Origin of the sequence: Kitasatospora setae KM-6054, from assembly GCF_000269985.1 — a bacterium.
Lineage (GTDB): Bacteria > Actinomycetota > Actinomycetes > Streptomycetales > Streptomycetaceae > Kitasatospora > Kitasatospora setae.
This window is the reverse complement of the sequence record NC_016109.1, coordinates 6,201,030-6,311,249: the sequence shown is the minus strand read 5'-3', so window position 1 is coordinate 6,311,249 and position 110,220 is coordinate 6,201,030. Positions and strand designations below refer to the sequence as shown.

The 110,220-nt window shown below is 74.8% G+C and carries 110 protein-coding genes and 1 riboswitch (2 of these 111 running past the window's edge); of the genes, 46 read left to right on the top strand and 64 right to left on the bottom strand.

Translation table 11 applies throughout. The annotated features are described in order from the left end of the window. Nucleotides 1–595 carry the 3' portion of a CDP-alcohol phosphatidyltransferase family protein gene (locus KSE_RS27920; RefSeq protein ID WP_407927454.1) on the top strand. The gene continues 281 nt to the left of window position 1, outside the view, so the window shows 595 of its 876 coding nt (coding positions 282–876); its start codon lies beyond the left edge, outside the window; the stop codon is at nt 593–595. An 82-nt stretch (nt 596–677) separates the two neighbouring features. Here KSE_RS27920 and KSE_RS27915 read toward each other — a convergent pair whose 3' ends face one another. Together KSE_RS27915 and KSE_RS27910 are read right to left on the bottom strand one after the other, a co-directional pair. Further along, a complete protein-coding gene (locus KSE_RS27915) occupies nt 678–2,024 on the bottom strand; it encodes a hypothetical protein (protein ID WP_014138714.1) in 1,347 nt (448 codons plus the stop codon). 402 nt (nt 2,025–2,426) lie between these two features. Then, entirely contained in the window at nt 2,427–3,551 is a 1,125-nt protein-coding gene (locus KSE_RS27910; RefSeq protein ID WP_033258705.1) for an alpha/beta hydrolase family protein, read from the bottom strand. 214 nt (nt 3,552–3,765) lie between these two features. Continuing rightward, a riboswitch (cobalamin riboswitch) is annotated at nt 3,766–3,895 on the top strand. Nucleotides 3,896–3,926: 31 nt separating this feature from the next. Here KSE_RS27910 and KSE_RS27905 point away from each other — a divergent pair. From KSE_RS27905 to KSE_RS27885, 5 genes are all read left to right on the top strand, one after another. Beyond that, complete coding sequence (locus KSE_RS27905) at nt 3,927–4,883, top strand: cobalamin biosynthesis protein (RefSeq protein WP_014138712.1); 957 nt, start codon at nt 3,927–3,929, stop codon at nt 4,881–4,883. A gap of 94 nt (nt 4,884–4,977) precedes the next feature. Further along, nucleotides 4,978–6,528: a cobyric acid synthase gene (locus KSE_RS27900; protein ID WP_014138711.1), complete on the top strand. Its 1,551-nt coding sequence runs from the start codon at nt 4,978–4,980 to the stop codon at nt 6,526–6,528. A gap of 35 nt (nt 6,529–6,563) precedes the next feature. Beyond that, complete coding sequence (locus KSE_RS27895; protein WP_051055974.1) at nt 6,564–8,594, top strand: putative cobaltochelatase; 2,031 nt, start codon at nt 6,564–6,566, stop codon at nt 8,592–8,594. 5 nt (nt 8,595–8,599) lie between these two features. Beyond that, nucleotides 8,600–9,196, top strand: a complete 597-nt coding sequence (cobO, locus tag KSE_RS27890) for a cob(I)yrinic acid a,c-diamide adenosyltransferase (RefSeq protein ID WP_014138709.1) — start codon at nt 8,600–8,602, stop codon at nt 9,194–9,196. A gap of 13 nt (nt 9,197–9,209) precedes the next feature. Beyond that, nucleotides 9,210–10,655, top strand: coding sequence for a cobyrinate a,c-diamide synthase (locus KSE_RS27885; RefSeq protein WP_014138708.1), 1,446 nt, complete (start codon nt 9,210–9,212; stop codon nt 10,653–10,655). 70 nt (nt 10,656–10,725) lie between these two features. Here the strand turns inward: KSE_RS27885 and KSE_RS27880 are convergent, their stop codons facing one another. Next, entirely contained in the window at nt 10,726–12,114 is a 1,389-nt protein-coding gene (locus tag KSE_RS27880) for a DUF4190 domain-containing protein (RefSeq protein ID WP_014138707.1), read from the bottom strand. Between the two features lie 119 nt (nt 12,115–12,233). On the opposite strand from KSE_RS27880, the gene KSE_RS27875 reads away from it, so the two are divergent. The 3 genes from KSE_RS27875 to KSE_RS27865 all read left to right on the top strand — a co-directional run bounded on the left by KSE_RS27875 (nt 12,234) and on the right by KSE_RS27865 (nt 15,039). Next, nucleotides 12,234–12,929, top strand: coding sequence for a GntR family transcriptional regulator (locus KSE_RS27875; RefSeq protein WP_014138706.1), 696 nt, complete (start codon nt 12,234–12,236; stop codon nt 12,927–12,929). A 5-nt stretch (nt 12,930–12,934) separates the two neighbouring features. Continuing rightward, nucleotides 12,935–13,417: an OsmC family protein gene (locus KSE_RS27870; protein WP_014138705.1), complete on the top strand. Its 483-nt coding sequence runs from the start codon at nt 12,935–12,937 to the stop codon at nt 13,415–13,417. Between the two features lie 119 nt (nt 13,418–13,536). Further along, a complete protein-coding gene (locus KSE_RS27865; protein ID WP_014138704.1) occupies nt 13,537–15,039 on the top strand; it encodes an alpha/beta hydrolase in 1,503 nt (500 codons plus the stop codon). A 38-nt stretch (nt 15,040–15,077) separates the two neighbouring features. On the opposite strand, the gene KSE_RS27860 is transcribed toward KSE_RS27865, so the two are convergent. After that, complete coding sequence (locus tag KSE_RS27860; RefSeq protein ID WP_014138703.1) at nt 15,078–16,775, bottom strand: ABC transporter permease; 1,698 nt, start codon at nt 16,773–16,775, stop codon at nt 15,078–15,080. Continuing rightward, nucleotides 16,772–17,683, bottom strand: a complete 912-nt coding sequence (locus tag KSE_RS27855; protein WP_014138702.1) for an ABC transporter ATP-binding protein — start codon at nt 17,681–17,683, stop codon at nt 16,772–16,774. The genes KSE_RS27860 and KSE_RS27855 overlap by 4 nt, the downstream gene beginning before the upstream one ends. 101 nt (nt 17,684–17,784) lie before the next feature. On the opposite strand from KSE_RS27855, the gene KSE_RS27850 reads away from it, so the two are divergent. Further along, the gene (locus KSE_RS27850) at nt 17,785–18,324 is read left to right on the top strand and encodes a GbsR/MarR family transcriptional regulator (RefSeq protein ID WP_014138701.1); all 540 of its coding nucleotides are present in this window, start codon (nt 17,785–17,787) and stop codon (nt 18,322–18,324) included. 7 nt (nt 18,325–18,331) lie between these two features. Here the strand turns inward: KSE_RS27850 and KSE_RS27845 are convergent, their stop codons facing one another. From KSE_RS27845 to KSE_RS27825, 5 genes are all read right to left on the bottom strand, one after another. Further along, the gene (locus KSE_RS27845; RefSeq protein WP_014138700.1) at nt 18,332–18,778 is read right to left on the bottom strand and encodes a GNAT family N-acetyltransferase; all 447 of its coding nucleotides are present in this window, start codon (nt 18,776–18,778) and stop codon (nt 18,332–18,334) included. 9 nt (nt 18,779–18,787) lie between these two features. Next, on the bottom strand, nt 18,788–19,408 hold the full coding sequence (locus tag KSE_RS27840) for a hypothetical protein (protein ID WP_014138699.1): 621 nt from the start codon (nt 19,406–19,408) through the stop codon (nt 18,788–18,790). A gap of 95 nt (nt 19,409–19,503) precedes the next feature. Continuing rightward, nucleotides 19,504–20,610, bottom strand: coding sequence for a TolB family protein (locus KSE_RS27835; RefSeq protein ID WP_014138698.1), 1,107 nt, complete (start codon nt 20,608–20,610; stop codon nt 19,504–19,506). A gap of 25 nt (nt 20,611–20,635) precedes the next feature. After that, on the bottom strand, nt 20,636–21,940 hold the full coding sequence (locus KSE_RS27830; protein ID WP_014138697.1) for an MFS transporter: 1,305 nt from the start codon (nt 21,938–21,940) through the stop codon (nt 20,636–20,638). 6 nt (nt 21,941–21,946) lie between these two features. Beyond that, nucleotides 21,947–22,840: an alkaline phosphatase family protein gene (locus tag KSE_RS27825; protein ID WP_014138696.1), complete on the bottom strand. Its 894-nt coding sequence runs from the start codon at nt 22,838–22,840 to the stop codon at nt 21,947–21,949. 284 nt (nt 22,841–23,124) lie between these two features. Here KSE_RS27825 and KSE_RS45020 point away from each other — a divergent pair, with 284 nt between their 5' ends. Then, on the top strand, nt 23,125–23,595 hold the full coding sequence (locus KSE_RS45020) for a cobalamin biosynthesis protein (protein WP_014138695.1): 471 nt from the start codon (nt 23,125–23,127) through the stop codon (nt 23,593–23,595). Next, on the top strand, nt 23,592–24,632 hold the full coding sequence (cobC, locus tag KSE_RS27815; RefSeq protein ID WP_033258703.1) for an Rv2231c family pyridoxal phosphate-dependent protein CobC: 1,041 nt from the start codon (nt 23,592–23,594) through the stop codon (nt 24,630–24,632). Before KSE_RS45020 ends, cobC begins: the two co-directional genes overlap by 4 nt. A 19-nt stretch (nt 24,633–24,651) precedes the next feature. On the opposite strand, the gene KSE_RS27810 is transcribed toward cobC, so the two are convergent. Together KSE_RS27810 and KSE_RS43015 are read right to left on the bottom strand one after the other, a co-directional pair. After that, complete coding sequence (locus KSE_RS27810; RefSeq protein ID WP_014138693.1) at nt 24,652–25,428, bottom strand: MOSC domain-containing protein; 777 nt, start codon at nt 25,426–25,428, stop codon at nt 24,652–24,654. Further along, on the bottom strand, nt 25,425–25,580 hold the full coding sequence (locus KSE_RS43015) for a hypothetical protein (protein ID WP_014138692.1): 156 nt from the start codon (nt 25,578–25,580) through the stop codon (nt 25,425–25,427). Before KSE_RS43015 ends, KSE_RS27810 begins: the two co-directional genes overlap by 4 nt. A 534-nt stretch (nt 25,581–26,114) precedes the next feature. On the opposite strand from KSE_RS43015, the gene KSE_RS27805 reads away from it, so the two are divergent. From KSE_RS27805 to KSE_RS27785, 5 genes are all read left to right on the top strand, one after another. Next, on the top strand, nt 26,115–26,426 hold the full coding sequence (locus KSE_RS27805; RefSeq protein ID WP_033258702.1) for a hypothetical protein: 312 nt from the start codon (nt 26,115–26,117) through the stop codon (nt 26,424–26,426). Next, the gene (locus KSE_RS27800) at nt 26,350–26,880 is read left to right on the top strand and encodes a DUF6879 family protein (RefSeq protein ID WP_014138690.1); all 531 of its coding nucleotides are present in this window, start codon (nt 26,350–26,352) and stop codon (nt 26,878–26,880) included. Before KSE_RS27805 ends, KSE_RS27800 begins: the two co-directional genes overlap by 77 nt. A 29-nt stretch (nt 26,881–26,909) precedes the next feature. Next, nucleotides 26,910–27,758 (top strand): helix-turn-helix domain-containing protein, encoded by an 849-nt coding sequence (locus KSE_RS27795; protein ID WP_014138689.1) that lies wholly within the window; start codon nt 26,910–26,912, stop codon nt 27,756–27,758. A 304-nt stretch (nt 27,759–28,062) separates the two neighbouring features. Continuing rightward, nucleotides 28,063–28,572, top strand: a complete 510-nt coding sequence (locus KSE_RS27790) for a hypothetical protein (RefSeq protein ID WP_014138688.1) — start codon at nt 28,063–28,065, stop codon at nt 28,570–28,572. A 78-nt stretch (nt 28,573–28,650) separates the two neighbouring features. Further along, nucleotides 28,651–29,319 carry a class I SAM-dependent DNA methyltransferase gene (locus KSE_RS27785; RefSeq protein WP_014138687.1) on the top strand — a complete coding sequence of 223 codons (669 nt, stop codon included), beginning with the start codon at nt 28,651–28,653 and terminating at the stop codon, nt 29,317–29,319. Here KSE_RS27785 and KSE_RS41485 read toward each other — a convergent pair. From KSE_RS41485 to KSE_RS27770, 4 genes are read right to left on the bottom strand one after another with little or no spacing between them, the layout of a single operon-like run. Next, on the bottom strand, nt 29,294–29,464 hold the full coding sequence (locus tag KSE_RS41485) for a hypothetical protein (protein ID WP_014138686.1): 171 nt from the start codon (nt 29,462–29,464) through the stop codon (nt 29,294–29,296). The genes KSE_RS27785 and KSE_RS41485 overlap by 26 nt on opposite strands. Next, entirely contained in the window at nt 29,461–29,997 is a 537-nt protein-coding gene (locus KSE_RS27780; RefSeq protein ID WP_014138685.1) for a hypothetical protein, read from the bottom strand. Before KSE_RS27780 ends, KSE_RS41485 begins: the two co-directional genes overlap by 4 nt. Then, nucleotides 29,994–31,190, bottom strand: a complete 1,197-nt coding sequence (locus KSE_RS27775; protein WP_014138684.1) for a M48 family metalloprotease — start codon at nt 31,188–31,190, stop codon at nt 29,994–29,996. Before KSE_RS27775 ends, KSE_RS27780 begins: the two co-directional genes overlap by 4 nt. Nucleotides 31,191–31,199: 9 nt before the next feature. Continuing rightward, entirely contained in the window at nt 31,200–32,222 is a 1,023-nt protein-coding gene (locus KSE_RS27770) for a MerR family transcriptional regulator (protein WP_033258701.1), read from the bottom strand. 175 nt (nt 32,223–32,397) lie between these two features. Between KSE_RS27770 and KSE_RS27765 the strand changes: the two genes are divergently transcribed. Beyond that, on the top strand, nt 32,398–33,159 hold the full coding sequence (locus tag KSE_RS27765) for a GNAT family N-acetyltransferase (protein WP_014138682.1): 762 nt from the start codon (nt 32,398–32,400) through the stop codon (nt 33,157–33,159). Nucleotides 33,160–33,318: 159 nt separating this feature from the next. On the opposite strand, the gene glnII is transcribed toward KSE_RS27765, so the two are convergent. From glnII to KSE_RS27740, 5 genes are all read right to left on the bottom strand, one after another. Beyond that, nucleotides 33,319–34,341: a glutamine synthetase gene (gene glnII / locus KSE_RS27760; RefSeq protein WP_014138681.1), complete on the bottom strand. Its 1,023-nt coding sequence runs from the start codon at nt 34,339–34,341 to the stop codon at nt 33,319–33,321. Nucleotides 34,342–34,604: 263 nt separating this feature from the next. Further along, nucleotides 34,605–35,555, bottom strand: a complete 951-nt coding sequence (locus KSE_RS27755; protein WP_014138680.1) for an SCO1860 family LAETG-anchored protein — start codon at nt 35,553–35,555, stop codon at nt 34,605–34,607. 326 nt (nt 35,556–35,881) lie between these two features. Next, complete coding sequence (locus KSE_RS27750; RefSeq protein WP_014138679.1) at nt 35,882–36,559, bottom strand: uracil-DNA glycosylase; 678 nt, start codon at nt 36,557–36,559, stop codon at nt 35,882–35,884. 167 nt (nt 36,560–36,726) lie between these two features. After that, on the bottom strand, nt 36,727–37,287 hold the full coding sequence (locus KSE_RS27745) for a hypothetical protein (protein ID WP_033258716.1): 561 nt from the start codon (nt 37,285–37,287) through the stop codon (nt 36,727–36,729). 15 nt (nt 37,288–37,302) lie between these two features. Next, a complete protein-coding gene (locus tag KSE_RS27740) occupies nt 37,303–38,388 on the bottom strand; it encodes an amidohydrolase family protein (protein ID WP_014138677.1) in 1,086 nt (361 codons plus the stop codon). 117 nt (nt 38,389–38,505) lie between these two features. On the opposite strand from KSE_RS27740, the gene KSE_RS27735 reads away from it, so the two are divergent. After that, nucleotides 38,506–39,588, top strand: a complete 1,083-nt coding sequence (locus tag KSE_RS27735; protein ID WP_014138676.1) for a pyridoxal-phosphate-dependent aminotransferase family protein — start codon at nt 38,506–38,508, stop codon at nt 39,586–39,588. Between the two features lie 7 nt (nt 39,589–39,595). On the opposite strand, the gene KSE_RS27730 is transcribed toward KSE_RS27735, so the two are convergent. Together KSE_RS27730 and KSE_RS27725 are read right to left on the bottom strand one after the other, a co-directional pair. Then, complete coding sequence (locus KSE_RS27730) at nt 39,596–40,273, bottom strand: SMI1/KNR4 family protein (protein WP_033258700.1); 678 nt, start codon at nt 40,271–40,273, stop codon at nt 39,596–39,598. Between the two features lie 34 nt (nt 40,274–40,307). Then, a complete protein-coding gene (locus KSE_RS27725; protein ID WP_014138674.1) occupies nt 40,308–41,195 on the bottom strand; it encodes a LysR family transcriptional regulator in 888 nt (295 codons plus the stop codon). Nucleotides 41,196–41,291: 96 nt separating this feature from the next. Between KSE_RS27725 and KSE_RS27720 the strand changes: the two genes are divergently transcribed. Next, nucleotides 41,292–42,113, top strand: coding sequence for an SDR family NAD(P)-dependent oxidoreductase (locus KSE_RS27720; protein WP_014138673.1), 822 nt, complete (start codon nt 41,292–41,294; stop codon nt 42,111–42,113). 151 nt (nt 42,114–42,264) lie between these two features. Beyond that, complete coding sequence (gene tmpA, locus KSE_RS27715) at nt 42,265–43,863, top strand: 2-trimethylaminoethylphosphonate dioxygenase (RefSeq protein WP_033258699.1); 1,599 nt, start codon at nt 42,265–42,267, stop codon at nt 43,861–43,863. Here the strand turns inward: tmpA and KSE_RS27710 are convergent, their stop codons facing one another. From KSE_RS27710 to KSE_RS27695, 4 genes are all read right to left on the bottom strand, one after another. Further along, nucleotides 43,864–44,268, bottom strand: coding sequence for a RidA family protein (locus tag KSE_RS27710; RefSeq protein WP_051055398.1), 405 nt, complete (start codon nt 44,266–44,268; stop codon nt 43,864–43,866). It abuts the gene before it with no gap. Nucleotides 44,269–44,320: 52 nt separating this feature from the next. Next, nucleotides 44,321–44,665 (bottom strand): type II toxin-antitoxin system PemK/MazF family toxin, encoded by a 345-nt coding sequence (locus KSE_RS45015; RefSeq protein ID WP_106438047.1) that lies wholly within the window; start codon nt 44,663–44,665, stop codon nt 44,321–44,323. Continuing rightward, a complete protein-coding gene (locus tag KSE_RS45010; protein WP_202523345.1) occupies nt 44,662–44,865 on the bottom strand; it encodes a hypothetical protein in 204 nt (67 codons plus the stop codon). The genes KSE_RS45015 and KSE_RS45010 overlap by 4 nt, the downstream gene beginning before the upstream one ends. An 84-nt stretch (nt 44,866–44,949) precedes the next feature. Beyond that, nucleotides 44,950–45,717 carry a GntR family transcriptional regulator gene (locus tag KSE_RS27695; RefSeq protein ID WP_014138668.1) on the bottom strand — a complete coding sequence of 256 codons (768 nt, stop codon included), beginning with the start codon at nt 45,715–45,717 and terminating at the stop codon, nt 44,950–44,952. A 302-nt stretch (nt 45,718–46,019) separates the two neighbouring features. Between KSE_RS27695 and KSE_RS27690 the strand changes: the two genes are divergently transcribed. The 7 genes from KSE_RS27690 (at nt 46,020) to KSE_RS38815 (ending at nt 51,910) form a co-directional block, all read left to right on the top strand. Beyond that, complete coding sequence (locus KSE_RS27690) at nt 46,020–47,207, top strand: ABC transporter substrate-binding protein (protein WP_014138667.1); 1,188 nt, start codon at nt 46,020–46,022, stop codon at nt 47,205–47,207. An 8-nt stretch (nt 47,208–47,215) separates the two neighbouring features. Continuing rightward, nucleotides 47,216–48,208, top strand: coding sequence for an ABC transporter permease (locus tag KSE_RS27685; RefSeq protein WP_014138666.1), 993 nt, complete (start codon nt 47,216–47,218; stop codon nt 48,206–48,208). Next, nucleotides 48,196–49,038 carry an ABC transporter permease gene (locus KSE_RS27680; RefSeq protein WP_014138665.1) on the top strand — a complete coding sequence of 281 codons (843 nt, stop codon included), beginning with the start codon at nt 48,196–48,198 and terminating at the stop codon, nt 49,036–49,038. The genes KSE_RS27685 and KSE_RS27680 overlap by 13 nt, the downstream gene beginning before the upstream one ends. Before the next feature lie 22 nt (nt 49,039–49,060). Next, complete coding sequence (locus KSE_RS27675; protein WP_014138664.1) at nt 49,061–50,152, top strand: ABC transporter ATP-binding protein; 1,092 nt, start codon at nt 49,061–49,063, stop codon at nt 50,150–50,152. A gap of 134 nt (nt 50,153–50,286) precedes the next feature. Continuing rightward, nucleotides 50,287–50,946 (top strand): HAD family hydrolase, encoded by a 660-nt coding sequence (locus KSE_RS27670; RefSeq protein ID WP_014138663.1) that lies wholly within the window; start codon nt 50,287–50,289, stop codon nt 50,944–50,946. After that, nucleotides 50,946–51,266: a DMT family transporter gene (locus tag KSE_RS27665; protein ID WP_014138662.1), complete on the top strand. Its 321-nt coding sequence runs from the start codon at nt 50,946–50,948 to the stop codon at nt 51,264–51,266. The genes KSE_RS27670 and KSE_RS27665 overlap by 1 nt, the downstream gene beginning before the upstream one ends. A gap of 44 nt (nt 51,267–51,310) precedes the next feature. Next, nucleotides 51,311–51,910 carry a DUF6584 family protein gene (locus KSE_RS38815; RefSeq protein WP_014138661.1) on the top strand — a complete coding sequence of 200 codons (600 nt, stop codon included), beginning with the start codon at nt 51,311–51,313 and terminating at the stop codon, nt 51,908–51,910. 37 nt (nt 51,911–51,947) lie between these two features. Here KSE_RS38815 and KSE_RS27655 read toward each other — a convergent pair whose 3' ends face one another. The 5 genes from KSE_RS27655 to KSE_RS27635 all read right to left on the bottom strand — a co-directional run bounded on the left by KSE_RS27655 (nt 51,948) and on the right by KSE_RS27635 (nt 56,549). Then, on the bottom strand, nt 51,948–53,207 hold the full coding sequence (locus tag KSE_RS27655; protein WP_014138660.1) for a glycoside hydrolase family 3 N-terminal domain-containing protein: 1,260 nt from the start codon (nt 53,205–53,207) through the stop codon (nt 51,948–51,950). 87 nt (nt 53,208–53,294) lie between these two features. Further along, nucleotides 53,295–53,978 carry a phosphonatase-like hydrolase gene (locus KSE_RS27650; protein ID WP_033260264.1) on the bottom strand — a complete coding sequence of 228 codons (684 nt, stop codon included), beginning with the start codon at nt 53,976–53,978 and terminating at the stop codon, nt 53,295–53,297. A gap of 50 nt (nt 53,979–54,028) precedes the next feature. After that, on the bottom strand, nt 54,029–55,150 hold the full coding sequence (locus KSE_RS27645; RefSeq protein WP_014138658.1) for a TIGR03364 family FAD-dependent oxidoreductase: 1,122 nt from the start codon (nt 55,148–55,150) through the stop codon (nt 54,029–54,031). Between the two features lie 125 nt (nt 55,151–55,275). Continuing rightward, nucleotides 55,276–55,788 (bottom strand): pyridoxamine 5'-phosphate oxidase family protein, encoded by a 513-nt coding sequence (locus tag KSE_RS38810; protein WP_014138657.1) that lies wholly within the window; start codon nt 55,786–55,788, stop codon nt 55,276–55,278. Between the two features lie 122 nt (nt 55,789–55,910). After that, a complete protein-coding gene (locus KSE_RS27635; protein ID WP_014138656.1) occupies nt 55,911–56,549 on the bottom strand; it encodes a phosphatase PAP2 family protein in 639 nt (212 codons plus the stop codon). Between the two features lie 328 nt (nt 56,550–56,877). Between KSE_RS27635 and KSE_RS27630 the strand changes: the two genes are divergently transcribed. The 3 genes from KSE_RS27630 (at nt 56,878) to KSE_RS27620 (ending at nt 59,711) form a co-directional block, all read left to right on the top strand. Next, nucleotides 56,878–57,210 carry a BlaI/MecI/CopY family transcriptional regulator gene (locus KSE_RS27630; protein WP_231873432.1) on the top strand — a complete coding sequence of 111 codons (333 nt, stop codon included), beginning with the start codon at nt 56,878–56,880 and terminating at the stop codon, nt 57,208–57,210. Beyond that, the gene (locus KSE_RS27625) at nt 57,207–58,193 is read left to right on the top strand and encodes a M56 family metallopeptidase (RefSeq protein ID WP_014138654.1); all 987 of its coding nucleotides are present in this window, start codon (nt 57,207–57,209) and stop codon (nt 58,191–58,193) included. The genes KSE_RS27630 and KSE_RS27625 overlap by 4 nt, the downstream gene beginning before the upstream one ends. Nucleotides 58,194–58,382: 189 nt before the next feature. After that, nucleotides 58,383–59,711 carry a GAF domain-containing protein gene (locus KSE_RS27620; protein WP_014138653.1) on the top strand — a complete coding sequence of 443 codons (1,329 nt, stop codon included), beginning with the start codon at nt 58,383–58,385 and terminating at the stop codon, nt 59,709–59,711. Here KSE_RS27620 and KSE_RS40370 read toward each other — a convergent pair. After that, nucleotides 59,630–60,130: an SsgA family sporulation/cell division regulator gene (locus tag KSE_RS40370; protein ID WP_014138652.1), complete on the bottom strand. Its 501-nt coding sequence runs from the start codon at nt 60,128–60,130 to the stop codon at nt 59,630–59,632. The two genes, KSE_RS27620 and KSE_RS40370, sit on opposite strands and share 82 nt — an antisense overlap. A gap of 334 nt (nt 60,131–60,464) precedes the next feature. On the opposite strand from KSE_RS40370, the gene KSE_RS27610 reads away from it, so the two are divergent. Further along, entirely contained in the window at nt 60,465–61,463 is a 999-nt protein-coding gene (locus KSE_RS27610) for a hypothetical protein (protein ID WP_148283167.1), read from the top strand. A gap of 209 nt (nt 61,464–61,672) precedes the next feature. Here the strand turns inward: KSE_RS27610 and KSE_RS43010 are convergent, their stop codons facing one another. From KSE_RS43010 to pepN, 3 genes are read right to left on the bottom strand one after another with little or no spacing between them, the layout of a single operon-like run. After that, a complete protein-coding gene (locus KSE_RS43010) occupies nt 61,673–61,822 on the bottom strand; it encodes a hypothetical protein (RefSeq protein WP_158413061.1) in 150 nt (49 codons plus the stop codon). 17 nt (nt 61,823–61,839) lie between these two features. Continuing rightward, nucleotides 61,840–61,989, bottom strand: coding sequence for a hypothetical protein (locus tag KSE_RS43005; protein ID WP_158413060.1), 150 nt, complete (start codon nt 61,987–61,989; stop codon nt 61,840–61,842). Nucleotides 61,990–62,013: 24 nt separating this feature from the next. Beyond that, a complete protein-coding gene (pepN, locus tag KSE_RS27605) occupies nt 62,014–64,509 on the bottom strand; it encodes an aminopeptidase N (RefSeq protein WP_014138650.1) in 2,496 nt (831 codons plus the stop codon). 138 nt (nt 64,510–64,647) lie between these two features. Here pepN and KSE_RS27600 point away from each other — a divergent pair, with 138 nt between their 5' ends. Both KSE_RS27600 and KSE_RS43250 read left to right on the top strand, forming a co-directional pair. After that, nucleotides 64,648–65,868, top strand: a complete 1,221-nt coding sequence (locus KSE_RS27600) for a TerD family protein (RefSeq protein WP_106438044.1) — start codon at nt 64,648–64,650, stop codon at nt 65,866–65,868. A 9-nt stretch (nt 65,869–65,877) separates the two neighbouring features. Continuing rightward, complete coding sequence (locus KSE_RS43250; RefSeq protein WP_014138648.1) at nt 65,878–66,789, top strand: hypothetical protein; 912 nt, start codon at nt 65,878–65,880, stop codon at nt 66,787–66,789. A gap of 79 nt (nt 66,790–66,868) precedes the next feature. Here the strand turns inward: KSE_RS43250 and KSE_RS27590 are convergent, their stop codons facing one another. Both KSE_RS27590 and pruA read right to left on the bottom strand, forming a co-directional pair. Further along, on the bottom strand, nt 66,869–67,798 hold the full coding sequence (locus KSE_RS27590; protein WP_014138647.1) for a proline dehydrogenase family protein: 930 nt from the start codon (nt 67,796–67,798) through the stop codon (nt 66,869–66,871). 100 nt (nt 67,799–67,898) lie between these two features. After that, on the bottom strand, nt 67,899–69,527 hold the full coding sequence (pruA, locus tag KSE_RS27585) for an L-glutamate gamma-semialdehyde dehydrogenase (protein ID WP_033260022.1): 1,629 nt from the start codon (nt 69,525–69,527) through the stop codon (nt 67,899–67,901). A 230-nt stretch (nt 69,528–69,757) separates the two neighbouring features. Between pruA and KSE_RS27580 the strand changes: the two genes are divergently transcribed. Further along, nucleotides 69,758–71,371: a PucR family transcriptional regulator gene (locus tag KSE_RS27580; RefSeq protein ID WP_014138645.1), complete on the top strand. Its 1,614-nt coding sequence runs from the start codon at nt 69,758–69,760 to the stop codon at nt 71,369–71,371. A 97-nt stretch (nt 71,372–71,468) separates the two neighbouring features. Here the strand turns inward: KSE_RS27580 and KSE_RS27575 are convergent, their stop codons facing one another. From KSE_RS27575 to KSE_RS27565, 3 genes are all read right to left on the bottom strand, one after another. Then, nucleotides 71,469–72,974, bottom strand: a complete 1,506-nt coding sequence (locus KSE_RS27575; protein WP_014138644.1) for an alkaline phosphatase PhoX — start codon at nt 72,972–72,974, stop codon at nt 71,469–71,471. A gap of 164 nt (nt 72,975–73,138) precedes the next feature. After that, nucleotides 73,139–74,251 (bottom strand): hypothetical protein, encoded by a 1,113-nt coding sequence (locus KSE_RS27570; RefSeq protein ID WP_014138643.1) that lies wholly within the window; start codon nt 74,249–74,251, stop codon nt 73,139–73,141. A 168-nt stretch (nt 74,252–74,419) separates the two neighbouring features. Continuing rightward, nucleotides 74,420–76,015, bottom strand: a complete 1,596-nt coding sequence (locus KSE_RS27565) for a hypothetical protein (protein WP_014138642.1) — start codon at nt 76,013–76,015, stop codon at nt 74,420–74,422. A 374-nt stretch (nt 76,016–76,389) separates the two neighbouring features. Here KSE_RS27565 and KSE_RS27560 point away from each other — a divergent pair, with 374 nt between their 5' ends. Continuing rightward, nucleotides 76,390–77,718: an MFS transporter gene (locus KSE_RS27560; protein WP_014138641.1), complete on the top strand. Its 1,329-nt coding sequence runs from the start codon at nt 76,390–76,392 to the stop codon at nt 77,716–77,718. 9 nt (nt 77,719–77,727) lie between these two features. Here KSE_RS27560 and KSE_RS43000 read toward each other — a convergent pair whose 3' ends face one another. The 9 genes from KSE_RS43000 to KSE_RS27515 all read right to left on the bottom strand — a co-directional run bounded on the left by KSE_RS43000 (nt 77,728) and on the right by KSE_RS27515 (nt 85,175). Further along, nucleotides 77,728–78,234: a hypothetical protein gene (locus KSE_RS43000; protein ID WP_014138640.1), complete on the bottom strand. Its 507-nt coding sequence runs from the start codon at nt 78,232–78,234 to the stop codon at nt 77,728–77,730. A 118-nt stretch (nt 78,235–78,352) separates the two neighbouring features. Further along, nucleotides 78,353–78,640 carry a metal-sulfur cluster assembly factor gene (locus KSE_RS27550; RefSeq protein WP_051055973.1) on the bottom strand — a complete coding sequence of 96 codons (288 nt, stop codon included), beginning with the start codon at nt 78,638–78,640 and terminating at the stop codon, nt 78,353–78,355. Between the two features lie 167 nt (nt 78,641–78,807). Continuing rightward, nucleotides 78,808–79,260, bottom strand: coding sequence for a Fe-S cluster assembly sulfur transfer protein SufU (gene sufU / locus KSE_RS27545; protein WP_014138638.1), 453 nt, complete (start codon nt 79,258–79,260; stop codon nt 78,808–78,810). A gap of 11 nt (nt 79,261–79,271) precedes the next feature. Then, entirely contained in the window at nt 79,272–80,534 is a 1,263-nt protein-coding gene (locus tag KSE_RS27540) for a cysteine desulfurase (RefSeq protein ID WP_014138637.1), read from the bottom strand. Then, nucleotides 80,531–81,295, bottom strand: coding sequence for a Fe-S cluster assembly ATPase SufC (gene sufC / locus KSE_RS27535; protein WP_014138636.1), 765 nt, complete (start codon nt 81,293–81,295; stop codon nt 80,531–80,533). Before sufC ends, KSE_RS27540 begins: the two co-directional genes overlap by 4 nt. A gap of 7 nt (nt 81,296–81,302) precedes the next feature. Further along, a complete protein-coding gene (locus KSE_RS27530; RefSeq protein WP_014138635.1) occupies nt 81,303–81,620 on the bottom strand; it encodes a bifunctional 3-phenylpropionate/cinnamic acid dioxygenase ferredoxin subunit in 318 nt (105 codons plus the stop codon). Beyond that, complete coding sequence (gene sufD, locus KSE_RS27525) at nt 81,617–82,849, bottom strand: Fe-S cluster assembly protein SufD (protein WP_014138634.1); 1,233 nt, start codon at nt 82,847–82,849, stop codon at nt 81,617–81,619. Before sufD ends, KSE_RS27530 begins: the two co-directional genes overlap by 4 nt. Before the next feature lie 56 nt (nt 82,850–82,905). After that, nucleotides 82,906–84,318 carry a Fe-S cluster assembly protein SufB gene (gene sufB, locus KSE_RS27520; RefSeq protein WP_014138633.1) on the bottom strand — a complete coding sequence of 471 codons (1,413 nt, stop codon included), beginning with the start codon at nt 84,316–84,318 and terminating at the stop codon, nt 82,906–82,908. Next, the gene (locus KSE_RS27515; protein WP_014138632.1) at nt 84,315–85,175 is read right to left on the bottom strand and encodes a helix-turn-helix transcriptional regulator; all 861 of its coding nucleotides are present in this window, start codon (nt 85,173–85,175) and stop codon (nt 84,315–84,317) included. Before KSE_RS27515 ends, sufB begins: the two co-directional genes overlap by 4 nt. A gap of 124 nt (nt 85,176–85,299) precedes the next feature. Here KSE_RS27515 and KSE_RS27510 point away from each other — a divergent pair, with 124 nt between their 5' ends. Both KSE_RS27510 and KSE_RS27505 read left to right on the top strand, forming a co-directional pair. Next, nucleotides 85,300–86,217, top strand: coding sequence for an ABC transporter ATP-binding protein (locus KSE_RS27510; protein WP_014138631.1), 918 nt, complete (start codon nt 85,300–85,302; stop codon nt 86,215–86,217). Next, on the top strand, nt 86,214–86,984 hold the full coding sequence (locus tag KSE_RS27505) for an ABC transporter permease (protein WP_014138630.1): 771 nt from the start codon (nt 86,214–86,216) through the stop codon (nt 86,982–86,984). The genes KSE_RS27510 and KSE_RS27505 overlap by 4 nt, the downstream gene beginning before the upstream one ends. A gap of 65 nt (nt 86,985–87,049) precedes the next feature. On the opposite strand, the gene KSE_RS27500 is transcribed toward KSE_RS27505, so the two are convergent. After that, nucleotides 87,050–88,375 carry a choice-of-anchor A family protein gene (locus tag KSE_RS27500; RefSeq protein ID WP_014138629.1) on the bottom strand — a complete coding sequence of 442 codons (1,326 nt, stop codon included), beginning with the start codon at nt 88,373–88,375 and terminating at the stop codon, nt 87,050–87,052. 129 nt (nt 88,376–88,504) lie between these two features. On the opposite strand from KSE_RS27500, the gene KSE_RS27495 reads away from it, so the two are divergent. Beyond that, nucleotides 88,505–89,578 (top strand): COX15/CtaA family protein, encoded by a 1,074-nt coding sequence (locus KSE_RS27495; RefSeq protein ID WP_014138628.1) that lies wholly within the window; start codon nt 88,505–88,507, stop codon nt 89,576–89,578. 9 nt (nt 89,579–89,587) lie between these two features. Here the strand turns inward: KSE_RS27495 and KSE_RS27490 are convergent, their stop codons facing one another. After that, nucleotides 89,588–90,235, bottom strand: coding sequence for a nitroreductase family protein (locus KSE_RS27490; protein WP_014138627.1), 648 nt, complete (start codon nt 90,233–90,235; stop codon nt 89,588–89,590). Nucleotides 90,236–90,457: 222 nt separating this feature from the next. On the opposite strand from KSE_RS27490, the gene KSE_RS27485 reads away from it, so the two are divergent. Then, nucleotides 90,458–90,895: a MarR family winged helix-turn-helix transcriptional regulator gene (locus KSE_RS27485; RefSeq protein WP_014138626.1), complete on the top strand. Its 438-nt coding sequence runs from the start codon at nt 90,458–90,460 to the stop codon at nt 90,893–90,895. A 14-nt stretch (nt 90,896–90,909) separates the two neighbouring features. On the opposite strand, the gene KSE_RS27480 is transcribed toward KSE_RS27485, so the two are convergent. Continuing rightward, nucleotides 90,910–91,239 carry a hypothetical protein gene (locus KSE_RS27480; protein WP_014138625.1) on the bottom strand — a complete coding sequence of 110 codons (330 nt, stop codon included), beginning with the start codon at nt 91,237–91,239 and terminating at the stop codon, nt 90,910–90,912. Between the two features lie 9 nt (nt 91,240–91,248). After that, nucleotides 91,249–92,502 carry an FAD-dependent monooxygenase gene (locus tag KSE_RS27475; RefSeq protein WP_014138624.1) on the bottom strand — a complete coding sequence of 418 codons (1,254 nt, stop codon included), beginning with the start codon at nt 92,500–92,502 and terminating at the stop codon, nt 91,249–91,251. A gap of 95 nt (nt 92,503–92,597) precedes the next feature. Between KSE_RS27475 and KSE_RS27470 the strand changes: the two genes are divergently transcribed. Continuing rightward, nucleotides 92,598–93,242, top strand: a complete 645-nt coding sequence (locus tag KSE_RS27470) for a DUF2461 domain-containing protein (protein ID WP_014138623.1) — start codon at nt 92,598–92,600, stop codon at nt 93,240–93,242. A 37-nt stretch (nt 93,243–93,279) separates the two neighbouring features. On the opposite strand, the gene KSE_RS27465 is transcribed toward KSE_RS27470, so the two are convergent. Next, nucleotides 93,280–94,224, bottom strand: a complete 945-nt coding sequence (locus KSE_RS27465; protein WP_014138622.1) for a heme o synthase — start codon at nt 94,222–94,224, stop codon at nt 93,280–93,282. A 401-nt stretch (nt 94,225–94,625) separates the two neighbouring features. Between KSE_RS27465 and tkt the strand changes: the two genes are divergently transcribed. From tkt to pgl, 5 genes are all read left to right on the top strand, one after another. Further along, on the top strand, nt 94,626–96,722 hold the full coding sequence (tkt, locus tag KSE_RS27460) for a transketolase (protein WP_014138621.1): 2,097 nt from the start codon (nt 94,626–94,628) through the stop codon (nt 96,720–96,722). Between the two features lie 100 nt (nt 96,723–96,822). Beyond that, entirely contained in the window at nt 96,823–97,962 is a 1,140-nt protein-coding gene (gene tal, locus KSE_RS27455; RefSeq protein ID WP_014138620.1) for a transaldolase, read from the top strand. Between the two features lie 91 nt (nt 97,963–98,053). Next, nucleotides 98,054–99,592, top strand: a complete 1,539-nt coding sequence (gene zwf / locus KSE_RS27450) for a glucose-6-phosphate dehydrogenase (RefSeq protein WP_014138619.1) — start codon at nt 98,054–98,056, stop codon at nt 99,590–99,592. Continuing rightward, on the top strand, nt 99,589–100,728 hold the full coding sequence (opcA, locus tag KSE_RS27445) for a glucose-6-phosphate dehydrogenase assembly protein OpcA (protein WP_014138618.1): 1,140 nt from the start codon (nt 99,589–99,591) through the stop codon (nt 100,726–100,728). Before zwf ends, opcA begins: the two co-directional genes overlap by 4 nt. Beyond that, nucleotides 100,725–101,462: a 6-phosphogluconolactonase gene (gene pgl / locus KSE_RS27440; protein WP_014138617.1), complete on the top strand. Its 738-nt coding sequence runs from the start codon at nt 100,725–100,727 to the stop codon at nt 101,460–101,462. Before opcA ends, pgl begins: the two co-directional genes overlap by 4 nt. A gap of 132 nt (nt 101,463–101,594) precedes the next feature. On the opposite strand, the gene KSE_RS27435 is transcribed toward pgl, so the two are convergent. From KSE_RS27435 to uvrC, 9 genes are all read right to left on the bottom strand, one after another. After that, nucleotides 101,595–101,882, bottom strand: a complete 288-nt coding sequence (locus KSE_RS27435; RefSeq protein ID WP_014138616.1) for an RNA polymerase-binding protein RbpA — start codon at nt 101,880–101,882, stop codon at nt 101,595–101,597. A 162-nt stretch (nt 101,883–102,044) separates the two neighbouring features. Next, the gene (gene secG / locus KSE_RS27430) at nt 102,045–102,278 is read right to left on the bottom strand and encodes a preprotein translocase subunit SecG (protein WP_014138615.1); all 234 of its coding nucleotides are present in this window, start codon (nt 102,276–102,278) and stop codon (nt 102,045–102,047) included. 87 nt (nt 102,279–102,365) lie between these two features. Continuing rightward, complete coding sequence (gene tpiA / locus KSE_RS27425; protein WP_014138614.1) at nt 102,366–103,151, bottom strand: triose-phosphate isomerase; 786 nt, start codon at nt 103,149–103,151, stop codon at nt 102,366–102,368. Between the two features lie 7 nt (nt 103,152–103,158). Next, a complete protein-coding gene (locus tag KSE_RS27420) occupies nt 103,159–104,364 on the bottom strand; it encodes a phosphoglycerate kinase (protein WP_033258907.1) in 1,206 nt (401 codons plus the stop codon). Nucleotides 104,365–104,521: 157 nt separating this feature from the next. Next, complete coding sequence (gap, locus tag KSE_RS27415) at nt 104,522–105,529, bottom strand: type I glyceraldehyde-3-phosphate dehydrogenase (protein WP_014138612.1); 1,008 nt, start codon at nt 105,527–105,529, stop codon at nt 104,522–104,524. A 230-nt stretch (nt 105,530–105,759) separates the two neighbouring features. Continuing rightward, entirely contained in the window at nt 105,760–106,740 is a 981-nt protein-coding gene (gene whiA / locus KSE_RS27410) for a DNA-binding protein WhiA (protein ID WP_014138611.1), read from the bottom strand. Next, entirely contained in the window at nt 106,731–107,786 is a 1,056-nt protein-coding gene (locus KSE_RS27405; protein ID WP_014138610.1) for a gluconeogenesis factor YvcK family protein, read from the bottom strand. Before KSE_RS27405 ends, whiA begins: the two co-directional genes overlap by 10 nt. A 61-nt stretch (nt 107,787–107,847) precedes the next feature. Further along, nucleotides 107,848–108,732, bottom strand: a complete 885-nt coding sequence (gene rapZ, locus KSE_RS27400; protein ID WP_106437737.1) for an RNase adapter RapZ — start codon at nt 108,730–108,732, stop codon at nt 107,848–107,850. Then, nucleotides 108,729–110,220: the 3' portion of an excinuclease ABC subunit UvrC gene (gene uvrC, locus KSE_RS27395; RefSeq protein ID WP_014138608.1), read on the bottom strand. It continues 536 nt past the right edge of the window; 1,492 of the gene's 2,028 nt are visible here — the last part of the coding sequence; its start codon lies beyond the right edge, outside the window — the gene reads right to left on this strand; its stop codon occupies nt 108,729–108,731. The genes rapZ and uvrC overlap by 4 nt, the downstream gene beginning before the upstream one ends.

Below are 110,220 nucleotides of genomic sequence, written 5' to 3'. Positions count from 1 at the left end.
CGACCTCTTCGACGGCCTGGTGGCGCGCAAGCTGCGCTCCTCCGCGCTCGGCGCCGAGCTCGACAACCTGGCCGACCTGATCAGCTTCGGCATCGCGCCGGCCTACTTCGTCGCGGTCTGGGGCCTGGTCTCCCCCGGCACCAACCAGCAGTTGTCCGCGTTCATCGCGCTGACCGTGCTGCTCGCCGTGGTGCTGCGGCTCGCCCGCTTCTCGGCGGTCAAGATGCGGCCGGGGATCTTCCAGGGCATGCCCTGCCCGATGGGCGCGATGACCGTGCTGGCGATCGTGCTGCTCGACCCGCCGTTCGTCCCCGGCCTGCTGATGATCTTCGGCGTGGCCTACCTGATGGTCAGCCGGATCGAGTACCCGAAGCCGCAGGGCCTGCTCGCCACCGCGACGCTCGCCTGGATCGTCGTCTCGATCGGCTGCCTCGCCTCCTGGGCGGCCGGCCTGCCCGGCGGCGACACGCTGATGCACATCGGCGCGGTCGCCCAGATCGCGCTCGCCGCGATGGCGCCGCTGCTGGTCATCCGCCGCAAGGTCGGCGAGAAGGTCGGCGTGGTGCGGGCGCGCCGGGCGGAGAACCGGGGCTGAGACGCCACCGCACGAGGAAGCCGCCCTCCCGGGAAGTTCTCCGGGAGGGCGGCTTCTTCGTGCGCGCGGTGCGGCCGGCCGCTCAGGCGCCGCCGTTGCCGCCGTTGTGGACGGAGAAGGCGCTGCGGCGGGCGGCCCGGGCCACCGCCGGGTCCGGGTGGACCGAGGCGACGGCGGTCAGCACGCTCGCGGCGCGCGGGTGGCCGGACTGCCGGGCCCGGTGGAACAGGCGCACCGGCTCGCCGGCCGAGGCGCCCTCGACGTGGCCGACCAGCAGCGCGGTCTCGCCGTGGTCCAGGACGGCGGCGGCGGTGTCGACCCACAGCCAGGCGGCGTCCTCCGCGCCGAGCACGTCGGCCGGGGAGACCCCGTCCTCGTCCAGCTGTTCGGCCAGCCAGAGCAGCGCGTAGGGGCGCAGGACGGGCTCCTCGACGGCGGCGCGCACGCCCTGCTCGGCGGTGGAGCCCGCCACCACCCGCAGCGCCTCGAAGGCCAGGCCGCGGACCAGCGCGTCCTCGCCGCGGGCGGCCTCCAGCAGTTCGGCGACCGCGCGGTCGGCCGGCCGGGCCGCGACCCAGGCCCGGAACTCGGCGCGGGCCGGGCCCGGGCTGTAGTCGGCGCAGGCGCTGAGCAGCTCGGCGGCGCTCTGCTCGATGTGGCCGGCGGCGGTCTGCGCGACGGTGCAGATCTCCTCCAGCTTGGCCCGGACGGCCCAGTGGCCGAGCGGGGAGAGCTCGGCGGCCTCGTCGCGGCGGCCGAGCGCGCCGACGGCGGCCAGGCCGTCGAGCATCCAGTCAAGGACGGCGGCGACGTCGGCGGGCGAGTGCGGGGTGTCGATCTGCGGTTCGCGGCAGGTGCCGCGGACGGCGGAGACCGCGAACGCGGCGTGCGGGACGGGCGACAGCGGGAAGGTGCCGGAGCTGGGGCCGAGGCGGCGCTCGTCGAGGCCTCGGCGGAGCAGTTCGAGCAGTTCGCTGTCGGCGACCGGGCCGTCCACCAGGTGCAGGAAGGACAGCAGCTGGGGGGCCTGGTCGACGGCCTGGCCGGCCAGCTGGGCGAAGACGCCGCGCAGCGCGGCGGGCGGGACGGGGGCGAGCAGCGTCCAGGCGTCGAACAACGCGGACCAGCCGCGGATCACCGCCTCGTCGTCGTGCTCCCAGGCGTGCAGCCGCCAGCCCGGCCCGGCCCCGCCGTCGCGGAGCTCGACCAGGCCGACCAGCAGGGCCTGGCCCCAGGAGTTGGCGGCGGCGCCGACGGTCATCGCGAGGGCCCGGCCGGCGGCGCGGGCGTCCTCGGGGAGGAGCTCGCCGCGCTTGTCGACCTCGGACAGCTCGCCCGCCCAGCGGGCGACCCGCACGGCGTCGGCGAGCATCCGGCGGGCCAGCGGGGCGAGCTCGGAGGGCGCCGGGAAGCCGTCGGGGACGGGCACCCGGCCGCGTCCAGGCTTCGCGGGGACCCGGCGGCGGGGGGCGGCGGCGGGGGGGGTGCCCTCCACACGACCGACGGCCGCCGTTCCGGGCAGACGGGTCACCGTCGCACCGGTGCGGTGGGGCGGGTGCGGGGCATCACGGTCGCGCGGGTTCCGAGACGTCACGCCGTGCAGTCTTCCCCTTGTACGGGCCTTCTGTCACATCGACTGTCGACCTGTCTCGGCCCGTTGTCCGAACGCCTCGAACTGCCGGGGGACGAATCGCCGCGAAACGGTACGAAGCACTCCGTTTCTCGACGTGGACATGGCAGGCATGGTGACCACTCCGAGACGGAGACGCGGTACCCGGCGTTCCGGTTCCCGCTGCTCCGCCGCCCGAACCCGCCGTACGGGCCCGATCGCTCAGAGCAGCGGGGTGAGGAAGCGGCGCAGCGCCTCGGTGTACCCGGCCGGGTCGGCGTTCCACAGCGCGGCGTGGCCGGCCCCCGGCACCGGGTGCAGGCTGACCAGGTCGTCCCGGCCGTCGGCGAGGCGCCGGGCGGCGCTCCACGGCGCGACCGGGTCGTCCGGGCTCTGCAGCAGCAGGGCGGGGGCGGGAAGGTCGGCGCCGGAGGCGATCCGGGCGAAGTCGGCCAGGTCGACGCCGGTGCGGCCCTCGGCGGCGAGCGCGCCCAGTTCGCCCAGCGCCGGGGAGGACCAGGCCCGGCCGGTCTCCCGGCGGACCGTCTCGGTCCAGTCCAGCACCGGGGAGTCCAGCACCACCCCGGCGATCCGGTCCCGCCAGGTGGAGCGGGCGGCCGTGTGCAGGGCGATGGTCGCGCCGACCGACCAGCCGTACAGCACCACCTGCCCGGCGCCCTGGGCCAGCGCGTACCGGATCGCCACGTCGACGTCCTGCCACTCGGTCTCGCCGAAGTGGCCCAGGCCGTCGGGCGAGGCGGGCGCGCCCCGGTCGCCGCGGTAGCTGACGGCCAGCGCGGGCAGCCGCAGCGCGTGCAGCAGCGGCAGCACCGGCAGGCACTGCTCGCGGTCGGTGCCGGGGCCGTGCACCAGCAGCACCCAGGTGCCGCGGGCGCCCGCGGTGCGCCAGGCCGGCAGGTTGCCGAGGTCGGCGGCGACCGCGACGTCCGTGTAGTCCAGGCCGAGCGCGGTGCGCGGGTCGCCGCGCAGCACCCGCGCGGTGACCTCGACCGCGGTGCCGACCGCGAGGGTGCCGCCGTCGGCCCGCTCCAGCCGCCGGGTGACCCGGCCGCCGGACTCGTCGAGCACCGCGCCGACCACGGCGTGCCCGCCGCCGGGCCACTCCAGCGCGTACGTGCCGCGCCGGCGGGTCTCCGGCGTCGCGGTCAGCACCACCCGCCCCGGCCCGAGCGCGACCACCTCGACCGGCACCGGCGCCGACAGCACCTGCCCCCCGGCCCCGGGCCGCACCACCCGGTCCGACACCTTCCGGCCCAGCAGCAGGAACGCCGCCGTCCCGGTCCCTACTGCGGCGGCCGCGACGGCGGCTGCGGTTCCCCAACGCATGGCGGTCTCCCGGGTGCTGGCGGTGCTGTGCCTCCCAGTGCACCTGCCCCGGAGCCGGACGGCCATTCGGGGCCGCGATGCGGGTGACGGGCGACGGCGGCGCGGGGGCCGGGGGCGGGGGCCGGGGCGAGGGAGGGGACGAAGCGGGATGGCGACGGTGTGTGACCAAACGCTCCGTCGGGTCGGTTGACTGCCGCGAAGCGGGCGTGGTGGGATCTTCGGGCCAAACGGAGGCAAGCAGAGGAAGCCGGTGCGAGTCCGGCGCGGTCCCGCCACTGTGACCGGACACCCCGCGCGGGGGTGGCCGGAAGTCAGGAGACTCTGGCCTCCGTTCCGTCGATCCAGGGCGCGGACCCTGAGTGAGGACACGACGCCATGCGGGCTGCCCCGTACCTGGTGGGCGCGGTCGCGGGATATCTCGCGGACGCCCGGTTCGGAGACCCCCGGCGCGGACACCCCGTCGCCCTGTTCGGCGCCGCCGCGGGCCGGTTGGAGCGCCGGCTGTGGCGTGACCACCGGGGGGCGGGGGCGCTGCACGCGGCGCTCGCGGTCGGCGCGGTCGCGGGCGGGGCGGTGCTGGCCGGCCGGGCGGTGCGGCGTTCGCCGCTGGCCGGGGGGGCGCTGGCGGCCGGGGCGGTGTTCACCGTGCTCGGCGGGACGTCGCTGACCCGGGAGGCGGCCGCGATCGGCCGTTCGCTGGCGGACGGCGACCTGTCGGCGGCCCGGGAGCGGCTGCCGCACCTGTGCGGGCGCGACCCGTCCGGCCTGGACGAGGCGCAGGTGGCGCGGGCGGTGGTCGAGTCGGTCGCCGAGAACACCGCGGACGCGGTGGTGAACGCCCTGGTGTGGGGCGGTGTCGCGGGCGTGCCGGGGCTGTTGGCGTTCCGGGCGGTGAACACGCTGGACGCGATGGTGGGGCACAAGTCGGCCCGCTACCGGCGGTTCGGCTGGGCGTCGGCCCGGCTGGACGACGTCGCGGGGTGGCCGGGCGCCCGGCTGACCGCGCTGCTGACGGTCGCCGCGTCCGGCGCCCCGACCCGCGCCTGGCGGGTCTGGCGGCGGGACGGCTCCGCGCACCCGAGCCCGAACGCGGGCCAGGCGGAGGCCGCGTTCGCGGGCGCGCTGGGCGTGCGGCTGGGCGGGACGCTGCGCTACGGCGAGCGGGTCGAGCACCGGCCGGTGCTGGGCGCGGAACTGCCGCCGGTCGGCGCGGCCGACATCGCCCGGGCCTGCCGGCTGTCGCGCCGGGTCGGCGCGCTCGCGCTGGCGACGACGCTCACCGCCCGGGCGCTGGGCGGGCGGGCGCTGGGCGGGCGGGTACGGCGCGGGTGAGCCCGCTGTCGCGACCGCCCCGCCCCGGGCGGGCCTCCGGCCTGCCCGCTCCTCTTCTCCTCCTCCCGCTCCGCTTCCTCGAAGGAGTTCTGCCGTGAACGGCGCGCTGTTGGTGGCCGGTACGACCTCGGACGCGGGGAAGAGCGTGGTGACGGCGGGCATCTGCCGCTGGCTGGCCCGGCAGGGGGTGCGGGTGGCGCCGTTCAAGGCGCAGAACATGTCGTTGAACTCGTTCGTGACGGCCGACGGGGCGGAGATCGGGCGGGCGCAGGCGATGCAGGCGCAGGCGGCGGGGGTGGCGCCGGAGGCGGCGATGAACCCGGTGCTGCTGAAGCCGGGCGCGGACGGGCGCAGCCAGGTGGTGCTGCTGGGCCGGGCGGTCGCGGAGGTCGGGGCGCTGGACTACCGGGACCGCAAGCCGGTGCTGCTGGAGCGGGCGCTGGAGTGCCTGGCGGACCTGCGGTCGCGGTTCGACGTGGTGGTGTGCGAGGGCGCGGGCTCCCCGGCGGAGATCAACCTGCGGGACCGGGACATCGCCAACATGGGCCTGGCGTCGGCGGCCCGGCTGCCGGTCGTGGTGGTGGGCGACATCGACCGGGGCGGGGTGTTCGCGTCGATGTTCGGGACGCTGGCGCTGCTGTCGCCGGACGACCAGTCGCTGGTCGCCGGGTGGTTCGTCAACAAGTTCCGCGGCGACGCCCGGCTGCTGGCGCCGGGCCTGGAGATGCTGCGCGGGCTGACGGGCCGTCCGGTGCTGGGGACGTTCCCGATGCTGCCGGGCCTGTGGCTGGACGCGGAGGACTCGCTCGACCTGGCCTCGGTGGCGGCCCGCCCGTCGGCGGGCGGGCCGGTGGGGGCGCAGGTGCTGCGGGTCGCGGTGGTGCGGCTGCCGCGGCTGTCGAACTTCACGGACGTGGACGCGCTGGCGCAGGAGCCGGGCGTGCTGGTGCGCTGGGCGACCCGCCCGGAGGAGCTGGCGGACGCCGACCTGGTGGTGCTGCCGGGCACCCGGGCCACCGTCGCGGACCTGGCCTGGCTGCGGGCGCGGGGCCTGGCGGAGCCGCTGGCGGCGCGGGTCGCGGCGGGGCTGCCGGTGCTGGGGGTGTGCGGCGGCTACCAGATGCTGGGCCGGGAGATCGTGGACGCGGTGGAGTCGAAGTCGTCCGGCCCGGTGGCGGGCCTGGGGCTGCTGCCGACCCGGGTGGTGTTCGGCGCCGAGAAGGTGCTGGCCCGGCCGGCGGGCGTGGCGCTGGGCGAGCGGGTCGAGGGCTACGAGATCCACCACGGGGTGGTTGCGGTGGAGGGCGGCGAGCCGTTCGTCACCGACGACGCGGGCCGCCCGCTGGACGGCTGCCGGCTGGGCCCGGTGTGGGGCACCACCTGGCACGGGGTGCTGGAGAACGACGCGTTCCGCCGGGCCTTCCTGGCCGAGGCGGCCCGCGCGGCGGGCCGGGCGTTCGTCCCGGCGCCGGACACCTCGTTCGCCGCGGCCCGCGAGCAACAGCTCGACGCGCTGGGCGACTTGGTCGCCGAGCACGCCGACACGGACGCACTGTGGAAGCTGATCGAGAACGGGGCACCGGCGGGTCTGCCGTTCGTGCCGCCCGGGGCCCCGGCCCCGCTGGAGATGGGGAGTGCGAAGTGACCGAGGCCCGTTATCCGTTCACGGCGATCGTGGGCATGGACGACCTGCGGCTGGGGCTGTTGCTGAACGCGGTCTCGCCGGCCGTGGGCGGGGTGCTGGTGCGGGGCGAGAAGGGGACGGCGAAGTCGACGATGGTGCGGGCCCTGGCAGGGCTGCTGCCGTCGATCGCGACGGTGCCGGGGTGCCGGTTCGCCTGCGACCCGGCGGCGCCGGACCCGCAGTGCCCGGACGGGCCGCACGACGGCGGGGCGGCGGCCGAACGCCCGGCGTTCCTGGTGGAGTTGCCGGTGGGCGTCTCGGAGGACCGGGTGGTCGGCGCGCTGGACCTGGAGCGGGCGCTCGCCGAGGGCGTGCAGGCGTACGAGCCGGGGCTGCTGGCGAAGGCGCACCGCGGCGTGCTGTACATCGACGAGGTGAACCTGCTCCAGGACCACCTGGTGGACCTGCTGCTGGACGCGGCGGCGATGGGCCGCTCGTACGTGGAGCGGGAGGGCGTGTCGGTGCGGCACGCGGCCCGGTTCCTGCTGGTCGGGACGATGAACCCGGAGGAGGGTGAGCTGCGGCCGCAGCTGCTGGACCGGTTCGGCCTGACCGTGGAGATCGCGGCGACCCGGGACGCGGACGAGCGCGCCGAGGTGGTGCGCCGGCGGCTCGCGTACGACGCCGACCCGGCCGGCTTCGCCGCGCGCTGGGACGAGCGGGAGCGGGAGCTCGCCGAACGGATCACCGCCGCACGGGAGTTGCTGGCCGACGTCGAGCTGTCCGACCTGGCGCTGCGGCAGATCACGGCGGTCTGCGCGGCGTTCGAGGTGGACGGCCTGCGCGCGGACATCGTGATGGCCCGGACGGCGGTCGCGCTGGCCGCCTGGGCGGGGCGCGGCGCGGTGCTGGAGGAGGACGTCCGGACCGCCGCCCGGCTGGCGCTGCCGCACCGGCGGCGGCGCAACCCGTTCGACGCGCCGGGGCTGGACGAGGAGCAGCTGGACCGCACGCTGGCCGAGCACCAGCCGCCGGAGGACCCGGAGGACCCGGAGGGCCCGGAGGACCCGGAGGGCCCCGAGGACGACGGCCCCGGCGGCGGTCCGGACGGCGGCGGCCCGGACGGCGGCGGGGCGCCGGAGCCGGAGCCGGGTGACGGCAACGCCCCGAGCGGGGAGGCCGGTTCGGACGAGTCGCCCGCCCCGCCCCGGCAACGCCCGGGCGGGGGACGGGAGTCGGCGCCGGTCGCGGCCGATCAGCCGTACCGCACCAGGCTGTTCACGGTGGACGGGACGGGCCGGGGCGCGCAGGGCCGGCGCTCCCCCGCCGAGACGGACGCCGGGCACACCATCCGGGCCCGCCGCCCGCGCGGCCGGCTGTCCCGGCTGCACCTGAGCGCGACGCTGCGCGCGGCCGCCCCGCACCAGGTGGCGCGCGGGCGGGCCGGGCGGGCGCTGGTGCTGCGCCGGGACGACCTGCGGGAGCAGGTGCGCCGGGGCCGGGAGTCGAACCTGGTGCTGTTCGTGGTGGACGCCTCGGGTTCGATGGCGGCCAGGCAGCGGATGACGGCGGTGAAGGGCGCGGTGCTGTCCCTGCTGATGGACGCGTACCAGCGGCGCGACAAGGTCGGGCTGGTGACGTTCCGGGGCGCGGGCGCCGAGTTGGCGCTGCCGCCGACCTCCTCGGTGGAGGTGGGCGCGGCCCGGCTGGAGCAGTTGCCGACCGGCGGCCGGACGCCGCTGGAGGCGGGCCTGCTGCGGGCGCACGAGGTGCTGCGGGTGGAGCGGCTGCGCGACCCGGACCGGCGTCCGCTGCTGGTGCTGGTGACCGACGGCCGGGCCACCGGCGGGAAGGACGCGCTGCCGCGGGCCCGCCGGGCGGCCGGCCTGCTGGCGGCGCAGGGCGTGGCCGCGGTGGTGCTGGACTGCGAGTCCGGCCCGGTCCGGCTGGGCTTGGCACGGGAGTTGGCCGCGCACCTGAACGGTGACGCGGTGAGCCTGGACGAGCTGCGGGCCGAGGGGGTGGCCTCGCTGGTGCGGGAGGCCCGGACCACGATGACGATGACGACGACGCGAAAGGCGGCGTGAGCGGTATGCCCAAGGGAGTGGCGGAGAACGTCCCGGACGACGGCCTGACGACGCGTCAGCGCCGGACCCAGCCGATCACGGCGGTGCACACCGGGCCGGGCAAGGGCAAGTCGACGGCGGCGTTCGGGATGGCGCTGCGGGCCTGGAACCAGGGCTGGCCGATCGGGGTGTTCCAGTTCGTGAAGTCGGCGAAGTGGAAGGTCGGCGAGGAGAACGCGCTGCGGGTGCTCGGCGGGTCCGGGCAGGGCGGCACGGTGGCCTGGCACAAGATGGGTTCGGGCTGGTCGTGGGTGCAGCGCGACATCGAGTCCTCGGAGGAGGCGGCCCGGGAGGGCTGGGAGCAGGTCAAGCGCGACCTGGCGGCCGAGACGTACCGCTTCTACGTGCTGGACGAGTTCACCTACCCGCTGCACTGGGGCTGGATCGACGTGGCGGAGGTGGTGGAGGTGCTGCGCGGGCGCCCGGGCAGCCAGCACGTGGTGGTGACCGGCCGCCACGCGCCCGAGCCGCTGCTCGAACTGGCCGACCTGGTCACCGAGATGACCAAGGTGAAGCATCCGATGGACGCGGGCCGCAAGGGCCAGCGCGGTATCGAGTGGTAGCGGGTTGAACACGGTGATTCCGCGGCTGGTGGTCGCCGCGCCGTCCTCGGGGGCGGGCAAGACGACGGTGGCCACCGGCCTGATCGCGGCGCTGGCCGCGCGCGGGCTGAAGGTCTCCCCGCACAAGGTCGGCCCGGACTACATCGACCCCGGCTACCACGCGCTGGCCGCCGGGCGCCCGGGCCGCAACCTGGACGCCTGGATGAGCGGCCCGGAGCGGATCGCCCCGCTGTTCGCGCACGGCGCGGCCGGGGCGGACGTCGCCGTGGTCGAGGGCGTGATGGGCCTGTACGACGGGGCCGCCGGGCGCGGCGAGCTGGCGTCGACGGCGCAGGTCGCGAAGCTGCTGCGGGCGCCGGTGGTGCTGGTGGTGGACGCCTCCTCGCAGTCCCGGTCGGTGGCGGCGCTGGTGCACGGCTTCGCGTCCTGGGACCCGGAGGTCCGGCTGGCCGGGGTGATCCTGAACAAGGTCGCCTCCGACCGGCACGAGACGCTGCTGCGCGAGGCCCTGGAGGAGGGCTCGGGCGTGCCGGTGCTGGGCGCGGTGCGCCGGGCCGGGGCGGTCGACACGCCGTCCCGGCACCTGGGGCTCGTCCCGGCCGTCGAGCGCTCCGCGGAGGCGCTGCGGGCGGTCCGCGAGATGGGCGAGCTGGTCGGCCGCTCGGTCGACCTGGACGCCGTGCTGGCGCTGGCCCGGACCGCCCCGCCGCTCACCGCCGCGCCCTGGGACGCGGCGGCCGAGGTCGGGCCGGTCGGCGAGGACGCGGCGGTGAGCGGCGGGCCGGCGGCCGAGGGCGGGCCGGTGAGCGGCGGGCCGGTCGCCGGGCCCCGGCCCCGGATCGCGCTGGCGGGCGGCGCGGCGTTCTCCTTCTCGTACGCGGAGAACGCCGAGCTGCTGGCCGCGGCCGGCGCCGAGGTGGTGCCGTTCGACCCGCTGCACGACGAGGAACTGCCGGAGCGGACGGCCGCGCTGGTGATCGGCGGCGGCTTCCCCGAGGTGTACGTCTCCGAGCTGAGCGCCAACGCGGCGCTGCGCGGGGCGGTCGCCGAACTGGCCGCCGCCGGGGCCCCGGTGGTCGGCGAGTGCGCCGGACTGCTCTACCTGGGGCGGGAGTTGGACGGCCTGCCGATGTGCGGGGTGCTGGACACGGCGGCCCGGATGACGCCCCGGCTGACCCTCGGCTACCGGGAGGCGGTCGCGCTCGCGGACTCCCCGCTGGCGGCGGCCGGCTCCCGGGTCCGCGGCCACGAGTTCCACCGCACCGCCACCGACCCGGCGGCCGGCCCGTCCCCCGCCTGGGGCTGGCGCACCCCCACCGGGCCGCACACCGAGGGCCACCTGCACGGCTCGGTGCACGCCTCCTACCTGCACCTGCACTGGACGGGCGCGCCCGCGCTGCCCGCCCGGCTGGTCCGGCAGGCGGCGGCCTGGGCGGCCGGGACCGCCGGGCGGGACTGAGCGGGCGGGGGCCTGGACGGGTCGGGGCCGGGTGGGGGCGTCTCCGCCCGGCCCCGACCCGTCCGAGGGGTCAGACCACCTGCTGGGAGGGCGTCCCGGCGCCGCGCTGGTCCTCGGTGGCCAGGCCCAGCTGGCGGCGCAGCTCGGCGACCAGGTCCGCGCCGAGGTGTTCCTCGGCGGTCCTGAACTCGCGGTGGACGGCGGCCAGGTCCCCGCCCGCGGCGGCGGCCCGGTAGTGCTGGGCGGCGACCCGCATCTCGCCCGCCAGCCGGGCGACGGTCCCCCGGTCGGCGGCGGCCCACGTGGCGGCCTCCAGCCGGCCCGCCTCCCGGTCGGCCGCGGTGGACAGCTCGGTGGCCCAGCGCCGGAAGCCCGCCAGGTCGCTCGCGGTCTCGAAGTCCTCCTCCGCGTTCTCGTACCGGACGTCCTCGAACGCGTTGGTGACGTCCAGGAACTGCTTCTGGTCGGAGGTCAGCTCCTGGTGCAGCGAGCCGGTGCGGGGCTTGGTGGTCTGCAGGAGGCAGATGATCCACCGGTTGCCCGCCTCGTCCCACTCCTCCCGGTCGGGGATGGCGTACGTGGGGTCGACGTCGTCCGGGAGCGCCCAGCTGTCCGGCAGGTACTGGTCGATGTGCTGCGCGCAGGCCACGGCGGCCTGCTTCTGCAGCGGCTTCGCGCCGGGGTAGCCGTTGCCCTCCCGGCTGACCACCGCGACCCAGTAGACCTCGACGTTGTGCGGCGCCGAACAGTCGGGCTTCTTCGTCGCGATGTGGCCCACCAGGGTCGCGCAATCGCCGGTGCGCAGCCGGAACGGCGAGTTCGCGGCCAGGAAGTCGGAGCCGGAACGGCGGGCGGACGGCCGGTCCGCCGCGTCGTACGCGCCGCCCGCGATCGTCAGGCCGAGCAGCAGCAGCCAGACCGTGCCGACCGAGATCGCCGCGATCGCCATGCCCCGGCCGCGCTGGCCGGTCCGCTTGATCTGCACCAGCGCGACGATGCCCAGGACGATCCCGATGATCCCGAAGAAGCACAGGAAACTCACCACCAGCGCGGCGATGGCCACCCCGTTGCTGTACAGCGAGGGATCCCTCGGCGGCGGCGGGTAGGCCGGGTAGCCGACCGGCTGACCCACCGGGACGCCCTGTCCCCACGGGCTGCGGGCCTCGACGGGGGCCCACGGGTTGGCCGCGGCGGGGGCGGGGACGGGAGCACCGGGCGACGGGACGCCGGGAGCGGGGGCGGGGGCGGGCACCGGGGGCGCCCAGGGGTTCGCGGCGGCGGGCTCGGGTCCGGGCTCGGTGTCAGGCACAGCGTCAGGCACGGGCGCGGCGTCAGACGTGGCGTCAGAGACGGGCGCGGGGGCGGGCTTCTCCAGGGAGAAGGCGGGCGGGTCGGGCGGGGTGTCGTCCCGGGCGGCGGCCGGGTCGTCCTTCCCGGTGTGCCCCTGCTCGAACGACATCGGTGTTCCCCCCTGGGTGTGGTGCGGGTCGAGGCTGCGCGAATATAGCGGACCGGGCCGTCCGTTCCGTGCCCGGGCATCCATTGCATGCAGTGCATGCAGCGACCTAGGCTGGCCGCGTGCAGACCGAGAGCACCCGCCACCGACTGCGGGAACTGATCCTGGACGGCCGCTACCCGCCGGGTTCGCGGCTGGGCGAGGTGGAGGTCGCCGAGGGCCTGGGGGTGAGCCGCACACCGGTGCGGGAGGCGTTCCGGGCGCTGACCGCGGACGGGCTGCTGGCGGCGGCGGGCCGGGGCGTGCGGGTGGTGCGGCTGGACGGCGCGGAACTGGCGCACGTCCACCGGGTGCGGGCCGCGCTGGAGGCGCTGACCGCCGAGCTGGCGGCCGAGCGGCAGCGGGCCGGGCGGCTCGCCCCGGCCGAGCTGGCGGACCTGGCCGCGCTCGCCGACCGTACCCACCAGGCCACCGCGGCCGGGGAGTTGGCGGCGGCGGTGCGGCTGAACCGGGCCTTCCACCGGCGGGTGGCCGAGCTGGCGGCCAACCCGGTGGCGCTGCGGAGCCTGGACCGGCTGTGGGACCAGATCCAGGTCTCCACCCTGCGCTCCCTGCGGCCGCCCGAGCGCACCGCCCTGGTCGACGCCCAGCACCGCGAACTGCTGGCCGCGATCACCGCCGGCGACCCGGCCGCGGCCGCGGCGGCCGCCCGCCGGCACGTCCTGGACACCGCAGGCACCGCCGACACCGGCGACACCGAGCCGCCCGCCGACACCGAGCGGCCCGCCGTTCCCGACCACCCCGACGACCAGGAGTGACCCGCATGGCCTTCTCCCGCTCCCACCAGTACGCCCTCCGGGTCGAGTGGACCGGCAACCTCGGCACCGGCACCGACCACTACCGCTCCTACCGCCGGGACCACACGGTGTCGGCGGAGGGGCTGCCGGACATCCTGGGCAGCGCCGACCCGACCTTCCGCGGCGACCGCTCGCGGTGGAACCCGGAGCAGTTGCTGCTGGCGGCGCTGGCGCAGTGCCACATGCTGTCCTACCTGCACCACTGCGCGGTGAACGGCGTCGTGGTGCTCTCCTACGCGGACGACGCCACCGGGACGATGGAGACCGAGGGCAACGGCGGACGGTTCACCGGAGCGCTGCTGCGGCCGCGGGTCGAGGTCGCGGCGGCGGAGATGCGGGAGCGGGCGCTGGCGCTGCACGGCCCGGCGTCCCGGGACTGCTTCATCGCTTCCTCGGTGAACTTCCCGGTGCGGCACGAGCCGGTGGTGGCGGTCCGCGCCGATAGCTGACGCCTGGTCAACTGCCGTACTGGTGCTGGCACCAGGGCTGGTGGCGTGGCGGGCCGCAGGGAAAAGACGGAGGCTGGCGGGATCGTGCGGCGGGGGTGCCGGGGCGAAGACTTGCGGGTATGCGAATCATCCGCCGGGGCGCCGCCCTCGCCGCCGCCACCACCGTCCTGCTCGGCCTCACCGCGCCGCTCGCCCTCGCCTCGTCCGCCCTCGCCGCGCCGGCCCGCGGCGACCTGGGCTGGGGGGCCTGCCCGTCCGATCCGCCGGACGGGCGGCAGCGCTGCGCCGAGTTGTCCGTCCCGCTCGACCACGCCCGGCCCGACGGGCCGTCCATCTCGCTCGCCGTCTCCCGGATCGCCACCGCCCGGCCCGAACTGCGGCGCGGGGTGCTGGTGCTGATACCGGGCGGCCCCGGCGGTTCGGGGCTGAACGGGCCGAGCAGTGCCGCGAAGCGGCTGCCGCAGTCGGTGCTGGACAGGTACGACCTGATCGGCTTCGACCCGCGCGGCGTGGGCGCCTCCACCCCGCTCGACTGCGGCTTCGACCACGCCGACCTGGCCCGCAGCCACGCCCTGCCCTGGCCCGCCCCGGACGGCGGGATCGACGCCAACCTGGCCACCGCCCGGCGGATGGCGGCGGACTGCGCGACCGGCGGCGGCGCACTGGCCCGCGGCATCAGCACCCGCGCCGAGGCCCGGGACGTCGACCGGATCCGGCAGGCCCTCGGCGAGCGCCGGATCTCGATCTGGGGCGTCTCCTACGGCACCTACGCGGGCGCGGTGTACGCCGCGATGTTCCCGGGCCGCACCGACCGCGTCCTGCTGGACAGCAACGACGACCCGGATCCGGCCCGGGTGGAGCGCGGCTGGCTGGCCGCCTACGCCACCGGCGCGGAGGACCGCTTCCCGGACTTCGCGGCCTGGGCGTCCTCCCCCGCCGCCGGCGAGTACCGGCTCGGCGACACGCCGGAGCAGGTCCGGGCCGCCTACCTGGCCGCCGCCGAGCGGCTGGACGGCGCGCCGCTGCCCTGGCCCGGCGCCAACCCGGAGCGGCTGGACGGCAACGCGCTGCGCTCCGCGATGCTCGACAGCCTGTACGCGGACGCCCGGTTCCCCCGGTTCGCGGGCCTGGTCCAGGCCGCCGAGGGCCGACGCCCGCTGCCCGCCCCCGACAGCGCGCCGGAGGCGGCGGTGCGCAACGGCCTCTCGGTCTCGCTCGCCACCCTGTGCAACGACGTGGCGTGGCCGCGCGACCCGGCCTCGTACGCGGCGGCGGTGGCCGCCGACCGGGCCGCGCACCCGCTCACCGCGGGCATGCCGGTGAACGTGACGCCCTGCGCGTTCTGGCCCTGGCGGCCCGCCGAACCGCCGGTCCCGATCACCCCGGCCGGGCCGTCGAACGTGCTGCTGGTGCAGAACCTGCGGGATCCGGCCACGCCGTACTCCGGCGCCCTGAAGCTCCGCGCCGCCTTCGGCGACCGGGCCCGGATGGTGGCGGTCGACTCCGGCGGCCACGACGCCTACCTGGCGAACGGCAACGCCTGCGGCGACGCCCTGGTGACGGAGTTCCTCACCACCGGCCGCCGCCCCGCGCGGGACGCGTTCTGCCCGAAGGCCGGGTGAGGCCGGTGGCGGTGGCGCGAGCGGGGTTCCGGGGGCGGTCAGCCGAGGTCGCGGCGGCGCAGGGCGGCCAGTCCGGCGGTGGCGGTCAGGGCGGTCAGGGCGGTGATCCAGAACAGCGGGGCGGCGGTGAGCCCGCCGCCGGGCAGGTGCGGGAGGTGGCTGAACGGGGAGAGGTCGAGCACGGCCTGCGGCAGTCGCAGGATCGGGCCGAGCCAGGAGACCAGCACGAACAGGCCGAAGCCGGCCCACCCGGCCGCCGCCCGGCGCGGCAGCAGGCCGTACGCGGCGAGGGCGACGGCCGCGGTCAGCCAGACCGCGGGGAGCTGGACGAGCGTCGCGCCGAGCATCCGGCCGACCGCGCCGCCCGCGCCGCCGCCGGTACCGCCGCCGCCCGCGCCGCCGCCGAGGGCCAGTCCTTCGGCGAGCCCGGCGGTGAGGCCGGCGGCGGCCAGCGGCAGGGCGGTGCCGAGCAGCGGGAAGAGCAGGTGCCCGGCGGCCCAGCGGAGCCGGGAGACCGCGCCCGCCAGCACGGGTTCGGCCCGGCCGGAGACCTCCTCGGCGCGCATCCGCAGCACGGCCTGGACGGCGTACACGGCGGCGGTCATGCCGAGCATGGTGGCGATGCTGGAGAGGTAGGCGTCCAGCACGCCCCGCTGCCCGCCGAGCCGGGCCAGCACGTCGGCCATCTGCCGGTTGTCGCCGATCAGGTCGACGACGCCCTTGGCGACGCCGCCGAAGACCGCGCCGGCGGCCGCGAAGGCCAGCGTCCAGCCGAGCAGCGGGCCGCGCTGCAGGCGGCGGGCCAGCGCGGCGGCGCTCGCCAGCGCGGGGGCGGCGGCGGCCGGGCCGGGGCGCTGCGGGAGCAGTCCGGCGCCCAGGTCGCGGCGGGCGACCAGGGCGCGGGCGAGCGCGGTGAGCAGGGCGGCTCCGGCCAGCGGGAGCAGCAGCACCCACCAGCGGTCGCCGCCGAACGCGCGGACCTGCTCGGCCCAGCCGAGCGGGGAGAGCCAGCCGACCCAGCCGGCGCCGCTGCCGGAGTCGCCGACGGCGCGCAGCACGAAGGCGGTGCCGATCGCCGCGCCGGCCAGGCCGTTGGCGGCCCGGGCGGTCTCGGCGAGCTGCGCGGTGACGGCGGCCAGCGCGGCGAAGAACAGGCCGGTGGCGCCGAGTCCGAGGGCGAAGGCGAGCGCGCCGGCGGCGGCCTGGCCGGCGCCGATCAGGGCGGCGGCGACCAGCGCGGCCAGCGCCGCGTTCGCGGTGAGCGCGGCGGCGAGGGCGGCGGTCAGCGGGGCGCGGCGGCCGACGGCGCCCGCGCCGACCAGTTCGAGCCGGCCGTCCTCCTCCTCGGCGCGGGTGTGCCGGACGACCAGCAGGGTCGACATCAGGGCGGCCAGCACCGCCCCGAACACGCCCATCCGCCACGCGGTCAGCCCGCCGATGGTGCTGCCGTCGAAGACCGGGCCGTACAGGGCGCGCAGCGAGCCGTTGCCGTCGATGCCGGCCGTGAAGGTCCGCCGGGCGGCCTCGTCGCCGTACAGCTCGCGGAAGGAGAAGGCGGTGGAGGCGACCATGCCGGTGCCGATGTACACCCACACCGGGAGGGCGATCCGGTCGCGGCGCAGCGCGAGGCGGTAGAGGACGCCGGTGCCGGCCAGGTCGTGGCCGCGGGAGCGGGCGGGGGCGGCCGGGTCCGGGGCGGGGGCGGGGGCGGCCGGGGCGACCGGGGTGCTGGTCATCGGGCGGCCGCCGCCGGGGTGTCCGCGCTGCCGCCGTCGCTCTCGTAGTGGCGGAGGAAGAGCTCCTCCAGGGTGGGCGGGCGGCTGGTCAGGGTGCGCACGCCGACGGCGGTCAGTTCGGCGAGCAGGTCGCCGAGCCGGTCGGTGTCGACCTGGCAGCGCAGCCGGTGGCCGTCGACGGCCAGGTCGTGGGCGTAGTCGGGGCGGGGCGGGGGCCCGGTGAGCTCGGCGTCGACCGAGGTGCGGGTGAGGTGGCGCAGGTCGGCGAGGGTGCCGGTCTCCACGGTGCGGCCGGCCCGGATGATCGAGACCCGGTCGCAGAGCGCCTCGACCTCGGACAGGATGTGGCTGGAGAGCAGCACGGTGGCGCCCCGGTCGCGGGCCTCGGCGACGCAGTCCCGGAAGACCTCCTCCATCAGCGGGTCGAGGCCGGAGGTCGGCTCGTCCAGGATCAGCAGGTCGACGTCGGAGGCGAACGCGGCGACCAGGGCGACCTTCTGCCGGTTGCCCTTGGAGTAGGTGCGGCCCTTCTTGGCGGGGTCGAGTTCGAAGCGTTCCAGCAGGGCCGCCCGGCGGGCCGGGTCGAGTCCGCCGCGCAGGCGTCCGAGCAGGTCGATCGCCTCCCCGCCGGAGAGGTTGCGCCACAGCGTCACGTCGCCGGGGACGTAGGCGAGTCGGCGGTGCAGCGGCACCGCGTCCCGCCAGGGGTCGCCGCCGAGCAGGACGGCGCTGCCGGAGTCGGCGCGCAGCAGGCCGAGCAGGACGCGGATGGTGGTGGACTTGCCGGAGCCGTTGGGCCCCAGGAACCCGTGGACCTCGCCCTGTTCGACCGTGAGGTCCAAGCCGTCCAAGGCGCGGGTGCGGCCGAAGGTCTTCACCAGGCCGGACACCGAGATGGCGGTCGTCATGGCACCGAAGCTACTCTCGTTTCACAGATTCGTGAAGTTACTGAAAGTCCCGGATCTCCACGGGTGCCGGGGCCCCGGGACGGCGGCGGAAGGCGGGCGGCGTGGGCGAGGCTGGCAGCGGGGCGGACGGCGTGGACGAGGCGGACGGCGCGGGCGGAGCGGGCGAGGCGGGCGGGGCCGGGCGGCGGGATCCGGCGGTGGTGGCCGAGTTCGTGGAGCGGTTCGCCGCCGTGCTGGTGGACGCCGGGTTCCCGCGGATGCCGGCCCGGGTGTTCACCGCCCTGCTGACCTCCGACTCCGGCCGGCTGACCTCCGCCGAGCTGGGCGAACTGCTGCGGGTCTCCCCCGCCGCGGTGTCCGGCGCGGTCCGCTACCTGGTGCCCGTCGGCCTGGTCGGCCGGGAGCGCGAACCCGGCTCGCGCCGCGACCGCTACCGCGTGCACGACCACGTCTGGTACGAGCTCACCGCCGGCCGGGACCGCACCCTGGCCCGCTGGGAGGCCGGCCTGACCGAGGGCGTCGAGGCGCTCGGGCCGGACACTCCGGCCGGGCGGCGGCTCGCCGAGTCGCTGGAGTTCTTCGCCTTCCTGCGGGCGGAACTGCCGCTGCTGCTGGAGCGCTGGCGCGAGCGCCGCCGCTGACCGCCCCTCAGCCGCCCTGCGGCGCGGGCGTGTAGCGCAGGACGGTGGACTCCCGGCGGACGAACCCGGCCCGCTCGTAGAGCCGGTTCGCGGCCTCCCGGGACGGGCGCGAGGTCAGGTCGACCGTGCGGGCCCCGGCGGCGGTCGCCAACTCCAGTGCGCGGTCGACGAGTCGCGCGCCGACACCGTGGCCCCGGGCGGCCGCGTCCACCACCACGTCCTCGATGTGCGCACGGCCGCCGGTCGGCAGCGGGACCACCACCAGGGCGAGGGTGCCGACGATCGCGCCGTCCAGCCGGGCCACGAGCAGCGTCGTCGCGTCGGAGGCCAGCACCCGGGCCAGCGCCGCCTCGTCCAACGGCTTGGCTGAGGAGGAGAGTTGGGGCAGCAGCCGGGCGTAGGCGGCGAGCACCTCGGCGGTCGGCGCGGTGACGGTCTCGATCAGTACGGTCATACCGGGAGGCTACTTCTTGCGCAGCTCCACCCGGCGGCCCCGGTGCGCCCAGAGCGGGAGCGAGACCAGCAGCAGGACCAGGCCCGTGAACAGGCCGACGGCCCACCGCGTCGGCAGCTCCGCCTCGGGCGTGCCCTCGATCGGGCTCTGCCGGCCGGCCGGGTCGTAGACGACGCGGAACGCGTCGCCGACCCGGCGGCCGTCGCACGGGGACAGCTCGTCGGGGATGTCCCGGCCGTCCTCGGCGCGCAGCAGGCAGGCCGAGGACCGCTTGCCGTGCGCGGGCTGGTACTTCGTGACCTCGGCCAGGGTCCGGGTGCCGTGCCGCTCCAGGACGGCGTCGCCGACCGCGGCGGCCGTGACGAAGGCGAACGCGAAGACCAGCAGGAGGACGGCGGTGGCCGCGACCCCGCCGGCCCGGGTCCGGTACCGCATCGCGACCATGCACACCAGGGTGACGCCGGTCAGGAACGCCGACAGCATCACGAGCGTCCTGCTGTGGCCGAACTGCCAGGCCGCCAGCAGGATCAGGGCGGAGCCGACCAGCAGGACCAGCAGCAGCCGACCCGTCGACCACCACTGCGCGGCGACCGTCTCGGGCCCCTTCGGTCTCCTCGGTATCGTGGTCATCCTTCACCTCTCCGGCTCGTTCCCCCGGGCGGGAAGGCAGTATAGACATCCCGTTCGCGCCCGGGACCTCGCCGGGCGGACGGTGCTCCTGCGCGCTAGCCGCCCGCGTAGGCGGGGGCGACGGCGGAGCGGGCCAGCACGGCGGGGGTGCCGGTGCCGTCGGCGGGGACGGTCCACAGGTCGGAGCCGTAGTCGCCGGGCATCGAGTAGAGCAGGGTGCGGTCGTCGGACCACAGTGCCTGGTCGTCGATGTTCCGCTGCTCGGCGGTCGCGGTCTCGGTCATGGTGGCGAGGTCCAGCACGTACAGCCGCCAGGGCGCGGCCGGGTCGGCGCCGTCCACCCGCTTCTTGTAGGCGACCCGGGTGCCGTCCGGGGAGAGCGAGGGGCACTCGACGTTCTGGTGCAGGGTGGTGAGGGTGCGGGTGGCCAGGTCGCCGCGGACCAGGTGGGTCCGGCCGCCGGTGGCGACCGTCGCGTAGAAGGAGTCGTCGTCGGCGAAGGTGACGCCCCAGACGTTGACGTCGGACGCCCGCACCGGGTGCCCGTCCTCGACCAGTTGGAAGTTCTCCAGGTTGTCGTAGAACTGCCAGCCGCGGGTGTCGACGATCGCGGTGCGGGTGGAGAAGTTCGTACCCGCGTACGAGTCGCCGCTGACGAACACCGTCCAGCCGACCAGGTGCCCGGACGGGGAGACCCGGGCCCGGGTCGGGATGCCCGGGGCGGGGAAGCGCCTGACCTCGTGCAGCGAGGCGTCCAGCACCGAGGCGTGGTAGGTGTCGTCCAGGGCGCCGTGTTCGGCCTGCAGGCAGACGGCGGTGCCGGCGGCGGCGTGGAAGCGCAGGCACTTGACGCCGGAGGCGGTGCGCGGGCCGTCCGGGTCGGTGGCGGGCACGGCGGCGATCTCGTCGCGGTGCGGGCCCCAGGCGAGGTTGCGCAGCAGCAGCCGGCGGCCGCCCGCCGCGTCCAGCGTGACCGTGCCCGCGCGCACCGGCGGCCCGCCGGCCTGCTCCTGGTCGCGGCGGTCGGAGCGGTGCGCGGCGTACCGGACGGCGGCGGTGCCGACGCCGGCCAGCAGCAGCACGGCGACCAGCAGCACCAGCAGCTTGCGCCGGACGGACGCGGGGCCGCCCGGCCCGGCCGGTTCGGGCTCGGGGGCGGGGGCGGAGCCGGATGCGGGGTCGACGTCGGCGGGAGCGGTCATGCCAGTGCCCTCCAGGGCGGTCGGGTCAGCGGGGGCGGTCGGCGGGGGTGCCGGCGGGGCGGAGCAGCCAGGTCGCGGCGAGGGCGGTGGCGGCCAGCGCGGCCGCGGTGGCGGCGAGCGCGGGGCGCGGGCCGCAGAGCGTCCAGGCGGCGCCGAAGGCCAGCGAGCAGGCGAACCGGGCGAGCGCCTGCCCGGTGCCGACCAGGGCCTGGCCGGCGCCCTGCTGCCCGTCGGGGACGGTCGCGGCGGTGGCGGCGGCCAGCACGCCGTCGGTGGCGGCGTAGAAGGTGCCGTGCAGCAGCAGGACGGCGGCGGCGACGGCCGCGCCGCGCAGCGGGGAGAGGACGACGGCGTAGCCGCACAGCAGGACGGCGTGGCCGAGCAGGAACAGGGTGCGGCGGCCGATCCGGTCGGCGACCAGGCCGAGCGGGAAGGCCAGCAGCAGGAAGACGCCGGCGGTGCCGAGCGGCAGTAGCGGGAACAGGTGGGCGGGCAGGTCGAGTTCGCGTTGCAGCAGCAGGTAGAGGAAGGCGTCGCTGACGGTGGTGAGGCCGAGCAGCACGGCGGCCAGGGTGAGCCGGCGCAGTTCGGGCCGGGCCAGCAGGGCGAGCGCGTCGCGCAGCGTGGGCTTGGGCGCCGTCGGGTCGGTGGCGGGTTTCCCGGCCCGGGTGATCCGGCCGGGGACGAACATCGCCAGCAGCAGCACGCCGAGCAGCGCGACGCAGCCGGAGACGGTGAACACGGCGCTGTAGCCGGAGCGTTCGGCCCGGTCGCCGACGGAGCGCAGCACGGCGAAGGCCAGCAGCGGGCCGATCAGCGCCCCGGCGGTGTCCATCGCGCGGTGCACGCCGAACGCCCGGCCGCGGTGCTCGGGTGCGGTGGCCAGCGAGATCATCGCGTCCCGGGGGGCGGTGCGCAGGCCCTTGCCGGTCCGGTCGACCGCCAGGACGGCGCCGATCGCCGGCAGGGTGTGGGCGAGCAGCAGCAGCGGCTTGCACAGCGCGGACAGGCCGTAGCCGAGTCCGGCGACCAGTTTGTGGCCGCGGCCGCCGCGGTCGGCGAGGTGGCCGCCGAGCAGCCGGACCAGCGCGCCGACGCCGTTGTTGATGCCGTCGAGCAGGCCGAAGCCGAGCGGGGACAGGCCGAGCGCGGTGACCACGTACAGCGGCAGTACGGCGCTGACCATCTCGGAGGAGACGTCGGTGACCAGGCTGACCGCGCCGAGCGCGAACACGGTGCCGGGGACGGCGGCGCGCCGCCCCGAACCGGAGTTCGGGGCGGCGGCCGCGGCGCGGTCACTCTTGGTGGAGCGGGCGTCCGCGAGGTACATCAGGCGTCAGTTCCAGATGCCGGTGATGTCGGCGGCGGAGGCGGCGTTGCCGGCGTGGGTGCTCAGGCCCGCCAGGTCCTCCAGGGTGCGCAGCACGTTGTAGTGGTTGTAGGTGGTGGCGCTGCTGGAGCCCGGGGTGACGTGCTGGCCGTAGAGGACGGTCGGGATCCGGTTGCCGGAGAGGCTGTTGTCCTCGTCGAAGGTGACGACCAGGATGCTGTTGTGGGTCTGCGCCCAGGTCGCGTACGCGCCCAGGTTGTTCTTGATCCAGGTGTCGCCGGTGGAGACCGAGCAGTCGTGCATGTCGTTGCACAGGTTCGGCACCACGAAGGAGACCTTCGGGAGCTGGGTGTAGTCGGTCGGGAACTGCGCGAAGGTGTACGCGGTGTTGGTCGGCACGTTGGAGAAGCCGAACCACGGGTTGTGCTTCTGCGCGTACTTGCCGCTGGAGTTGGAGCAGGTGGTGGAGCCCTGGCTGGGCAGGCCCTCGTTGTACGAGCCCCAGGTCTTGCCGGCGGCGATCAGCTCGGAGCCCAGGTTGGGGGCGGTCATCGAGCCGACGCTCACACAGCTGTCGTCGGTGCGGCCCTGGTTGGAGCCGGAGAACAGCATGTAGTAGTTCGGCTCCGACGGGTGGGTCAGGCCGTAGGACTGGGTGAGGTTGGCGCCGCCGGCCTTCAGCGTGTTGTTCAGGTACGGGGCGCTGGAGCTGCCGATCACCTGGCTGTACGCGTGGTTCTCCATCACCACGACGACCACGTGGTCGGGGGTGGGCAGGCCGGCCGCCTGGGCGGTGGAGCCGGTCGCGGCCCACAGGCCGAGCGAGGCGGCGGTCAGCGCGACGGCGCTGCCGATCGCGGTCAGGCGACGCTTGGCGCGGCTGCTGAACTGAGCGGACATGTCTGAACGTCCTCCGGGGCGAGGGATGTCACGGGACAAGGGTTTGGAGCGCCGGAAACGCTAGGGCCGGGTCCGTGACCGCCGAGTGCGGGACGACATGAAGAAAAGACGAACGGTTGGCTGTGCAACTTCGGGCCCCCAGCGCTTTTCGGCCAGCCGGGCGACGCTTCTCACAGCTGTCCCGATTGACCCTGCTCGGACCGACATGGTGGGATTCCTGGCGGCCCGGCGGCACCCCGCCCGCGGGCCCGCACGGGAACGGGACGGAACGGGAGGGCCGGGCGATGCCGGACGGCGCACCCCCGCCCACCCCGTGCGCCCCCCGGCTGGTGCTCGGCCTCGGCCTGCGCCGCGGCACCCCCGCCGCCGAACTGCTGCGCGCCGCCGACACCGCGCTCGCCGCACTCGGCCTCGACCGCACCGCCGTCGCGCTGGCCGCCACCCTCGACAGCAAACTGTTCGAACCCGGACTGCGCGCTGCCGCACGGGAGTTGGGCGTCCCGCTGGCCGGTCACCCGGCCGCCGCGCTGGCCGCCGTCCTGGTGCCCGGCGGCTCCGCCCGGGTCGCCGCCGCGGTCGGCACCCCGAGCGTCGCCGAGGCCGCCGCGCTCGCCTCGGCCGGGCCCGGCGCACGCCTGCTCGCGCCGCGCACCGCCACCGCCGCCGCCACCGCCGCCCTCGCCGCGCCGCCGCCGCACCGCCCCGGAGCGCACCCGCACCACCCCCGCACCACCCCCCAGGAGGACAACAGGTGAACCCGCAGCCCGATCTGCGCCATCACGGCGACGCCGAAGTGCGCGCCGCCGGGCTGGTCGACCTCGCCGTCAACGTCCGCACCGGAACCCCGCCGGCCTGGCTGCGCGCCCGGCTCGCCGCCACCCTCGCCGACCTCGCCGCCTACCCCGACGGCACCGCCGCCCGGGCCGCCGTCGCCGCCCGGCACGGCCGGCCCGCCGAGGAGGTGCTGCTGACGGCGGGCGCCGCCGAGGCGTTCGTGCTGCTCGCCCGGGTGCTGCGGCCGCGCCGGGCGGTGGTCGTGCACCCCCAGTTCACCGAGCCCGAGGCGGCGCTGCGCGACGCCGGGCACCCCGTCCACCGCGTCCTCCTCACGCCGGAGCGGGGCTTCACCCTGCCGCCCGGGGCGGTCCCCGAGGACGCCGACCTGGTGGTGGTCGGCAACCCCACCAACCCCACCTCCGTCCTGCACCCGGCCGCCGCCCTCGCCGAACTGGCCCGGCCCGGCCGCACCCTGGTCGTCGACGAGGCGTTCATGGACACCGACCCCGGCGAGACCCAGAGCCTCGCCGCCGTCCGCGACCTGCCCGGCGACGTCGTCGTCCTGCGCAGCCTCACCAAGACCTGGGGGCTGGCCGGCCTGCGGATCGGCTACCTGCTCGCCCCCACCCCGCTGGTCGCCCGCCTCGCCGCCGCCCAGCCGCTCTGGCCGGTCTCCACCCCGGCCCTGGCCGCCGCCGAACTCTGCTCCACCCCCGCCGCCCTCGCCGAGGCCGACCGCGCCGCCCGCACCACCGCCGCCGACCGCGCCCACCTGCTGGCCGGCCTCGCCACCGTCCCCGGCCCGCGCGTCCACGGCGCCCCCGCCGCGTCCTTCGTCCTGATCCAGCTGCCCGGCGCCACCGCGCTGCGCGCCCGCCTGCGCGAAGCCGGCTACGCCGTCCGCCGCGGCGACACCTTCCCCGGCCTGGGCCCCGACTGGCTCCGGATCGCCGTCCGCGACCCGGCCACCACGGACGCGTTCCTCGCCGCGCTGCGCGAGGCCCTCGCCCGCTAGCGCGGCGTGACCGCGTCCGCTAGCGCAGCGTGACCGCGTCCCCGGTCCCGACCTCGCCCGGGACCACGACCTCCGCGTACGCGCCGACGCACGGCAGCGGTGCCATCCCGGGCAGCGGGACGACCCGGTTCTCCCGGGCGATCCGGCGCAGCGCCTCCGGGTCGGCGGGCAGCGGGCCGTGCGCGAGGGTCGGGACGGCGCAGCGCGGGGTGGGAGCGATGACGCGCAGCCGGAGGGTCGGGCCGACGCTGATCTCCCGGCCGACCCAGGTGTTCTCCTCGTACGGCCGCCCGTCGTGCCCGATCACCAGGTTGGGCCGGTAGCGGGCGGCGGGGGCGCCGGCCAGGCTCGCGGTGGTGACGAGGTGCAGCGGGGCGAAGTCGAAGAAGCTGCCGGGCTCCGCCGCCGAGCCGAACTCCTGCACGGTGTAGTCGACTTCGGCGCCGACCCCGGCGGCGAGCACCTGCTCGGGCACCGAGCGGCGCAGCACCGCGCCGGGCGGCCGTTCGGCGATCAGCCGGACGGGCCGGCCGAGCAGCGCGGAGAGGCCGGCGTCGTCGAGTACGGCGCCGTCCGGCGCGGTGATCCGCACCCCGCCGCCGGTGCTCGCGGCGCGGAGGGTGAGCAGCCGCCGCCAGGTCCGGGGCTCCTTGGCGCTGGCGATCCGCCGGCCGGTGAGGTCGAACAGGGCGTGGCGGCGGTCGCCGTCGAGGCCGCGGGCGTCGATACGGGCCCGGGTGAGCGTTTCGCCGAGCAGTGACTTGACGGGGTGGCGGTGCAGCGCGGTGACGATCAACTCCGGTTCCTCTCGGCCCAGTCGGCGAGGGCGGCGAAGTCGCCGGGCCGCAGGCCGTACCGGTGGTCGACGGTCAGGGTGAGGGCGGGGGCGGGGTGGTGGGCGGCGATCCAGGCGGTGTCCCGCGGTTGGATCTCGTCGGAATCTCCCACAGTCCCGCTGCCTCATGCCAGTCTCGGCATGAGGCACACGGCGTGCCTCACATGGCGACCGGCGCTCACCGAGACCAACGTCTTGAAGAATGGCGTGGGCACGCGTTACACCGTTCACTACACCCCGGGGTCGGCTCGCCTTCGCGCCTCTTTCTTCTCCGGGGCGTCGCAGCGGCCCGGATCCGATGTTCACGGGCATGGACCAACCCTCATGCGCACACGTCGCATCCATCCGCCGAGAGCGGCGAAGAGGGTTCCCCTGAACGGGACCATCGCCGGCCTTCAGGCCGGATTCGCCGCCTCGGAAACCGAGTTGGCCCCCAGGAAGACATCGCTCCCCACTTCGCCGAGCACCGGCTACGCGACACCACCCGCCGCCGGGGCAACCGCGTCTGAGCTTCGGCATTCCAGGCATCTCGACTGACGGGACGCCAGAAGGGGAAACACCTGACAGAGCCGCCCCTGACGCTGGATGCTGGTGCTCACGTCAGCCCAGCGCAAGAATGCGCAAGCCACGTGACAGGAGAGGTAGCCATGGGCTTGGAGCTCTTCGGAATCGACCCTGAGACCAATGAGGAAGGGTCGCCCACAGTCTGGGCGGACCTGGCCCAGCGCCGACTCGTCATCCAGAGCGACACCGTCACCGGAGCCCAGCTCGCGGAGGTCAGCGAGACTGAGTGGGTGGCCGGCCACGGTGTCGGTGTGCCCTCCCACGAGTCCGTGATCAGTATCCCCGAGCGAATGATCCCCTTCATCAGGAAGGCTTGCGATGCAGTCGAACGTGCCGGACTTCAGGACTCTGCTCCGGGAGACGACGAAGTCGGCCGTGCATCTGGAGATGCGTGACCAGTACAGCGTCAGCGACGAAGCCGACCAGTTCGCCGCCTGGAAGGCCGGACACCGGTACTCCCCGGACAACCGTGCCGAGTGGTGGCACCCCTTCCATGACTTCGTGGTGGAGACCATCGCCCGAGGTGTGACCATCCGGCGCGCACGCATCGTGTCGGAGCCCGTCACCGAGTACATCCGCTACGAACACTCCCACACGTTCACCAACCTCGCGGCCGGCGAGCAGATCCGTTGGCTGCCGCGCAGCCGGGCGCTGGACATCGCACTGCCCGGGGCCGACTTCTGGCTGTTCGACAGCCGGATCGTCCGATTCAACCTGTTCACCGGTGACGGCGAATGGGCCGATCCCCGGAACGTGATGACCGAGCAGCAGGCCACCGTGGAGTTGTGCACGAACGCGTTCGAGGCCGTGTGGGAACGGGCGGTACCCCACGAGGACTTCGAGGTCTGAGCCGGCGCCGACCACCGGGTGGACAGCACATGCCATCGTCGCCTTCATCCAGCGTTGTCGCAGCACGGAAGGCCATCGCCGACCGACTGGTCGAGATCCGCAAGGACGCCGGACTCAAGGGGGGTGAATTGTCTGCCTTGTGCGGCTGGCACCCCGCCAAGACTTCTCGCATCCAGTCAGGCAAAGCGGCCCCGTCCGAAGAAGACATAAGGGTTTGGTGCGCCGCCTGCGGAGCGGGCGACCAGGTCGCGGACCTGATCGCGGCTTCTCGCGCCGCTGACTCGATGTACCAGGAGTGGAGACGCCGGAACAGTACCGGCATGAGGCTCGCCCAGGAGAAGGTGATCAGCGACTACGAGCGCACGAGGTTTTTCCGCATCTACGTCTCGAACGTGCTGCCCGGCTTCTTCCAGACCGCCGAGTACGCAACTGCTCTGATGCAGTCCATCACCGATTTCCAGGGCACGCCGGACGACGTCGCGGCAGCGGTACCAGCATGCTTGGCGCGGGCGCGACTCATGTACACGGGGGCGCGTCGGTTCGCAGTGCTGATCGAGGAGTGGGTGTTGCGGACCCGGATCGGAAGCGCCGAGGACATGGCGGCGCAGCTTGGCCACTTGCTCACCCTCATGTCGCTGCCATCCGTCTCCATCGGGATCATCCCGACTGGTAGCCCGCGGGCCATCTGGCCCCTTGAAGCCTTCTACCTGTTCGATGACCAGCGGGTGGCGGTCGAGACGCTGACAGCGAAAATCAGCATCCTCCAGCCCAGAGAGGTCGCGGACTACGTCCGTGCCTTCGCGGGCTTGTCGGAGACGGCGGTGCACGGGGCGAAGGCCCGAGCCTTGATCGCCTCCGCCGCCGCTTCCTTGGAGTGACGTTCCGCAATAAGTCGCAAGTTCGTTGAGCGTGCTGCAACCGACTCGCTACGGTCTATCACGCCCCCACCGCCATGGCGAAGGAGGACAGACCCATGACGGGACGCAACCCCACGCGTGAGTGCCGCGAAGTCGTAACCGGTCCCGCGAAGCACGAGTTGAACCGCACCCCGGAGGGTCTCGACGGCCGCGGGCGGACCCCGGCCCGACTTGATCCCCCAGTGGGGCCGGCAGGGGCCCACACATCCGTCCTTCCGGGCGGGTCTTGCGAGGCAGTGCGTCACCGAGAAGAGAGGAACGCACCATGACCGTTGCGCTGGAAGTGCCTGCGGACACCGAGTTCCGTGACCCCCGCACGCTCCTCAACGCGGTTCGGCCGTACGTCAAGGAGCTGACGTCCAACGTGTTCGAGGGCCCCGGCAACACCGGCGACCTGTACGACCGCGAGATCGCGCTCCTGCTCCGTGACCACACCATGGTCCGCAACATGGCCGAGCGGATCCTGGACAACGCCATCGCCTACACGATCACCGCGATGGAGCACCCGGGGGTGCACCTGGGCGTCGGCAAGGTCGTGGACATCGGGGTGCACCAGCTCCTGCTGGATACACCGGTGTACTTCGCGATCTGCGAGGTGTACAACGCCGGCCGGTACAAGCACCACGCCCCGCTGATCCAGCGGCGTGGCGACGGCATCGTGATCCGCACCGCCGAGTTCCTGCGCGCCAACCGGTTCGAAGCCGACGAGGAGCTGTGGGCGGTCGACGGGGCGAACTGCTCCCCGTGCGACAGCAAGGTCCCCGAAAGCCACTGACCGGACACCGGGGTGCCCCTGCCCCGCGTCGCGGGGCAGGGGCACCCGCCTCGCCAACTCTTCGTCAAGGAAAGATCGTTGCCCGCACACCACGACATCGAATCCGAGCGCGAACTCTGGGACGCGTACGCGGCCGGCATCAAGGACGACGTATTCGACGCCGGCCCCGTCTTTCGCTGGACTCAGTACGCCGACCACGGGCCCGGCCCTGAACTGCTCGGATCACCGGCCAGCGTGTTGGAGATCGGGTGCGGCACCGGCCGCGCACTCGTCGCGCTGGCCGAGCGGGGCGTCAAGGTGACGGGGGTCGACCTCTCACCGGTCATGGTCGAGAAGGCCGCCAAGCGGTGGGGGCCGTCCGGCATCCGGTTCCACTGTGCAGAAGTCCTGGACTACCTGCGCGGCAGCGACGAGACCTGGGACGCGGTCTACTCCGTGTTCGGGGCGATCTGGTTCACGGACCCCCTGAAGCTCCTCCCGCTCATCGCCTCCCGCCTGAACCCCGGAGGAGTCCTGGCCTTCTCGCAGCCTCCCGCCATCCCCGGCGCCTACGGCCCCCAGGGCATGTACAAGGGGGGCTTCGCCGGAAGGGCCCTGTACACGTACCGCTACTCGTACACGCCCCGCAGGTGGGTCGGTCTGCTTCGGAAGGCCGGATTCGGGTCGGCGGAGGCCACGGTACTCGACGCCCCTGTTGAAGGGCACATCGGCACTCTGATCGTCACGGCCAGGACCCCGACGGCCTGACACCCCCAGCCCCGCCGCTTCCGGACACCTCGGAGCCCCGGTGGCGGCGGTCGCCGTCGAGGCCGCGGGCGTCGATCCGGGCCCGGGTGACCGTTTCGCCGAGCAGCGACTCGACGGGGTGGCGGTGCAGCGCGGTGACGATCAACTCCGGCTCCTCTCAGCCCAGTCGGCGAGGGCGGCGAAGTCGCCGGGCCGCAGGCCGTACCGGTGGTCGACGGTCAGGGTGAGGGCGGGGGCGGGGTGGTGGGCGGCGATCCAGGCGGTGTCCCGCGGTTGGATCTCGTCGTCGACCCAGGCGAACGGCCGGCCGGCGGCCCAGGCGACCAGGTGGCGGGTCTTCCAGTGCAGGCCCTCGGGGTCGCCGTGGTGCATGGACGGCCAGTCGACGTACGGGAGTTCGGGCAGGCCGAGGAGCGGGGCGAGGTGCTGGTTCGCCTCGTCCTTCCAGGTGGTGGCCCAGACCAGGTCGTAGGGCAGGGCGAGCAGCGCGGGCCCGTGCTCGGGGTGCAGCCAGACCCGCAGCGGTCTGGGGTTGCGGATGCCGGAGGCCAGCTGGCGTTCGCGCCAACTGCGCACCGGGACACGGTGGGTGAGGTAGCCGTCGGGGCGGCGGTAGGGGCTGCCGACGTAGGGGGCGAGCGGGCCGTCGACGTCGAGCAGCAGCAGCGGGCGGGTCACCGGGCGTCCCCGGCGGCCCCGGCGTCCCGGTCGTCCCGGGCGTCCCGGGCGGCGAGCCAGCTGCGGGCGGCGGCGATCCGGCGGCCGGTGCTGGGGTGGGTGGCGAGGAGCAGTTCGACGGCGCGCGGCGGGTACGGGTCGGCGACGTTCGCGGTGGCGAGGCGGCGCTGCATGGCGATGAACTGCTGGGCGTCGCCCGTGAGTTCGAGGGCGTGCCGGTCGGCGCGGGTCTCGATCCGGCGGCTGGCGGCGCACTGCGCGGGGGTGCTGAGCGCGCCGAGCAGGGCGGCGAGCGCGGCGAGCAGCGGCAGCGAGCGCGGGTCCTGGACGGTGTCGGCGCCGGCCGCGTCGAGCAGCGGCCGCCAGGCGAGCAGCGCGGCGAGGACGGGCACCGCGAGGGCGGCGCCGAGCGCGCCGAGCGCGGTGCCGGTGGCGACGTCGCGGTGCTTGACGTGGCCGAGTTCGTGGGCGGCGACGAGTTCGATCTCGCGCGGTTCGGCGGTGGCGAGCAGGGTGTCGTACACGACGATCCGCCGGGTCGGGCCGAAGCCGGAGACGTACGCGTTCAGCGCGGTGGTGCGGCGGGAGGCGTCGGCGACCAGCACGTCGCGCACCGCGATGCCGTCACGGCGGGCCAACTCCAGCAGGGCGGTGCGCAGTTCGCCGTCGGGCAGCGGCGAGAAGCGGTTGAACAGCGGCTCGAAGACCAGCGGGTGCAGGAAGGACAGCGCGACGGTCAGCAGCGCGGCGGCGGCCCCGGCGGGGATCCACCAGTGGCCGGGCGAGCGGCCGATCAGCGCGTACAGGCCGAGCGCGAGCGGCAGGAACAGCGCGAGCGTGACGGCGGTGCCGCGCAGCACGTCCACCGCCCAGCCGGCCCGGCCCTGGGTGACCAGGCCGTACCGGGCGGAGACCGCCCGCACCCGGGCGGAGAACGGCAGCGTGACCGCCCGCCCGAGCAGCACCAGCGCCGCCGCGCCGCCCAGCACCCGGGCCGCCCAGCCGCCGCCGAACCAGCCGCCGACCGCGTCCACCAGGCCGGCCCCGGCGGCGGTGAACCCGAGGACGGCGCTCAGCGCGAGCGCGGCCGCCTGCCCGCCCAGCGCCCACGGCAGCCGGGCCCGGCGCAGCGCGCGGCCGCGCTCCCGCTCCTGGGGGGTGAAGTCGGCGCCGGCGGGCGCGGTGTCAGCCATGGACCCAGCCTAGGACCCGCCGCCACCCGTCATCCGGCCGTTCCGCCCACCGCCAGGCAGCGCCCCCGCGCTGCCCGGCCCCGCCACCGCGCCGGGCGGCCGTGCCACCGCGCGGAGCGCGGCCGCGAACCAGGCGGCGTGCGGGGCGGTCTCGGGCGGGGCGGGCCAGTCGTTGATCCGGGAGAGCAGGGCCCAGTAGCGCTCGACCCGGGGGTCGGCGGCGACCTCGAGCCGGCGCAGGATCCAGTCGCGCAGCGCGGCGTCGTCCGGGCGGTCGAAGGTCTCGGCGTAGCGGGCGGTGAGTTCGGCGACGGCTGCGGCGGCAGCGGGGGTGCCGGGGGCGGTGCCGGCGGCGAGTGCGGCGCCGGCCACCTCCCGGACGCGTTCGGTGGGTTCGTGGTGCAGGCCGGTGGTGTCGCCGTCGGCGCGCTGTTCGGCCTGGTAGGCGGCCATCCGGCGGAGCGAGGCGCGGAAGTCCTGGTCGCGGGTGAGTTCGGCGAGTTCGGCCCAGGCGGTGAGCTGTTCGGTGTCGGGGTCCTCGGGCGGGTCGGGGACGGCGGCGCGGAGCATCGCGACGAGTTCGGGGTTGGCGTCGGCGGTGCCGAAGGTGTCGTCGAGGAACTCCTCGACCATTTCCCGCCGTTCGGCGGCGGACAGCCGGATCAGCCGGTGCATGAGTGCGGTCTCCTCGGGGTCGGTTCCGTGGGCGGCGACGGCCCGCAGCACGGCGCGTTGCCGGCCCAGCGTGCGGATCCGCAGGTCGAGCGCGTCGGCGTGCGCCCGGGCCACCTCGGCGAGGCTCTCCTCGCGCTCCAGGACCCGCCGCACCGCGTCCAGACCGAGCCCCAACTCGCGCAGGGTGCGCACGAGTTCGAGCCTGGCCAGGGCCTCGGCGCCGTAGCGCCGGTAGCCGGCCGCGGTGCGGTCGGTGGACGGCACCAGGCCGGTGTCCGAGTAGTACCTGATGGCCTTCACCGTCAGCCCGGTGCGCTCCGCCAGTGCGCCGATCGTCAGCAGTCCGTCGCCGTCCATGCCCGCCACTGTGCCGTCTCCCCCCACGGGAGACTCAAGCCATCCCGGCCCCCGGCAGGGCGGCCGGGTGCTGGACGGCCCAACGCCCTTGGCACGAAAGGGTTTTCCGTCCACCGGGCGGAAAGGTGCGACAAACCACTCGAACCGGGCGGAGGGCGCGGCCTACGATGGCCGGATGATCGAGGACAGCTTGCGGACCGCCCTGGAGTTCCGGCGCGCCTTCGCCCGGGGGCAGGCCGCCGAGGTGGTGGAGGTGCCGGGCGGGTTCGGGGTGCTGTGCGGGGAGTTCGAGTACTCGCACGAGCACAACCAGCTGGTGCTGGACGCGCCGCCGTCCGGGGTCGACGTGGCGGGGCTGGCCGAGGAGGTGCTGGGGCACCTGGAGCACCGGCGGATCTCGGTGTTCGACGACGCGTCCGGGCTGGCGCTGGTGCCGGGGCTGACGGCGGCCGGGTACCGGCACGAGACCGAGCTGGTGATGGTCCACCGGGGGCCGGTGCCGCCCGGGGGCGGGGCCGGGCCGGTCGGGCTGGACGAGTTGGCGCCGGCCCTGGAGCGGCAGTGGCGCTGCTGGCTGCCGTGGGCGTCGGACGACTCGATCGCCCAGTTGGTGAACCGGCGCACGGCGCGGGCCGCGGGCGCCGAGCTGGTGCTGACGCTGGCCGCCCGGGACGGCGACGGCGCGTTCGGCTCCTGGGCCGACCTGTACCAGGACGCCGCGGGCACCGCCCAGATCGAGGACCTGGCCACCGCCGAGGAGCACCAGCGCCGCGGCCTGGCCGACGCCGTCCTGTCGAGCGCGCTGCGGCTGGCCGCCGACCGCGCCCCGGCCGGGCTGCGCTTCCTGGTCGCGGACGCCGAGGACTGGCCCCGGCAGTGGTACGCCCGGCGCGGTTTCACCGCCGTCGGCCGCACGCACGGCTTCGTCCGGCAGTGAGGTTTCCGTCACACGGCCGTCGCACGGGGCCGCGCGGTGAGGTGGACGACACACGGCCGTAGGAAACGGGCGGCCCGGGAACGCGGCGGCGCCCGCCGGTCCCCTCGCGGGGTCCGGCGGGCGCCGTCGTGCTGTGCGTCGTGCTGTGCCTGGGGCGGATCAGACCTGGCCGGCCTTCTCCAGGGCCTCGCAGCAGGTGTTGACGATCAGGCGGGTGACCACGTACGGGTCGACGTTCGCGTTCGGGCGGCGGTCCTCGATGTAGCCCTTCTGGTCCACCTCGACCTGCCACGGGATGCGGACCGAGGCGCCGCGGTCGGACACGCCGTAGGAGTAGACGTTCCACGGGGCGGTCTCGTGCTTGCCGGTCAGGCGGGACTGGATGTCGTCACCGTACTGGTTGACGTGCTCCAGGACCTTCTCCTGGGAGGCGCCGAGCGACTCGCAGGCGGTGATGATGGCGTCGTAGCCCTCGCGCATCGCCTTGGTGGAGAAGTTGGTGTGCGCGCCCGCGCCGTTCCAGTCGCCCCGGGCCGGCTTGGCGTCCAGGGTGGCGTCGATGCCGAACTCCTCGGCGGTGCGGTAGAGCAGGTAGCGGGCGATCCACAGGTCGTCCGAGACGGTCAGCGCGTCGACGGGGCCGATCTGGAACTCCCACTGGCCGGGCATGACCTCGGCGTTGATGCCGCAGATCGCCAGGCCGGCGTCGATGCAGCGGTCGAGGTGCAGCTCGACGATCTCGCGGCCGAAGACCTCCTCGGCGCCCACGCCGCAGTAGTAGCCGCCCTGCGGGGCCGGGAAGCCGCCCTCGGGGAAGCCGAGCGGGCGGGAGCCCTTGAAGAAGGTGTACTCCTGCTCGATGCCGAAGATCGACTCCTGCGCGGCGTAGCGCTCGGCGACCTCGCGCAGCGCGGCGCGGGTGTTGGTGACGTGCGCCTCACCGTTGGTCTCGAAGACCTCGCACAGCACCAGGATGTTGTCGCCGCCGCGGATCGGGTCCTTGACGACCTTCACCGGCTCCAGCACGCGGTCCGAGGCGTGGCCCTCGGCCTGGTTGGTCGACGAGCCGTCGAAGCCCCAGGTGGGGATCTTGTCGGCGTTCGGCAGCACCCGAGTCTTGGAGCGGAGCTTCGCGGTCGGCTTGGTGCCGTCGATCCAGATGTACTCGGCCTTGATCGCCATCGCGGTGATCCTCACTGCTCGGGTGGTGGGTGCCCGCGTAGCGTTGCAAGCCGCCGTTTCCCGGTTGTTCCTCCGATGTAACGCCCATGTGAACCAACAGTCCGCAGCGGCACGCTCACCCTCGGAAAGTGCCCGTCTCGCGATGCGGGCGCACCACCGGGACGAAAGGGGCGGGACGGGCGCTCCCCCGCAGGCACCTCACGCCCCGCCCGGCGCGCGCCGCCCCGCCCGCGCACGCGCCGACGCGCCCCGCCCGCGCCGCGTCAGCGGTGCCGCGCGTGCGCCGCCCGCCGCCGCCGCGTCATCCACACCGCCGCGCCGCCGGCCAGCAGCAGCGTCCCGCCGCCCGCGGCCAGCACGGTCGTCCCGGAGGAGCCGGTGTACGCCAGTTCCTCGCCCTCCGCCTTCGGCGCCGCCCGGTTCTGCGCGGCGGCCGGGGCCGAGGCGGCGGGCGCGGACGACCCGGCGGCCGCGGGCGAGGAGACCGCCGCCGCCGGGACGACGGCCGCCACCGGCTTCTCGCAGGAGACCGCGGCGATCCGCACGGTGCCGTTGACCTTGGCCACGTTCAGGTTCAGCGGGTTCAGCGCGATCTTCACCTCCAGCGCGGAGGCGGCGGCGGTGCTGGAGGTCACGGTCTTCTTCGAGAACTCGACGTCGACCGTGCCGATCGCCGGGACATCCACGTGCGTCGGCGAGTTGAGGCCGACGGTGACCGACTTGCCCAGCACGGTCAGCTTGGCGGGCGCGACGACGTCCGCGGTCGGCGGCCCGTCCACCGGGCAGTTCGCCTCGGCGCTCATCGCCTGGAGGCCGAGCAGCGTGGTCAGCGGCAGGCCCGGCACGTGCACGTCCGCGTCGACCAGCTTGACGGACGCGGTGGCCAGCTTGTCGTCCGCCTTGGTGACCGACGTGCCGACCGCCGCCTTCACCAGCGTCACCGGCCGGCCGCCGTCCACCCCGTCGACCTTGGCGGTGAGCATCGCGCCGTCCCGCTGGGCGGGCGACTCGACCTTGTTCAGCGCCACCCCGACCGGCACGTTCACCGTGTTCAACAGGGTGACGTCCAGCATGAGTTCGGCCGTCACCGCGCTCGCCCGACCCGGTTTCGCGGGCGTGCCGGCGGCGTCGGCGGCGTACGCGGGCAGCGGCAGCGCGACCGCGAGGGCGGAGGCGGCGAGGGCCGCGGCGGCGGCCGAACGCAGAACGGACATGACAGGAACCCCCACGCGTGGTGATTGGCAGAGCGCACCCACGACCTCACCCGGCGCCGGCACCCGGCGGACCGCACGGGGCACGGGGCGCGGGGAGGGGGATTCGCGCTCTCGACTGCCGCCAGTCTCTTCGAACAGTGCGTCACTCCAGCAACACAGAGCGTCATTTCACTCCTTCGGGTGAGGTTGACGCTCCGGACTGACCGTTTCCGCCCACAATCCGGCCATCACCGGGACGAAACGGGCGGCCCGCCGCTACACAGCGCACGGGGCGGGGGCCGGGAGCACTCCTCCGCTCCCGGCCCCCGCCCCGTCATGGCGGTCCGCTACGGCAGGCGCCAGTCGACCGGCCGGCCGCCCTGCCGGACCAGCAGGTCGTTGGCCCGGCTGAAGGGTCGGGAGCCGAAGAAGCCGCCGCTCGCCGAGTAGGGGCTGGGGTGCGGGGACTCGATGCTGGGGACCTGGCCGAGCCAGGGGCGCAGCTCGCGGGCGTCGCGCCCCCAGAGGATGGCGACCAGCGGGCCGCCGCGGGCGGCCAGTGCCTTGATCGCCTGCTCGGTGACGGCCTCCCAGCCCTTGCCGCGGTGGCCGTTGGTCTTGCGGGTCTGGGTGGTGAGCGCGCGGTTGAGCAGCAGGACGCCCTGCTCCGCCCACGGGGTGAGGTCGCCGTTGGCGGGCGTCGGGAGGCCGAGGTCCTGGCTGTACTCCTGGTAGATGTTGACCAGGCTGGGCGGCACCGGGCGGACCTCCGGCGCGACGGAGAAGCTCAGGCCGACGGCGTGCCCGGGCGTCGGGTACGGGTCCTGGCCGACGATCAGCACCCGGACGTCCGCGAACGGCTGCTGGAACGCCCGCAGCACCTGCGGGCCGGGCGGCAGGTAGGTGCGGCCCGCCGCGAGTTCGGCGCGCAGGAAGTCGCCCATCGCGGCGACCTGTCCGGCGACCGGCGCGAGGGCGTCGGCCCAGCCGGGTTCCACAATTTCGTGCAAGGGTCGTGCAGCCATGACGGAAGCCTATCGGCCGCACTGACAACCGCAGTTCGCCAGCCTCCGCCCCGCCTCCGGCCCCCCTGCCCGCTCAGCCACCGCCCAGCCCCCGCGCGGCTCCTCCTCGCCCCCCGTGCGCCTCCCGGCGGGCGAGCGCCTCCCCGTCCGTCACCGGCCGCCGTCCGTCACCGGCCGTGCGCCGGTGGGCGCTGCCAGCGCGGGGCCTCGTCGTCGGGCTGGTCGGGGCTCGCGAAGTGGAACGGGACGCCGAGGGCGGCGGCGAGGTCGCGGCCCGCCAGGTCGGCGCTGGTGGCGGGGGCGGCTCCGGGGCCGTGCTGGAAGCGGGCGGCGGGGTGGTCGATCAGGGCGAGGTCGTGGTCCTTGGTGCCGCCGTCCGCGGTGCCGCTGACGGCGAGCAGGCGGACGAACCAGTCGCGGACGGTGTCGCCGTCCCAGACCGCCTCGACCGCGAGGACGTCCACGCCGAGGCCGGCCGCGCGCCAGTACAGCGAGTCGGGGTCGATGGGGCTCTCGGGATCGCGGGCGATCCGGTCGGCGAGCACGGCGTAGCGGTCGCCGGCGATGAGCTGGGCGGCGCCGAGGCCGACGCCGAAGCGGACCCGGCCGACCGCGGTCAGGACGTTCACCGCCCCGAACAGGCTGTCCTGGAGCACGTAGCCGTCGATCTGGCGGCGGATGCCCTCGGGCAGGGAGGCCCAGAAGGCGTCGCGTTCGGGCTTGCGCATGATGGCCACGGCCGCTCACACCACCCGGCCGGCGAGGACGACGTGCGCGGGTGCGGCGAGCACCCGCAGGTCGGTGCGCGGGTCGGTCCGGTAGAGGACGAGGTCGGCGGGGGCGCCCTCGGTGAGGCCGGGGCGGCCGAGCCAGGCGCGGGCGGACCAGGTGGCGGCGGCGAGGGCTTCGAGCGGGGTGAGTCCGGCCTTGGTGAGCTCGATCGCCTCCTCGGCGACCAGGCCGTGGGCGATCGAGCCGCCGGCGTCGGTGCCGACGTAGATCGGGATGCCGGCGTCGTGGGCGGCGCCGACGGTGTCGTAGCGGCGGGCGTGCAGGCGGCGCATGTGGGCGGCCCAGGCGGGGAACTTGGCCTCGCCGCCGGCGGCGAGGCGGGGGAAGCTGGCGATGTTGACCAGGGTCGGGACGATCGCGACGCCGCGTTCGGCGAACGCCGGGATGAGCTCCTCGGTGAGGCCGGTGGCGTGTTCGACGCAGTCGATGCCGGCGGCCAGCAGGTCGGGCAGCGACTCGGTGGCGAAGCAGTGCGCGGTGACCCGGGCGCCTTCGGCGTGGGCGGCGGCGACGGCCTCGGTGAGGGCGTCGCCGGGCCAGCAGGCGGTGAGGTCGCCGGCGTCGCGGTCGATCCAGTCGCCGACGAGCTTGACCCAGCCGTCGCCGCGCCGGGCCTCGGCGGCGACGTACGCGGCGAGGTCGCCGGGTTCGATCTCGTGGGCGTAGTTGCGGATGTAGCGGCGGGTGCGGGCGATGTGCCGTCCGGCCCGGATGATCTTCGGGAGGTCGTCGCGGTCGTCGATCCAGCGGGTGTCGGCGGCGGAGCCGGCGTCGCGGATCAGCAGGGTGCCGGCGTCCCGGTCGGCGCGGGCCTGCTGCTCGCTGGTGGCGCGGTCGACGGCGCCGTGCGTGTCCAGGCCGACGTGGCAGTGCGCGTCGACCAGGCCGGGCAGCGCCCAGCCGGTGAGGGTCGCGGACGGTTCGGCGGCGGGCCGTTCGAAGGTCACCCGGCCGTCCACGGACCAGAGTTCGTCCCGGACGTCGTCGGGCCCGACCAGTACCCGCCCCTTGATGTGCAGCACCGCGCGGTCTGTCATGGCAGGCACTGTACTCGGCGTCGCGCGCGGCCCGCCGGACGATCTGCGGCAGACTGTTCGACGGCGACCCTCCGCCCGCCGGCCCGCCGGCCCGCCGTCCCGAAAGGCTTTCCGCGCATGCTGCTCGACCTTCCTCCGATGACCGCCGCCCGGTTCGCCGCGATCGAGGACGGGGTGGCGGCGCTGCTGCGCACCCGCAACGACGTGATCGTCACCCAGGGCGAGGCGCTGCTGCCGCTGGAGGCCGCGATCAAGGGCGCGGCGCACCCGGGTTCGACCGCGCTGAACGTCGTCACCGGCCCGTACGGGCAGACCTTCGGCGGCTGGCTGCGCGACGCCGGCGCGAAGGTGGTCGACCTGGCGGTGCCGTACGACACGGCGGTGGGCGCCGAGCGGGTCGCGGCGGCGCTGAACGAGCACCCGGAGATCGACTTCGTCTCGCTGGTGCACGCCGAGGCGGCGACCGGCAACACCAACCCGATCGCGGAGATCGCCGAGGTGGTGCGGCAGCACGGCGCGCTGCTGATGCTGGACGCGGTGGCCTCGGTGGCCGCCGAGCCGCTGCTCACCGACGCCTGGGGCGTCGACCTGTGCGTGATCGGCGGCCAGAAGGCGATGGGCGGCCCGGCGGGCGTCTCGGCGGTGTCGGTGAGCGAGCGGGCCTGGCGGCGGATCGCCGCGAACCCGGCCGCGCCGCGCCGCTCCTACCTCTCCCTGCTCGACTGGAAGGAGCGCTGGACGGACGCCGGCCGCACCCAACTGCCGCACGCCCCGGCACAGTTGGAGATGCTCGCGCTGGAGGAGTGCCTGGCCGCGATCGACGCCGAGACCCTCGACGCGGTGATCGCCCGCCACCGCGCCGCGGCCGCCGCCACCCGGGCCGGCGCCCTCGCCCTGCCCACCCTCGCCCCGTACGTGCTGCGCGCCGAGGACGCCGCCCCGGTCGCCACCACCCTGCGCACCCCCGAGGGCGTCGACGCCGCCGAACTCGCCGCCGAACTCCGCCGCCACGCCCCCCACCTCCCGGTCCAGCCCGGCGGCGGCCCGCTCGCCGCCACCATGCTCCGGCTCAACCACTACGGCCCGGCCGCCACCGCGGAGACCGTCATCGCCACCCTGGAACTCCTCGCCCAGGCCACTGCCACCCCGGCCGCCCCGGCGGTCGCGGCGGCCACCGAAGCCTGGGAGAACGCGATCTGACGATCCGTCAGTGGTCCAGCCAGGACACCGGCAGTTCCTCGCACAGCGCGTCGAGCGCCTCCTCGCTGACCGCCCGCATCGCCAGCCAGCCGCCGTCGTGGACGACCAGCAGGGCGTTCGGGCGGGCGTAGAAGCGGGTGTCGACGCCGGGCTCGTACAGCGGGGGCAGCGCGGTCCAGCCGGTGAGGTCGGCGGGGTCGACGTCGCCGGCGTCGGTGTACGCGTTCTGGTCGAGCAGGAGTTCGGTGAGGACGACGGCCAGGCACTCGGTGGAGAACCTGGCCGTCCACGGGGTGGTCTCCGGGTCGGCGGCGTCCGGCCAGGCGGCGGTCGGCGGGTCGTCCTGGCCGAGGGCGGCGAGCGGGACGCCCCAGTAGGCGCAGCCCTGGTTCTCGACCCGGTGGACCAGGTGGCCGCGGTCGACGTACAGCTCGGCGGGCGGCAGCAGGGTGTCGTGGTTGCCGGTCAGGTCGGGGCGGTTGCCGAGCAGCCGGTGGGCCTCGCGCAGGGCGGCGGGCAGCCGCAGGCCGAGCCGGGCCTCGGCGGCGTCGAGTTCGGCGTCGGTGTGGCCGTCGCCGGGGCGCAGCGGGGCACCCCAGAAGGCGGCGAGGTCGGTGATCAGCCGCCAGGCGGCGGCGCGGTCGGTGAGGGCGGCGGGCAGGTCGCGGGCGAGGTCGAGCGTCATGCCGGGCACGGTAGCGCGGGGCGGTGTCGGTGCCTCAGCCGGCCGGTCCGGGTTCGGCGGCCAGCCGGGTCGCGGTGCGGACCAGCGCGGCCAGGGCGCGGGAGCGGCTGTGCGGGGGCCAGGCGAGGTGGGTGGTGACGGGGGGCGCGTCGGTGAGCGGGACGGTGGCGTGCTCGTGCCACAGCCAGGCCCGGGCGGACTCCGGGACGACGGCCATGGTGCGTCCGAGGGCGATGAGTTGGGCCAGCTGGGTGTGGTCGCGGACCTCCGGTCCGGGGCCGGGCGGGTAGGCGCCGTGCCGGGGCCAGCGGGCGAGCGGGAGGCCGGGGACGTCGGCGGTCTCGGCGGTGGTGAGCGCGGTGCGGGCGGCGAGCGGGTGGCCGGCGGGCAGGACGGCCATCCGTCCCTCGGTGAGCAGTTCCTCGCTGTCGAAGCCGGCCAGCGAGTGGAACGGGACGATGAGCAGGGCGGCGTCGGCGCGGCCGTCGCGCAGCATCCGCTCCTGCTCGTCGAAGCCGCCCGCCAGCACCTCGACCTCGGCGGCGCCGGGTTCGGCGGCGTGGGCGTCGAGCAGCCGGCGCAGCAGCGGGTGGGAGGCGGCGGACTTGACCGCGAGGACCAGGCGTTCGGGGGCGCCGGCCGGCCGGTCCGCGCCGCCGGAGCGGCGGGTGCGGCGGACGGCGGCGGCGGTGGCGTCCAGCGCGGCGCGGCCCTCGCGCAGCAGCACCCGGCCGGGTCCGGTCAGCCGGACGCCGCGCCGGTCGCGGTCCAGCAGCGGGACGCCGAGCCGCCGTTCGAGCCGCTGGACGGCGCGGGACAGCGGCGGCTGGGCGATGCCGAGGCGGGCGGCGGCGCGGCCGAAGTGCAGCTCCTCGGCGACGGCGACGAAGTACCTGAGCTCGCGGGTCTCCAGCTCGTCCACGGCCGTCCCCTCCCCCTGGGGTGATACCTGGCGGGTATCACAGGGTACCGGTCCGGTCTTGGACGCCCGGCCCGGCCGGGGACGAGCATCGGCGGCATGGACGAGACGAAGAGCGGGACGAAGAACGGCACGGCGGACGGCACGGCGGGCGGCACGGCGGACGGCACGGCGGACGGCACGGCGGACGGCACGAGGACCGCGCTGGTGACCGGCGCGAACAAGGGCATCGGGTACGCGATCGCGGCCGGCCTCGGCGCGCTGGGGCACCGGGTGGGCGTGGGGGCCCGGGACGCGGACCGGCGGGCGGCGGCCGTCGCCCGGCTGCGCGCCGCCGGGGTGGACGCGTTCGGCGTGCCGCTGGACGTGACCGACCAGGAGAGCGTCACGGCGGCCGCCGAGCTGCTCGGGCGGGTGGCCGGACGGCTGGACGTGCTGGTCAACAACGCGGGCGTGCCGGGGGAGATGGGCCCGGGCTGGTTCCAGGACCCGACCGGCCTCGACCTGGACGTGCTGCGGGCGGTGCTGGAGACCAACGTGCTGGGCGTGATCCGGGTGACCAACGCGGTGCTGCCGCTGCTGCGCCGCTCCGGCTCGCCCCGGGTCGTGAACCTGTCCAGCGGGGTGGCCTCGCTGACCCGGCAGGCCGCCCCGGGGAGCGGGATCGGGCCGGTGATGGCGGCGTACGCGCCGTCGAAGACCTTCCTGAACGCGGTCACCGTGCAGTACGCGCGGCAACTGGCGGGCAGCGGCGTGCTGGTGAACGCGGCCTGCCCGGGCCTGGTGGCGACCGACTTCACCGGCTTCCACGGCTCCCGCACCCCCGAGCAGGGCGCGGCCGCCGCGGTCCGGCTCGCCACCCTGCCGGACGGCGGCCCGAGCGGCGGGTTCTTCGAGGACGCCGGGCCGATCCCCTGGTGATCCCCTGGCGGCCGCCGCCCCGGTCCGCACGAGGGTTCGGCTGCCGGTGGCCCCCCGTTCACCGGCCGGGCGAGCGGTGGTCGTCCGGGCGGACTTGGCTGGGCAGCCCGCAAAGTTGGCTGTACAAGTCCGCCCACCAGGAGGCCGTCCGATGCCCGCCGTGTCCCACCCGTACTGGCTGCGCGACAACTGCCCCTGCGCCGACTGCCGCGACCCGCGCGGCGGGCAGAAGCGGTTCCAGATCGGCGACCTGCCGGACGGCCTGACCGCCGTCGAGGCCGTCGAGGACGCCGCCGGGCTCGCGGTGCTGTGGTCCGACGGCCACCGCTCGCACTACCCGGCCGGGTGGGACGCGCCCGCCGGGCCCGACGAGCGCACCGAGCACGCCAAGCGGCTGTGGGAGGGCGGCGACTTCGCCCGCGGCCTGCCCGAGGCCGACTGGGCCGCGTACCTGGCCGACCCGGAGGAGCGGATCGCCGTGCTGGCGGCGGTCCGCCGCTCCGGGTTCGCGCTGCTGCGCGGCGTCCCGGTCGAGGAGGGGCGGGTGCTGGCGGTGGCGCGGAGCTTCGGGTACGTCCGGGAGACCAACTACGGCGAGCTGTTCGACGTCCGGGTCGAGCCCGACCCGGCGAACCTGGCGTTCACCAGCGCCGCCATCGCCCCGCACACCGACAACCCGTACCGCGACCCGGTGCCCACCCTGCAACTGCTGCACTGCCTGCGCAACGACTGCGCGGGCGGCGACTCCGGCCTGGTCGACGGCTTCCGGGCGGCGGCGCTGCTGCGCGAGGAGGACCCGGCGGCGTTCGCGCTGCTGGCCCGGGTGCCGGTGCCGTTCCGCTACCGCGACCGGGGCGCCGAGCTGTCCGCCGCGATGCCGCTGATCGGGCTGGACCCGCGCGGCGCGATCCGCGAGGTCCGCTTCAACAACCGCTCCACCGACACCGCCGCGCTGTCCGCCCTGCCCCCCGCCGAACTGGACGCCTTCTACGCCGCCTACCGCCGGTTCGCCGCGATCACCCTGCGCCCGGGGCTGCGGCTGGACTTCCGGCTCGCCCCCGGCGACTGCCTGGTCTTCGACAACACCCGCCTGCTGCACGCCCGCACCGCCTTCGAACCCGGCGACGGCACCGGCGGCCACCGCCACCTCCAGGGCTGCTACGCCGACCTCGACGCGCTCGCCTCCACCCTCGCCGTGCTGCGCCGCGACACCGCCGTGCTGGACGAGCTGGAGGAACTGTTCGCGGGCGAGGGCGCCGGCGAGTACCTGGGCGAGGACGTCACCCTCGCCGCGCACATGCTGCAGGCCGCCGGCCTGGCCCGCGCGGCCGGCGCCCCGCCCGCCCTGGTGGCCGCCGCCCTGCTCCACGACATCGGCCACTTCCGGGGCAGCGGAAGGGAGTTGATGGCCGGCACCGACAACCGCCACGGCGCCGTCGCCGCCGCCCGGCTCGCCCCGTACTTCCCGCCCGCCGTCACCGAGCCGATCCGCCTGCACGTCGACGCCAAGCGCTACCTGTGCGCCACCGAGCCCGGCTACGCCGACCGCCTCTCCCCCGCCTCCGCCCACACCCTCGCCCTCCAGGGCGGCCCGATGCCCCCGGACGAGGCCGCCGCCTTCGCCGCCCACCCCTTCGGCCCGGACGCGATCACCGTCCGCCGCTGGGACGAGGCCGCCAAGGACCCCGCCGCCCCGACCCCGACCTTCGCCGAACTCCGGCCGCTGCTGATGGAGTCGATGCGGCCCTGACTACTCCAGCGCCACCGTCAGGTCGATCTCGACCAGCTGCCCGGCGTAGCCGAGCGCGGCGACCCCGAGCAGGGTGGAGGCGGTGGTGAAGGCGGGGCCGAGCGGTGAGGCGTTCAGCTGTCGCCAGACCCCGCCGAGCACCTCGGGCCGGTCGTCCACCACGTAGACCACCGACCGCACCACCCGCTCCGGCCCGGCCCCGAGCGCGGCCAGCGCCGTCATCGCGTTGGCGACCACCCGGCCGGTCTGGACGTCCAGCCGCCCGGCCCCGACCAGCTTCCCGTCCGCGTCCAGCGGGCACTGCCCGGCCAGGTGCGCGGTGCGCCCGGCCTCCACCACCGTGATGTGCGCGTACCCGGCGGTGGGGTGGAGCCCGGCCGGGTCGATCCGCGTGATGTCCGTCATCCGCCGATTGTCACCGCGGCCGGGGCGCCGCCGCACCGGCTTTTCGGCCGGATCAGCCGTCGAGGCCGAGCACCCGCCGAGCCGCCCGTTCCACGGAGGCCAGCTCCCTGATGTCCAACCGCCCCATCCGGCGACGGAGCGAGGACTTGTCCATCGTGTGCAGGCTCGTGCAGTCCACGTAGGACTCGTCGTACTTCGTGAGCCCGCTGCCCGGCCCCAATGCCACCCGGGTCTCCTCCGGACCGGTGGTGCCCGTGATCAGCGCGACGGTCACCGCGGAGAGCGGCCGCGCGATGCGGTTGGACGTCAGCACGACCACCGGGTGGATGCTGATCGGACGCGGGATCCTGGCGCACACCCACACCTCGCCCCGCGTGGCGTCCAGGCGCGGGGTCACCACCGGCCCTCGGCGATCCCGCGCTCGATCTCGGCATCGGCCTCGGCCAGCTCTTCCGGTGTCAGCGATTCCACGCCTTCGGGGAGCGGGGCAGGTCGCCCCTGGGAATAGGCCCGGATGTTCTCGGCGGCCTGGATCTCGTCCGCCTCGACGGCCAGTCGGCGCAGTCCTTCCCGCAGAACGTCCGCGGTGGTCTCCAACCCGAGGACCGCCGCGACCCGCTGCACTGTATGCCATCGCGTCCACCGGGGCGAGCATCAGAGTCCGGACCCTGACGAAGTCGCTCAGTCGTCGTCCCGGGCGTGCCGGGAGAGCGCGGAGGAGGCCAGCGAGTTGTGGATGGAGAAGGCGACGGTGCCGGGCAGGTAGCGGTCCTGGGACCACTCGACGGGGGTGCCGGTGGGGTCGGTGGTGCGGCGCTTCTCGCGCAGCAGCGGGCTGCCGCGGCGGCAGGAGAGCAGCCGGGCGTCGTCGGCGTTGGCGGCGACCACGTCGATGGTGTGGTCGGCGTCGGTGAAGAGGATGCCGTGTTCGCGCAGGGGTTCGGTGTGGGAGACGACGTCGGGCGGGAGTTGGGCGACGAGTTCGCCGACCCGGGGCGGGTAGACGGTGCGTTCGACCATGACGGGGGTGCCGGAGAGGGTGCGCAGCCGGAGCGTGACGTAGACCTCGGTGCCGGGTTCGAGGCGGAGCTGTTCGCGTTCGGCGGCGTCGGCGGGGCGGCGGATCAGGGATTCGAGCCGGCCGCCGGGCTCCTCGCCCATGGAGCGGGCCCAGTGGGTGAAGGAGAGCAGTTCGGAGAAGGACTGGACGCGGGCGCTGCCGAGGACGACCCGGCGGGTGCCGCGGCGGGAGGTGACGAGCCCGTCGGCGCGCAGCATGGCGAGGGCCTGTCGGACGGTGCCGCGGGAGACGCCGTACTGCTCGGCGAGGGCGCCCTCGGCGGGCAGCCGGCCGGCGTCGCCGAAGGAGCCCGAGGTGATGGCTTCCCGCAGGTCGGCGGCCACCTTGCGGTAGAGCGAGCCGGCGGCGCGGTCCTGGTCGAGTGCCACGTTCGTCGAGTTCCCTTGGCTGGTAAGGAGATTGGGCCGTGTCCTGCGCGTGATCGCGCGTACACCGCTGACTGTAGCCGTTGCCCGCGGGGGCCTCCGCCCCGGTCTCCGGGCCCGGCGCGACCGTTCCCGCAGCCGACCCCCGTCCTGGGCCGTCCGTTCACCTTCCCGTCACCGGCCTCGGGCGTACTTGCTTCCGGCGACGGAAGTTGGCTGGCCAACTTGGCCGGACAACCGGCCTCGCCGCACCCCGAGCACCCCTCGTGACCTCTGCAGCTCCCCTTCCTCCAGGAGACCTCCCCGTGATCGTGCACCGCCACCGCGCCGCCGCCCTCGCGGCCGTGCTGACCGCTGCCGCGCTCTCCCTCTCCGCCTGCGGCTCCGCCGGCTCGACCGCCAAGTCCGGCGACGCCGCCAAGTCCGGTGGCGCCAAGTCCGGTGGCGCGGTGGACGCGAGGACCGCGACCTCGCTGGCCGACTTCGGCGGCATGGACGGCCTGGTGGCCGCCGCGAAGAAGGAGGGCAAGCTGCACGTCATCACCCTCCCCCGGGACTGGGCCAACTACGGCAAGCTGATGGACGACTTCAAGGCGAAGTACGGCATCGAGATCGAGGACGAGAACCCGGACGGCTCCAGCCAGGACGAGATCAACGCGATCAAGTCCCGCAAGGGCCAGGACCGCGCCCCCGACACCGTCGACCTGGGCTCGGCGTTCGCGCTGTCCGCCGCCAAGGAGGGCCTGCTCGCCCCGTACAAGGTGGCCGGCTTCGACAAGATCCCCGCCACCATGAAGGACCCGGCCGGCCTGCGGGTGAACGACTACGGCGGCTACATCTCGATCGGCTGCGACGCCAAGCGGGTCGCCACCTGCCCGCAGACCTTCGCCGACCTGCTGAAGCCGGAGTACAAGGGCCAGGTCGCGCTGAACGGCAACCCGACCAAGTCGGGTTCGGCGTTCGGCGGCGTGTACGCGGCCGCGCTGGCCAACGGCGGTTCGCTGGACGACATCCAGCCCGGCATCGACTTCTTCGCGAAGCTGAAGCAGTCCGGCAACTTCAACCCGGTCGAGTCGACCCCGGCGACGGTCGAGAAGGGCGAGACCCCGATCTCGATCGACTGGTCGTACCTGAACGCGGGCTACACCGACGAGTTCAAGGGCAAGGGCGTCGACTGGAAGGTGGCCGTCCCCTCCGACGGCTCCTACGCCCAGTACTACAACCAGGCGGTCAACAAGGACGCCCCGCACCCGGCGGCCGCCCGCCTGTGGCTGGAGTACCTGTACTCGGTCGAGGGCCAGAACGGCTTCCTCGGCGGCTACGCCACCCCGGCGCTGTTCGACGCGATGAAGAAGGACGGCACCCTGGACACCGCGGCCGCGGCCAAGCTGCCGACCGTCGAGAAGCCGTTCACCACCTTCCCCAGCTCGGACCAGGTCGACAAGGCCAAGAAGGTCGTGACCGACAACTGGGCCAAGGCCATCGCGGGCTGATCACCGACATGACCACGGCTCCCACCCCGGTGCCGGCCCCGGCCGCCGCTGACCCCAGCGGCGGCCCGGGCGCCCCCGGCACCGCCCCCGCTGCCCCCGCCTCCCCCGCTACCGGGACGCCCGCCGGGCCGTCCGCCCGGCCGTCCGCCCGCCGCCGCCCGCGCGGCGGGGCCTGGCTGGCCACCGTGCCGCTGCTGGCCTTCTTCCTGGTCGGCTTCGGCCTGCCCGCCGTCGCCATCGTCACCGGGGCGTTCACCGTCTCCAGCGACGCCGAGACCGGCGCCGGCTCGTTCACCACCGCCAACCTGACCGACTCGGTGCAGGGGGCGTACTGGACGGCGCTGCTGTCCAGCCTGAAGCTGTCCGCGCTGACCGCGCTGATCGGCACCGTGCTGGGCGTCCCGATCGCCCAGGCCGTACTGACCTCCCGGTTCCGGCTGCTGCGCGAGGCGGTGCTGACCGCCTCCGGCGTGCTCGCCAACTTCGGCGGCCTGCCGCTGGCGTTCGCCTTCGTCGCCACCCTCGGCAACGCGGGCGAGGTGACGAGGATGTTCCACCTGACCGACCACGGCTGGTCGCTGTACAGCTTCACCGGCCTGGCCGTCACCTACCTGTACTTCCTGGTGCCGCTGATGGTGCTGACCATCACCCCGGCCCTGGAGGGCCTGCGCGTCCAGTGGCGCGAGGCCGCCCGGAACAACCGGGCCACCGCCCTGCAGTACTGGCGGTACGTGGCGCTGCCGATCCTGTTCCCGTCGCTGCTCGGCGGCTTCGTGCTGCTGTTCGGCTCGGCGTTCGCCGCGTACGCCACCGCCGCCGCGATGGTCGGCGCGACCGTCCCGCTGATCAGCCGGCAGATCGCCGACGCGCTCTCCGGCAACGTGCTGGTCGGCCAGGGCAACCTGGCGCTGGCGCTCAGCCTCGACATGATCATCGTCGCCGTCCTGGTGATGGCCGTGTACCTGCCCCTCCAGCGCCGGAGTGCCCGATGGCTCAGCTGACCCCCCGGCCGCGGGCCTGGCGCCCCCGGCTCTGGCGCGGCGCGGTCCTGCTGCCGGCCGCCGTGTACTTCCTGGTCCCGATGGCCGCCTCGGTCTGGTTCTCGATCGACGACCGGAACGGCGTCTCCTTCGACGCCTACACCGGCCTGCTCTCCGCGCCCGGCTTCACCGACAGCCTGCTGCTCACCCTGGAGCTCGCCGCCGTCACCGTCGTGGTGCTGCTGCTCCTGCTGGTGCCCGCGATGATCGCGGTCCGGCTCGGCGCGCCGAGGCTCCGCCCGGTCCTCGAAGTGGTGTGCACCCTGCCGCTGGTGGTGCCGCCGGTCGCGCTGACCGCCGGCCTGATCGGCGTGCTGCGCTGGGGCCCCGACTACCTGATGGACACGCCGTTCTTCCAGACCTTCGTGTTCGTCCAGCAGCCGGAGTTCCCGCTGGTCCTGGTCATCGCGTACGTGCTGATGGCGCTGCCGCTGGCCTACCGGGCGCTGGACTCCGGGCTGCGCGCGGTGGACGTCCGCACCCTGGTCGAGGCGGCCCGCAACTGCGGCGCGAGCTGGCCGCGGGCCGTCGTCTCGGTGATCGTGCCGAACCTGCGCGGCGCGCTGCTGAACGCCTCCTTCCTCACCCTGGCCCTGGTCCTCGGCGAGTTCACCACCGCCTCGATCCTCGGTTACCAGCCCTTCGCCGTGTGGATCTACTCGGTCGGCAACAGCCAGGGCCAGATGTCCGTCGCGGTGTCCGTGCTCAGCCTGCTGATCACCTGGGTGCTGCTGCTCCTGCTGGCCGCCGCCGGCCGCGAGCGCCGCCACCAGACCACCGCCACCTCCTGACCCGCCCCGGAGACCGCCACCCATGAGCACCGCCACCCACCCCCGCACCGAGGACGCCGCCACCGGCAGCGCCACCGTCGAATTCCGTTCGCTGCGGCGGGCGTTCGGCACCACCACCGCCCTGGACGGCCTCGACCTGGACGTCCGGCCGGGCGAGCTGCTCGCCCTGCTCGGCCCGTCCGGCTGCGGCAAGACCACCGCGCTGCGGATCCTGGCCGGCTTCGAGAGCCACGACTCCGGCGAGGTGCTGGTCGACGGCGCGGACATCACCCGGATCCCCGCGCACCGGCGCGACGCCGGCATGGTCTTCCAGTCGTACAGCCTCTTCCCGCACCTCACCGCCGCCGAGAACGTCGCCTTCGGCCTGCGGATGCGCGGCGCCGGCAAGGCCGAACGGCGGCGCCGCGCCCAGGAGTTGCTGGAACTCGTCGGCCTCCCGCAGCGGGCCGGCCACTACCCGCACCAGATGTCCGGCGGCCAGCAGCAGCGCATCGCGCTGGCCCGCGCGCTGGCCCTGCGGCCGCGCGTCCTGCTGCTGGACGAGCCGCTCTCCGCGCTCGACGCGAAGGTCCGGCTCGCGCTGCGCGAGGAGATCCGCCGCCTCCAGCAGGAGCTCGGCATCACCACCCTGTTCGTCACCCACGACCAGGAGGAGGCCCTCTCGATGGCCGACCGGGTCGCCGTGCTGCGGGCCGGCCGCCTCGAACAGTGCGCCGCCCCCTCGGAGTTGTACTCCCGCCCGGCCACCGCGTTCGTCGCCGAGTTCGTCGGCACGATGAGCCGGATCCCGTGCGCGCGCACCGCCGGCGGCGAGGTCGAGGTGCTCGGCCGCCGCCACCCGGTGGACGGCGAACTGCCCGCCGACGGCGACCTGCACGTCCTGGTCCGCCCCGAGCACGTCGCGCTGGCCCCCGCCGACGAGGGCGACGCGCTGGTGGTCGCCGCGGCCTTCCTCGGCGCCGTCACCCGCCTCACCGTCCGCCTCGCCGACGGCACCGAGGTCAAGTCCGACCTCCCCACCGAGGCCGCCGCCGCCCTCCCGCCCGGCACCCGCGCCGCCCTCACCCTCCCCGCCCGCCCGGTCCTGGTCGACCGCGCCCCGGCCGGCGCCTGACCCGGCCCGCCCCGCAGCCCCCGACCCGCAGCCCCCGACCCGCCGCCCCCGCCCGCCAACCCCCGTCCGCCGCACGCCGGTTGCGCCCCGTCCGGCTACCCGGTCGGGCCCGAAGGATCCCGTAAGGTACCGCCATGCCTGCACCCCGCCCCGCCGCCGTCCTCTTCGACATGGACGGCACCCTGGTCGACACCGAGCACCTGTGGTGGCAGGCCGCGGCCGAACTCGCCGCCGAGCTCGACCTCGCCCTGACCGACGACGACCTCCCCGAGGTGCTCGGCCAGGCCGTCGAGCACACCGCCGCCCACCTGCACCGCAGCAGCCGCACCGGCCGGCCGGAGGCCGAGCTGGTGGCCCGGCTGAACGAGTCGTTCGCCGCGAAGGTCGCCGCGCAGGTCGTGCCGCGGCCGGGCGCGCTGGCCCTGCTGGCGGCGCTGCGCGCGGCGGGGGTGCCGACGGCGCTGGTCTCGGCGTCGCCGCGCCGGGTGGTCGACCTGGTGCTGGCGGCGATCGGCGCGCACTGGTTCAGCACCACGCTCGCCGCCGAGGACACCCCCCGCACCAAGCCCGCCCCGGACCCGTACCTGGCGGCGGCCGAGCGGCTGGGCCTGCCCCCGGCCCGCTGCGTGGCCGTCGAGGACACCCCGACCGGGGTCGCCTCGGCCCGGGCGGCGGGCTGCGCGGTGCTGGCGGTGCCGTCGGCCGTCCCGATCCCGGCGGTCGCGGGCACCACGGTGCTGGACAGCCTGGTCCGCGCCGACCTGCCCTTCCTCGCCGCGCTGACCGCCGCCTGATGCCGTACGTCCTGCTGGGCCTGGCGATCGCGAGCGAGGTCTGCGCGACCAGCCTGCTGAAGCTGACCGACGGGTTCTCCCGGCTGTGGCCGAGCCTGGCCGTGGCGGCCGGCTACGTGCTGTCCTTCGCCCTGCTGGGGCGCGCGCTGAAGCACCTGCCGGTCTCGGTGGCGTACGCGGTCTGGTCGGGCGCGGGCACGGCGGCGGTCGCGGCGATCGGCGCGGTCTTCTTCGGCGAGCCGCTGGGCCGCCCGCAGTGGTGCGGGATCGTCCTGGTGATCGCCGGCGTGGTGCTGCTGAACCTCCGCCCGGCGCACTGAGACGGTTTGACCCCGCGCCGCCTCCCGTACGACGATCCGGGCCCATGAGCGTCGAATCCACCCTGGCCAAGGTCGAGGCCGACCTGCGGGAGCGGGAGTACCGCACGGCCCGGCTGCGGCTGCTCGGCCTGCTGTCGAACGCCCCGACCGACCTGTCCGTGCGCCGCCGCCTCGCCGACACCCACCCGGGGCGGCACGGGCAGGACGGCGAGCGCGGGCGCTGGCACTACCTGGACGAGGCGCTGACCCCCGGCGAGCTCGCCGCCTTCGAGCGGCGCTTCCGGGACCCGGCCCGCCGGCTGAAGGTGCTGCGCTGGCCGGACCCGGGGCGCGCCGCGCCGTCCACTCCGCTGGCCCGGCGGCGCCTCGCCGCGCTGTACCACGCGGCCACCGGGAGCGCCCCCGACTGGCCCGGCCACCCGGAGGACGCCGCGGTCCGGCTGGCGCCGGAGGCCACCGGCGAGCCGGCCGCGGACGAGCCCCCGGCCCGCCCGAACGTCCCGCCCCGGCCGCCGGCCCGGCCGTCGGCGCTGCCGCCCGGCCGCGGCCCCGGGCCGACCGCCGGGCAGGTCGCGTTCGACGTCACCATGTACCTGGTGCTGCTGGTGGCGCTGCTGGTGATGGCGGGACGCGCCCTCTTCTGACACCGCCCCCTGACCCTGAACGCGCCGCTCCCGCAAGCTACTTGAGCGTGCCGCGGAGCGCGTCGACCCGGTTCGCGGAGGCGGTGAAGTCGTCCCGGTCGAGTTCGCCGGTGCCGAGCGCGGCGGTGAGCGCGGCGGCGGCCGCGTCGCCCTGGGCGACGTCCCGGCCGGAGCAGAGCAGCAGGTCGACGCCGGCGTGCGCGACGGCGAGGGCGCGCGGCCCGGTGCCGCCGTAGGAGTCGAGGGCCTTGGCCTCCAGCGCGTCGGTGACGGTGACGCCGTCGTAGTGCAGGCGGGTGCGCAGTTCGTCGCGGACGATCGAGCCGGCCATTCCGGCGGGGTGGTCCGGGTCGAGTTCGGGGTAGATCGCCCAGGAGAACATCACGAGCCTGACGTCGGCGGCGATCGCGTCCCGGTAGGGGCGTTCGTCGACGGCGCGCAGCCGGTTCAGCGGGACGTCCAGGGTGACGGGCTTCTCGTCGGTGTTGGCGCCGGCGGGGGCGCTGCCGAGGCCGGGGAAGTGCTTGGCGGTGGCGGCGACCCCGGCGTCCTGCTGGGCCTTGAGGAAGGCGGAGCCGAGCTTGCCGACGGTGGCGGGGTCGGTGCTGTAGGAGCGCTGCGCGGAGTCGGCGAAGTCGCCGGGGGTGCGGTAGACGTCCAGCACCGGCGCGAGGTTGAGGTTGAGGCCGTACCGGGTGAGCGCGGCGGCGGCCTCCTGCCCGGTGCGGGTGGCGGCGGCGACCGGGTCGGCGGCGCGGCCGACGTCCTTCGCGGACTGCGCGGGCCCGCCGGGCACCCGCCGGACGAGTCCGCCCTCCTGGTCGGTCATCAGCAGCAGGGTGCGCGGGCTGGGGCTCTGCGCCTCGGCCGCGCGCAGCCGGGCCACGGCGGTGCCCAGCGCGCTCGCGTCGCTCCCGACGTTCTCGGCGAAGAAGATCACCCCGGCGACCCGGCCCTGGCGCACCCGCTGCAGCAGCGCCTCGGGGACGGTGGTGCCGGGGTACGAGTAGACGATCCGCCGGCCGGCCAGCTCGGCGTCGCCGGGCCGCGCGGTCGGCGACGGGCTCTCCGGGCCGGGCGTCGGCGTGGGCGTCGGCGTCGGGCTCTCCGGGCTGGGCGTCGGGGTCGGGGCCGGGCTCTCGGGGCCGGCGCTCGCGCTGGGCTCCGCGCTGCCGCTGCCGGTGGCCGTCCCGGAGCCGGCCGACGGGCTGCCGCCGCCGCTGCCGGAGGAGCCGCAGCCGGTGAGCAGCGCCAGTCCGAGGGTGAGCACGCCGAGCGAACGCAGTGACCGCAGCATGTCCTCAGGTAAGCACGCGGTGGCGGCCCGGACCAGCACCGCGCGGCCCCGGGGCGTCGCCGGGACCGCGCGGTCAGCGCTCGCCGCTCAGCGGCCGGCCAGCAGTCCGGGCAGTTCGGCGACCGAGGCGAGCACGTGGGTCGCCCCGTCCGCCCGCAGCCGGGCCTCGTCGTGCGCGCCGGTCAGCACCCCGGCCACCACCGAGGCGCCGGCCCGGGTGCCGGTCAGCATGTCGTAGCCGGTGTCGCCGGCCACGGCGACCTGCCGGACCGAGTCGGTGCGGGTCCGCAGCAGGGCGGCGAGCGCCAGGTCGGGGTAGGGGCGGCCGCGTCCGGCGTCGGCCGGGCAGAGCGTGAGGTCGGCGATCGCGTGCCAGCCGAGGGCGTCCAGGATCCGGTCCTGGGTGGTGCGGGAGAACCCGGTGGTGAGCGCCACCTTCCGTCCCTGGCCGCGGAGTTCGGCGATCGCCTCGGCCGCTCCCGGCAGCGCCGCGCACCGCCCCTGGTCGACCAGTCCCTCGTACGCGGCCTCGAAGGCCAGGTTGGCGGCCTGGGCGCGGTCCTCGTCCCCGAACAGGTGCCGGAAGACCGAGATCTTCGACTCGCCCATCGTCGCCCGGACGTGCGCCAGCATCGCGCCGTGCTCGGGGCTCCCGGTCTCCACTCCCTGGCTCCGGGCGGCGGCGGCGAACGCCAGCTCCACCAGCCCGTCGTCGGCGACGGTGGTGCCGGCCATGTCGAGCACCACCAGGGTCACATCATGCGTGGTCATGTATCAGCCTCTGTGTTTCTACGGAGCGGGGGACGGATCGGGGCGGGCGCTCAGAGCCCCGCCGCGTCCGCCGTCGTCTCGGCGATCGCGGGCGAGCAGGTCATCCCGCGCCCGCCGGGCCCGGTCACCAGCCAGGCGCCGTCGGTGAGCCGCTGCCGGTGGACGACCAGGCCCGGGTCGGTGCACTGGGCGTAGACGCCGGCCCAGCGGCGGCGGACCGGGGGCAGCGGGCGGCCGAGCAGGTCGCGGGCGACGGCGGCGAGGTGGTCGTACGGGTCCTCGACGACGTCGAAGCCGAAGGGCTGGTCGTACTCGTGGGTGTCGCCGACGGTGAGTCCGCCGTCCCGCCGCTGCACCATGAGGAGCTGCATCCGGTGCTCGGCGGCGACGGGGGGCTGCGGCTGGCCGGCCCGCAGGGCGTCCAGTTCGGGGCCGGCGAAGGCGGGGTAGTAGCGGAAGGAGTCGCCGTCCGCGACGGAGGTGGTGAGGGTCTCGCCGAGCGGGTCGGTCTGCATCATCTGGAGCCGGACCCGGCGGACCGGCAGTTCGGGGGCGAGTTCGCGGACCAGCCCGCCGAGCCAGGCGCCGGTGCAGAGCAGGACGAGGTCGCCCTCGTGCAGCTGTCCGTGGTCGTCGCGGACGGCGCGGTCGCCGACCAGGTCGCGGACCTCCCGCCCGGGCAGGAAGGCGTAGCGGCCGGTGGCCTCCAGCGCGGCGCGCAGCGCGGGTTGGGCGACGCGGGGTTCGACGGCGGCGTCGCGGGCGCAGTGCAGGCCGGCCAGGTAGTCGCCGCGCAGCGCGGGGTTGAGGGCGCGGACCTCGGCGGCGTCGAGCAGCCGGTAGCCGCGGGCGGCGGCGTCGGGAAGCTTGAACGCGGCTTCGGCGACGGCGAGTTCGGCGGCGGTGCGGGCCAGGGTGAGCGAGCCGTTGGGCCGGAAGCCGAGGCCGGGGACGCGGGCGCCGATCTCCTCCCAGAGTTCGCGGGCGCGCAGCGCGGTGTCCAGTTCGGGCCCGGCGGCGCGGCCGCTGACCCAGACCAGGCCGAAGTTCCGGACGGAGGCGCCGCGGGCCTCGGTCTCGCGTTCCAGGTGGACGACCTCGTGGCCGCGTTCGACGGCCTGCCAGGCGTGCATGGTGCCCAGCACGCCCGCTCCTACGACGATGACTCTCATGCGGACAGGCTCGGGCGCCGAGGTGGCCGCCAGTCGTCCGGTTCTCGTCGCGGGAGTGAACCGCCCGCAAGAGTTGTCCATACAACCTGGCCGCCCCGGCGTCCCGGCGCCCGCTCCGGGCCGGCTCAGCGCACGACGCGCGCGTGCAGGTACTCGCGCCGGCCGAACCTGGGTTCGTCCACGGCGGTCAGCTCCTCCACCTGGAAGCGGTACAGCGCGGCCGGCCCGCGACCCTCCAGGAACCGGGCGGCCGCCTCCGGGTCGGCGGCGAACGCCGGGTAGCGGCCGCGGTAGGCGGCCAGCGCCGCCTCGGCGTGCCGCCCCCAGGCTTCGCAGGCGCGGCCGGTGAGCTGGACGCCGCGCAGCTGCTCGCCGTAGCCGGGCGGCGGCAGGTGGACGGTGGCGGCGGCCCGGGCCTCCTCGGCCAGGTGCAGGCTGTGCCGGGTGGAGCGCTCGCTGACGAAGTACAGCACCAGGTCGGAGTCGAAGGCGTAGAAGGCCAGGTTGGCGTGCGGTCCGCGCTCGTGGCCGGCGGTGGCCAGGCTCAGCACCGTGCTGTCGGCGAGCAGGCCCTCCACCCCCGCCCCGAGCTGGTCCGCGGGCCAGTTCCCCTGGATGACGTCGAGTCGGTACGGCATCGCGCGTCCCTCCGCCGAGCTGCGGGAAAAACCGAGCCGGGCGGGGGATCCGCTCCCCTGCCCGGCTCACATGCTCCCCCCGCGCGGCGCGGCGGCACAAGAGGCCGGCCGGCCCGGCCGGCTCAGGCCGTTCCGGCCCCCAGGACGGGGCCGAGCGGGCCGGTGCGCAGCCGGTCGACCAGCGGGGCGGCGCGGCCGGCGAGCAGCGCCAGCGGGGCGGCGACCAGGATGCCGACCAGGGCGGCGACCAGCACGTCGTGCGGGTAGTGCGCGCCGACCCAGACCCGGGAGGCGCCCATCAGGACGGCGGCGAGCAGCGCGATCCAGCCGAGCCTGCGGTCGGCGTACCAGAGCGCGGTGGCGGCGGCGAACGCGGCGACCGTGTGGTTGCTGGGGAACGACCAGTCGCCGGGCGGCGGGCAGCTCTCCAGCGGCACGGTGGCGGGGATCTGCTGGCACGGCCGGACTTCCTCGACCAGCGACTTCAGCACCGAGTTGACCAGGTAGGCGACGACCACGACCAGCGGCGAGGCCAGCACCCGGGCCATCACCGCCGAGTCGGCCGCCCGGGCCCGCCACCAGGCCCAGACCATCAGCAGCGCGAACACCGCGAGGCCGAGCGCGGACCACTCCTTGACGACCTGGTCGAGCCAGTGCGGCGCGGCCTCGGCCCACCCGGTGACCCGGGTGTAGAGGCCGCCGTCGATGCCGCTGCCGTCGTAGGCGAGCGGGCGGGCGGGGGGATGAACATTCGGGATCACAGGGACAACATGTACCAGAACGGGCGAGGCGAACGTCTCACTCGCGGCTCCGGGGAGCGGGGTCAGGGGCAAGGCTGGCGGACCTCCCGTTACGTTGGGGGCGTCCGTACGGGGACACACCCCAGCGTCTACAGTTCTGTAGACGTCGGTAGGACTGTAGACGAATCCCGGAGGTTCGCGCGACATGACGGACGACGTGACGGACGCCGCGGCGGACGGCGTGACGGACGCCGGGGCCGACGGCGTGGCGGGCGGCGCGGCCGACTGCGGGACGGACGACGCGGACGCCCCGGCCGGCCCGCCGCCCGCCCGTCGCCCGGCGGGCGAGCTGGAGGCCCAGGTGCTGGCCGCCCTGTGGGCCGCCGACCGGCCGCTCACCCCGCAGCAGGTGCAGCACGCCATCACCGCCGACCTGGCCCGCACCACGGTCGCCACCATCCTCGCCCGGCTGCACGAGAAGGGGACGCTGGCCCGCACCAAGGCCGGCCGGGCCTTCGCCTACACCCCGACCGTCCAGGACGCCGACGGCCTCGCCGCCCGCCGGATGCGCACCGAGCTCGAACGCGGCCGCGACCGCTCCACCGTGCTCGCCCGCTTCGTCTCCGACCTCTCCGACGAGGACGAGCGGCTGCTCCGCGACCTGCTCGGGGAGCAGCCGTGACGATCGCCGTCTGGGCCCCGCTGCTGCTGCCGCTGCTGGCCGCCCCGCTCGCCCGCCGGCTCGCCGAGCAGCTCGCCCCGCGCGCCGCCGCCCTCACCCTGGCCGCCACCGCCGTCGCCCTGGGCGCCGCCACCCTGGCCTCGCTCGGCCTGCTGACCGTCACCGGCCTGCTGCACCTGCCGTACGGCGCCGCGCTCGCCCACCTCTCCCCCGCGCACTGGCACCCCAGCGAGCTCTCCGACCTGGAGTGGCTGCCCACCGCCGCCGCGGCCGGCACCGCGCTGCTCGCCGTCGCCGCGCTGGCCGCCCGCGCCGCCCGCCACCAGTACGCCGACCTGCGCCGGGCCCGCACCGCCACCGGCGGCGCCCCGGCCGGCCCGGGCGCGCCCGGCCCGCACCGCCGCCGCCCCGGCCCGGCCGACCCCGTCCTCACCGTCCTCACCGACGACCGCGCCGACGCGTACGCGCTGCCCGGCCGCCCGCCCCGGATCGTCGCCACCACCGGCATGCTGGCCGCCCTCACCGAGCCCGAGCGTGCCGCCCTGCTCGCCCACGAGCGCGCCCACCTGGCCGGCCGCCACCACCTGCTGCTGGCCGCCGCCGAGTACGCCGCCGTCTGCCACCCCGCACTGCGGCCGCTGCGCCCGGCCCTCGGCTACCACCTGGAGCGCTGGGCCGACGAGTGCGCCGCCGCCGCCGTCGGCGACCGGGCCCTGACCGCCCGGGCGATCGGCCGCGCCGCGCTCGCCGCCGCCCGCCGGCCCGGCCCGCCGCGCCCCCGCCTCAGCCCCGCGGCCACCACCGGACCGGTCCCCCGCCGCGTCCGCGCCCTGCTCACCGCCCCCGCCCCGCCGCGCGCCCGCCGCCCGCTGCGCGCTCTGGCCGCCCTCGCGCTGGCCTGCTGCCTGACCACCACCGCCGCGGCCGCCGCCGAGGCCGGCCACGACTTCCACGAGGCCGTGGAGACCGCCCAGAGCCCCTGAGCCGGCCTCCGGCGCCCCCGGCGCCCCCGGCGCGCGCGGGGGGCGCGGGGGGCGCGGGGGGCGTGAACATGGGAAACAGACCAGTTTCGCTCATCCCCGGAACCCCGAGCGAGTCTTTTTTCCCGCTTCGGCGTGTCCCGTTCAGCCGCCCTTAGGCTGGCAGATCGAACAGGGAGACGGGGGGCAGGGATGCGGCGGAGCGGAGGCGGCGAGACACCGCCCACCCGGTCGGAGATAGGCGACTCCTGGGCGCGGCTGCGCCGGCTCGGACTGGACCAGGAACGCACCCGCGAGGTCCCCCGGCTGCAACCGGCCGAGCTGGAGGAGGCCCGCCGCACGGTCGGCCTGGCGCAGGTGCTGCCGGTGCTGCGCTCCACGCTCTTCCCGGCCGACGACTGCGCGCCGGTGGTGTTCGCGCTGGCCGACCCGAAGGCCCGGATCCTGTGGTGGGACGGCGAGCACCGGCTGAAACGGGACGCCGACACGCTGGGCTTCGGCCCCGGCGCGCTCTGGTCGGAGGACGAGGTCGGCACCAACGGCATCGGCCTGGCCGCCCGCACCGCCCGCCCGAGCACCGTCCACTCGGTCGAGCACTACCTGCACAGCCACCGCGGCTGGAGCTGCGTGGCGGTGCCGGTCCGCGACCCGCGCACCGGCCGGCTGGCGGGCGTGGTGAACCTGAGCGGCCCGGCCGCCGAAGGCCACCCCTACCTGCGGCAGCTGACCGTGACGGCGGCCCGGCTGGCCGAGACCGAGCTGCGGGCCGGCCACCTGGAGGCGCTGCACCGGCTGCGCACCGTCGCGGTGCCGCTGCTGGCCCGCTTCGGCGGCCCGGCGCTGGTGGTGGACGGCTCGGGCTGGACGGCCGCCGCGGTGGGCGTGCCCGGGCCGCCCCGGCTCGCGCTGCCGCCGGAGAGCTGGGGCGCCGGCGGGGTCCGCTGGGTGCCGACGCTGGGCGAGTGCGCGGTGGAGCCGCTGGCCGACGGCTGGCTGGTCCGCCCGTCGCTGCCGCGGCCGGCCGAACTCGCCGAACAGGCCGAGTCGGCCGAGCTGGAGCTGGACCTGCGCCGCCCGGGGAGCCCCGAACTGCGGGTGCGCGGCAGCGCGGGCGCCTGGTCGCACACCCCGAGCCCGCGGCACGCCGAACTGCTCCTGCTGCTGGCCCTGCACCGGGACGGCCTGAGCGCCGCGCAGCTCGCCGACGCGCTGTTCGCCGACCCGGCCCGCACGGTCACCGTCCGGGCCGAACTCTCGCGGCTGAGGCGCCACTTGGGCGCCCTGCTGGAAGCCCGCCCGTACCGGCTGGCGAACTGCGCCGGGGTCGTCGTGCTCGGCCCGGACGAGCCGCACGACCTGCTGCCCGGCTCGCTCTCGCCGACCGTCCGGGCGCTCCGGGCCGACCTGGCCCGCGGCGTCCGGCGGCTGCCGGGCCCCCGTCAGCCGCCGGCCAGCAGCTCGGCCAACTCCTCGTCGCTCGGCAGGAGTTCCTCGATGCTGCCGTCCGGCACCACGCGGTAGGTGCGTTCCAGCCAGGCCCGCACCTGCGGCTGCGACGCCTCCAGCAGGGCGCTGCCGTGCGGGGACTGCAGGGCCAGGTGCAGGGTCGGCCCGTGGCAGGGGCACTGCGCGGGCCACAGCTTGACGTCGCCCTGCCCGCTGAGCGCCTGCAGGCCGTCGCGCAGCAGGTCACGGGAGAATACCCAGTCCGCTTCGTCGGGACGTCCCAGGTGGAAGGTGAGGCGCACCTCGTACGGGGCGGCGGCCGCGTAACGGAAACGGGTGCGCACTTCACCGACCAGGTCCTGGTCCAACGCGATCCGCAGCTCCAGCACTTCCTCCACCGTCGCGGGGGGTGCGACGGCTCCGCTCCGGCTGCCGCCCGTGGGGGTGGCGGCGGTCGGCGGGTCGGAAGGGGCGGACAGGGGGTCGCACGGCATGACGGTCGCTCCGAAGCGGCTGGGTACCGCTCCAGCGTGCTCCGGCGCACCCCCCTCCCGCAATGGTTGCAGGGGGTTGCACGGGGTGTTGCGGCTGGCCGTTTCATGCCACCGCCGCCGCGCCGTGGTGCGCCAACTCGCCCTCGCCGAACGGGACTCGATTTGACCCATGGGTTTCGCCCGGGATCTGGCGGTCCGTCAGACCGCTGGTAGTCTCGTCCCTCCCGCCCCGTTCGTCCGGGCCCGTCCGGGCCGGCGCGCGGGGTGCGGCGTCGCGTGCGGACCTGTGACCAGGAAGGGGAGCCCGGTGGCGCTCCGCGAGCACTCCAGGCCCGTGCCCACGGGCCGGTCGGGACGGCACGGCCGCCCCGGACCCTTCGGCGGGCGGCTGCGGCTGCCCACCATCCGGTTCTCCGGCGCCGCGATGGCGATGTCCACCGTGATCGGGATCAGCCTGGCCACCACCTGGCTGCTGAACGAGCAGCAGCAGATCGCCCGCCGGATCGGCGTGACCGTCGGCGGCCCGCCCGTCCCCAGCCCGGAGCCCAGCGCGGACGCCACCCCCGGCGGGAGCGCCGGCTCCGCGTCCGCGCCCGCGCCGACCGTGCAGGCCGCGCCCGTCCCCGGCATCGGCGACTCCCCCACCCCGGGCCCGCACCGCTCCGGCGCCCAGGACCCCGAGCCGCACCCGGCCACGGCCTCCGCCGCCGTTCCGGCGTCCGCCGCCACCTCCGCGCCGTCGGCCGCCGGGCCGACCGCCGCGACCGGCCCGGGCCCGTCCGCGAGCGCCCCCGCGAGCGCCCCGCCGCCCGGGAGCGGGCCGGTCCGCCCGGTCTCGCTGGCCCCGAGCCCGTCCGCGAGCCCGGCCGTCAGCCCGTCCGCGAGCCTGGGCCCGCGCCCGTCGGCGCCCCCCGCCTCCCCGCCGTCGACCGGCACGCCCCCGCCGTCCGCCCCGCCGTCCCGCACCCTGCGCGGCGAGACCCTGGTGGACGCCCTGGGCCCCACCGGCACCCGGCACACCCTGCGGCTCACCCTGGACGAGGCGATGACCGCCCTCCAGGTCGAACTGCGCCTCAACCGCCCCGGCACCCTCCCCGGCACCGCCCCCGCCAGCGACCTGCCGGGCGCGGTCCCCACCATCGCCCTCGAACGGGACACCCTGGTCTACCGCTTCACCACCCCGCCGGACCTCCCGCTCCGCCCCGGCACCTACACCTTCACCGTCACCGGCGCGGCCACCGTCCAGCCCCCCGCCGCCACCGAGACCTGGACCGCCTCCGCGTTCGCCCTCCCCACCGCCCGCGCCCTCGCCGCCCGCGGCACCTTCGCCTGAGCAACGGGCCGCCCGGCGACCCGGGCAACGGCGGGCGGCTGCGGCCCGGAAGCCGCGCCCACCCGCCGTTCCCGCGCGCCCGCCGAAGGCGACCCGCACGGCCCGGGTCCGCCGCAGGTCGTCCGCGGAGTCGGCAAGGTTGCGCCGCAGCGCGGGGCCGGCGAGGACGGCCTCCGCCGCCGCGACCGCCCCCCGCCACCCGCCACCCGCTACCCGCCGAAGGCGACCCGCACGGCCCGGGTCCGCCGCAGGTCGTCCGTGGAGTCGGCGAGGTTGCGCCGCAGCGCGGGCGTCAGCGCGGGGTCGGCGAGGACGGCCTCCGCCGCCGCGACCGCCCCCCGCCACCCGCCACCCGCCACCCGCTACCCGCTACCCGCTACCCGCCGAAGGCGACCCGCACGGCCCGGGTCCGCCGCAGGTCGTCCGCGGAGTCGGCGAGGTTGCGCCGCAGCGCGGGCGTCAGCGCGGGGTCGGCGAGGACGGCCTCCGCCGCCGCGACCGCCCCCCGTCCCCCGCCACCCGCCACCCGCCACCCGCCACCCGCCACCCGCTACCCGCCGAAGGCGACCCGCACGGCCCGGGTCCGCCGCAGATCGTCCGCGGAGTCGGCGAGGTTGCGCCGCAGCGCGGGCGTCAGCGCGGGGTCGGCGAGGACGGCCTCCGCCGCCGCGACCGCCTCGGGGGTGGCTTCGGCGTCGGGGAAGAGGTTCTGGCCGAGCAGCCGGGTGACGGTGTCGCTGCGGTCGGCGGCCTCGGTGATCCGCTCGAAGAAGCGCAGCGCGTAGCCGGTCTGCCGTTCGGGGTCGCCGGAGGCCCAGAAGCCGCGGGCGGTGGCCTCCAGGATCCGGTTGGAGACGGCGTCGGGGGTGAAGAGCAGGTCCCAGGCGGCGGCCTTGGCGGCCTCCCCGGGTCGGGCGGCCCGGGCCCTGGCGGCGCCGAACTCGGCTTCGCTGCCCGGGTCGCGGGCTTCCTCGGCGGCGATCGCGTCCTCGTCGGCGTGGCCGAGCGCGGCGAGTCGGGCGATCGCGGCCCAGCGCAGTTCCGGTCCGAGGGTCAGCCCGCCGGGGAGCCCGTCGCCGGCCAGCCAGCCGCGCAGTTCGGCGAGTTGGGCGTCGCCGCCGCTGCTCTCGACGGCGGCCCGGAGCGCGGCCAGCCGGATGCCCTCGCTGCCGCCGCCGGCCAGCAGGGCCCGGGCGGTGCGGCTGACGGCGGCCAGGCCGTCCGCGCGGCGGGCGGCGGGCAGGTAGCGGGCGACGACGAAGGCGCGGGCGAAGGTGAGGACGCGTTCGACGATGCTGTCGGAGGTCTCGGCGGGCAGGTGGCGTTCCATCAGGTCGAGGTAGACCGCGGGGTCGACCTCGGCGTCCCGGACGAGGTCGCGGGCGTGCTCCCACAGGACGGCGCGGGTGACGTCGTCCTCGATCGCGGACAGCGACTCCCGCACCGCGCGCCAACTGTGCTCGTCCAGGCGGATCTTGGCCCAGGTGAGGTCGCCGTCGTTGGGGACGACCAGGGTGGCGCCGGCCTCGACCGGGGCGGGGACGGCGACCCGGCGGCCGGGGCCGAGTTCGACGGCGGCGCGGCCGGCCGGGACGACCCGGCCGTCCTCGACCCGGTAGCCGCCGACCTCGATCAGGTGCGGCCGGCTGCCCTCGTTGACGACGGTGAGCGCGGTGAGGGTGCCGTCGGCGGCCCGCTCGGTCTCGGCGCGCAGCGTGTCGACGCCGCTGGTGCGCAGCCAGGCGTCCGCCCAGCCGGGCACGTCGCGGCCGCTGCTGGCGCTCAGCGCGGCGAGGAAGTCCGGGAGTTCGGCGTTGCCGTAGAGGTGGTCGGCGAAGTACGCGTTCAGGCCGGCGAAGAAGGCGTCGTCGCCGAGCCAGGCGACGAGCTGGCGCAGCGCGGAGGCGCCCTTGGCGTAGGAGATGCCGTCGAAGTTGACCATCGCCTCGGCGACCGAGCGGGTGCCGTTGCCGGCCACCGGGTGGGTGGAGGCGCGCTGGTCGGCGTCGTAGCCCCAGCCCTTGCGCTGGGCGGAGAAGCCGGTCCAGGTGCCGGTGAAGCGGGTGGCCTCGGCGGCGATCCGGTAGCCGAGCATCTCGGCGAAGGACTCGTTCAGCCACAGGTCGTCCCACCAGCGCATGGTGACGAGGTCGCCGAACCACATGTGGGCCATCTCGTGGCAGACCACCATGGCGCGGCGTTCGCGCTCGTCGTGGGTGGCCGGGGAGCGGAACAGCATCTCGTCGCGGAAGACCACGCAGCCGGGGTTCTCCATCGCGCCCCAGTTGAACTCGGGGACGAACGCCTGGTGGTACTCGCCGAACGGGTAGCGCTCGTCGAAGAGTTCGTGCAGCCGGTCCAGCGAGGCCGCAGTGACCTCGAACAACTCGGCCGCCTCGCGGTCGAGTTCGGCGGCGAGCGAGCGGCGGGCGTGCAGGCCGAGCGGGATGCCGTCGTGCTCGCCGCGCACCGAGTGCAGCGGGCCGCCGACCACGGTGAACAGGTAGGTGGAGATCGGCTTGGTCGGCGCGAACTCCCAACTCCCCTTCTCGCCGGAGACCTCGGCGCCGTTGCCGACCAGGGTCCAGTCCTCGGGGGCGGTGGCGGTGAGGGTGAACGGGGCCTTCAGGTCGGGCTGGTCGAAGCAGGCGAACACCTTGGCGGCCAGGTCGGGTCCGCAGGTGGCGTACACGTACACCGCGTCGTCGGCCGGGTCGGTGTAGCGGTGCAGGCCCTCGCCGGTGCGCGAGTAGCGCATCTCGGCGTCGACCCGCAGCTCGTTCTCGGCCCGCAGGCCGGGCAGCGCGAGCCGGTTGCCGTCCAGGGCGGCCGGGTCCAGCGGCCGCCCGTTGAGGACGGCGGAGCGCAGGACGGCGGGGTCGACGTCGACGAAGCTGTCGGCGCCCGGCTCGGCGCACCGGAACCGGATCACGGTGGTGCTGCCGAACCGGTCCGGGCCCCGGGTCAGGTCGAGGTCGACGTGGTAGCCGTCGACCTCCAGCAGGCGGGCACGGACAGTCGCTTCGGATCGTTGCAGTGCTGGCATGCCCGCATGCTCGCCGAGCCCGCCCGGCCGGGCAAGCGTGTTCGGGCCGGATTCGCTCGCGGCGAACCCCGCCGGGCGGAACGGTTTGGCTAGGCTCTGGGCGAGCGGCGATCAGAGGAGGAGCACGTGACGACGGTTCTGGTGCAGGGCGGCAACGCGTCCCTGGGCTCGGCCCGGGTGGTGGTCGAGGTCACCGCACCCAAGCGACTGGACGTGTCGGGGCTGCTGTTGACGGCGGCCGGCAAGGTCCGTTCGGACGCCGACTTCGTGTTCTTCAACGCCCCGCAGGGGCCCGGCGTGACGCACCGCCCGGGCTCCGGCGCGACGCCGGACGCGATCGCGGTGGACACCGCGGCGGTGCCCGGCGAGATCTCCCGGATCGTGGTCACCGCCTCGCTCGACGACCAGCGGGCGACCTTCGCCGGCACCGAGCCGACCGCGACCGTGCGGGACGCCGACACCGGCCGCGAGCTGTTCACCTTCACCCCGCCGCGGCTGACCCGGGAGACCGCCCTGGTCGTCGTCGAGGTCTACCGGCGCGGCGCCGAGTGGAAGGTCCGCGCGGTCGGCCAGGGGTACGCGGACGGGCTGGCGGGCATCGCCACCGACTTCGGCGTCTCGGTCGAGGACGCGCCCCCGGCCGCGGCCACCGCCGCCGCGCCGCAGGCCCCCGCGGCCCCGGCCGCGCCGCCGTCCGCCCCGCCGGTGCCGGCCGCCGCCCCGCAGGCGCCCGCCGCCCCGTCGTCCCCGCCGCCGATGCCGTCCGGCTCGCCCGCGGTCGGCAAGATCACCCTCGACAAGGGCCGGGTCAACCTGGTCAAGGGCGGCTCGGTCTCGCTGGAGAAGGCCGGCCGGCCGTGCCTCGCCTCGGTCCGGATGGGCCTCGGCTGGGAGCCCGCCGGGCGCGGCCGCAACATCGACCTGGACGCCTCGGTGATCGCCTTCGACGCCAAGCGCGAGAAGCTCGACACCGCCTGGTTCATGAAGCTGTCGGTGTTCAACGGCGCGATCGCCCACTCCGGCGACAACCTGACCGGCAAGGGCGGCGGCGACGACGAGTCGATCACCGTGCACCTGGGCGGCCTGCCGCCGGAGGTCTGCGGCCTGGTCTTCGTGGTCAACTCCTTCTCCGGGCAGAAGTTCACCGACATCAAGAACGCGTACTGCCGGCTGGTCGACCCGTCCACCGAGGAGGAGCTGGTCCGCTTCGACCTGGCCCAGTCCGAGCCGCACACCGGCGTCGCGATGTGCAAGCTGGTCCGCCAGTTCTCCGGCGAGTGGGTGATGACCGCGCTCGGCGAGTACGTCGACGCCAAGACCGCCCGCAGCATGGTCAAGCCCGCCGCCGCGATGCTCTGACCCCCGCCCGTGCCCGTGCCCGATCCCGTCCGCTTCCACGTCCGCCTCCGGCCGCCCACCGCACCCGCGCCGCCGGAGGCGCTCGACCCGCTGGACGAGCCGCCGTACGACCACCCCGCCCTCGCCCTGATCGGCTGCGCCGACCTCGCCGCCACCGACGCGGCCGCCGGGGCGGGCGGTTTCGGCGCGCGCTGGCACTTCGACGTCTCCTACGACCTCTCCGCCGTCCTGGAAGAGCTCGACCAGCTGCTCGCCGCCTTCCGCTACCGCACCCCGTACGCCCTCGACCTCTACCCGCAGGGCCTGGAACGCACCCTGACCTTCACCTTCCCCACTCCCGACACGGTCGCCGTGCACTGCGCCTCCCGCACCGACTGGGTCCCGTCCCCCGCCACCGAGCACCACCCGTACGACCGGCTGCACGCCGAACTGACCGACCTGGCCCGCGAGTTCACCACCGCCCTGGCCACCGCCGGCTCCCGCACCGCCGACCACCCCCCGTTCCCCGCCTGGCGCGCGGGCCGCTTCGCGCTGCCCCCGGTCACCCTGCTGCACCCGCGCGACCTCCCCCGCGCCCGCGCCGACCTCGCCCCCTCCCGGCACTACCCGGTCGACACCACCGGCGTCGCCACCCGCGCCGCCCTGTTCGACGCCATCCGCCACGCCCTCCCCCTCGACCCCCCGCTCCTCGGCCACCACAGCTGGGACGCCCTGGAGGACTCCCTCTTCGGCGGCCTCCACGAGGCCCCCACCCGCACCCCCCTGATCACCTTCACCGACCTCACCGCCCTCCCCGCCCCCGAACTCGCCCTCACCCGCGCCGCCCTCACCTCCCTCGCCACCACCCTCGCCCACCCCGCCCCCACCCGCGGCCGCCCCACCCGCGCCCACTTCCTCCTCGGCCACACCGCCCCCGGCTGACGGCGCGCCGCCCCGCGCGGGCAACGCCCGAGGGCCCGCGGCGTGAAGCCACGGGCCCTCGGGGGAGATCGGCGGCGGGTCAGCCGCGGGTCGCCATCGCGCGCAGGAAGAAGGTCAGGTTCGCGGGGCGCTCCGCGAGGCGGCGCATGAAGTAGCCGTACCACTCCTGGCCGTAGGGGAGGTAGACGCGCATGGTGTTGCCGGCCTCGGCGAGGCGGAGCTGCTCCTCGGGGCGGATGCCGTAGAGCATCTGGTACTCGAAGGAGGAGACGTCGCGCTTGTTCCACTCGGCGAGCTGGCCGGCGATCTTGATCATGTTGGGGTCGTGCGAGGCGACCATCGGGTAGCCCTCGCCGGCCATCAGGACCTTGAGCGCGCGGACGTACGCGAGGTCGACGTCGCGCTTGCCCTGGAAGGCGACCGACTCGGGCTCCTTGTAGGCGCCCTTGCAGATCCGGACCCGGGAGCCCTCGTGGGAGAGGTCGCGGCAGTCGGCCTCGGTGCGGCGCAGGTACGCCTGGAGGACGACGCCCAGCCACGGGAAGTCGGCGCGCAGCTCGCGGGCGATGGCCAGGGTGGAGTCGGTGGTGGTGTGGTCCTCCATGTCGAGGGTCACCGTGGTGCCGGCGGCGGCGGCCGCCTCGCAGATCCGGCGGGCGTTCTCCAGCGCGATCTTCTCGCCGTCGACCGGCAGGAACTGGCCGACCGCGGAGAGCTTGACCGAGACCTCGGCGTCCGCGGCGAGGCCGGTCTCCTTGAGGGCGGTCAGCAGGTGCTCGTAGGCGAGCGCGGTGCCGGCGGCCTGGTCGGCGTCCTTGGTGTCCTCGCCGAGGTGGTCGAGGGTGACCTTGCGTCCGCTGGTGACCAGCTTCTCGGTGGCGTCCACGCCCTGGTCGAGCCGGTCGCCGGCGACGAAGCGCTCGACGATCGCGTGGGTGGGCGGGAACTTCTCGACCATGGTGCGCACCTGCGGGGAGCGCGAGGCGGCGAGGAGGGCGGAACGGAGCATCGTGGACTCCCGGCGAAGCGGATCAGCTGGTGGCGAGGGGGGCGGGGCGGCCGTGGGGGGTGGCGGCCGCCCCGCGGGGAGGCACAGGGGCCGGGCGGTGTCAGCCCATGTGCGGGTAGCGGTAGTCCGTCGGCGGGACGAACGTCTCCTTGATGGAGCGGGTCGACGTCCAGCGCGTCAGGTTCTGCTTGGCGCCGGCCTTGTCGTTGGTGCCGGAGGCGCGGCCGCCGCCGAAGGGCTGCTGGCCGACGACGGCGCCGGTCGGCTTGTCGTTGATGTAGAAGTTGCCGGCGGCGTTGCGCAGGACGCGCATCGCGTGCTCGACGGCCGCGCGGTCCTGGGCGATGATCGAGCCGGTCAGGCCGTACGAGGAGACCGACTCCATCTGCGCGAGCATCTCGTCGTAGTCCTCGTCCTGGTAGACGTGCACGGCGAGGATCGGGCCGAAGTACTCGTCCCGGAAGTACTCGGCCGCCGGGTCCTGGCAGACCAGCACGGTCGGGCGGACGAAGTAGCCGACCGAGTCGTCGTACGTGCCGCCGGCCAGCACCTCGACCTGCGGGTCGGCCTTGGCGCGGTCGATCGCGGCCTTGTTCTTGGCGAAGGAGCGGTCGTCGATGACGGCGCCCATGAAGTTGGCGAGGTCGCTGACGTCGCCCATGGTGAGCCACTCGACCTCGTCGCGGAAGTCGTCCTTGATCTCGGCCCAGAGCGAGGCGGGGACGTACGCGCGGGACAGCGCCGAGCACTTCTGGCCCTGGAACTCGAAGGCGCCGCGGGTCATCGCGGTCTTCAGCACGGCCTTGTCGGCGGACGGGTGGGCGACCAGGAAGTCCTTGCCGCCGGTCTCGCCGACGATCCGCGGGTAGGTGCGGTAGCCGGCGATGTTCTCGCCGACGGTGCGCCACAGGTGCTGGAAGGTGGCGGTGGAGCCGGTGAAGTGGATGCCGGCCAGCGCGGGGTGCTTGAGCGCGACCTCGGAGACGGCCAGGCCGTCGCCGGTCACCATGTTGATGACGCCCTTGGGCAGGCCGGCGGCCTCCAGCAGGCGCATCAGGTAGTGCGCGGCGAACTGCTGGGTCGGGGACGGCTTCCAGATCACCACGTTGCCCATCAGCGCGGGCGCGGTCGGCAGGTTGCCGGCGATCGCGGTGAAGTTGAACGGGGTGATCGCGTAGACGAAGCCCTCCAGCGGGCGGTGGTCGGTGCGGTTCCACACGCCGTCGGAGGAGATCGGCTGCTCGGCGAGGATCTGCCGGGCGAAGTGCACGTTGAAGCGCAGGAAGTCGACCAGCTCGCAGGGGGTGTCGATCTCCGCCTGCTGGGCGGTCTTCGACTGGCCGAGCATGGTGGCCGCGGCGAGGGTCTCCCGCCACGGCCCGGCCAGCAGGTCCGCGGCGCGCAGGAAGATCGCGGCGCGGGAGTCGAAGGAGAGCGCCTGCCAGGCCGGCGCGGCGGCCAGCGCGGTGTCGATGGCCTCCCGCGCGTCGTCCTGGGTGGCGTTGCGCAGGGTGCCGAGCCGCGCCGCGTGGTTGTGCGGCTGCACCACGTGGATCTCGGAGCCGGCGCCGAGGCGCTGCTCACCGTTGATCGTCATGGTCAGCTGGATCGGCCCCTGGCCGCCCAGCTCCTTCAGCTTGGCCTCCAGCCGGGCCCGTTCGGGGCTGCCGGGGGCGTAGCTGTGGACCGGCTCGTTCACCGGCGCGGGGACCTGGGTCACAGCATCCATGGCGCGCACGCTCTCCTTCTCGTCATGGGAAGCCGGCAGGGGTCGCACACCGGCATGGAGAAACGCTATTCCCCGTCCCCGCCCGCTTCTGTTGGCCGCGCCGCCAAATTCCCCCGCTCGCCGTTGTCCGCCCGGACGAACGGCGTCACGCCGCGGTCACGGCGGCCGCTTCCTGTCCGGCTCACTAAACTCGGGGTCCCGATCTTGTCCGACCCGACGAAGGACCTGCCATGACCGGCCTCCCGCTGCGCCAACTGCTGATGTCGCTCGGCGAACCCCTGGTCGAACTGCAGGCCGCGCCGGCCGGGCTGGACGTCCCGGTGCGGCACGTGTCGATCCTCGACCCGGAGGACCCGCCGACCGCCGCGCCGGGCGAACTCGTGCTGGCCATCGGCGCCCGCGGCCGGGCCGCGCTGCCCGCGCTGCGCGCCGCCGGACGGGCCCGGGCCGCCGCCGTCGCCGTCAAGCTGGACGGGCCGGGGCAGGCGGACGCGCTGCGCGAGGCCGCCACCGAGGCGGGCGTGGCGCTGCTGTCGGTGCGCCGGGAGACCCGCTGGGAGCACCTCGACTCGCTGGCCCGCACCCTGCTGACCGGCGCCGACGACCCGGACGGGCCCGGCGGCCCCGAGCCGGGCGGGCCGACCGCCGGCGACCTGTTCTCGCTGGCCCAGACCGTCGCCGTGCTGACTGGCGGCATCGTCTCGATCGAGGACACCTCCAGCCGGGTGCTGGCCTACTCGCGCACCTCGGAGACCGACGAGGTGGACGACCTGCGCCGGCTCTCCATCCTCGGCCGGCAGGGCCCGGAGCCGTACCTGGCCAAGCTCCGCGAGTGGGGCGTCTTCTCGCACCTGCGCGGCTCCGAGGGCGCGATCGAGATCGCCGCCCACCCGGAGCTGGGCATCCGCCGCCGGCTGGCGATCGCGATCCGCTCCGGCGCGCAGCCGCTCGGCACCATCTGGGTGCAGGAGGGCTCCCGCCCGCTGACCGACACCGCCGAGCAGGCGCTGGTCGGCGCGGCCCGCGTCGCGGCCGGCCAACTGGTGCGCCGCCGCCGGGAGTTGTCGGCCGACACCCGGCTGACCCAGACCCTGCTGACCGGCCTGCTGGAGGGCTCCACCGGCCCGCAGTCGCTCGCCACCCACCTCGGCCTGGACCTGCGCCGCCCGGCCACCGTCCTGGCCTACGCGCCCGCCGCCACCGACGGCCGGGACGCCGAGCTCTCCCGCGACGAGGTGACCGGCCTGATCTCGGTGCACACCGCCGCCCGGCACCGCGGCGCGCTGCTCGCCCCGGTCGACTCCCGGGTCTACGTGCTGCTGCCCGAGCTCCCGCCCGGCCTGCCGGCCGCCACCCTGCGCGACTGGACCCAGGAGACCGTGGACGCCGCCCGCGACCACCTCTCCATCCCGCTGCGGGCCGCGATCGGCCCCACCGTCCCGGGCCTGGCGGACGTCCCCGCCTCCCGCGCGCAGGCCGACCGGATCCTCGACGCGATGGGCCGCGGCGGCGTCGTCCCGGACGTCGCGGCGCTCCAGGACGTCCAGGCCGAGGTGCTGGTCTCCGAGGTCGTCGCACTGCTCCAGGACCGCCCCGAGCTGCGCGACCCCCGGCTGACCGCGCTGGCCGGCTACGACGCCCGGCACCACACCCGGCTCGCCGAGTCCGTCCTCGCCTACCTCGACGCCCTCGGCGAGGTCCGCGCCGCGGCCGACGCCCTGCACATCCACCCCAACACCCTGCGCTACCGCGTCCGCCGGGCCGAGCAGCTCACCGGCCTGGACCTCGCCCAGCCCCAGCAGCGGCTGCTGGCCATGCTCCAGCTGAGGCTCCCGGAGCACTGACCCCGCCGACGGCGAGGTCCGCCCGGGGGGAGCGGAACCCTCCCCGGGCGGACCCCCACCGGTCAACGCGGCGTCACATCCGCTGTCACATCCGGCGTCACATCCGGTGCCACGGCCCGGTGATCGCGAGCATGATGCCCGGCTCCTGGATGTTCGCGAACAGCGTCCGCCCGTCGTGCGAGAACGTCACGCCGGTGAACTCGCTGTACTCCGGCGCCTCGGCGGTGCCGTTGTTGAGCTCGTTGCGGGCCAGCGCGTACGTCCGGCCGTCCGTGGTGGCGCCGAACAGGTGCTGCAGGCCGTTGCCGTCCTCGGCGATGATCAGACCGCCGTGGGGCGAGACGGTGATGTTGTCGGGGCCGTCGAAGTTGCCGTGGTCGGCCCAGATGTCGTTGTTGACGCCGAGGATGACCTTCAGGGTCAGCGTGCGGCGGGCCGGGTTGTAGAACCAGACCTGGCCGTCGTGCTGGAGCGGCGACTCCTCACGGGCGAACGAGGAGACGAAGTAGATGCCGTTGTCGCCCCACCACATGCCCTCCAGCTTGCGGGCCCGGGTGATCTCGCCGTCCTTGAACTGCTTGCGGATCGAGGTGGTGCGGGCGTCGCGGTCCTGCACCTTGACCCAGTCCGCGCCGTACGTGGTGCCGGGCTTGGTGGCCCGGGACAGGTCGTCGACCAGCTTGCCCTGCGCGTCGAACGCCTTCAGCGCCTCGAAGGCGCCCGCGTCGGCGGCCAGCGTGCGCAGCCTGCCCTTGCCGTGCTTGAAGCCGGCCGGCGGGGTCCAGCGGTAGAGCAGGCCGTTCGGCTTGGACGCGTCCTCGGTCAGGTAGGCGTGGCCGCGCTTCTCGTCGACGACGACGGCCTCGTGCGCGAACCGGCCGAAGGCCTTGATCGGCTGCGGGTCCCGGTTGGCGGCCTGGTCCTGCGGGTCGACCTCGAAGACGTAGCCGTGGTCCTTGGTGAAGCCGTTGGTGCCGGCCTTGTCCTCGGTCTCCTCGCAGGTCAGCCAGGTGCCCCACGGGGTGGCGCCGCCGGCGCAGTTGGTCGCGGTGCCGGCGATGCCGACCCACTCGCGGACCTCCCGCCTGCCGTGGCCGTGGCCCTTGCCGTGCTCGTCGTCCCGGCCGTGGCCCTTGCCGTGGCCGGAGACCTCGACGACGGTGCAGCCGCCGGCCGCGGCCGGGTCGTAGACGTAGCCCTCCAGCAGCGGCACGGGGTGCGCCCACTTGGAGCGCGGGCCGGCCAGCTCGTGGTTGTTCACCAGCAGGGTCGCGCCGTGCCGGCCCTCGAACGCGGCGGTGCCGTCGTGGTTGCTCGGGGTGGACTCGCCGGTGACCAGGGTGGTCTTGCCGGAGTGCGTGATGATCTCGTACGAGAAGCCCTTCGGCAGCGCCAGGATGCCCTCGGGGTCGGAGACCAGCTCGCCGTAGCCGACCGCGGTGTGCCCGCCCTTCGCGGCGGCGGCGTCGACGGCGGCGTCCCCGCCCGCCGGGGCGGCGATCGCGCCGGGCGCGGTGGCCAGCACCTCGGCGCTGCCGGCGATCAGGACGCCTGCCCCGAGCATGGTCGAACGGTTCACGAAGTCCCGGCGGGACAGCGACATGACGGTCACTCCTGGAGGAGAGGGTGAGCTTCGGTGACCGACAGGTTCCGGGCCGCACGTGAACCGGGCGTGAATCGGACGCGGCGTCAGCGTGCCGATTTACCATCCATAGAGCCTCCGATGACCTTGCCTTTACCGCCCGCGCGCCGCCCCGCGCGCCGCCCTCACCGCCGCGTCCCGTGCTGGGTCCGCTCGACCCGCCACTGCTCCCAGGCGGTCAGCCAGGCGTCCTCCGTCCCGGACGGCAGCTCGGGCGTGCCGCCCGCCCAGAGCCGCTCCCAGGCGCGCTGCGCCGGCAGGCTCGGCACCTCGCTGGCGAACGCGGTGTACCGGACGACCTCCTCCACGGCCGCCGTGCCCTCGGCGGTGCCGCTGACCCAGTCCGCGTGGTGGGCGAGCCGGCTGAGGTGGTTGACCATCGAGGTGACCGCCTCGTCCGCCTCCTCCCGGGTCTCGGACGCCAGCCGCATCTGCTGCCGGACGGCGCTCTCCCAGCGGGTCCGCCGCTCCTCGCCGCGCAGGTGGCGCGGCAGCCGGGCCGAGCGGCCGGCCCGCAGCTGGGCGACCACGGCGGCGGCCCGCGCGATCGCCTGCAGCACCAGTTCGCGGTGCGCCCGCAGGCCGAGTTCGGCGGGTTCGGGATCGGGTTCGGCGGGGCGCCGGTCGGCGCGGAGCGCGGCGACCTGCCGGAGCATCGCGGTCCGGCCGACGATGTACCGCTCGAAGTCGGCGATCCCGCGCAGTTCGACCGCGCCGGGGAGCACGCCGCGCCCGGTGACGGTCACCGTGGTGCCGCCGACCCGGAGCCGGCCGGCCCAGACCGTGCCGTGCCCGGCCGGGGTCCGCGAGTCCTCGTGCACCTGCAGCGCGTGCGGCTCGCCGTCGACGGTGATCCACCCGCGCAGGGCCCGGACCCGGCCGGCGGTGTCGCCCTCGTCCACGCCGAGCTGCTCGTAGACGCGGTCCCGCTCGTCCTCGACCACGTCCTCCAGGTCGGGCAGCGGCGTGCCCGCCTCGGCCCCCGGCCGGTGGGTCCGGACCGTCACGTACGGCCCCTGCGGGGAGCTCCAGTCACCGGAGCGGGTCTCCACCGCCTCCAGCTCCCCGTCGCGGACCTCGTACGCGGCCAGCACGTCCCGGCCGGGCACCGCCCAGTCCTCGTGCACCCACCCGAACACCGGGAACCCCGCGCCCGCCAGCACCCGGCGGCTGTGCGCCTCCTGCTCCGCGTAGACCGCCTCGGTGTCCCCGGGCCCGCTCGTGCGCTGCCACTTCATCCCTCGCCGCACCCCCGGCCGTTCGCCACTCCAACGCCGCCTTACCTTACGGCCCAACGAACCTGTCGAGCCATCAGGTGAAAGACCGCGCGACGAAGGGCCCCCGGCGCGCCCGCCGGGGGTGCGCGAACCGCCCTTGGCCGCTCCCGCCCCTACCCGCTGCCGCCCTCAGCGGCCGCCGCCCTGCCCGCGCAGCGACCGCGCCTTGAGCGCCGCCCGCCGCGCCTCCTTGGCGACCTTCCGGTCCAGGTGCAGTTCGCCGACGGCCTCCAGCACCTCGGCCGTCATCGGGTGCGGGACCCGCCAGACCTCGCCGAAGTAGCTGGCGGGGTTGTCGGTGACCGGCAGGTCGGCGACCAGCGCCCGGAGCCGGCCGCCCTCGCCGGCCGAGATGAGCATGACGGCGGCCATCGAGTCGATCACCCGCCAGAGCGCGACGTCCCGCTCGGCGGCCGTGACGTCCGCCCCGCGGGCGCGCAGCCACTCGCGGGCGAGGCCGCCCAGCTCGGGGTCGTCGACGACCAGGGCGACCTCCTCGGCGGCGGCCTCGTCGAGCTCGCCGAGGCCGAGCACGCAGTAGTAGCGGCGGACCGGCGACTGCGGGTCGCGGCCGCGCGCGCCGGCCAGCAGTTCGCGGGCGGCGTCGCGCGGGGCGCGGGCGGCGGTCCAGGCCCGGAGCTCGGGCTCGGCGAAGAGCTGCCCGCCGTCGGCCAGGGCGCGCAGCAGCGCGGCGCCGTCCTGGTCGGCGAGGTCGCCGATCAGCGGGGCGTCGTAGCCGTCGGCGAGCAGCCACTCGCGGACGGCGTACTGGCCGAGGGCGGTGAGCCGGACGGTGCCGAAGCGGGCGGCGTCCTCGTCGGTGAGCGGCCGGTCGGTGTCCACCGCCTCGGCCGCCGGCTCGCCCTCGCCCTCCTCGAACAGGTCGGGGTCGATCGGGCGGTGCTCGACCAGGCCGAGTTCGGCGAGGTCGCCGAGCATCGGGTCGAGGACGACCATCAGGTCGGTGATCTCGCCGAGCATCTCCTCGTCGGGCTCCTCCCCGTCGGGCACGACCAGCAGCGCGGCGAGCACCCCCAGCGGGACGGTCTCGGCGCCGGGCTCGGCGAACGCGGTGGTCTCGTAGAGGACGTGCAGCGCCTCGTCGAGGATCTCGGCGGCCTGGTCGCGGGCGTCCTCGACCTCGGCGAGGCCGGCGGAGTCGTCGCTGCCGCCGCCCTCGACCAGCTCGGGGTCGACCGACTCGGCCTCGGCGGCGAGCTCGCGGACCAGCTCGGCGGCCTCGAACCAGAGGCCGAGGACGGCGGCGGGCTCGCCCGCCTCGACGGCGGCCAGGTCGGGGCCGGGGATCGCGACGTGCGCGCCGTCGTCGGTGGTGCCGGTCTCGACCAGGTCGAGGTCGCAGGCCAGCGCCCAGGCGCGCATCGCCTCGACCACGTCGTCCTCGTCCGGGTCCTCGGCGCCGAGCATCCGGGCGGCCCGCACCCGGTCCTCCGGGCCGAGGTCGCCGTGCTCGTCGACCTCGCGGTGCGGGGCGATCCAGCGGGCCAGTGCGACGACCCGGGCGACCAGCGGGACGGCGAGCGCGGCCGCGGCCAGCTCGGCGTCCGACGGGAGGGTGATCGGCGGGATCAGGACGGCGGTGTCGTCCGGGTCCTCGTCCGCGCTCTGCGCGCCGTACAGGTCCGCCAGGTCGTAGTCGGCGGGCAGGAGCCCTTCGGTCTCGGACGGCTGCTGGTCAGGGTTGTTACGGCTACGTCCGGCCATCGCGCGCGTTCTCCCGGGTGCGTCGCAGGGCACCGCCGTCCGGAGGGCGGCCCGCCCGGGGCGGCGGACGCGGGGAGCGGCGGCGCGGGCCGTGCGTGTCGGCCCGTCAACCCAGCGTATCGGCCGCCACCGACGTCCGCCTGAGCTGCGGGGTCGTCCGCCCGAACGAGTGGGGCGGTGCGTCCGAACGAGTGCCCGGCGGCACGTATCCTTCGGGGGGCGACGCGCACCACCCCCGCGCCGTCGCCGAGGACACCGGGGCGACGGCGCTCCGGTCTCCGCGTACCACGTGCACACCCGCACCGTCCGGGCCGCGCCGCCACCACCCTGGTCCGGCGACGCCCTGTGGTGCCTTGCCACAGGAGACCCCTGCCATGGCGGACCTCTCCCCCGCCGGCCCCGGCCTGGGCACCGCCCAGTACGCCGGCCGCCGACTGTCGGAGGCCCTGCTTCCGCTGGAACTCGCGCCCCGCAAGCAGCTCCAGCTCGCCGCGATCAGCCGCTGGAACGCGCTGCGCGGCGTCCGCGTCGGCCTGGTGGCCGCCGCCCTGCTGCTGATGCTGATCGGCGCCAACCTCGCCACCCCGCTCTACCCGGTGCTCCAGCAGCGCCTCGGGCTGAACCCGCTCGACACCACCGTCCTGTTCACGGTGTACGTGTTCGCGCTGGTCCCGGTGCTGGCCGCGGTCGGCCACTGGTCGGACCACCTCGGGCGGCGCGCCCTGATCCTGCCCGCCGTCGCGCTGGCCGCCGCCGGCGACGCGGTGTTCGCCACCGCCGGCTCGTTCTGGCAGCTGGCCGCCGGACGGGCCGTCCAGGGCGTCGCGGTCGGCCTCGCCACCGGCGCGGCCGGCGCCGCCCTCGGCGACCTGCTGCCCGACCGGCCCACCCTCGCCGCCAAGCTCACCCTGGCCTGCTCGGCCGGCGGCGTCGCCCTCGGCCCGCTGGTCGGCGCCGCGCTCACCAGCGACGCGAAGCCGCTGCTCGGCCCGTTCCTGCCGCACGCCGTCGCGCTGCTCGCGCTGTGCGTGCCGCTCGCCCTGGTGCACCCCCGGATGCCCGGCTCGGTCCGGCCCGCGGCCTCGCCGCCGCGCGTCACCACCCCGGCCCACCTGCGGCCCCGCCGGCTCCGGCTGCCCCGGGCCGGACGCCGCGAGTTCCTGCTCGCCGCCGCCGCGGGCTTCCTCTCGTACGCGGTCTTCGGCGTCTACCTGGCGCTCGCCCCGGCGTTCTCCGCCACCCTCCTGCACACCGCCTCGCCGATGGCGGGCGCGGCCGTCGCCGCCCTGCTGCTCGGCTCCTCGGCGGCCGTCCAGCTGCTCGTCCCGCCCACCTCCGACCGGGTGGTGGTCGCCGCCGGCCTGACCGGCCTCGCCGCCGGCCTCGGCCTGCTCACCGCGGCCGCCGCCACCGGCACCCCCGTCCTGCTCTTCGTCGGCAGCGTGCTGGCCGGCGCCTGCCAGGGCATCGCCTTCCGCTCCCTGTTCACCGCCGCCGTCGCCGCCCTCGACCCGGCCCGCCGGGGCAGCGAGCTCTCCGCCCTCTGGGTGATCGTCTACCTGGGCTCCTCCGCCCCGATCATCGCCGTCGGCGCCCTCGTCCGCGCCTACGGCCTCCTCCCCGCCGTCACCGCCTTCGCCCTCACCGCCGCCACCGCCGCCCTCGCCCTGGCCGCCACCGTCCTCCGCCGCCGCCGACGCTGACCCCCGGCCCTACCGGGAGCCGAGGACCAGGCCCATCGCCGAGTCGGCGACCTCCAGCGCCCGACCGACGTCCGCGCCCGACAGGTCGCCGGACGGCGTCGGGGCCGGAGCGGGAGCCGAAGCCGGGGCCGGGGACGGCGGCGGGATCGGACGCGGCGTACGGGCGGGCGCGGACGTCGGCCGGGCACCGGAGCGCTTCTCGGCCGGCACCGGCCCGGCGGTAGCGGTCACGGACGCGGACGTGGTCGCGACGGCGGGCTCCGCGCTCTCCGGTGCGGGCAGCGCCTCCGATACCGCCGCAGCGGTCGCCACCGGGGTCACCGGCGCCACCGCCGGCCCGCCGTCCGCCCGGTCGTCGGTGCGGCCGGCCACGACCGCGCCGCCCGCACCGGCCAGGACGGCCGCGCCGGCCAGCGCCGCGGCGATCCGCAGCCGGCGGCGCCGCCTCCGCTCGCGTTCGTGCCGCTCGGCCATCGCGGCCCAGTCCGGCGGTCCGCCGTCCGCCCCGAGATCCATGGTCCCGGAGTGTAGTTCGGCCCGGGGCCGCGAAAACCCGCGCGCTCGGACGCGGTGGCACGCGGAAGGGGCGGGAACCCGGAGGTTCCCGCCCCTTCTCACAGCCTCGGCCCACCGCTCAGACGTTGAAGCCCAGCGCGCGGAGCTGGTCGCGGCCCTCGTCGGTGATCTTGTCGGGGCCCCACGGCGGCATCCAGACCCAGTTGATCCGCAGGTCCTTGACCAGGCCGTCGGTCGCGGTGCGGGCCTGGTCCTCGATGACGTCGGTCAGCGGGCAGGCCGCCGAGGTGAGCGTCATGTCGACGGTGGCGGTGTCGTCCTCGTCGATGTGCAGGCCGTAGATCAGGCCGAGGTTGACGACGTCGATGCCCAGCTCGGGGTCGACGACGTCCATCAGGGCCTCCATGAGGTCCTCGGTGGAGACCGTCCCGGCGCTGGTGAACGCGCCGGGAGCCTCGGCAGCCTCACCGACCGCGGCCTCGCCGACCGCGGCCTCCGCGACCGCGGCGTCGGCGGTCTCGACGGCCTGGGCCGTCTCGTTCTCGCTCATCTTGTCCAGTGTCCTTACGGGCGTCAGTCGGTGAGGGGGGGCTGGCCGCCGAGCGCCTTCGCGGTGGCGTCCTTCCAGGCCATCCAGCTGAGCAGGGCGCACTTGACCCGGGCCGGGTACTTGGAGACCCCGGCGAAGGCGACGGCGTCCTCCAGCAGGTCCTCGTCGCCCTCGCCCTGGCCCTTGCTCTGCATCAGTTCGAGGAAGGCTTCCTGGACCCGCTGGGCCTCGCCGACCGGCTTGCCGACCACCAGGTCGTTGAGCACGGAGGCGGAGGCCTGGCTGATCGAACAGCCCTGCGACTCGTAGGAGACGTCGGCGACGACCGCGCCGTCGAGCTTCACCCGCAGGGTGATCTCGTCGCCGCAGGTCGGGTTGACGTGGTGCACCTCGGCGTCGCCGTCCCGCAGCCCCTTGCCGTGGGGGTTGCGGTAGTGGTCCAGGATGATCTCCTGGTACATCGAGTCGAGCTTCATGTCAGCCGTCCTCAGCCGAAGAAGTTGCGGACGTGGTGGAGGCCGTCGATCAGCGCGTCCACCTCGCCGGGCGTGGAGTACAGGTAGAACGACGCCCTGGTGGTCGCCGGAATTCCGTACCGCAGGCAGACCGGCCGCGCGCAGTGGTGGCCGACCCGGACGGCGATGCCCTGTTCGTCGAGGACCTGTCCGACGTCGTGCGGGTGGATGTCGCCGAGCGTGAAGGAGATCGCGGCGCCGCGGTCGACGGCCGTGCGCGGGCCGATGATCCGCAGGTCGGGCACCTCGTTGAGGCGCTCGATGGCGTACGCGGTGATCGCGTGCTCGTGCGCGGCGACGCGCTCCATGCCGATCGCCGTCAGGTAGTCGACGGCGGCGCCGAGGCCGACGGCCTGGGCGATCGGCGGGGTGCCCGCCTCGAACTTGTGCGGCGCGGGGGCGTAGGTGGACGAGCCCATGGTGACGGTCTCGATCATCTCGCCGCCGCCGAGGAACGGCGGGAGGTCCTCCAGCAGTTCCTGCCTGCCCCAGAGCACGCCGATGCCGGTCGGGGCGAGCATCTTGTGGCCGGTGAAGGCGACGAAGTCGGCCTCCAGCGCCTGCACGTCGAGCACGGCGTGCGGGGCGGCCTGCGAGGCGTCGACGGCGACCAGCGCGCCGACCGACTGGGCCTTGCGGACGATGGTGTCCACCGGGTTGACGGTGCCCAGCAGGTTCGACACCAGGGTCACCGAGACGATCTTCGTCTTCTCGGTGATCAGCTCGTCGATGTTGGACAGGTCGAGCCGGCCGTCGTCGGTCAGGCCGAACCACTTCAGCTTCGCGCCGGTGCGCTGCGCGAGCAGCTGCCACGGCACGATGTTGGAGTGGTGCTCCATCTCGGTGATCACGATCTCCGAGTCGGCGTCGACCCGGTACGGCTCCTCGGCCCAGCCCAGCATGTTGGCGACCAGGTTGAGCGACTCGGAGGCGTTCTTGGTGAAGATCACCTCGTTGCGGCTGGGCGCGTTGATGAAGGCCGCGACCTTGTCCCGGGCGCCCTCGTACAGCGCGGTGGCCTCCTCGGCGAGCACGTGCACGCCGCGGTGGACGTTGGCGTTGTGCCGCTCGTAGTAGGCGTTCAGCGCGTCCAGCACCTGCTGCGGCTTCTGCGAGGTCGCCGCGTTGTCCAGGTAGACCAGGGGCTTCCCGTCGTGCAGTTGCCGCGACAGGATCGGGAAGTCCTTGCGGATCGCGTCGGTGTCCAGCAGTCCGGTCGGATGCGAGTGGGTCACTCTGAAGCGCCGCCCTTCACGTAGCTCTCGTAGCCCTCTTCCTCCAGCTTGTCGGCGAGCTCGGCACCGCCGGACTCGACGATCTTGCCGCCCGCGAAGACGTGCACGTGGTCGGGCTTGATGTAGCGCAGGATGCGGGTGTAGTGGGTGACCAGCAGGGTGCCGACCTCGCCGGTCGAGCGGACCCGGTTGATGCCCTCGGAGACGATCCGCAGCGCGTCGACGTCGAGGCCGGAGTCGGTCTCGTCGAGGATCGCGACCTTCGGCTTGAGCAGCTCCAGCTGGAGGATCTCGTGGCGCTTCTTCTCGCCGCCGGAGAAGCCCTCGTTGACGTTGCGCTCGGCGAACGCCGGGTCCATCGAGAGGGCGGCCATCGCCTCCTTGACCTCCTTGACCCACAGCCGCAGCTTGGGGGCCTCGCCGCGGACGGCGGTGGCGGCGGTGCGCAGGAAGTTGGAGACCGAGACGCCGGGCACCTCGACCGGGTACTGCATGGCCAGGAAGAGGCCGGCCCGGGCGCGCTCGTCGACGGACATCTCCAGCACGTCCTCGCCGTCCAGCAGCACCTGGCCGCCGGTGACGGTGTACTTGGGGTGGCCGGCCAGCGAGTAGGCCAGGGTCGACTTGCCGGAGCCGTTCGGGCCCATGATCGCGTGGGTCTCGCCCTGCTTGACGGTCAGGTCGACGCCGCGCAGGATCTCCCGCGGGCCGCCCTCAGCGTTGACGGAGACGTGCAGGTCGCGGATTTCAAGCGTTGCCATGGGGTACTCAGTTCTCCTGGTTGACGGAGACGAGCACATCGTCCCCTTCGATCTTTACGGGGTAGACGGCGACCGGTCGGGTCGCGGGCAGCCCGGACGGCTTGCCGGTGCGCAGGTCGAAGCTGGAGCCGTGCAGCCAGCACTCGATCATGCAGTCCTCGACCTCGCCCTCGGACAGCGAGACGTTGGCGTGCGAGCAGGTGTCGTTGATGGCGAACACGCCCTCGTCGGTCCGGACGACGGCCACCGGGACGCCGTTCAGCTCGACCTTCTTGGGCACGTCCTCCTGCAGGGCGCTCAGCGCGCAGGCCCGGACGTAGCTCATGCCACGGTCTCTTCCAGCTCGGCCTCGATCTTCTCCAGCAGCCGGTCCTGGATCTCGGCGACGCCGATCTGCTGGACCAGCTCGGCGAAGAAGCCGCGCACCACCAGGCGGCGGGCCTCGTCGGCCGGGATGCCGCGGGACTGCAGGTAGAACAGCTGCTCGTCGTCGAAGCGGCCGGTCGCCGAGGCGTGGCCGGCGCCGACGATCTCGCCGGTCTCGATCTCCAGGTTCGGGACGGAGTCGACCCGGGCGCCGTCGGTGAGCACCAGGTTGCGGTTGAGCTCGTAGGTGTCGGTGCCGAGCGCGGCGGCCCGGATCAGCACGTCGCCGATCCACACCGCGTGCGCGTCCTGGCCCTGGAGGGCGCCCTTGTAGGCGACGTTGGAGCGGCAGTGCGGGGTGTCGTGGTCGATCACCAGGCGGTGCTCCAGGTGCTGCCCGGCGTCCGCGAAGTACAGGCCGAACAGCTCGGCCTCGCCGCCGGGGGCGGCGTAGTTGACCCGGGGGTGCAGGCGCACCACGTCGCCGCCGAAGGTGACGACCACCGACTTGAACGAGGCGTCCCGGCCGACCAGCGCGTTGCACTGGGCGACGTGCACGGCGTCGCGCTCCCAGTCCTGCACGGAGACGAAGGTCAGCTTGGCGCCGTCGCCGACCAGCAGGTCGACGTTGGCGGCCCGGGTGCCGGTGCCGGTGTGGTTGAGCACCACGACGGCCTCGGCGAACGGCTTGACCTCGACCACCAGGTGGGCGAAGGCGGTGCCGCCCTCACCGTGCACGTCGATCCGGACCGGCTCGGTGAGCACCGTCTCCTTGGGGACGGTCACCACCAGGGCCTGCTCGAAGGCGCTGAAGGCCTGCGCGGCGACCCGGTCCACCGGGGTGCCGGCCCTGCCGACCCGGGCGTCGTCCCGGCCGACCAGCTCGGAGGTGACGCCCTCCGGCAGGCCCAGCTCGATCTTGTCCTCGCCCTTGGCGGCGTCGGCCGCCGTGCCGTCGTGCAGGCCGCCGAGGCGGTGCAGCGGGGTGAACCGCCAGTCCTCCTCGCGGCCGGTGGGCACCGGGAAGTCGTTGACGTCGAAGGACGGCTTGACGGCGACCCGGGCGTCGATCGGCTGCCGGACGGTGTCGCGCCCGGTGCCCGGGCCGGCGAGCTGCTCGCCGGCGCCGGCGGTGCCGACCTCGATCGAGCCGGCGGTGGTGGAGCCGGGGGTGTTCTGCTCAGCCATGGCTGTTCGTGTTGCTCTCTTTCGGAATCGTCGAGGGGGGCGGGGGTGGCGGCGCGTCAGCCGACCGAACCCTCCATCTGCAGCTCGATCAGCCGGTTCAGCTCCAGCGCGTACTCCATCGGCAGCTCGCGGGCGATCGGCTCGACGAAGCCGCGCACGATCATCGCCATCGCCTCGGTCTCGCTCAGGCCGCGGCTCATCAGGTAGAACAGCTGGTCCTCGGAGACCTTGGAGACGGTCGCCTCGTGGCCCATCGACACGTCGTCCTCGCGGACGTCGACGTACGGGTAGGTGTCCGAGCGGGAGACGGTGTCCACCAGCAGCGCGTCGCACAGCACGTTCGACTTGGCGCCGTGCGAGCCCTCGCCGATCTCGATCAGGCCGCGGTAGGAGGTGCGGCCGCCGCCGCGGGCCACCGACTTGGAGACGATGTGCGAGGAGGTGTGCGGCGCCATGTGGACCATCTTCGCGCCGGCGTCCTGGTGCTGGCCCTCGCCCGCGAAGGCGATCGACAGGGTCTCGCCCCTGGCGTGCTCGCCCATCAGGTAGACGGCCGGGTACTTCATGGTGACCTTGGAGCCGATGTTGCCGTCGATCCACTCCATGGTCGCGCCCTCGTACGCCACGGCGCGCTTGGTGACCAGGTTGTAGACGTTGTTCGACCAGTTCTGGATGGTCGTGTAGCGGCAGCGGCCGCCCTTCTTGACGATGATCTCGACGACCGCGGAGTGCAGCGAGTCCGAGGAGTAGATCGGCGCGGTGCAGCCCTCGACGTAGTGGACGTAGGCGTCCTCGTCGACGATGATCAGCGTCCGCTCGAACTGGCCCATGTTCTCGGTGTTGATCCGGAAGTACGCCTGCAGCGGGATGTCCACCTTGACGCCCTTGGGCACGTAGATGAACGAGCCGCCGGACCACACCGCGGTGTTCAGCGCGGCGAACTTGTTGTCGCCGGCCGGGATGACGGTGCCGAAGTACTCCTTGAAGAGCTCCGGGTGCTCCTTCAGCGCGGTGTCGGTGTCCAGGAAGATGACGCCCTGCTCCTCCAGGTCCTCGCGGATCTGGTGGTAGACGACCTCGGACTCGTACTGGGCGGCGACGCCGGCCACCAGGCGCTGCTTCTCCGCCTCCGGGATGCCGAGCTTGTCGTAGGTCGCCTTGATGTCGGCGGGCAGGTCCTCCCAGGACTCCGCCTGCTTCTCGGTCGAGCGCACGAAGTACTTGATGTTGTCGAAGTCGATGCCCGACAGGTCCGAGCCCCAGGTCGGCATCGGCTTCTTGCCGAACAGCTTGAGGCCCTTGAGGCGGAGGTCGAGCATCCACTCGGACTCGTTCTTCTTCGCCGAGATGTCGCGGACGACCGCCTCGCTCAGGCCGCGCTTGGCGGCGGCGCCGGCGGTGTCCGAGTCGGCCCAGCCGTACTCGTACTTGCCGAGACCTTCGAGCTCGGGGTGTGCGATGTCAGTCATGCGAGGTTCCTCCGCGCGGACGAGCCGTTTTCGATGGGGGACGTACCGGCAGTCGGCACGGCACCGGGCGCCCGGGCGGGCGACGGTGCGGCACCGGATGCCGGCACATACGTGGTGCAGACCCCGTCGCCGTGGGCGATCGTGGCCAGCCGTTGCACATGGGTGCCAAGGAGCTGCGAGAAGACCTCGGTCTCCGCCTCGCAGAGCTGGGGGAACTGCTCGGCGATGTGCGCGACCGGGCAGTGGTGCTGGCAGAGCTGCGCGCCGGCCGGTGCGCCGGGCGCGGCGGCCGCGGACGGGACCCGCCGCACCGTGGCAGCGTACCCGTCGGCGCTGAGCGCCCGGGCCAGCGCCTCGGCGCGCTGCCCGCTGCCGGCCGCCGCCAGGGCGTCCTGGTAGCGCTCGCCCTGCCTGGCCAGCCGGGCCCGGGCGAAGGCGGCGACCGCCTCCTCGCCCGCGACGCCGCCGCCGGCCGCCGCCGAGATCCAGCGCAGCGCGTCGGCGGCGAGCTGGTCGTAGGCCTGGTAGAAGGCGCTGCGGCCGCTGTCGGTGAGGGCGAACACCTTGGCCGGGCGGCCGCGGCCGCGGCTGCCGTAGACCCGCTGCTCGCGGGCGTCGACCAACCCGGCGGCGGCCAGGCCGTCCAGGTGGCGGCGGACCGCGGCGGGGGTCAGGCCGAGCCGGCTGGCCAGGTCGGCGGCCGAGGACGGCCCGTGGTCGAGGATCGACCGGGCGACCCGGTCCCGGGTGGCCCGGTGGCCCTCGGCCGCGAGGGCCTCCGCCGCCGTCGCGGGCACGGCGCAGTCGGGAGCGTCGGGCTCCCCGGACTGGGCGGCGTGCGCGCGGATGTTTTTCACAACACGATTGTTGCGTAATTCGCCGGGCGGAGACAAGCCGTGACCCACGCCTCACCGGTGTCGTCCATCACGAAAGGCAAGCCTTACCTGAAAGGCCCCGTGAGCTGCTCCTAGACTCGCCGGTATGCATGCAGACCCCGCCGTCGAGGTGACCGGACTGGTCAAGCGGTACGGCGACAAGACCGCCGTGGACGGGCTGAGCCTGACCATCGCCCGGGGCACCGTGACGGCGGTGCTGGGCCCCAACGGCGCGGGCAAGACCACCACGGTCGAGACCTGCGAGGGCTACCGCCGCCCGGACGCGGGCACCGTCCGGGTGCTCGGCCTGGACCCGGCGGCCGAGGCCGCCCGGCTGCGGCCGAGGATCGGCGTGATGCTCCAGTCCGGGGGCGTGTACGCCGGCGCGCGCGCCCTGGAGATGCTCCGGCACACCGCGAAGCTGTACGCCGACCCGCTGCCGGTCGGCCCGCTCGCCGAGCGCCTCGGCCTGGACTCCTGCGGCCGCACTCCCTACCGCCGGCTCTCCGGCGGCCAGCAGCAGCGCCTCGCCCTGGCGATGGCCGTGGTCGGCCGCCCCGAGCTGGTCTTCCTGGACGAGCCCACCGCCGGCCTCGACCCGCAGGCCCGCCGCGCCACCTGGGAGCTGGTCACCGAGCTGCGCGCGGCCGGCGTCACCGTCGTCCTCACCACCCACCAGATGGACGAGGCCGAGCAGCTCGCCGACGACGTCGCGGTCGTCGACCGGGGCCGGGTGGTCGCCCAGGGCTCCCCCGACGCGCTGCGCGGCGCCGAGGCCCGGCTGTGCTTCGACGGCCCGCCCGGCCTCGACCTGGCCGGCCTGCGCAAGGTGCTGCCGGACCGGGCCGCCGTCACCGAGGCCGCCCCCGGCTCGTACCGGGTCGAGGCCGAGCTGGACGCCGCCCTGCTGGCCGCGGTCACCGGCTGGTGCGCCGAGTCCGGCGTGATGCCCGACAAGCTCGCGGTGCGGCGGCGCAGCCTCGAAGACGTCTTCCTCGACCTGACCGGACGGGAACTGCGATGACCGCCACCGACCTGACCCCCCGCCCGGGCGCCGCCCCGATCGGCCGGATGCTGCTCGCGCAGACCGCCCTGGAGACCAGGATGCTGCTGCGCAACGGCGAGCAGCTGCTGCTCACCGTGGTCATCCCGACCGTGCTGCTGGTGCTGTTCTCCGCGGTCGACGTGGTCGCCGCGGACGGCCCGGGCAAGCGGGTCGACTTCCTGGCGCCGGGCCTGCTGGCCCTGGCCGTGATGTCCACCGCGTTCACCGGCCAGGCCATCGCCACCGGCTTCGAGCGCCGCTACGGCGTGCTCAAGCGGCTGGGCGCCACGCCGCTGCCGCGCTGGGCGCTGCTGGCCGCGAAGACCGGCTGCGTGCTGGTCACCGAGCTGCTCCAGGTGCTGCTGCTGTCCGGCATCGCGCTGGCGCTGGGCTGGTCGCCGCACGGCAACCCGCTGGCCGTGCTGCTGCTGCTGGTGCTGGGCACCGCCGCGTTCTCCGGCCTGGGCCTGCTGATGGCGGGCACGCTGCGCGCGGAGGCCACGCTGGCCGCCGCCAACCTGGTGTTCGTCCTGCTGCTGCTGGCCGGCGGCGTGGTCGTCCCGCTGTCGAAGTTCCCGGCCGCGGTCCGCCCGGTGCTGGAGCTGCTGCCGATCTCCGCGCTCTCCGACGGCCTGCGCTCGGTCCTCCAGCTGGGCGCCGGCGTGCCCTGGGCGGACCTCGGGATCCTCGCGGCCTGGTCGGTGCTGGGCCTGGCCGCCGCCGCCCGCTTCTTCCGCTGGGAGTAGGGACGCCGGCGGACATGACGACGGTCCTGGAGGCGGTTGCCTCCAGGACCGTCTCCGTCCGCGCGTCAGGAGGCGCCGTTGGCCTTCTTGCGGCGCACCGCGTAGAGGATGCCGCCGCCCGCGGCGAGCACCGCGGCGCCGCCGACGGTCAGCGTCATGATGCCCTCGGCGCCGGTGAACGCCAGGCCGCCGCCACTGTTCGACCCGCCGCCGTTCGAGCCGCCGCCGGTGGAGCCGGAGTGGCTCGCCGACGGGGACGGGGTCGGGCCGGTCGAACCGCCCGGCTTCGGGCTCTCCGAGGCGCCGGGGGTCGGCGAGCCGGTGCCGGCCGGGGTGCTGGCGCTCTCCGAGGGCTTCGGGCTCTCGGTGCCGCCGGGAGTGCTGGCGCTGGCCGAGGGCTTGGGGCTCTCGGACGGCGTGGTGGTACCGCCGGGCAGGCAGCCGGTGAACGGGAAGTGGTGGGTCTCGGCGCCGCCGCTGCCGGTCAGCGACTTGGCCCACACCGAGCCGTTGACCGGGCCGCCGATGGTGAGGTCGAAGGCCGCGTTCGGCGCGAGGATGCTGCCGGGCCAGGCGACGCTGCCCTTGTCCTTGACGCCGTACTTGACGACCTTGGTCGCGGTCGGGAAGTTCCACAGCAGCTTGGCACGCTCGGCGCCGCCGTCCGCCGACTGCAGCTTGTCGTCCAGGACGTACGCGTTCTTGCCGTGGTCCCAGATCAGGAAGCCCGTGGTGGGGGCCTTGGACTGGTCGTAACTGTCGCCGGTGACGTTGATGATCGTGGTGGAGCCCGCCGGAACCTTGAGGTAGACCTCGTTGGCCTTCTCCAGCGTCGCGGCTGCCACCGTGAAGACGTTCGTCTTGGTGTCGGTCCCGGTGAAGGTGATCCCCCGGCCGTCCAGGACCGGCGCCCCTCCGGTGGTCTTGGCGACCTCGGTGGAGACGTGCCGCAGGTTGGCGAACTCCTTGGCGAAGTCGATCGGGGACTTGCCCTTGGTGATGCGGCCCAGCTGGCCGGGGCCCTGGTTCTCGCCGGCGTAGACGCCCTTGCCGTTCTCCACCCCCACGTAGGCGCTGTCGTGGACGAGGTTGCCGCCGACCACCAGCGAGTAGCCGCCGGGGAGCGCGTCCACCTCGTCCCCGGTGAGTTCCTTGCCGACGGTGAAACCGCCCCGGAAATCGGCGTTGCCGCCAACCGCGACGGCGCCTTCCGCGTCGGGGGTGTGGGTGTCGTTCCCCTCGATGAACTCGCCGTACTTTCCGGCGACGCCGAGGTCGAAGCAGGTGCCGCCGGTCGTGGGGGCGGCGGTCGCGGCGGTCGGGACGACCAGGGCCGCGAGGGCGAGCGAGCCGCCGAGCGCCACGGCGGCAGCGGATATGGACTTGCGCATGTGCAGGACTCCGCGTGTGGGTGCGGGCAGGAGTGTGAGATGAGCCCAATCCGGAAAATGGTATGGACCAAACCGCACTCTTTCGGCCAGTTGTGCGACGGGTCAAGGCCGTTGACCGACACGCTCGAAATGATCCTTTTTGTCCACCGCCCGAACCGGAACGTTTCGGCCCTGACCGCCCACGGACGACCGGCCGACCGCTTCGCCGCGCCCGGGGCCGGGGCACGGTGTAAGCCCGCCTACGATGGTCCGGTGACCAACCCGCTCTCGCTCCTCGCCGACCGCTGGCACCCGTCCCCGCAGCTCGTCCGCCGGGCGGCGCTGGCCGCGCTGGTGATGAGCGTGGTGATCGTGGTGACCGGCGGCGCCGTCCGGCTGACCGACTCCGGTCTGGGCTGCACCACCTGGCCGCGCTGCACCGCCGACAGCGTGACGCCGACGCCCGAGATGGGCGTGCACGGCGTCATCGAGTTCACCAACCGGATGCTCACCTACGTGCTGTCCGCCGCGATCGGCTGGTTCATCCTGGCCGCGCGCTGCGCCAAGCCGTGGCGGCACTCGCTGACCAAGCTCGGCTGGGCCCAGTTCTGGCTGGTGGTCTCCAACGCGGTGCTCGGCGGCATCACCGTGCTGACCGACCTCAACCCGTACGTGGTGGCGCTGCACATGGTCGCCGCGATGGGCCTGGTCTGGGCCGCGGTGCTCAGCTGGGAGCGCAGCGGGGAGGGCGACGGCGCGCCGCGCCCGCTGGCCGCGCCCGGGATCCAGCGCTTCGCCCGGGTGCTGGTGGCCTCGATCGGTGCCCTGGTGCTGGTCGGCACGCTGGTCACCGGCGCGGGCCACCACCCGGGGTCGTCCGGCACCTGGCGGATCCCGGTCGACTACGACCGCCTGGTCCAGGCCCACGCCGACCTGGTCTTCCTCTCGGTGGGCCTGACGCTGGCCGCGCTGCTGGTGTTCGCCGCGGTCAAGGTCCCGCCGGCCGCCCGGGCCCGGGTCCGGGAGCTGTTCGCCCTGCTGCTGCTGCAGGGCGTGCTCGGCTTCGTGCAGTACTTCACCGACGCCCCGGAGCTGATGGTCGGCCTGCACATGCTGGGCGCCGCCCTGGTCTGGGGCGCGGCGCTCCGCGTCCCGCTGGCCCTGCGCACCCGGGCCGGCGTCCCGTCCCAGGCCGACGCCCCCTCCGCCGAGCTGGTCGCCTGACCGTCCCGGTCACCACCGGTCCCAGTGCAGGACCTGCTCGCGCGGGATCCGCCGGGCCGGCCTGAAGTCGGTGCCGACGGTGTGCGCGAGCGGGACGAACGCGGCCAGCATCACCTCCTCGTACGGGACGCCGAGCACCGCGGCGAGTTCGCGCTCCAGCGGGCCCTGCGCGGTGGTCCAGACGGTGCCCAGGCCGCGGGCCCGGGCGGCCAGCATGAAGCTCCAGACCGCGGGCAGGATCGAGCCCCAGGTCATCGACTGGTCGAGCACCGAGGCGCCCTCGGTGCGGCCCTCGACGGCGGGGATGACGAAGGCCGGCACCCGGTGCACGTTCTCGTACAGGTGCCGCAGGCCGTCGTGGACGCGCTCCATCGAGCCGGGGTGGGCGTACATCCGGGCCTCGTCGCGGGCGGTGGGCGGGGCGCCGCCGCCGGTCCGCAGCGCGCGCCGGAAGAGGTCGGCGACCCGCAGCCGCTGCTCGGGGTCGGTGACCACCAGGAAGTGCCAGCGCTGCCGGTTGCGGCCGGTGGGCGCCTGGGTGGCGAGGTCGACGCACTGCTCGATCAGCTCGCGGGCGACCGGGCGGTCCAGGTCGAGGCGCTTGCGGACGGCGCGGGTGGTGGACAGCAGTTGGTCCGGGTCCAGGTCGAGCAGCACGGCGCTCCCCTATCGTCTGTCGACAGATGATTGTTCCGCAGATGATCCGGAAGCATACGAGCCCGGCCGTCGGGGGTCAAACAATCTGCGGCCAGACGATTACACTGCACTCCGACACCCACCACCCGACACCCACCACCCGACACCCACCACCCGACACCCACCACCCGACACCCACCACCCGACACCCACCACCCGGCCCCCACCACCAAAGGACGACGGATGACGGACGGCTACTTCCCGCGGCTCGCGGCCGAGCGGCCGGACGTCGCGCTGTGCCGCGCCTCCTCGGCGGTGGCCCGGATCGGCGAGGCGCACGCCCGCGCCGCCGGGCTGGGCACCGGGCCGCACCTGGTGCTGAAGATGCTCGCCGAGCGCGGCCCGTCCTCGCAGCGGGCCCTGGGCGAGCAGCTGCGGATCGACCGCACCGTGATGGTCGGGATCTGCGACGGCCTGGAGGAGGCGGACCTGGTCCGCCGCGAGCGCGACCCGGCCGACCGCCGCGCCTACGCCGTCACCCTCACCCCGGCCGGCCGCGCCCGGCTGGCCGAGGCCGAGCGCACCGTCCCCGCCCTGCTGGACGAGGCGCTCGCCCCGCTGAACGCGCAGGAGCGCGGACAGCTGTCCGCGCTCCTGCTGAAACTCCTGGCGTCGGACTGAACCGACCCGGCCGGTCAGATCTGGATGCCGGCCATCCGCTTCCACTCGTACGGGCCGGTCTTCACCTTCAGGCCCAGCTCGCCCTCGAAGCTGTCGTGCAGGGTCAGCCCGGCCAGCTCGGCGGCCCGGCGGCCGATCGGGTAGCTCGGCGCGACCTGGTCGCCCCAGGCGCCGTCCGCGCCGACCAGGACGATCCGGGTGGCCGCGGCGCCGACGTACTCGACGACGACGTCGGCGCTGCCGCCGTGCCGCGCGGCGAAGTCGCTCAGGTGCTTGGCAATGCGCTTGGCGCGGCGCTCGGCGCGGGCGTCCGGCGCGGTGGTGGTGGTCTCCGCGGTGGTCATGCCCGCATGCTACCGACCGGTAGTGCCGCTGGCGACGGGAGTGCGCTGTGCCGGGGGCCACACCGCGGGCAGCGGCAGCTCGCCGGCGCCCGCGTAGGCGCGGGCGAAGTCGGCGGCCTCGGGGCCGGGGCGGGCGATCCGGTGGATCCGCTCCAGCCGCAGCCGCAGCGCGAAGGCGCGCTGCCCGGGCGGCAGCCCGGCGGGCAGGTGCAGCAGGTCGAGCAGCCGGTCGGAGAACTCCTGGGTGCGCCAGGCGGCGTCCAGCCGGCGCCGCTGGTAGCCGTCCAGCGCGCCGGGCTCGCCGCCGAGGTCGGCGAGCAGCGCGCCGGCCAGGTCGGCGGCGTCGCCGACGGCCGCGTTGAGGCCCTTGGCGCCGGAGGGGGTGACGGTGTGCGCGGCGTCCCCGGCGAGCAGCAGCCGGCCGTGCCGGATCCGGTCGGCGACCTGGCCGCGCATCCGCAGCACGCCGGTCTCCAGCAGTTCGCCGGGCCGCGGGTCGGCGCCCGCCAGGTCGAGCCGCCGGGCCAGTTCGGCGCGGATCCGCTCCGGCGCCCACGCCCCGGGGAGCTCCCCGGGGGGCACCTCCAGGTAGAACCGGCCGACGTCGGCGGTGCGCGGCATCATCCCGGCGAACCCGTCGGCGTGCACCGCGTAGCGCACCCGCTGCACCGGCCGGTCGATCCGGGCCAGCACGGTCAGCCAGTCGTACGGGTAGCGCCGCCCGGGGCCCGCCGCGCCGCCCGGGAAGGCCGCCGCGACGACGCCGCGCGCGCCCTCGCAGCCCACCGCGTAGTCGGCCCGCAGCCGCGCTCCGGCCGCGGTGCGCAGCAGCACCCCGCCATCGCCGTCGCCGTCGGCGGCCACCTCGGCGACCGGCGACCCGAACGCGATCTCCCCGCCCGCCGCCTCGTACGCGGCGACCAGGTCGCGCACCAGCGACTGCTGCGGGTAGACCCAGTGCCGGGCGCCGCCGGACAGCGTCCCGTAGTCGACCTCGACCCGCTCGCCGAGGCAGCTGATCTCGCACCGGCCGTGCCGCTCGCCCTCGGCGGTCAGCCGGTCGGCCAGGCCGAGCGCCCGCAGGTACGCGACCACCCGGTGCTCCAGCACCCCGGCCCGGGCGGTTCCCTCCAGCGCGGCCCGGGAGAGCCGCTCGTGCACGGTCACGCCGACGCCGGCCCGGCGCAGCACGTGCGCGAGGACCAGCCCGGCGGGTCCGGCGCCGACGATGGCGACGGTGGTGCGGGCGGGGCGTGCGGTCATCGGCGTTCTCCCGGTGCGGTCGGCGGACGTCGGCAACCTAACACCTGACGGACCGCCAGTTCACCACCGCCGGAGCGGGCGTGAATACTGGCCCGATGAACGATTTCCGTGGCTGGCCGGCCGAGGCGCTGGAGTTCTACGAGCACCTGGAGGCGGACAACTCGAAGACCTTCTGGGCCGCGCACCGCGCGGTGTACGACGAGATCGTGCTGGCGCCGATGGAGGCGCTGCTGGCCCGGCTGGAGCCGGAGTTCGGCCCGGGCCGGGTGTTCCGGCCGAACCGGGACGTCCGGTTCTCGGCCGACAAGTCCCCGTACAAGACGAACATCGGCGGCTACCTGGAGTCCGGCGGCTACGTGCAGCTGTCGGCGGACGGGCTGGCCTGCGGGCTGGGCTACTACTTCCTGGCCGCCGACCAGTTGGCGCGCTACCGGGCCGCGGTGGCCGAGGACGTGCCGGGGGCCGAGCTGGAGCGGGTGGTGGCGGCGGTGCGGGCGGCCGGGCCGCGGGTGGTGGGCCGCAACAGCCTGAAGACCGCGCCGCGCGGCGTGCCGAAGGACCACCCGCGGATCGAACTGCTGCGCCACAAGGGCCTGATCGCCTGGCAGGAGTGGGAGCCCGCGGCCTGGCTGGGCACCGCGCGGGCGTACGGGCGGGTCACCGCGTTCCTGCGCGCGGCGGCGCCGCTGCACGAGTGGCTGGAGAACCACGTCGGCCCCAGCGAGCTTCCGCCGCGCTGAGGCCGAGAGGGAGAGGGAAAGAAGAGGGGAGAAGGACTCAGCCCACGAAGGGGTCGATCGCGACGACCAGGAACAGCAGGGTCAGGTACGTGATCGACCAGTGGAACAGCCGCATCTCCTTGAGCTTGGCGCCCACGATGCCGGCCTTGGCGCGCGACTGGAGGGCGTACGCCTCCTTCATCCACAGCGCGCCGAGGACGGCGGCGACGGTCGGGTACAGCCAGCTGGTGTGCGCGGCGGGCCACAGCAGCAGCGAGGTCGCGACCATCACCCAGGAGTAGGCGACGACCTGCTTGGCGACGCCGATGTTGCCGCGGATCACCGGCAGCATCGGCACGCCGGCCTTGGCGTAGTCGTCGCGGACCTTCATCATCAGCACCCAGGTGTGCGGGGGCGTCCAGAAGAACACCACCAGGAACAGCACCACGGCCGCCCAGGACAGCGAGTTCGTCACCGAGGACCAGCCGACCAGCACCGGCATGCAGCCGGCGATGCCGCCCCAGACGACGTTCTGCGAGGTGCGGCGCTTGAGGCCGAGGGTGTAGACGAAGACGTAGAAGAGCAGCGCGCCGAGCGCGAGCGCCGAGGACAGCCAGTTGACCAGGACGCCGAGCCACAGGGTGGAGACCACGGCGAGGGTGATGCCGAAGACCAGCGCCTCGCGCGGGGAGACCATGCCGGTGACGATCGGGCGCCGCTCGGTGCGGGACATCACCGCGTCGATGTCCCGGTCGATGTACATGTTGAGCGCGTTGGCGCCGCCCGCCGAGAGGTAGCCGCCGACCACCACCGCGAGCACCCGCCACAGGTTGGGCACGCCGCCCTGGGCCAGGAACATCACCGGCACCGTGGAGATCAGCAGGAGTTCGATGATGCGGGGTTTGGTGAGGGCGACGAAGGCCCCGACGCGGGCCCCGAGCGGCCGGGGCGCGGTCCTCGCCCCTACCACCACCCCGGCGGGGCGGGATTCGACGGCGGTCACGGACACCTCAACAGTCGATGAACTTCCACAGGCGTCCCGGAGACCCGCAGGGTGCCCGCCGTCCGCTCTGCGCGTACCACGCAACCATAGACGTTCCATATCTCCCGATCCGCCCCGGGGTCCCCCGGCGAGCCGTACGAGCTCGCGTCTTGCCCCTCGGACGGGCAAACCCTCCCCGGACGGGTGAAGGTAGGACAGCGGAGTTGACGAAGCACCAGCGGAATGCGGATCGGCCGTCTCACGTTGTCCCGCCACAGAGGGTGAGGTGCGCCGCAAACGGTAGGCTCGCACAGAGAAGCGGGATCAACCCTCCGTGATCGGCACCAGCCACAGCGGCGTGGCCGAGCGGTCCTCTTCACGGGGTCACACTTCACAGAATCCGGAAGGAGCCCTGAGCCAGGGTGAGCACCACGCCGAACGTCTTTGAGTGGAGCGAGTCGGACCAGCGGGCCGTCGACACGGCCCGGGTCCTGGCGATGGACGCCGTGCAGAAGGTGGGGAACGGGCACCCCGGCACGGCCATGTCGCTGGCTCCCGCCGCGTACCTCATCTTCCAGCGCTTCCTGCGCCACGACCCCACCGACCCGACCTGGGTCGGCCGGGACCGCTTCGTGCTCTCGCCGGGGCACACCTCCCTCACGCTGTACACCCAGCTGTTCCTGTCCGGCTACGGGCTGTCGCTGGACGACCTGAAGGCCTTCCGGGTCGCGGGCAGCCGCACCCCGGGCCACCCGGAGCACGGCCACACCGCCGGCGTGGAGACCACCACCGGCCCGCTCGGCCAGGGCATCGGCAACGCGGTCGGCATGGCGATGGCCGCCCGCTACGAGCGCGGCCTGTTCGACCCGGACGCGGCGCCCGGCACCTCGCCGTTCGACCACACGGTCTGGGCGATCGTCTCCGACGGCGACCTGGAGGAGGGCATCTCCGCCGAGGCGTCCTCGCTGGCCGGCCACCAGAAGCTGGGCAACCTGGTCGCGCTGTACGACGACAACCACATCTCGATCGAGGGCGACACCGCCACCGCGTTCTCCGAGGACGTGCTGGCCCGCTACGAGGCGTACGGCTGGCACGTCCAGCGGGTCGCCCCGAAGTCCGACGGCGACATCGACGTGGTGGCGCTGGCCGCCGCGCTGGAGGCCGCCCGGGCCGAGACCGGCAAGCCGTCGATCATCGCGATGCGCACCATCATCGCCTGGCCCGCGCCGAACGCCCAGGACACCGCCAAGGCGCACGGCTCGGCCCTCGGCGACGCCGAGATCGCCGCCACCAAGAAGGTGCTCGGCTTCGACCCCGCCAAGACCTTCGAGGTCTCCGACGAGGTCGTCGCGCACGCCCGCCTGGTGGTCCAGCGCGGCCAGGCCGCCCGCGCCGCCTGGGACGGCGAGCTCGCCGACTGGCGCGCCGCCAACCCGCAGCGCGCCGCCGAGTTCGACCGGATCCAGATCGGCGAGCTGCCCGACGGCTGGGAGAAGGCGATCCCGGTCTTCCCGGCCGGCAAGGACGTCGCCACCCGCAAGGCGTCCGGCGACACCCTGAAGGCCGTCGGCAAGCTCGTCCCCGAGCTGTGGGGCGGCTCCGCGGACCTCGCCGAGTCCAACCTCACCACCATCGACGAGGAGTCGTCCTTCCTCCCGGAGGGCAACCCGCTCAAGAGCGCCTCGCCGTACGGCCGCACCATCCACTACGGCATCCGCGAGCACGCCATGGGCTCGGTGATGAACGGCATCGCGCTGCACGGCCGGACCCGGATCTACGGCGGCACCTTCCTGGTGTTCTCCGACTACATGCGCCCCGCCGTCCGGCTCGCCGCGCTGATGAAGCTGCCGGTGGTCTACGTCTGGACGCACGACTCGATCGGCCTCGGCGAGGACGGCCCGACCCACCAGCCGGTCGAGCACCTGGCCGCGCTGCGCGCCATCCCCGGCCTCGCCGTGGTCCGCCCGGCGGACGCCAACGAGACCGCCGTGGTGTGGCGGACGGTGCTGGAGCGGCAGACCAGCCACCCCGGCCCGGTCGGCCTGGCGCTGACCCGGCAGGGCGTGCCGACCTTCGACCGCGAGGTGTTCGGCTCCGCCGAGGGCGCGGCCAAGGGCGGCTACGTGCTGGCCGAGGCCGAGGGCGGCGAGCCCAAGGTGATCCTGATCGGCACCGGCTCCGAGGTGCAGCTGGCCGTCCAGGCCCGCGAGGCGCTGCAGGCCGAGGGCGTCCCGACCCGGGTGGTCTCGCTGCCGTCGGTGGAGTGGTTCAACGAGCAGGACCAGGCGTACCGGGACAGCGTGCTGCCGCCGAACGTCCGGGCCCGGGTCTCGGTCGAGGCGGGCATCGCCCAGGGCTGGCGCGAGCTGGTCGGCGACGCCGGCCGGATCATCAGCCTGGACCACTTCGGTGCCTCCGCCGACTACCAGGTGCTGTACCAGGAGTTCGGCATCACCGCCGACGCGGTCGCCAACGCCGCCCGCGCCTCGCTGCGCACGGTCGAGGCCGTCTCCCGCTGACGCGCCGATCCGGCCGGCCCGGGGCGTCCGCGGCGCCCCGGGCCGGCCGACCCGGACCCCACCTGACGCACGCACTAAAGAAGAAGAGGGACTGAGCACCATGACCGACGCATTGAACCGCCTCAGCGAAGAGGGCGTGGCGATCTGGCTCGACGACCTGAGCCGGGAGCGCCTGAACTCCGGCAACCTGGCCGAGCTGGTGCAGGAGAAGCACGTCGTCGGCGTCACCACCAACCCGACCATCTTCCAGAAGGCCATCGGCGGCGGCAGCGCCGCCTACGACGGCCAGCTGACCGACCTCGCGGTGCGGGGCGTCACCACCGACGAGGCGATCCGCATGATCACCACCTCGGACGTGCGCGACGCCGCCGACGTGCTGCGCCCCGTCTACGACGCCTCCAACGGCCGCGACGGCCGGGTCTCCATCGAGGTCGACCCCCGCCTCGCGCACCAGAGCGCGGCGACCGTCGCCGAGGCCAAGCAGCTGTGGTGGCTGGTCGACCGCCCCAACGTGCTGATCAAGATCCCCGCCACCCTGGCCGGCCTGCCCGCCATCAGCGCCGTCCTGGGCCGGGGCATCAGCGTCAACGTCACGCTGATCTTCTCCCTGGAGCGCTACCGCGCCGTCATCGACGCCCACCTGAGCGGCCTGGAGGCCGCCAAGGCCGCCGGACTCGACCTGTCCCAGATCGAGTCCGTCGCCTCGTTCTTCGTCTCCCGGGTCGACACCGAGATCGACAAGCGCCTCGACGCCGCCGGCACCCCCGAGGCCAAGGAACTGCGCTCCAAGGCCGCGCTCGCCAACGCCCGCCTCGCCTACCGGGCCTACGAGGAGGTCTACGGCTCGGTCGACGGCACCAAGCCCGCCTCCGCCCGCTGGGCCGCCCTGGAGGCCGCCGGCGCCAAGCCGCAGCGCCCGCTCTGGGCCTCCACCGGCGTCAAGGACCCGAACCTGCCGGACACCCTGTACGTGACCGAGCTGGTCGCCCCCGGCACCGTCAACACCATGCCCGAGGCCACCCTGGACGCCACCGACGACCACGGCGCCGTCACCGGCGACACCATCACCGCGCACTACGCCGACGCCGAGGCCGTCCTCGCCGCCGTCGCCACCGCGGGCGTCGACTACGACGACGTGGTCCAGCTCCTGGAGGACGAGGGCGTCAGCAAGTTCGAGGCGTCCTGGACCGAGCTGCTGGAGACCGTCACCGCCGCGCTCGAAGCCCACCGCCAGAACTGACCCCGCTCACGGAACCGACGCACGGAAAGCGGAGCACATCAGAGTGAGCAACACCCAGCCGTACCCGGATGTGGAGGGGACGGAGCCGGCCGTGGGCGACACCCAGGAACGGCCCGTCAACCCGCTGCGCGACCCCGCCGACCGGCGGCTGCCGAGGATCGCCGGGCCGTCCGGCCTGGTGATCTTCGGCGTCACCGGCGACCTGTCGCGCAAGAAGCTGATGCCGGCGATCTACGACCTCGCCAACCGCGGCCTGCTGCCGCCGGGCTTCTCGCTGGTCGGGTTCGCCCGCCGCGAGTGGGAGGACGAGGACTTCGCCAACGAGGTCCACGACGCCGTCAAGGAGCACGCCCGCACGCCCTTCCGCGAGGAGGTCTGGCAGCAGCTGGCCAAGGGCATGCGCTTCGTCCAGGGCGACTTCGGCGACGACGAGGCCTTCGACACCCTGCGCCGCACCATCGAGGACCTCGACCAGGCGCAGGGCACCGGCGGCAACTTCGCGTTCTACCTGTCGGTGCCGCCGAAGTTCTTCCCGACCGTGGTCCAGCAGCTCAAGAAGCACGGCCTGACCGACCCGCCGCAGGGCTCCTGGCGCCGCGCGGTGATCGAGAAGCCGTTCGGCCACGACCTGGCCAGCGCCCAGGAGTTGAACCGGATCGTCCACGAGGTCTTCCCGCGCGACGAGGTCTTCCGGATCGACCACTACCTGGGCAAGGAGACCGTCCAGAACATCCTGGCGCTGCGCTTCGCCAACCAGATGTTCGAGCCGATCTGGAACCGGTCGTACGTCGACCACGTGCAGATCACCATGGCCGAGGACATCGGCATCGGCGGCCGGGCCGGCTACTACGACGGCATCGGCTCCGCCCGCGACGTCATCCAGAACCACCTGCTCCAGCTGATGGCGCTGACCGCCATCGAGGAGCCGGCGTCCTTCCACCCGAAGGCGCTGGTCGCCGAGAAGCTGAAGGTGCTCAGCGCCGTCAAGCTCCCCGCCGACCTGGGCGCGCACACCGTGCGCGGCCAGTACGCGGCCGGCTGGCAGGGCGGCGAGGAGGTCGTCGGCTACCTGGACGAGGACGGCATCAACCCCGAGTCCGGGACCGACACCTACGCCGCGATCAAGCTGGAGATCAACAACCGGCGCTGGGCGGGCGTCCCGTTCTACCTCCGCACCGGCAAGCGGCTGGGCCGCCGGGTCACCGAGATCGCGGTGGTCTTCCAGCGCGCCCCGTACCTGCCGTTCGACTCCTACGCCACCGAGGAGCTCGGCCAGAACGCCCTGGTGATCCGCGTCCAGCCGGACGAGGGCGTCACCGTGCGGTTCGGCTCGAAGGTCCCCGGCACCGCGCTGGAGGTCCGCGACGTCACGATGGACTTCGCCTACGGCGAGTCCTTCACCGAGTCCAGCCCCGAGGCGTACGAGCGCCTCATCCTGGACGTGCTGCTCGGCGACGCGAACCTCTTCCCGCGGCACCAGGAGGTCGAGCTGTCCTGGCAGATCCTCGACCCGATCGAGCAGTACTGGGACAGCCACGGCAAGCCCGCGCAGTACCCGGCCGGCACCTGGGGCCCGGTCGAGGCGGACGAGATGCTCGCACGAGACGGCAGGAGCTGGCGCCGCCCATGAAGATCGACCTGACCGACACCACCTCCAGCAAGATCAACGCCGCCTTGATGGACGCCCGCCGGGCCAGCGGCTCGACCGCCGCCGGCATGGTGCTGACCCTGGTCATCGTGACCGACGAGGGCAGCGCCTACGACGCCCTCAAGGCCGCCAACGACGCCTCCCGCGAGCACCCCTCGCGGACCCTCGCCGTCATCAAGCGGGCCGGCCGCTCGCCGCGCGCCCGGGCCGAGACCCGGCTCGACGCGGAGATCCTGGTCGGCACCGACGCGGGCAGCGGCGAGACGGTCGTCCTCCGGATGCACGGCGAACTCGCCGCGCACGCCCAGTCCGTGGTGCTGCCGCTGCTGCTGCCGGACGCCCCCGTGGTGGTCTGGTGGCCGGACAACGCGCCGCTCAACCCGGCGCAGGACCCGCTCGGCGCGCTCGCCCAGCGGCGGATCACCGACGCGGTGACCGCCGAGTCCCCGGTCGGCCAGCTCGCCCAGCGGGCGGCCGGCTACACCCCCGGCGACACCGACCTCGCCTGGACCAGGATCACCGGCTGGCGCTCCATGCTGGCCGCCGCCCTGGACCAGCGCGAGGTGGAGATCACCGGCGCGGTGGTCGAGGGCGAGTCGTACAACCCCAGCGTCGAACTGCTCGGCCTGTGGCTGCACAACCGGCTGCGGGTCCAGGTCGAGCGGGTCGTCACCGGCGGCCCCGGCATCACCGCCGTCCGGCTGCGCACCAAGGACGGCGACATCACCCTCGACCGCCCCGACGGCCTGCTCGGCACGCTCTGCATGCCCGGCGCGCCCGACCGGATGGTCGCGCTCAAGCGCCGCGACACCGCCGAGCTGATCGCCGAGGAGCTGCGCCGCCTCGACCCCGACGACATCTACGCCACCGCCGTCCGCACCCCGGTCGACCGGCTGCGCGAGCGGATCGCCGGCGTCGGGCACGCGGGCCCCGGCGGCACCGTGGAGGCCGCGGCCCCCGCCGCGGCGGAGCCGGAGGAGCCCAAGGTGGTCGAGGCGGCGGTCGCCGCCCCGGCCCGGGTCACCGCCAAGCTGCCGGAGAAGGCGGCGGCGAAGAAGACCGCCGCCAAGAAGGCCACCGCGAAGAAGACCGCGCCGCGCAAGCGGAGCGGCCAGTGAGCTCCGACCTCGTCCTGGTCCACCGGGACGCGGCGCTGCTCGCCCAGGCGGCCGCCGCCCGGCTGCTGACCGCCGTGGCCGACGCCCAGGCCGCCCGGGGCACCGCGCACCTGGTGCTCACCGGCGGCCGCAACGGCAACGCCCTGCTCGCCGCGCTCGCCGCCCACCCGGCGCGCGACGCGGTCGACTGGGCGCACGTCGAGCTGTGGTGGGGCGACGAGCGCTACCTGCCGGCCGGCGACCCGGAGCGCAACGCCGTCCAGGCGGCCGCGTTCCTGGACGCCGTCCGGCCGCTCGGCGCCCGGGTGCACGAGATGCCCCCGGCCGACGGCGCCCCCGCCGAGCAGGCCGCCGCCCGCTACGCCGCCGAACTGGCCGCGGCCGCCGCCCCCGGCGAGGCGCTGCCGCTGTTCGACGTGCTGCTGCTCGGCGTCGGCCCGGACGCGCACGTCGCCTCGCTCTTCCCCGGCCACCCGGGCACCGAGCAGGCCGACGGCACCGTCATCGCGGTCCACGACTCCCCCAAGCCCCCGCCGACCCGCCTCTCGCTGACCCTCCCGGCGCTGCACCACGCCCGCCAGGTCTGGCTGCTGGCGGCCGGCCAGGACAAGGCGGACGCGGTCGCCCTGGCCCGCACCTCCCCCGGCGCCGCCACGGCCCCGGCCGGCGCGGTCACCGGCACCGAGCGCACGCTCTGGCTGCTGGACGACGCGGCGGCGGGCAAGACCGCCTGAGTCACCGCCATCCCCGAAGGCCCGGTCCGCCCCGCGCGGACCGGGCCTTCCGCGCTCCCCGGCACCCCCGCCGGAACGCGCGGAGGGCGCCACCGGTGACCGGTGGCGCCCTCGCGCCTCAGCGCTCCGTGCTCAGATCTCGCCGCGCAGCTTGGCCAGCGCCTCGGCGAGGATCGCCTCGCCGTCCGCGTCGGTGCGGCGCTCGCGGACGTAGGCGAGGTGGGTCTTGTAGGGCTCGTTGCGGGCCGGGGCGGGCGGGTTGTGCTCGTCCTGGCCGGCCGGGAAGCCGCAGCGCGGGCAGTCCCAGGTGTCCGGGATGGCCGCCTCGGCGGCGAAACTCGGACGCGTCTCGTGCTTGTTGGCGCACCAGAAGGAGATGCGGTTGCGCGGGGCGGATTCGCCGCGCTCCGCTTCGCCCATCGGGCCGGCGCCGACTCTGCTGCCTCGGATCGCGTTGCCACTTGCCACGGTCTGACTCCCTGCGTGCTGGTGCCGTCCGGCCGCGGCTGGGCGGACGGTGGCGAAGTCGTCCTAGTGTAAGCGGGAGTTAAGCCTGCGCCACCATCGCCCGCCGAGTTGGTGTCAGTTGGTCTTGAGCAGCAGACCGAGGACCACGATGCACGCGAACCAGGCGATGCCCAGGATCACGGTGATGCGGTCGAGGTTGCGCTCGGCCACCGCGGAACCGCCACCGGTGGAGGCCGCGCCGCCACCGAACATGTCCGACAGACCGCCGCCCTTGCCCTTGTGCAGCAGCACCATCAGGATCAGCAGCGCGCTGAGGACGATCAGAGCAATCTCGAACCCGAGAACCACGACGGACCAACTCTCTCGAATCTTCGGCGAAGGGGCCGGGCCCGCTCCTCGCGGTCCGGCCCCAAAGCCTACGTTGCCGCAGGGGCGTTAGCCTACTGCCTGCTCACGGTAGCGCACGATCTTGACGAACTCCTCGGCGTCCAGCGAGGCACCGCCGATCAGGGCGCCGTCGACGTCCGGCTTGGCCATCAGGCCGGCCGCGGACGAGGACTTCACCGAACCGCCGTACAGCACGCGGACCTTGCCGGCCAGCTCGGGGCCGTACAGCTCGGCGAGCCGGGCCCGGATCGCGCCGCAGACCTCCTGCGCGTCCTCGGGGGTGGCCACCTCGCCGGTGCCGATCGCCCAGACCGGCTCGTACGCGACGACGACGCTCTCGGCGTCGGACGCCGGGACGCCGTCCAGCGCGCCGTCGAGCTGCGCCAGGGTGTGCGCGACGTGGGTGCCCGCCTTGCGGACCTCCAGCGGCTCGCCGATGCACAGGATCGGGGTGATCCCGTGGCGGTAGGCGGCCTTCACCTTGGCGTTGACGATCTCCTCGTTCTCGCCGTGGTACTGGCGGCGCTCGGAGTGGCCGATCACCGCGTAGGCGGCCTTCAGCTTCGCCAGCATCGGGCCGGAGATCTCGCCGGTGTAGGCCCCGCCGTCGTGCCGCGAGATGTCCTGCGAGCCGTACTTGAGCTTCAGCTTGTCGCCGTCGACCAGGGTCTGCACCGAGCGCAGGTCGGTGAACGGGACCAGGACGGCGACCTCGACGGCCTCGTAGTCCTTGTCGGCCAGCGAGAACGCCAGCTTCTGGGTGTGCTGGATGGCCTCGAGGTGGTCGAGGTTCATCTTCCAGTTGCCCGCCATCAGCGGGAGACGCTCAGTCATGTCTTTCTCAGTCCTCCAGGGCGGCGAGACCGGGGAGCGTCTTGCCCTCCAGGTACTCGAGGCTCGCGCCACCGCCGGTCGAGATGTGTCCGAACTTCGCCTCGTCGAACCCCAGGGTGCGGACCGCCGCCGCCGAGTCGCCGCCGCCGACCACGGTGAACGCGTCGGAGTCGAGCAGCGCCTGGGCGACCGCCCGGGTGCCGTCGGCGAACGCCGGGTGCTCGAAGACGCCCATCGGGCCGTTCCAGAACACCGTCTTCGCGTCGGCGATCTTCTCCGCGAACAGCTGCGCGGTCTTCGGGCCGATGTCCAGGCCGAGCGCGCCGTCCGGGATCGCGTCCACGTCGACGACCGCGTAGTCCTCGACCGGGGCGCCGCCCTTGACGTCCGGGAACGACGAGGACACCGCGGTGTCCAGCGGGATCACGAACTCGACGCCCTGCTCGGCGCCGCGCTTCAGGTAGTCCTGGACGACCGGGATCTGGTCCTCCTGGAGCAGCGAGGCGCCCACGCCGTGGCCCTGGGCCGCGATGAAGGTGTACATCATGCCGCCGCCGATCAGGATCCGGTCGGCCTTGCCGAGCAGGTTCTCGATCACGCCGACCTTGTCGGAGACCTTCGAGCCGCCGAGCACCACCACGTACGGGCGGGCCACGTCCTCGGTGAGGCGCTTGAGGACGCCCACCTCGGTGGCGATCAGGTCGCCGACCGCGTGCGGCAGCCGGGCCGGGAGGTCGTAGACGGAGGCGTGCTTGCGGTGCACCGCGCCGAAGCCGTCGCCGACGTACAGGTCCGCCAGGGTGGCCAGGGCGTCGGCGAACGCGCCGCGCTCGGCGTCGTCCTTGGACGTCTCGCCGGCGTTGAAGCGCAGGTTCTCCAGCAGCGTGACCTCGCCGTCGCCGAGGGCGGCGACGGTGGCCTTCGCGCTGTCCCCGACGGTGTCGGTGGCGAACGCCACCGGTCGGCCGAGGATCTCGCCGAGGCGGACGGCCACCGGCGCGAGGGAGAACTTCGGGTCCGGCTCGCCCTTGGGACGGCCCAGGTGCGAGGCGACCACCACGCGCGCGCCGCGCTCGACGAGCTTGGCGATGGTCGGCGCGACGGCCCGGATCCGGCCGTCGTCGGTGATGGTGTCGCCGGACAGCGGCACGTTGAGGTCGGCGCGGACGAACACCCGCTTGCCGGAGACCTCCAGGTCTTCGATCGTCTTCACGGTCATGCTCCTCAGGGGTGGAACGGTGCGCAGACGGCGACACGACGGCGGGCCACCGGTGGGGGTAGGACGGACGAGGGGGCGCAGCGGCAGGGCCCGGTCGGCGGTGACAGCCGTCCGGGCCCTGCCCCTTACGTCACGTCAGCTACCGCTGGGGTCAGAGCTGGTCGCCGACGAGGGAGACCAGGTTGACGAGGCGGTTGGAGTAGCCGAACTCGTTGTCGTACCAGCCGAGCACCTTGACCTGGTTGCCCTGGACCATCGTCAGCTGCGAGTCGAAGATGCAGGAGTGCGGGTCGTTCACGATGTCCGAGGAGACGATCGGGTCCTCGGTGTACGCCAGGTAGCCCTTGAGCGGACCCTCCTGGGCGGCCTTCTGGAAGGCCGCGTTGACCTCGTCCTTGGTGACCTCGCGCTCGAGGGTGACCACCAGGTCGGTGATGGAGCCGGTCGGGACCGGGACGCGCAGCGAGGTGCCGTCCAGCTTGCCCTTGAGCTCCGGGAGGACCAGGGCGGTGGCCTTGGCGGCACCGGTCGAGGTCGGGATGATGTTCTGCGAGGCGGCGCGGGCGCGACGCAGGTCCTTGTGCGGGAAGTCCAGGGTGACCTGGTCGTTGGTGAAGGCGTGCACGGTCGTCATCAGGCCCTTGACGATGCCGAAGTTCTCGTGCAGGACCTTCGCCATCGGCGCCACGCAGTTGGTGGTGCAGGAGGCGTTCGAGATGATGTCGTGCGCCGCCGCGTCGTACTTGTCCTCGTTGACGCCCAGGACGATGGTGATGTCCTCGTCGCTGGCGGGCGCCGAGATGATGACCTTCTTGGCACCGGCGGTGATGTGCTTCTTCGCAGCATCGGCCTTGGTGAAGATGCCGGTGGACTCGACGACGATGTCGGCGCCCAGGGCAGCCCAGGGAAGGTTGGCGGGGTCGCGCTCGGCGGTGACCTTGAAGGTGTGACCGTCGACGGTGATGCTGTCCTCGGTGTGCGAGACCTCGCCGGGGAAGGTACCGAGAGTGGTGTCGTACTTGAGCAGGTGAGCCAGCGTCTTGGTGTCGGTCAGGTCGTTGACACCGACGATCTCGATGTCAGCGCCCTGGGACTTGACCGCACGGAAGAAGTTGCGGCCGATGCGGCCGAACCCGTTGATGCCTACCCGGATCGTCACGAACCGATCTCCTCTTAGGTACGCCGGGCCGGAGCCCGACGGGGGTGAAATTTGGGTTGTCCCCGACCACTGCTGACCCTACCTCTCCCAAGTGTCGCAAGGCACATCGCCTCACCGGTCGGACGCAATGGCCGGGGCGTACGAAAGGGGCGCGCGGAGTGCGCCGCGGCGGCTGCCGCGAGCTGCTCCGCACGCCCCTCGGGGTGTGCCGTCGGACGGTTGACCGACCGTCAGTTCAGGGCCATCTCCTCGGTGAGGTTGGCCTCGGTGTTGGGCAGTCCGAGTTCGGCCGCCCGCTTGTCGGCCATCGCGAGCAGCCGGCGGATCCGGCCGGCGACCGCGTCCTTGGTGAGCGGCGGGTCGGCGAGCGCGCCGAGCTCCTCCAGCGAGGCCTGCTTGTGCTGCATGCGCAGCGCGCCGGCCGCGGCCAGGTGCTCGGGCACCTCCTCGCCGAGGATCTCCAGGGCGCGCTGCACCCGGGCGCCGGCGGCGACCGCGGCGCGGGCCGAGCGGCGCAGGTTGGCGTCGTCGAAGTTGGCCAGCCGGTTGGCGGTGGCCCGCACCTCGCGGCGCATCCGGCGCTCCTCCCAGGCCAGCACGGACTCGTGCGCGCCGAGGCGGGTGAGCAGCGCGCCGATCGCGTCGCCGTCGCGGATCACCACCCGGTCGACGCCGCGGACCTCGCGGGCCTTCGCCGGGATGCCGAGCCGGCGGGCCGCGCCGACCAGGGCGAGCGCCGCCTCCGAACCCGGGCAGGTGATCTCCAGGGAGGAGGAGCGCCCGGGCTCGGTGAGCGAGCCGTGCGCGAGGAAGGCCCCGCGCCAGGCGGCCTCCGCGTCGCAGGTCGCCCCGGAGACCACCGCCGGGGGCAGGCCCCGGATCGGGCGCCCTCGTCCGTCCACCAGCCCGGTCTGCCGGGCCAGCAGCTCGCCGTCCTTCACCACCCGCACCACGTACCGGCTGCCGCGTCGCAGCCCGCCGGGGGCCATCACCACCAGATCCGAGGAGTGTCCGAAGATCTCCAGGAGGTCCTTGCGCAGCCGCCGGGCCGCAATGCCGGTGTCCAGCTCAGCCTCGATCACGATGCGCCCGCTCACAATGTGCAGTCCGCCCGCGAAGCGCAGGATCGCCGAGACCTCCGCCTTGCGGCAGCAGGCACGGGTGACGGGAAGCCGGGAGATCTCGTCTTTCACCGCTGCCGTCATCGCCATGGGCCGATCCTTCCATGAGTCCGGAAAATCCGGTCGTACGCTGCGGCCAAGAGCTCCGCGTCGTGTCGCGGGGTGCCGTCGTCGCGGGCCACCGAGTCGAGCACCAGGGCGGCGCCCATCCGGGCGGCGGCCTGTTCCAGGCCGGCCAGGTCGGCGATCCCGAAGGCGCCGCCGCTGACCGCCCGCTCGTCCACCAGGATCGCATCCACGGCCAGGCCGGGGGCGTGGTCGGCGATCACCTCCAGGTGGCGCTGCGGGGTGAAGCCCTCGGTCTCGCCGGGCTGCGGGGCCAGGTTGAGGGTGAGCAGCCGGCGGGCCCGGGTCTCGGTGAGGGCCTTGGCGAGCTCGGGGACGAGCAGGTGCGGCAGCACGCTGGTGAACCAGGAGCCGGGGCCGAGCACCACCCAGTCGGCCTCCAGGACGGCCTGCACGGCCTCCGGGACGGCGGGCGGCTCGTCCGGGAGCAACCGGATCGACTGCACGGTGCCGGGGGTGACGGCGACCGCGGCCTGGCCGCGCACCGCGGTGGTCTCGCCGGGGCGCAGCGGGTCGTGGCCGCGGACCTGGGCCTCGATGTCCAGCGGGACGGCGGACATCGGCAGCACCCGGCCCTGGACGTTCAGCAGCCGGCCGACCCAGTTCAGCGCCTCGACCGGGTCGCCGAGCTTCTCCCAGAGCGCGACGATCAGCAGGTTGCCGACCGCGTGGCCGCCGAGCTCGCCGGTGCCGGCGAAGCGCTGCTGGATCACCTCGGACCAGGTCCGGCCCCAGTCGTCGTCGCCGCACAGCGCGGCCAGCGCCTTGCGCAGGTCGCCGGGCGGCAGCACGCCGAGCTCGGCCCGCAGCCGACCGCTGGAGCCGCCGTCGTCGGCGACGGTGACCACGGCGGTCAGCTCGGTGGTGAGCCGGCGCAGCGCCGACAGCGAGGCGGACAGGCCCTGGCCGCCGCCGAGCGCGGCGATCTTCGGTACGCCGGGGCGCGGTCCGCCGGACCGCTCGGCGGGTCTGGTCCGGAGCTGCTGCCGTACTGGCACGTATCCCGTCACGCCGACCCCATGTTCCTGTCTCGTGCTCGGCCGGGGCGGCGGTACGGGGGGTTCCCGGCCGCTACTCCCGGCCCATGTCCCGGTGGACCAGCACCGTCTCGACCCCGTCCGCGATCAGACGCTTCGTCAGCTGCTCGGACATCGCGACGCTGCGGTGCTTGCCTCCGGTGCAGCCTACGGCAAGCGTCATGTAGCGCTTCCCCTCGCGGCGGTAGCCCTCGGTGACGATCCGCAGCAGGTCGGTGTAGCCGTCCACGAACTGCTGCGCCCCGGGCTGCTGGAAGACGTACTCTGCCACGTCCGGGTCGGTTCCGGTACGGGCGCGCAGCTCGGGGACCCAGTGCGGGTTGGGCAGGAAGCGGCAGTCGACGACCAGGTCGGCGTCGACCGGCAGGCCGTACTTGAAGCCGAAGGACATCACGGTGGCGCGCAGTTCGGGCTCGTCCTGGCCGGCGAACTGGGCGTCCATCTTGGCGCGCAGCTGGTGCACGTTGAGGTTGGAGGTGTCGACCACCAGGTCGGCCTCGCCGCGCAGTTCGCGCAGCAGCTCGCGCTCCTGGGCGATGCCGTCGACGATCCGGCCGTCGCCCTGCAGCGGGTGCGGGCGGCGGACCGACTCGAAGCGGCGGACCAGGGCGTCGTCGGAGGAGTCGAGGAAGAGCACCCGGAGCCGGACGCCGCGCTTCTCCAGCTCCTCCAGCGAGGTCAGCAGGTCGTCGAAGAAGGTGCGGCCGCGGACGTCGACCACGACGCCGATCCGCGGCACCGCGCCCTGCGAGCGGGCCCCGAGGTCGACCATGGTGGGGATCAGGGCGGGCGGCAGGTTGTCGACCACGAACCAGCCGAGGTCCTCCAGGCACTTGGCGGCGGTGGAACGGCCCGCCCCCGACATGCCCGAGATGATCACCAGCTCGGGGGTGGTCTCCCCCGCGTTGGACACTGTCACGTCTCTTCCCCGCTTCTCGGTCCTGCTGTGGCCGTGCTGTCATCGATGATCTCGCCGGTCGCGGTGTTGACCGCGAATGCGGAAGGTGTACGGGAGGCCAAGGCTGCCGCAACAGTCTCGGCCGTCCGGCGCCCGATCCCGGGGACCTCGCAGAGTTCGTCGACGGTCGCCGCCCGGAGCTTCTTCAACGATCCGAAGTGCTTGAGCAGCGCCCGGCGGCGAGTCTCGCCGAGCCCGGGGACGGAGTCCAGTTCCCCCGCCGTGAGCCGTTTGGCCCGCTTGGCGCGCTGGTAGGTGATCGCGAAGCGGTGCGCCTCGTCGCGGACCCGCTGGAGCAGGTAGAGGCCCTCGCTGGAGCGCGGCAGCACCACCGGGTCGTCCTGGCCGGGCAGCCAGACCTCCTCCAGCCGCTTGGCCAGGCCGCAGACCGCGACGTCGTCGATGCCGAGCTCCGCCAGCGCCCGGACGGCGGCGGCGACCTGCGGCTGCCCGCCGTCGACCACCAGCAGCTGCGGCGGGTAGGCGAAGCGCCGCGGGCGGCCGTTCTCGTCGAGCGGCGAGCCGTCGCCCTCCGGAGCGCCCTCGGGAGCGCCCTCGGGGGCCTGCTCGGGGACCGCCCACTCGCCGGTGCGCTCGCGCTCCTGGAGGTAGCGGCGGAAGCGGCGGGTGATCACCTCGTGCATCGAGCGGACGTCGTCCTGGCCCTCGAAGCCCTTGATCTGGAACCGGCGGTACTCGCTCTTGCGGGCCAGGCCGTCCTCGAAGACCACCATGGAGGCGACCACGTCCTCGCCCTGGAGGTGCGAGATGTCGAAGCACTCGATGCGCAGCGGGACGGAGTCCAGCTCCAGCGCGTCGGCGATCTCCTGGAGGGCGCGGCTCCGGGTGGTCAGGTCGGAGGCGCGCCTGGTCTTGTGCAGCGCCAGCGCCTGCTGGGCGTTGCGCTGGACCGTCTCCATCAGGTCCTTCTTGTCGCCGCGCTGCGGGATCCGCAGGTCGACCTGGGCGCCGCGCAGGCCGGACAGCCAGACGTGGACGGCCTCGTCGGGCAGCGCGGGGACGAGCACCTCGCGCGGGACCTGCTCGCTGTTCTCGCCGTAGAGCTGCTGCAGGGCGTGCTCGACCAGGCCGGCGGTGTCGACGTCCTCGACCTTGTCGGTGACCCAGCCGCGCTGGCCGCGGACCCGGCCGCCGCGGACGTGGAAGATCTGCACGGCGGCCTCCAGCTCGTCCTCGGCGAGGGCGAGCAGGTCGGCGTCGGTGCCGTCGCCGAGGACGACCGCGTTCTTCTCCATGGCGCGCTGGAGGGCGCCGAGGTCGTCGCGCAGCCGGGCGGCCTTCTCGTACTCCATCTCGGCGGCGGCCTCGCGCATCTGCTGTTCCAGCCGGCGCAGGTGGCCGCCGGTCCGGCCGGCCATGAAGTCGCAGAACTCCTCGGCGAGTTCGCGGTGCTCGGCGGCGCTGACCCTGCCCACGCAGGGGGCCGCG

What these genes read in the sequence shown, in the direction of transcription:
- sufB (WP_014138633.1), bottom strand. Translation starts at nt 84,318, where the DNA reads ATGACTGACATCGCACACCCCGAGCTCGAAGGTCTCGGCAAGTACGAG.
- KSE_RS27790 (WP_014138688.1), top strand. Translation starts at nt 28,063, where the DNA reads ATGACCGTTGCGCTGGAAGTGCCTGCGGACACCGAGTTCCGTGACCCC.
- KSE_RS27590 (WP_014138647.1), bottom strand. Translation starts at nt 67,798, where the DNA reads ATGCTCCGTTCCGCCCTCCTCGCCGCCTCGCGCTCCCCGCAGGTGCGC.
- KSE_RS27565 (WP_014138642.1), bottom strand. Translation starts at nt 76,015, where the DNA reads ATGGCCGGACGTAGCCGTAACAACCCTGACCAGCAGCCGTCCGAGACC.
- KSE_RS27910 (WP_033258705.1), bottom strand. Translation starts at nt 3,551, where the DNA reads ATGCGTTGGGGAACCGCAGCCGCCGTCGCGGCCGCCGCAGTAGGGACC.
- KSE_RS40370 (WP_014138652.1), bottom strand. Translation starts at nt 60,130, where the DNA reads ATGCCGTGCGACCCCCTGTCCGCCCCTTCCGACCCGCCGACCGCCGCC.
- whiA (WP_014138611.1), bottom strand. Translation starts at nt 106,740, where the DNA reads ATGGCGATGACGGCAGCGGTGAAAGACGAGATCTCCCGGCTTCCCGTC.
- cobO (WP_014138709.1), top strand. Translation starts at nt 8,600, where the DNA reads ATGCCCAAGGGAGTGGCGGAGAACGTCCCGGACGACGGCCTGACGACG.
- KSE_RS27750 (WP_014138679.1), bottom strand. Translation starts at nt 36,559, where the DNA reads ATGGCTGCACGACCCTTGCACGAAATTGTGGAACCCGGCTGGGCCGAC.
- KSE_RS27745 (WP_033258716.1), bottom strand. Translation starts at nt 37,287, where the DNA reads ATGCGCAAGCCCGAACGCGACGCCTTCTGGGCCTCCCTGCCCGAGGGC.
- KSE_RS27650 (WP_033260264.1), bottom strand. Translation starts at nt 53,978, where the DNA reads ATGACCACGCATGATGTGACCCTGGTGGTGCTCGACATGGCCGGCACC.
- KSE_RS27485 (WP_014138626.1), top strand. Translation starts at nt 90,458, where the DNA reads ATGACGGACGGCTACTTCCCGCGGCTCGCGGCCGAGCGGCCGGACGTC.
- KSE_RS27905 (WP_014138712.1), top strand. Translation starts at nt 3,927, where the DNA reads ATGCGGGCTGCCCCGTACCTGGTGGGCGCGGTCGCGGGATATCTCGCG.
- KSE_RS27860 (WP_014138703.1), bottom strand. Translation starts at nt 16,775, where the DNA reads ATGACCAGCACCCCGGTCGCCCCGGCCGCCCCCGCCCCCGCCCCGGAC.
- sufU (WP_014138638.1), bottom strand. Translation starts at nt 79,260, where the DNA reads ATGAAGCTCGACTCGATGTACCAGGAGATCATCCTGGACCACTACCGC.
- KSE_RS27575 (WP_014138644.1), bottom strand. Translation starts at nt 72,974, where the DNA reads ATGTCGCTGTCCCGCCGGGACTTCGTGAACCGTTCGACCATGCTCGGG.
- KSE_RS27480 (WP_014138625.1), bottom strand. Translation starts at nt 91,239, where the DNA reads ATGACCACCGCGGAGACCACCACCACCGCGCCGGACGCCCGCGCCGAG.
- KSE_RS27840 (WP_014138699.1), bottom strand. Translation starts at nt 19,408, where the DNA reads ATGACCACGATACCGAGGAGACCGAAGGGGCCCGAGACGGTCGCCGCG.
- KSE_RS27670 (WP_014138663.1), top strand. Translation starts at nt 50,287, where the DNA reads ATGCCTGCACCCCGCCCCGCCGCCGTCCTCTTCGACATGGACGGCACC.
- KSE_RS27500 (WP_014138629.1), bottom strand. Translation starts at nt 88,375, where the DNA reads ATGCGCAAGTCCATATCCGCTGCCGCCGTGGCGCTCGGCGGCTCGCTC.
- KSE_RS27740 (WP_014138677.1), bottom strand. Translation starts at nt 38,388, where the DNA reads ATGACAGACCGCGCGGTGCTGCACATCAAGGGGCGGGTACTGGTCGGG.
- KSE_RS27560 (WP_014138641.1), top strand. Translation starts at nt 76,390, where the DNA reads ATGGCGGACCTCTCCCCCGCCGGCCCCGGCCTGGGCACCGCCCAGTAC.
- KSE_RS27655 (WP_014138660.1), bottom strand. Translation starts at nt 53,207, where the DNA reads ATGCTGCGGTCACTGCGTTCGCTCGGCGTGCTCACCCTCGGACTGGCG.
- KSE_RS27665 (WP_014138662.1), top strand. Translation starts at nt 50,946, where the DNA reads ATGCCGTACGTCCTGCTGGGCCTGGCGATCGCGAGCGAGGTCTGCGCG.
- opcA (WP_014138618.1), top strand. Translation starts at nt 99,589, where the DNA reads ATGAAGATCGACCTGACCGACACCACCTCCAGCAAGATCAACGCCGCC.
- tmpA (WP_033258699.1), top strand. Translation starts at nt 42,265, where the DNA reads ATGCCCGCCGTGTCCCACCCGTACTGGCTGCGCGACAACTGCCCCTGC.
- KSE_RS27730 (WP_033258700.1), bottom strand. Translation starts at nt 40,273, where the DNA reads ATGACGCTCGACCTCGCCCGCGACCTGCCCGCCGCCCTCACCGACCGC.
- KSE_RS27835 (WP_014138698.1), bottom strand. Translation starts at nt 20,610, where the DNA reads ATGACCGCTCCCGCCGACGTCGACCCCGCATCCGGCTCCGCCCCCGCC.
- KSE_RS27800 (WP_014138690.1), top strand. Translation starts at nt 26,350, where the DNA reads ATGCAGTCGAACGTGCCGGACTTCAGGACTCTGCTCCGGGAGACGACG.
- tal (WP_014138620.1), top strand. Translation starts at nt 96,823, where the DNA reads ATGACCGACGCATTGAACCGCCTCAGCGAAGAGGGCGTGGCGATCTGG.
- KSE_RS27435 (WP_014138616.1), bottom strand. Translation starts at nt 101,882, where the DNA reads ATGGGCGAAGCGGAGCGCGGCGAATCCGCCCCGCGCAACCGCATCTCC.
- KSE_RS27870 (WP_014138705.1), top strand. Translation starts at nt 12,935, where the DNA reads ATGGCCTTCTCCCGCTCCCACCAGTACGCCCTCCGGGTCGAGTGGACC.
- KSE_RS27765 (WP_014138682.1), top strand. Translation starts at nt 32,398, where the DNA reads ATGATCGAGGACAGCTTGCGGACCGCCCTGGAGTTCCGGCGCGCCTTC.
- KSE_RS27620 (WP_014138653.1), top strand. Translation starts at nt 58,383, where the DNA reads ATGCGGCGGAGCGGAGGCGGCGAGACACCGCCCACCCGGTCGGAGATA.
- KSE_RS27720 (WP_014138673.1), top strand. Translation starts at nt 41,292, where the DNA reads ATGGACGAGACGAAGAGCGGGACGAAGAACGGCACGGCGGACGGCACG.
- KSE_RS27735 (WP_014138676.1), top strand. Translation starts at nt 38,506, where the DNA reads ATGCTGCTCGACCTTCCTCCGATGACCGCCGCCCGGTTCGCCGCGATC.
- sufD (WP_014138634.1), bottom strand. Translation starts at nt 82,849, where the DNA reads ATGGCTGAGCAGAACACCCCCGGCTCCACCACCGCCGGCTCGATCGAG.
- tpiA (WP_014138614.1), bottom strand. Translation starts at nt 103,151, where the DNA reads ATGACTGAGCGTCTCCCGCTGATGGCGGGCAACTGGAAGATGAACCTC.
- KSE_RS27855 (WP_014138702.1), bottom strand. Translation starts at nt 17,683, where the DNA reads ATGACGACCGCCATCTCGGTGTCCGGCCTGGTGAAGACCTTCGGCCGC.
- KSE_RS27685 (WP_014138666.1), top strand. Translation starts at nt 47,216, where the DNA reads ATGACCACGGCTCCCACCCCGGTGCCGGCCCCGGCCGCCGCTGACCCC.
- KSE_RS27475 (WP_014138624.1), bottom strand. Translation starts at nt 92,502, where the DNA reads ATGACCGCACGCCCCGCCCGCACCACCGTCGCCATCGTCGGCGCCGGA.
- KSE_RS43000 (WP_014138640.1), bottom strand. Translation starts at nt 78,234, where the DNA reads ATGGATCTCGGGGCGGACGGCGGACCGCCGGACTGGGCCGCGATGGCC.
- KSE_RS27895 (WP_051055974.1), top strand. Translation starts at nt 6,564, where the DNA reads ATGGACGACCTGCGGCTGGGGCTGTTGCTGAACGCGGTCTCGCCGGCC.
- KSE_RS27830 (WP_014138697.1), bottom strand. Translation starts at nt 21,940, where the DNA reads ATGTACCTCGCGGACGCCCGCTCCACCAAGAGTGACCGCGCCGCGGCC.
- KSE_RS27550 (WP_051055973.1), bottom strand. Translation starts at nt 78,640, where the DNA reads ATGGAGGCCCTGATGGACGTCGTCGACCCCGAGCTGGGCATCGACGTC.
- pepN (WP_014138650.1), bottom strand. Translation starts at nt 64,509, where the DNA reads ATGCCAGCACTGCAACGATCCGAAGCGACTGTCCGTGCCCGCCTGCTG.
- KSE_RS27495 (WP_014138628.1), top strand. Translation starts at nt 88,505, where the DNA reads ATGATCCTTTTTGTCCACCGCCCGAACCGGAACGTTTCGGCCCTGACC.
- KSE_RS27580 (WP_014138645.1), top strand. Translation starts at nt 69,758, where the DNA reads ATGACCGGCCTCCCGCTGCGCCAACTGCTGATGTCGCTCGGCGAACCC.
- KSE_RS27530 (WP_014138635.1), bottom strand. Translation starts at nt 81,620, where the DNA reads ATGAGCTACGTCCGGGCCTGCGCGCTGAGCGCCCTGCAGGAGGACGTG.
- KSE_RS27710 (WP_051055398.1), bottom strand. Translation starts at nt 44,268, where the DNA reads ATGACGGACATCACGCGGATCGACCCGGCCGGGCTCCACCCCACCGCC.
- KSE_RS27795 (WP_014138689.1), top strand. Translation starts at nt 26,910, where the DNA reads ATGCCATCGTCGCCTTCATCCAGCGTTGTCGCAGCACGGAAGGCCATC.
- KSE_RS38815 (WP_014138661.1), top strand. Translation starts at nt 51,311, where the DNA reads ATGAGCGTCGAATCCACCCTGGCCAAGGTCGAGGCCGACCTGCGGGAG.
- KSE_RS27770 (WP_033258701.1), bottom strand. Translation starts at nt 32,222, where the DNA reads ATGGACGGCGACGGACTGCTGACGATCGGCGCACTGGCGGAGCGCACC.
- sufC (WP_014138636.1), bottom strand. Translation starts at nt 81,295, where the DNA reads ATGGCAACGCTTGAAATCCGCGACCTGCACGTCTCCGTCAACGCTGAG.
- KSE_RS27680 (WP_014138665.1), top strand. Translation starts at nt 48,196, where the DNA reads ATGGCTCAGCTGACCCCCCGGCCGCGGGCCTGGCGCCCCCGGCTCTGG.
- KSE_RS27865 (WP_014138704.1), top strand. Translation starts at nt 13,537, where the DNA reads ATGCGAATCATCCGCCGGGGCGCCGCCCTCGCCGCCGCCACCACCGTC.
- glnII (WP_014138681.1), bottom strand. Translation starts at nt 34,341, where the DNA reads ATGGCGATCAAGGCCGAGTACATCTGGATCGACGGCACCAAGCCGACC.
- KSE_RS27755 (WP_014138680.1), bottom strand. Translation starts at nt 35,555, where the DNA reads ATGTCCGTTCTGCGTTCGGCCGCCGCCGCGGCCCTCGCCGCCTCCGCC.
- KSE_RS27825 (WP_014138696.1), bottom strand. Translation starts at nt 22,840, where the DNA reads ATGTCCGCTCAGTTCAGCAGCCGCGCCAAGCGTCGCCTGACCGCGATC.
- KSE_RS27470 (WP_014138623.1), top strand. Translation starts at nt 92,598, where the DNA reads ATGAACGATTTCCGTGGCTGGCCGGCCGAGGCGCTGGAGTTCTACGAG.
- KSE_RS27645 (WP_014138658.1), bottom strand. Translation starts at nt 55,150, where the DNA reads ATGAGAGTCATCGTCGTAGGAGCGGGCGTGCTGGGCACCATGCACGCC.
- KSE_RS27805 (WP_033258702.1), top strand. Translation starts at nt 26,115, where the DNA reads ATGGGCTTGGAGCTCTTCGGAATCGACCCTGAGACCAATGAGGAAGGG.
- KSE_RS38810 (WP_014138657.1), bottom strand. Translation starts at nt 55,788, where the DNA reads ATGCCGTACCGACTCGACGTCATCCAGGGGAACTGGCCCGCGGACCAG.
- KSE_RS27505 (WP_014138630.1), top strand. Translation starts at nt 86,214, where the DNA reads ATGACCGCCACCGACCTGACCCCCCGCCCGGGCGCCGCCCCGATCGGC.
- KSE_RS45020 (WP_014138695.1), top strand. Translation starts at nt 23,125, where the DNA reads ATGCCGGACGGCGCACCCCCGCCCACCCCGTGCGCCCCCCGGCTGGTG.
- KSE_RS27510 (WP_014138631.1), top strand. Translation starts at nt 85,300, where the DNA reads ATGCATGCAGACCCCGCCGTCGAGGTGACCGGACTGGTCAAGCGGTAC.
- KSE_RS27880 (WP_014138707.1), bottom strand. Translation starts at nt 12,114, where the DNA reads ATGTCGTTCGAGCAGGGGCACACCGGGAAGGACGACCCGGCCGCCGCC.
- KSE_RS27775 (WP_014138684.1), bottom strand. Translation starts at nt 31,190, where the DNA reads ATGGCTGACACCGCGCCCGCCGGCGCCGACTTCACCCCCCAGGAGCGG.
- KSE_RS27675 (WP_014138664.1), top strand. Translation starts at nt 49,061, where the DNA reads ATGAGCACCGCCACCCACCCCCGCACCGAGGACGCCGCCACCGGCAGC.
- KSE_RS27845 (WP_014138700.1), bottom strand. Translation starts at nt 18,778, where the DNA reads ATGACCGTACTGATCGAGACCGTCACCGCGCCGACCGCCGAGGTGCTC.
- KSE_RS27570 (WP_014138643.1), bottom strand. Translation starts at nt 74,251, where the DNA reads ATGAAGTGGCAGCGCACGAGCGGGCCCGGGGACACCGAGGCGGTCTAC.
- pruA (WP_033260022.1), bottom strand. Translation starts at nt 69,527, where the DNA reads ATGGATGCTGTGACCCAGGTCCCCGCGCCGGTGAACGAGCCGGTCCAC.